The 115343-nt window shown below is 40.3% G+C and carries 99 protein-coding genes and 3 riboswitches (1 of these 102 only partly in view); of the genes, 47 read left to right on the top strand and 52 right to left on the bottom strand.

Annotated features, from left to right (window positions below):
* Window positions 1-55 precede the first annotated feature (55 nt).
* Window positions 56-679: a thiol:disulfide interchange protein DsbA/DsbL gene (locus tag C9J47_RS12400; RefSeq protein WP_107253813.1), complete on the bottom strand. Its 624-nt coding sequence runs from the start codon at window positions 677-679 to the stop codon at window positions 56-58.
* Window positions 680-855: 176 nt separating this feature from the next.
* Between C9J47_RS12400 and yegD the strand changes: the two genes are divergently transcribed.
* Complete coding sequence (gene yegD / locus C9J47_RS12395) at window positions 856-2208, top strand: molecular chaperone (RefSeq protein WP_107253812.1); 1353 nt, start codon at window positions 856-858, stop codon at window positions 2206-2208.
* A gap of 98 nt (window positions 2209-2306) precedes the next feature.
* Here yegD and C9J47_RS12390 read toward each other — a convergent pair whose 3' ends face one another.
* Window positions 2307-2609 carry a high-potential iron-sulfur protein gene (locus C9J47_RS12390; RefSeq protein WP_107253811.1) on the bottom strand — a complete coding sequence of 101 codons (303 nt, stop codon included), beginning with the start codon at window positions 2607-2609 and terminating at the stop codon, window positions 2307-2309.
* Between the two features lie 380 nt (window positions 2610-2989).
* On the opposite strand from C9J47_RS12390, the gene C9J47_RS12385 reads away from it, so the two are divergent.
* Both C9J47_RS12385 and C9J47_RS12380 read left to right on the top strand, forming a co-directional pair.
* Entirely contained in the window at window positions 2990-3643 is a 654-nt protein-coding gene (locus tag C9J47_RS12385; RefSeq protein ID WP_107253810.1) for an HAD family hydrolase, read from the top strand.
* Between the two features lie 312 nt (window positions 3644-3955).
* The gene (locus C9J47_RS12380) at window positions 3956-4366 is read left to right on the top strand and encodes an ester cyclase (RefSeq protein ID WP_107253809.1); all 411 of its coding nucleotides are present in this window, start codon (window positions 3956-3958) and stop codon (window positions 4364-4366) included.
* Window positions 4367-4457: 91 nt separating this feature from the next.
* On the opposite strand, the gene C9J47_RS12375 is transcribed toward C9J47_RS12380, so the two are convergent.
* Complete coding sequence (locus tag C9J47_RS12375) at window positions 4458-5849, bottom strand: alanine/glycine:cation symporter family protein (protein ID WP_107253808.1); 1392 nt, start codon at window positions 5847-5849, stop codon at window positions 4458-4460.
* Window positions 5850-5931: 82 nt separating this feature from the next.
* Window positions 5932-6047, bottom strand: a riboswitch (glycine riboswitch).
* 800 nt (window positions 6048-6847) lie between these two features.
* Between C9J47_RS12375 and C9J47_RS12370 the strand changes: the two genes are divergently transcribed.
* Window positions 6848-7549 carry a helix-turn-helix domain-containing protein gene (locus tag C9J47_RS12370; RefSeq protein WP_107253807.1) on the top strand — a complete coding sequence of 234 codons (702 nt, stop codon included), beginning with the start codon at window positions 6848-6850 and terminating at the stop codon, window positions 7547-7549.
* 413 nt (window positions 7550-7962) lie between these two features.
* Entirely contained in the window at window positions 7963-9105 is a 1143-nt protein-coding gene (locus C9J47_RS12365; RefSeq protein ID WP_107253806.1) for a DnaJ domain-containing protein, read from the top strand.
* 96 nt (window positions 9106-9201) lie between these two features.
* On the opposite strand, the gene C9J47_RS12360 is transcribed toward C9J47_RS12365, so the two are convergent.
* Both C9J47_RS12360 and C9J47_RS12355 read right to left on the bottom strand, forming a co-directional pair.
* Window positions 9202-12288 carry an efflux RND transporter permease subunit gene (locus C9J47_RS12360; RefSeq protein WP_107253805.1) on the bottom strand — a complete coding sequence of 1029 codons (3087 nt, stop codon included), beginning with the start codon at window positions 12286-12288 and terminating at the stop codon, window positions 9202-9204.
* A 2-nt stretch (window positions 12289-12290) separates the two neighbouring features.
* Window positions 12291-13520 carry an efflux RND transporter periplasmic adaptor subunit gene (locus tag C9J47_RS12355; RefSeq protein ID WP_107253804.1) on the bottom strand — a complete coding sequence of 410 codons (1230 nt, stop codon included), beginning with the start codon at window positions 13518-13520 and terminating at the stop codon, window positions 12291-12293.
* A gap of 189 nt (window positions 13521-13709) precedes the next feature.
* Between C9J47_RS12355 and C9J47_RS12350 the strand changes: the two genes are divergently transcribed.
* From C9J47_RS12350 to C9J47_RS12340, 3 genes are all read left to right on the top strand, one after another.
* Window positions 13710-14330 (top strand): TetR/AcrR family transcriptional regulator, encoded by a 621-nt coding sequence (locus C9J47_RS12350; RefSeq protein ID WP_107253803.1) that lies wholly within the window; start codon window positions 13710-13712, stop codon window positions 14328-14330.
* 273 nt (window positions 14331-14603) lie between these two features.
* Complete coding sequence (locus tag C9J47_RS12345; protein ID WP_107253802.1) at window positions 14604-15002, top strand: hypothetical protein; 399 nt, start codon at window positions 14604-14606, stop codon at window positions 15000-15002.
* A 389-nt stretch (window positions 15003-15391) separates the two neighbouring features.
* A complete protein-coding gene (locus tag C9J47_RS12340; RefSeq protein WP_050764912.1) occupies window positions 15392-16138 on the top strand; it encodes a transporter substrate-binding domain-containing protein in 747 nt (248 codons plus the stop codon).
* A 327-nt stretch (window positions 16139-16465) separates the two neighbouring features.
* Here C9J47_RS12340 and C9J47_RS12335 read toward each other — a convergent pair whose 3' ends face one another.
* Window positions 16466-17980 (bottom strand): Na+/H+ antiporter NhaC family protein, encoded by a 1515-nt coding sequence (locus C9J47_RS12335; protein WP_107253801.1) that lies wholly within the window; start codon window positions 17978-17980, stop codon window positions 16466-16468.
* Between the two features lie 309 nt (window positions 17981-18289).
* On the bottom strand, window positions 18290-19498 hold the full coding sequence (gene punC, locus C9J47_RS12330) for a purine nucleoside transporter PunC (RefSeq protein WP_107253800.1): 1209 nt from the start codon (window positions 19496-19498) through the stop codon (window positions 18290-18292).
* Between the two features lie 105 nt (window positions 19499-19603).
* Here punC and punR point away from each other — a divergent pair, with 105 nt between their 5' ends.
* Entirely contained in the window at window positions 19604-20506 is a 903-nt protein-coding gene (gene punR / locus C9J47_RS12325) for a DNA-binding transcriptional activator PunR (protein ID WP_107253799.1), read from the top strand.
* Window positions 20507-20552: 46 nt separating this feature from the next.
* On the opposite strand, the gene C9J47_RS12320 is transcribed toward punR, so the two are convergent.
* Window positions 20553-21494, bottom strand: a complete 942-nt coding sequence (locus C9J47_RS12320; protein ID WP_107253798.1) for a LysR family transcriptional regulator — start codon at window positions 21492-21494, stop codon at window positions 20553-20555.
* Window positions 21495-21621: 127 nt separating this feature from the next.
* On the opposite strand from C9J47_RS12320, the gene C9J47_RS12315 reads away from it, so the two are divergent.
* Entirely contained in the window at window positions 21622-22674 is a 1053-nt protein-coding gene (locus C9J47_RS12315) for a zinc-binding alcohol dehydrogenase family protein (RefSeq protein ID WP_107253797.1), read from the top strand.
* A gap of 123 nt (window positions 22675-22797) precedes the next feature.
* On the opposite strand, the gene C9J47_RS12310 is transcribed toward C9J47_RS12315, so the two are convergent.
* The 15 genes from C9J47_RS12310 to C9J47_RS12240 all read right to left on the bottom strand — a co-directional run bounded on the left by C9J47_RS12310 (window position 22798) and on the right by C9J47_RS12240 (window position 38103).
* The gene (locus C9J47_RS12310) at window positions 22798-23415 is read right to left on the bottom strand and encodes a CDP-alcohol phosphatidyltransferase family protein (protein WP_107253796.1); all 618 of its coding nucleotides are present in this window, start codon (window positions 23413-23415) and stop codon (window positions 22798-22800) included.
* Window positions 23408-24067 carry an ATP-binding cassette domain-containing protein gene (locus tag C9J47_RS12305; protein ID WP_107253795.1) on the bottom strand — a complete coding sequence of 220 codons (660 nt, stop codon included), beginning with the start codon at window positions 24065-24067 and terminating at the stop codon, window positions 23408-23410. The genes C9J47_RS12310 and C9J47_RS12305 overlap by 8 nt, the downstream gene beginning before the upstream one ends.
* Window positions 24033-25790 (bottom strand): ABC transporter permease, encoded by a 1758-nt coding sequence (locus tag C9J47_RS12300; RefSeq protein ID WP_107253794.1) that lies wholly within the window; start codon window positions 25788-25790, stop codon window positions 24033-24035. The genes C9J47_RS12305 and C9J47_RS12300 overlap by 35 nt, the downstream gene beginning before the upstream one ends.
* 162 nt (window positions 25791-25952) lie before the next feature.
* The gene (locus C9J47_RS12295; protein ID WP_107253793.1) at window positions 25953-27161 is read right to left on the bottom strand and encodes an ABC transporter substrate-binding protein; all 1209 of its coding nucleotides are present in this window, start codon (window positions 27159-27161) and stop codon (window positions 25953-25955) included.
* A 22-nt stretch (window positions 27162-27183) separates the two neighbouring features.
* Window positions 27184-29397, bottom strand: a complete 2214-nt coding sequence (locus C9J47_RS12290) for an FAD-dependent oxidoreductase (protein ID WP_107253792.1) — start codon at window positions 29395-29397, stop codon at window positions 27184-27186.
* 8 nt (window positions 29398-29405) lie between these two features.
* Window positions 29406-30005 (bottom strand): carboxymuconolactone decarboxylase family protein, encoded by a 600-nt coding sequence (locus C9J47_RS12285; RefSeq protein ID WP_107253791.1) that lies wholly within the window; start codon window positions 30003-30005, stop codon window positions 29406-29408.
* A 110-nt stretch (window positions 30006-30115) separates the two neighbouring features.
* Window positions 30116-30469, bottom strand: coding sequence for a hypothetical protein (locus tag C9J47_RS12280; RefSeq protein ID WP_107253894.1), 354 nt, complete (start codon window positions 30467-30469; stop codon window positions 30116-30118).
* A 445-nt stretch (window positions 30470-30914) separates the two neighbouring features.
* Window positions 30915-31505 (bottom strand): TfoX/Sxy family DNA transformation protein, encoded by a 591-nt coding sequence (locus tag C9J47_RS12275; protein WP_107253790.1) that lies wholly within the window; start codon window positions 31503-31505, stop codon window positions 30915-30917.
* Window positions 31506-31626: 121 nt separating this feature from the next.
* Window positions 31627-31732, bottom strand: a riboswitch (cyclic di-GMP riboswitch).
* A 218-nt stretch (window positions 31733-31950) separates the two neighbouring features.
* On the bottom strand, window positions 31951-32955 hold the full coding sequence (purR, locus tag C9J47_RS12270) for an HTH-type transcriptional repressor PurR (protein ID WP_107253789.1): 1005 nt from the start codon (window positions 32953-32955) through the stop codon (window positions 31951-31953).
* Between the two features lie 441 nt (window positions 32956-33396).
* On the bottom strand, window positions 33397-34230 hold the full coding sequence (locus tag C9J47_RS12265) for a heme ABC transporter ATP-binding protein (RefSeq protein WP_107253788.1): 834 nt from the start codon (window positions 34228-34230) through the stop codon (window positions 33397-33399).
* Window positions 34227-35264 carry a FecCD family ABC transporter permease gene (locus tag C9J47_RS12260; RefSeq protein WP_211321747.1) on the bottom strand — a complete coding sequence of 346 codons (1038 nt, stop codon included), beginning with the start codon at window positions 35262-35264 and terminating at the stop codon, window positions 34227-34229. Before C9J47_RS12260 ends, C9J47_RS12265 begins: the two co-directional genes overlap by 4 nt.
* A gap of 33 nt (window positions 35265-35297) precedes the next feature.
* A complete protein-coding gene (locus C9J47_RS12255; RefSeq protein ID WP_107253786.1) occupies window positions 35298-36167 on the bottom strand; it encodes a heme/hemin ABC transporter substrate-binding protein in 870 nt (289 codons plus the stop codon).
* Window positions 36167-36586: an ExbD/TolR family protein gene (locus tag C9J47_RS12250; RefSeq protein ID WP_107253785.1), complete on the bottom strand. Its 420-nt coding sequence runs from the start codon at window positions 36584-36586 to the stop codon at window positions 36167-36169. The genes C9J47_RS12255 and C9J47_RS12250 overlap by 1 nt, the downstream gene beginning before the upstream one ends.
* On the bottom strand, window positions 36583-37326 hold the full coding sequence (locus C9J47_RS12245) for a MotA/TolQ/ExbB proton channel family protein (protein ID WP_107253784.1): 744 nt from the start codon (window positions 37324-37326) through the stop codon (window positions 36583-36585). Before C9J47_RS12245 ends, C9J47_RS12250 begins: the two co-directional genes overlap by 4 nt.
* A 3-nt stretch (window positions 37327-37329) precedes the next feature.
* On the bottom strand, window positions 37330-38103 hold the full coding sequence (locus C9J47_RS12240; RefSeq protein WP_107253783.1) for an energy transducer TonB: 774 nt from the start codon (window positions 38101-38103) through the stop codon (window positions 37330-37332).
* A gap of 485 nt (window positions 38104-38588) precedes the next feature.
* Here C9J47_RS12240 and hutW point away from each other — a divergent pair, with 485 nt between their 5' ends.
* The 4 genes from hutW (at window position 38589) to C9J47_RS12220 (ending at window position 41871) form a co-directional block, all read left to right on the top strand.
* Window positions 38589-40016, top strand: coding sequence for a heme anaerobic degradation radical SAM methyltransferase ChuW/HutW (gene hutW, locus C9J47_RS12235; RefSeq protein ID WP_107253782.1), 1428 nt, complete (start codon window positions 38589-38591; stop codon window positions 40014-40016).
* A 67-nt stretch (window positions 40017-40083) separates the two neighbouring features.
* On the top strand, window positions 40084-40602 hold the full coding sequence (gene hutX, locus C9J47_RS12230; RefSeq protein WP_107253781.1) for a heme utilization cystosolic carrier protein HutX: 519 nt from the start codon (window positions 40084-40086) through the stop codon (window positions 40600-40602).
* Window positions 40603-40681: 79 nt separating this feature from the next.
* Window positions 40682-41239: a heme utilization protein HutZ gene (gene hutZ / locus C9J47_RS12225; RefSeq protein ID WP_107253780.1), complete on the top strand. Its 558-nt coding sequence runs from the start codon at window positions 40682-40684 to the stop codon at window positions 41237-41239.
* A gap of 242 nt (window positions 41240-41481) precedes the next feature.
* A complete protein-coding gene (locus C9J47_RS12220; RefSeq protein ID WP_107253779.1) occupies window positions 41482-41871 on the top strand; it encodes a hypothetical protein in 390 nt (129 codons plus the stop codon).
* Window positions 41872-41995: 124 nt separating this feature from the next.
* Here the strand turns inward: C9J47_RS12220 and C9J47_RS12215 are convergent, their stop codons facing one another.
* The 4 genes from C9J47_RS12215 to torC all read right to left on the bottom strand — a co-directional run bounded on the left by C9J47_RS12215 (window position 41996) and on the right by torC (window position 47464).
* Entirely contained in the window at window positions 41996-42553 is a 558-nt protein-coding gene (locus C9J47_RS12215; protein ID WP_107253778.1) for a hypothetical protein, read from the bottom strand.
* A 243-nt stretch (window positions 42554-42796) separates the two neighbouring features.
* Window positions 42797-43447 (bottom strand): molecular chaperone TorD, encoded by a 651-nt coding sequence (gene torD, locus C9J47_RS12210; protein ID WP_107253777.1) that lies wholly within the window; start codon window positions 43445-43447, stop codon window positions 42797-42799.
* Window positions 43448-43696: 249 nt separating this feature from the next.
* The gene (torA, locus tag C9J47_RS12205; RefSeq protein ID WP_107253776.1) at window positions 43697-46228 is read right to left on the bottom strand and encodes a trimethylamine-N-oxide reductase TorA; all 2532 of its coding nucleotides are present in this window, start codon (window positions 46226-46228) and stop codon (window positions 43697-43699) included.
* A 69-nt stretch (window positions 46229-46297) separates the two neighbouring features.
* Window positions 46298-47464 (bottom strand): pentaheme c-type cytochrome TorC, encoded by a 1167-nt coding sequence (gene torC, locus C9J47_RS12200; RefSeq protein WP_107253775.1) that lies wholly within the window; start codon window positions 47462-47464, stop codon window positions 46298-46300.
* Between the two features lie 200 nt (window positions 47465-47664).
* Here torC and torR point away from each other — a divergent pair, with 200 nt between their 5' ends.
* Window positions 47665-48378, top strand: a complete 714-nt coding sequence (torR, locus tag C9J47_RS12195) for a two-component system response regulator TorR (protein ID WP_107242306.1) — start codon at window positions 47665-47667, stop codon at window positions 48376-48378.
* 466 nt (window positions 48379-48844) lie between these two features.
* Here the strand turns inward: torR and panP are convergent, their stop codons facing one another.
* The 3 genes from panP to C9J47_RS12180 all read right to left on the bottom strand — a co-directional run bounded on the left by panP (window position 48845) and on the right by C9J47_RS12180 (window position 52512).
* The gene (gene panP / locus C9J47_RS12190; RefSeq protein WP_107253774.1) at window positions 48845-50494 is read right to left on the bottom strand and encodes a pyridoxal-dependent aspartate 1-decarboxylase PanP; all 1650 of its coding nucleotides are present in this window, start codon (window positions 50492-50494) and stop codon (window positions 48845-48847) included.
* A gap of 155 nt (window positions 50495-50649) precedes the next feature.
* On the bottom strand, window positions 50650-51630 hold the full coding sequence (locus C9J47_RS12185) for a DUF2860 domain-containing protein (RefSeq protein ID WP_107253773.1): 981 nt from the start codon (window positions 51628-51630) through the stop codon (window positions 50650-50652).
* Window positions 51631-51999: 369 nt separating this feature from the next.
* Window positions 52000-52512 (bottom strand): hypothetical protein, encoded by a 513-nt coding sequence (locus C9J47_RS12180; RefSeq protein WP_107253772.1) that lies wholly within the window; start codon window positions 52510-52512, stop codon window positions 52000-52002.
* Between the two features lie 285 nt (window positions 52513-52797).
* Here C9J47_RS12180 and C9J47_RS12175 point away from each other — a divergent pair, with 285 nt between their 5' ends.
* The 3 genes from C9J47_RS12175 (at window position 52798) to C9J47_RS12165 (ending at window position 53625) form a co-directional block, all read left to right on the top strand.
* Window positions 52798-52971: a DUF3653 domain-containing protein gene (locus C9J47_RS12175; RefSeq protein ID WP_342749865.1), complete on the top strand. Its 174-nt coding sequence runs from the start codon at window positions 52798-52800 to the stop codon at window positions 52969-52971.
* Between the two features lie 94 nt (window positions 52972-53065).
* Window positions 53066-53350, top strand: a complete 285-nt coding sequence (locus tag C9J47_RS12170) for a type II toxin-antitoxin system RelB/DinJ family antitoxin (RefSeq protein ID WP_107253771.1) — start codon at window positions 53066-53068, stop codon at window positions 53348-53350.
* Window positions 53347-53625, top strand: a complete 279-nt coding sequence (locus C9J47_RS12165) for a type II toxin-antitoxin system RelE/ParE family toxin (protein ID WP_107253770.1) — start codon at window positions 53347-53349, stop codon at window positions 53623-53625. The genes C9J47_RS12170 and C9J47_RS12165 overlap by 4 nt, the downstream gene beginning before the upstream one ends.
* A 142-nt stretch (window positions 53626-53767) precedes the next feature.
* On the opposite strand, the gene C9J47_RS12160 is transcribed toward C9J47_RS12165, so the two are convergent.
* From C9J47_RS12160 to C9J47_RS12135, 6 genes are all read right to left on the bottom strand, one after another.
* A complete protein-coding gene (locus C9J47_RS12160) occupies window positions 53768-54097 on the bottom strand; it encodes a hypothetical protein (protein WP_107253769.1) in 330 nt (109 codons plus the stop codon).
* A complete protein-coding gene (locus tag C9J47_RS12155; protein ID WP_107253768.1) occupies window positions 54094-54465 on the bottom strand; it encodes a hypothetical protein in 372 nt (123 codons plus the stop codon). Before C9J47_RS12155 ends, C9J47_RS12160 begins: the two co-directional genes overlap by 4 nt.
* Window position 54466: 1 nt before the next feature.
* Window positions 54467-55243 (bottom strand): hypothetical protein, encoded by a 777-nt coding sequence (locus C9J47_RS12150; RefSeq protein WP_170107500.1) that lies wholly within the window; start codon window positions 55241-55243, stop codon window positions 54467-54469.
* Window positions 55244-55600: 357 nt separating this feature from the next.
* Window positions 55601-55702 carry a MetS family NSS transporter small subunit gene (locus C9J47_RS12145; RefSeq protein WP_107253767.1) on the bottom strand — a complete coding sequence of 34 codons (102 nt, stop codon included), beginning with the start codon at window positions 55700-55702 and terminating at the stop codon, window positions 55601-55603.
* 2 nt (window positions 55703-55704) lie between these two features.
* A complete protein-coding gene (locus C9J47_RS12140; protein ID WP_006232189.1) occupies window positions 55705-57186 on the bottom strand; it encodes a sodium-dependent transporter in 1482 nt (493 codons plus the stop codon).
* A 390-nt stretch (window positions 57187-57576) separates the two neighbouring features.
* Window positions 57577-58176, bottom strand: a complete 600-nt coding sequence (locus C9J47_RS12135) for a hypothetical protein (protein ID WP_107253766.1) — start codon at window positions 58174-58176, stop codon at window positions 57577-57579.
* Window positions 58177-58320: 144 nt separating this feature from the next.
* Between C9J47_RS12135 and cydH the strand changes: the two genes are divergently transcribed.
* Both cydH and C9J47_RS12125 read left to right on the top strand, forming a co-directional pair.
* Window positions 58321-58410, top strand: a complete 90-nt coding sequence (cydH, locus tag C9J47_RS12130) for a cytochrome bd-I oxidase subunit CydH (RefSeq protein ID WP_041394124.1) — start codon at window positions 58321-58323, stop codon at window positions 58408-58410.
* A 126-nt stretch (window positions 58411-58536) separates the two neighbouring features.
* Window positions 58537-59844 carry a patatin-like phospholipase family protein gene (locus C9J47_RS12125; protein ID WP_107253765.1) on the top strand — a complete coding sequence of 436 codons (1308 nt, stop codon included), beginning with the start codon at window positions 58537-58539 and terminating at the stop codon, window positions 59842-59844.
* An 87-nt stretch (window positions 59845-59931) separates the two neighbouring features.
* On the opposite strand, the gene C9J47_RS12120 is transcribed toward C9J47_RS12125, so the two are convergent.
* From C9J47_RS12120 to C9J47_RS12100, 4 genes are all read right to left on the bottom strand, one after another.
* Window positions 59932-60837 carry a manganese-dependent inorganic pyrophosphatase gene (locus C9J47_RS12120; protein WP_107253764.1) on the bottom strand — a complete coding sequence of 302 codons (906 nt, stop codon included), beginning with the start codon at window positions 60835-60837 and terminating at the stop codon, window positions 59932-59934.
* 248 nt (window positions 60838-61085) lie between these two features.
* Complete coding sequence (locus tag C9J47_RS12115; RefSeq protein ID WP_107253763.1) at window positions 61086-62081, bottom strand: GGGtGRT protein; 996 nt, start codon at window positions 62079-62081, stop codon at window positions 61086-61088.
* Between the two features lie 60 nt (window positions 62082-62141).
* Window positions 62142-62834 (bottom strand): iron-sulfur cluster assembly scaffold protein, encoded by a 693-nt coding sequence (locus C9J47_RS12110; RefSeq protein WP_107253762.1) that lies wholly within the window; start codon window positions 62832-62834, stop codon window positions 62142-62144.
* Between the two features lie 216 nt (window positions 62835-63050).
* Window positions 63051-63133, bottom strand: a riboswitch (Fluoride riboswitch).
* A gap of 132 nt (window positions 63134-63265) precedes the next feature.
* Window positions 63266-64786 (bottom strand): EAL domain-containing protein, encoded by a 1521-nt coding sequence (locus tag C9J47_RS12100; protein WP_107253761.1) that lies wholly within the window; start codon window positions 64784-64786, stop codon window positions 63266-63268.
* A 363-nt stretch (window positions 64787-65149) separates the two neighbouring features.
* Between C9J47_RS12100 and C9J47_RS12095 the strand changes: the two genes are divergently transcribed.
* The 3 genes from C9J47_RS12095 (at window position 65150) to emrD (ending at window position 69129) form a co-directional block, all read left to right on the top strand.
* The gene (locus C9J47_RS12095; protein WP_107253760.1) at window positions 65150-66442 is read left to right on the top strand and encodes an alpha/beta fold hydrolase; all 1293 of its coding nucleotides are present in this window, start codon (window positions 65150-65152) and stop codon (window positions 66440-66442) included.
* A gap of 509 nt (window positions 66443-66951) precedes the next feature.
* Complete coding sequence (locus C9J47_RS12090) at window positions 66952-67551, top strand: GTP cyclohydrolase II (RefSeq protein WP_107253759.1); 600 nt, start codon at window positions 66952-66954, stop codon at window positions 67549-67551.
* Between the two features lie 369 nt (window positions 67552-67920).
* Window positions 67921-69129, top strand: coding sequence for a multidrug efflux MFS transporter EmrD (gene emrD / locus C9J47_RS12085; RefSeq protein ID WP_006232177.1), 1209 nt, complete (start codon window positions 67921-67923; stop codon window positions 69127-69129).
* Window positions 69130-69252: 123 nt separating this feature from the next.
* Here the strand turns inward: emrD and C9J47_RS12080 are convergent, their stop codons facing one another.
* Both C9J47_RS12080 and C9J47_RS12075 read right to left on the bottom strand, forming a co-directional pair.
* A complete protein-coding gene (locus C9J47_RS12080) occupies window positions 69253-69579 on the bottom strand; it encodes an HI1450 family dsDNA-mimic protein (protein WP_107253758.1) in 327 nt (108 codons plus the stop codon).
* A 142-nt stretch (window positions 69580-69721) separates the two neighbouring features.
* Complete coding sequence (locus C9J47_RS12075) at window positions 69722-71299, bottom strand: EAL domain-containing protein (RefSeq protein WP_107253757.1); 1578 nt, start codon at window positions 71297-71299, stop codon at window positions 69722-69724.
* Window positions 71300-71769: 470 nt separating this feature from the next.
* Here C9J47_RS12075 and C9J47_RS27105 point away from each other — a divergent pair, with 470 nt between their 5' ends.
* Window positions 71770-71916 (top strand): hypothetical protein, encoded by a 147-nt coding sequence (locus C9J47_RS27105; protein ID WP_170107499.1) that lies wholly within the window; start codon window positions 71770-71772, stop codon window positions 71914-71916.
* A gap of 211 nt (window positions 71917-72127) precedes the next feature.
* On the opposite strand, the gene C9J47_RS12070 is transcribed toward C9J47_RS27105, so the two are convergent.
* The 5 genes from C9J47_RS12070 to C9J47_RS12050 form a co-directional block, all read right to left on the bottom strand.
* Window positions 72128-72418, bottom strand: coding sequence for a hypothetical protein (locus C9J47_RS12070; RefSeq protein WP_107253756.1), 291 nt, complete (start codon window positions 72416-72418; stop codon window positions 72128-72130).
* A 505-nt stretch (window positions 72419-72923) separates the two neighbouring features.
* Entirely contained in the window at window positions 72924-74351 is a 1428-nt protein-coding gene (locus tag C9J47_RS12065; RefSeq protein ID WP_107253755.1) for a hypothetical protein, read from the bottom strand.
* Window positions 74352-74503: 152 nt separating this feature from the next.
* The gene (trmY, locus tag C9J47_RS12060; RefSeq protein WP_006232170.1) at window positions 74504-75100 is read right to left on the bottom strand and encodes a tRNA (pseudouridine(54)-N(1))-methyltransferase TrmY; all 597 of its coding nucleotides are present in this window, start codon (window positions 75098-75100) and stop codon (window positions 74504-74506) included.
* A gap of 305 nt (window positions 75101-75405) precedes the next feature.
* Window positions 75406-76878: a peptide MFS transporter gene (locus C9J47_RS12055; protein ID WP_107253754.1), complete on the bottom strand. Its 1473-nt coding sequence runs from the start codon at window positions 76876-76878 to the stop codon at window positions 75406-75408.
* Window positions 76879-77306: 428 nt separating this feature from the next.
* On the bottom strand, window positions 77307-78794 hold the full coding sequence (locus C9J47_RS12050) for an oligopeptide:H+ symporter (RefSeq protein WP_107253753.1): 1488 nt from the start codon (window positions 78792-78794) through the stop codon (window positions 77307-77309).
* A gap of 387 nt (window positions 78795-79181) precedes the next feature.
* Here C9J47_RS12050 and C9J47_RS12045 point away from each other — a divergent pair, with 387 nt between their 5' ends.
* Together C9J47_RS12045 and C9J47_RS12040 are read left to right on the top strand one after the other, a co-directional pair.
* On the top strand, window positions 79182-79955 hold the full coding sequence (locus C9J47_RS12045) for a nucleotidyltransferase family protein (protein WP_107253752.1): 774 nt from the start codon (window positions 79182-79184) through the stop codon (window positions 79953-79955).
* 35 nt (window positions 79956-79990) lie between these two features.
* Complete coding sequence (locus C9J47_RS12040) at window positions 79991-82369, top strand: DNA polymerase II (protein ID WP_107253892.1); 2379 nt, start codon at window positions 79991-79993, stop codon at window positions 82367-82369.
* A gap of 117 nt (window positions 82370-82486) precedes the next feature.
* Here C9J47_RS12040 and C9J47_RS12035 read toward each other — a convergent pair whose 3' ends face one another.
* Window positions 82487-82798 carry a hypothetical protein gene (locus tag C9J47_RS12035; RefSeq protein ID WP_107253751.1) on the bottom strand — a complete coding sequence of 104 codons (312 nt, stop codon included), beginning with the start codon at window positions 82796-82798 and terminating at the stop codon, window positions 82487-82489.
* Window positions 82799-83026: 228 nt separating this feature from the next.
* Between C9J47_RS12035 and C9J47_RS12030 the strand changes: the two genes are divergently transcribed.
* Complete coding sequence (locus tag C9J47_RS12030) at window positions 83027-83278, top strand: DUF1289 domain-containing protein (protein ID WP_107253750.1); 252 nt, start codon at window positions 83027-83029, stop codon at window positions 83276-83278.
* Window positions 83279-83380: 102 nt separating this feature from the next.
* Here C9J47_RS12030 and rplY read toward each other — a convergent pair whose 3' ends face one another.
* On the bottom strand, window positions 83381-83659 hold the full coding sequence (gene rplY, locus C9J47_RS12025) for a 50S ribosomal protein L25 (RefSeq protein ID WP_107242342.1): 279 nt from the start codon (window positions 83657-83659) through the stop codon (window positions 83381-83383).
* 330 nt (window positions 83660-83989) lie between these two features.
* Between rplY and C9J47_RS12020 the strand changes: the two genes are divergently transcribed.
* Complete coding sequence (locus C9J47_RS12020) at window positions 83990-86137, top strand: TonB-dependent hemoglobin/transferrin/lactoferrin family receptor (protein ID WP_107253749.1); 2148 nt, start codon at window positions 83990-83992, stop codon at window positions 86135-86137.
* Between the two features lie 571 nt (window positions 86138-86708).
* Window positions 86709-88184, top strand: coding sequence for a cytochrome-c peroxidase (locus C9J47_RS12015; RefSeq protein ID WP_107253748.1), 1476 nt, complete (start codon window positions 86709-86711; stop codon window positions 88182-88184).
* 88 nt (window positions 88185-88272) lie between these two features.
* On the opposite strand, the gene radD is transcribed toward C9J47_RS12015, so the two are convergent.
* Window positions 88273-90036: a DNA repair helicase RadD gene (radD, locus tag C9J47_RS12010; RefSeq protein ID WP_107253747.1), complete on the bottom strand. Its 1764-nt coding sequence runs from the start codon at window positions 90034-90036 to the stop codon at window positions 88273-88275.
* A 325-nt stretch (window positions 90037-90361) separates the two neighbouring features.
* On the opposite strand from radD, the gene arsB reads away from it, so the two are divergent.
* From arsB to arsA, 3 genes are read left to right on the top strand one after another with little or no spacing between them, the layout of a single operon-like run.
* A complete protein-coding gene (gene arsB / locus C9J47_RS12005; protein ID WP_107253746.1) occupies window positions 90362-91429 on the top strand; it encodes an ACR3 family arsenite efflux transporter in 1068 nt (355 codons plus the stop codon).
* Between the two features lie 10 nt (window positions 91430-91439).
* Window positions 91440-91814: an arsenite efflux transporter metallochaperone ArsD gene (gene arsD / locus C9J47_RS12000; RefSeq protein ID WP_107253745.1), complete on the top strand. Its 375-nt coding sequence runs from the start codon at window positions 91440-91442 to the stop codon at window positions 91812-91814.
* A gap of 16 nt (window positions 91815-91830) precedes the next feature.
* Window positions 91831-93603, top strand: a complete 1773-nt coding sequence (gene arsA, locus C9J47_RS11995; RefSeq protein ID WP_107253744.1) for an arsenical pump-driving ATPase — start codon at window positions 91831-91833, stop codon at window positions 93601-93603.
* A gap of 90 nt (window positions 93604-93693) precedes the next feature.
* On the opposite strand, the gene C9J47_RS11990 is transcribed toward arsA, so the two are convergent.
* Window positions 93694-94188: a GNAT family N-acetyltransferase gene (locus C9J47_RS11990; protein ID WP_107253743.1), complete on the bottom strand. Its 495-nt coding sequence runs from the start codon at window positions 94186-94188 to the stop codon at window positions 93694-93696.
* 309 nt (window positions 94189-94497) lie between these two features.
* On the opposite strand from C9J47_RS11990, the gene rsuA reads away from it, so the two are divergent.
* From rsuA to C9J47_RS11970, 4 genes are all read left to right on the top strand, one after another.
* Entirely contained in the window at window positions 94498-95196 is a 699-nt protein-coding gene (gene rsuA, locus C9J47_RS11985; protein WP_107253742.1) for a 16S rRNA pseudouridine(516) synthase RsuA, read from the top strand.
* Window positions 95197-95507: 311 nt separating this feature from the next.
* A complete protein-coding gene (locus C9J47_RS11980) occupies window positions 95508-96698 on the top strand; it encodes a Bcr/CflA family multidrug efflux MFS transporter (protein WP_107253741.1) in 1191 nt (396 codons plus the stop codon).
* A gap of 93 nt (window positions 96699-96791) precedes the next feature.
* Window positions 96792-97445, top strand: coding sequence for a DUF2913 family protein (locus C9J47_RS11975; protein WP_107253740.1), 654 nt, complete (start codon window positions 96792-96794; stop codon window positions 97443-97445).
* A 336-nt stretch (window positions 97446-97781) separates the two neighbouring features.
* Window positions 97782-99374, top strand: a complete 1593-nt coding sequence (locus tag C9J47_RS11970; RefSeq protein ID WP_107253739.1) for a BCCT family transporter — start codon at window positions 97782-97784, stop codon at window positions 99372-99374.
* A gap of 149 nt (window positions 99375-99523) precedes the next feature.
* Here the strand turns inward: C9J47_RS11970 and C9J47_RS11965 are convergent, their stop codons facing one another.
* On the bottom strand, window positions 99524-100984 hold the full coding sequence (locus C9J47_RS11965; protein ID WP_107253738.1) for a DUF2867 domain-containing protein: 1461 nt from the start codon (window positions 100982-100984) through the stop codon (window positions 99524-99526).
* Window positions 100985-101198: 214 nt separating this feature from the next.
* On the opposite strand from C9J47_RS11965, the gene C9J47_RS11960 reads away from it, so the two are divergent.
* From C9J47_RS11960 to C9J47_RS11910, 11 genes are all read left to right on the top strand, one after another.
* On the top strand, window positions 101199-102566 hold the full coding sequence (locus tag C9J47_RS11960) for an MATE family efflux transporter (protein ID WP_107253737.1): 1368 nt from the start codon (window positions 101199-101201) through the stop codon (window positions 102564-102566).
* A 294-nt stretch (window positions 102567-102860) separates the two neighbouring features.
* Window positions 102861-103532: an ABC transporter ATP-binding protein gene (locus C9J47_RS11955; protein ID WP_107253736.1), complete on the top strand. Its 672-nt coding sequence runs from the start codon at window positions 102861-102863 to the stop codon at window positions 103530-103532.
* Window positions 103513-105972: an ABC transporter permease gene (locus tag C9J47_RS11950; RefSeq protein WP_107253735.1), complete on the top strand. Its 2460-nt coding sequence runs from the start codon at window positions 103513-103515 to the stop codon at window positions 105970-105972. Before C9J47_RS11955 ends, C9J47_RS11950 begins: the two co-directional genes overlap by 20 nt.
* Window positions 105972-107063: a lipocalin-like domain-containing protein gene (locus tag C9J47_RS11945; protein ID WP_107253734.1), complete on the top strand. Its 1092-nt coding sequence runs from the start codon at window positions 105972-105974 to the stop codon at window positions 107061-107063. Before C9J47_RS11950 ends, C9J47_RS11945 begins: the two co-directional genes overlap by 1 nt.
* 34 nt (window positions 107064-107097) lie before the next feature.
* Complete coding sequence (locus C9J47_RS11940; protein ID WP_107253733.1) at window positions 107098-108393, top strand: amidohydrolase; 1296 nt, start codon at window positions 107098-107100, stop codon at window positions 108391-108393.
* Between the two features lie 355 nt (window positions 108394-108748).
* Window positions 108749-111043 (top strand): FUSC family protein, encoded by a 2295-nt coding sequence (locus C9J47_RS11935; RefSeq protein ID WP_107253732.1) that lies wholly within the window; start codon window positions 108749-108751, stop codon window positions 111041-111043.
* Between the two features lie 116 nt (window positions 111044-111159).
* On the top strand, window positions 111160-112713 hold the full coding sequence (locus tag C9J47_RS11930; RefSeq protein WP_107253891.1) for a TolC family protein: 1554 nt from the start codon (window positions 111160-111162) through the stop codon (window positions 112711-112713).
* A gap of 5 nt (window positions 112714-112718) precedes the next feature.
* Window positions 112719-112922: a DUF1656 domain-containing protein gene (locus tag C9J47_RS11925; RefSeq protein WP_086000062.1), complete on the top strand. Its 204-nt coding sequence runs from the start codon at window positions 112719-112721 to the stop codon at window positions 112920-112922.
* A gap of 17 nt (window positions 112923-112939) precedes the next feature.
* Window positions 112940-113821 carry an HlyD family secretion protein gene (locus tag C9J47_RS11920; protein ID WP_107253890.1) on the top strand — a complete coding sequence of 294 codons (882 nt, stop codon included), beginning with the start codon at window positions 112940-112942 and terminating at the stop codon, window positions 113819-113821.
* Window positions 113822-113868: 47 nt separating this feature from the next.
* Window positions 113869-114585: a potassium channel family protein gene (locus C9J47_RS11915; protein ID WP_006232140.1), complete on the top strand. Its 717-nt coding sequence runs from the start codon at window positions 113869-113871 to the stop codon at window positions 114583-114585.
* Window positions 114578-115343 carry the 5' portion of an AI-2E family transporter gene (locus C9J47_RS11910; protein ID WP_107253731.1) on the top strand. It continues 374 nt past the right edge of the window, so only the first 766 of its 1140 coding nucleotides appear in the window; it begins with the start codon at window positions 114578-114580; its stop codon lies off the right edge, out of view. Before C9J47_RS11915 ends, C9J47_RS11910 begins: the two co-directional genes overlap by 8 nt.

The raw sequence follows: 115343 nt of genomic DNA, 5'->3' as shown, positions 1-115343 counted from the left end.
AGGTGCTTTAACACGTACTGTTATCTTGTCACTTTATAAGTAAGGTATAACAGTATTAGTTTAGCGTTGTTAGATACTTGATGGTGTTTGCCATATCGTCCAAACTTTGGTGCGCATCGCTTTGTACGATATATTTACCATTCACAATAAATGCCGGAACGGACGCTAATTGTGAGTTTGCTACGATAGACTCAGCTTCCGTCATTTTTTTATACACTTGTTTGTGTTGTTCTTCACTTAGGCCATAAGGGCTAAGCAGATTATTTGACGTAAAGATTTCTTCTAAGATTACTTTCTTTTCTGCTTCGGTTGCCGTTTCTGGCGTTTCTTGCGTGTAAGCGAATAATTGTTCCATCAGCTTATCACTAGGCTTACCATTTGTCTGAATAGAGGCGGTATAAAAAATATAAGCTGCGACCTGTGCGCTTTCATTAAACGTCACATGTACTTTATCTATATCTACGCCTGCCATTTTCTTTATCTCTGGCAACATGGTTTCCATGCTACGGCAATGCCCGCATGAAAGAGAAAATACTTCGACAACCATCGGCATATCGGAGATCGGCGTTGATATTTGCGTGTACTTATCACCTTCTTTAGGGTTGTTAGTGTCGTTGCAACCCACTAAAGCGACCATGGTAAATAGTAAAGCTAAAGCGGGTTTTAAATACTGTTTCATAGTTAATCTGTCTGTCTGGTTATTTATGAAGGGGTGATTATGCCTGTTCGTGCAAAAAATAACTGATTTTAAATCAAATTTGAGCATTATCTCGTTGAGATATTCAGTCAAAGCCTCTTGGTATTATAGATAAATCAGTATAAAATCGCCGACCTTTTTCTAAGTGGAGACTCGGGATGTACATCGGATTTGATTACGGGACAGCGAATTGCTCAGTTGCAATGATGGAGCAAGGGCAGCCACGTATGTTGCCGTTAGAAAATGGCAATCAGTACATACCATCTACTTTATGCGCACCAACTCGTGAAGCCGTTAGTGAGCATTTATATCGTCACATGGGTATATCTCCGCTTAACACTGTCGGTGAGCAAGTACTTCGTCGCGCCATTGCAATGAACCGCGAAGAAGATATTCGTGTTGAAAAAGGGGATTTACAGTTTGGTCAGGCTGCATTGGATTTGTATCTTGAAGATCCTGAAGAAGTGTATTACGTAAAATCTCCCAAATCTTTTCTTGGTGCTAATGGGCTACGTGATGTACAGATAAGCTTTTTTGAAGATCTTGTTTGCGCCATGATGAGTAACATTAAAACCCAAGCCGAGATGACGACTCAGAAAATAATTACAGATACCGTTATTGGGCGACCTGTGAATTTTCAGGGTACTGGCGGCGAACGAGCTAATGAGCAAGCAGAATCTATTTTAACGCAAGCGGCAAAACGGGCTGGGTTCAACAATATTGAATTTCAATTTGAACCTGTAGCCGCAGGTTTAGAGTTTGAAAGTACGCTAACGGAAAATAAAACTGTGCTGGTGGTTGATATTGGTGGTGGTACAACGGACTGTTCATTGATTGAAATGGGCCCTGATTGGTGTGGTAAAGCTGATCGTACCGATAGTTTGCTTGCACACAGTGGTCAACGTGTTGGTGGTAACGATTTGGATATCCATTTAGCCTTTAACCAATTAATGCCATTGTTTGGATTAGGCAGTAAAACGCTGCGTGGTATCGATATGCCAATTAGCCAATTTTGGAACCCTATTGCTATTAACAACGTTATCGCCCAAACAGATTTTTATAGCTCTGCAAATATTCGTACGTTAGATCAACTTCGACGTGATGCGTCAGAACCTGAAAAGCTCAAACGCCTGATTCATGCTTATCACGATACGCTAGGCTACCATATTGTAAGAAAAGCAGAAGAAAGTAAGATTACCTTATCGGAAGCAAAAAGCAGTCAGGTACAAATGCATATTTTGTCTGAGTTGCTAGAAGTCTCTATTTCTCAAAGTCAGATGGCTGACGCAATTGAAACGCCAAAAGCCAAGATGAGTGAATTGGTGACTGAAGCCGTAAACCAATCGGGTAAAAAGCCAGACTTAATCTATATGACTGGCGGTACAGCGCGCTCACCGATATTACGTGCTTGTATTGAGCAACAATTACCCAATGTACCCGTTGTTAGCGGCAGCTATTTTGGTTCTGTAACGGCAGGTTTAGCACGCTGGGCTGAACATTGTTTTCGCTAGAAGTGATTTATATAGTGTGAATGCTGAATGAAGCGATAGCCTTTTATTAGAAATAGGCTATCGGCCTTCGGCTTTCTTATTTGGGTGATTAACTATTGTTACGCAGGCGCAAACGCAGAACACCAGCCTGTTGCTGAAACAAGCTTGCCAGGGAATACACCACAAGGGCGCCATTCATCGCCGTCATTACCTTGAATCAGTAAGCAGCCAGAACAATGCTTGCTGTCGTCAGGTGATTTATGAACATATTTTAATGCAGCGGCTTGTGGATCATCTTCAGCGAGGTGAGGAATATCTGCTGCATGTACTGGTTTGATTAAATCCGTACCACCAAGAGTGACACCGATTACGCCACCAAGTCCAAGTTTTAGAAAACGTCTACGTGTAGGGTGATTTTTCATGGATTATCCTTTTTAACGACATTACTTATCTAATAATATTTTTTGCGATTTTCTATTTTTTTATGACGTTACTTTAACGCTCTGTGATTTAAACATTAATACGAGTTAGTAGGGATATCAGTTCATAAGTTTGGAATGAATTATGCGATCTAGCAAAGTTATCTTTCTTAATTGTCCACATGATCACGTAGTTTGTGTAATGGATTTCATTTTATTAGACCAGAAGAACGCTATTTGTTAACAGTAAGCATTTGACTAAAAAGGGATTGATCATTTTATGAGAAAACACAGATTGTATCAATTCTTAACTTGCAACATCTTGTTTACAAGCGCATGCTGTGCGCGCGATACCACTAGACAAAACAGTAAAGGTAGAGAAAATGAACTTATTTCTTTTAGATATAGATGGCACTTTGGTTGATTCTGATGAAATTGATCAACATTGTTTAACGCTGGCAATTGAAGATGTTCTGGGTATCTCTACTGATGGTAATTGGAGTCAATATCAGAAAGTCACGGATTCTGGCATTATAGATGAAATATTATTAAAGAATAATATCAGTGAAAGTCGTTCGATTATTCATCGTAAAGTTGAAGCGCGCTATTTAGAATGTATACGTGAATACTTAAATAACAATCCGTCAGAAATGCATGAAATTAAAGGTGCAAAGAAGTTTATTGATCAAATGCAAGATCGTGAAGATACGCATATTGCGATTGCTACGGGGGCGTGGGAATCTGCTGCTAAATTGAAATTACAAGCTGTTGGTATTGATACATCAAATATAACATTTACATCCTCATCTGATGCGATGAGCCGTACTGAAATTATGGCACTTGCAGCATTCAGGGCAAAACAAGATACAGGTGAAATATTTGATCGCCGTGTATTTTTTGGCGATGGTGAATGGAATAAAAATGCCACCCAAGAGCTAGGTTATGATTTTGTAGCGGTGGGTACAGGTGTTAAACACCATACTCAGATACCTAACTTTACGCATTACCAATCCGTTTTTTCACAATTATCGCTGTAAAACGTTACTACCGAACGATATTCGGAACGATGCTTATTATATCTAAGTAAGTGTAATAATTGACCATCATCATTGAATGTATACGTATAAGTGATGATGGTAGCTCGCCTCTAACCCTCCTGCATTTAGTTTTCTATTCCGTATTAACCTTTGATGAAACTTATGAGCAACCTTGCAGCATTTTTGTGATTTTGAGTCTAATCTTGTAGTTGTGTCAGTAAAACAAATTATTAACATATAAAAATGCAATAAACTTCGCTTATTTTTTCGTGAGGGGAGGGCACTTCGAGATTTTTGCATTGGAGGCTGTATATGAATAAAGAAGAATGGATAAATGGCTGGTTTAATGAAGTATGGGGAAAGGGCAATGCTCAGTTGCTGGCTGAGTGTGCGACGAATCCTTTTAATTTTCATACTTCAGGAGGACGAAGCTTTTCACTGACACATGAAGATTATCTTTCCTTTGTCAATATTTGGCAGCAACGTTTCAATAATGTTCGTTTCACTATTTCTCAAGTTATTACGGAAGAACATAAAACGGTGGCACTGTACCAGTGTGAAGCCACATATCATGGTGGTTGGATTAAAATACCGGGAAAGAACCAGAGTGTGAAAATGACAGGAATGGTGCTATTTCAAATGAAAGATGGACTAATGACTGATTGCTGGTTAGAAGACAGTAGCTTTGATTTATACCAACAGCTGACGCGCTATTTGGAATGATTAGTGATTAACATGAAGGTGAAGCACAAGAACTTCAGAACAGGTGAGTACCAGAAAATCTCTCGGCTTACCTTCATGATAATGTGTAATGTTATAAAGCGTGTTGTGTTTTTTTGGCTGTTAGTGTTTTTAGCTGCTCAAAGTAAATATTACTTTCTGAAATAACAACACCACGTAACAAGACTAAACCAATCAAGTTAGGTACAGCCATCAAGCCATTTACAATATCTGCAATTAGCCAAATCATATCCAGCTTTAAGAACGCGCCACTTGCCACTAATACCAGAAAGACAATTTTATAAGGTAGAATTGCTTTAACACCAAAAAGGTAAGTAATGCAGCGTTCACCATAATAGTTCCAACCAATGATGGTGGTAAACGCAAAGAACATCAGCCCTACCGATACCATCAATGGTCCCCAATACGCTGAATCTAAACCAGCAGCAAACGCATAGGTTGTCATTGCTGCACCAGCATACTCACTCTGCCATGCACCCGTAACAATAAGTGTAAGTCCTGTCATGGTACATATGATGATGGTATCAAAAAATGTACCCGTCATTGATGTTAACCCCTGACGAACACATGAATCTGTTTTCGCAGCCGCGGCTGCAATAGGTGCACTTCCAAGCCCCGATTCATTTGAAAACACACCGCGAGCAATACCTGATTGTATCGCAAGCATGATACCTGCACCGGTAAAACCGCCAGCTGCAGCATGACCAGTAAATGCTGAGCTAATCACTAAAGCGACGGCTTCAGGTAGAGCGTGCATTTGAGTCGTTAATACCAGTAGGCAAGCCAAAATATAGAAACCGGCCATTACAGGTACAACCTTACTGGCTACACTCGCAATCGATTTTATTCCACCAAGTGTCACCGTTGCCACAAGTAATGTTAAAATCACAATGGTGTATTCTTTGGGTGCTTCAAAGGAAAGGTAAGCAGCATCAACAATCGCATTAGCTTGTGGGAATGTACCAATACCAAAACATGCAACACCGAGGGCGAAAAAGGCAAAAAGTTTGGCCAGTGTTTTACTGCCGACGCCTTTTTCTAGGTAATACATTGGGCCACCGATCATTTGACCGTTAGCATCTTGCTCGCGATATTTCACCGCCAACAGGCATTCTGCATATTTAGTTGCCATACCAAATAGGGCAGCTAGCCACATCCAGAATAGTGCACCAGGTCCTCCCATTTTGATTGCTGTTGCAACGCCAACAATATTACCAGTACCAATAGTGGCGGAAAGGGCAGTGCAGAGTGCGGCAAAGCTCGATACATCACCATCACCTTTCGTACGATGTTTAGTTGAAAACACATAACTAAGTGCAAGAGGTAAGTAACGAATTTGGATAAAACCAAGACGTATTGTTAGATAAAGACCAGTACCGACTAATAAGATCAGTAGTGGCGGTCCCCAAACAAGGTTATCAATAACTTGAAGTGTATTTTGTAGCGTATCATGTAGCGGATTCATTATTCCTCCTTTTAAACTTCAAAGGAAGAGACATAGAACAACAGAAACAAGTGTGTACAGAAATAGTTTCTGGGCTGTTGATCTTATCTCCTCTGTCCTTTTGCCTGAGAGTTTCACTTTCCATGCATGTTAAAACAGCAAAAAGGAAAGCTTGCTCCTTCGGCGCCCGATTTAACGGGTCTCTCCAGAGGCTCCTCCAATAACAGTCCATACCGGATACCTTGTGAAAGGTATGTAATCCAGTGCCTGAAAGATTAACGTCTTGTGTTTGAACAGTAACAAACGGTTAAGAGCGCTTACTTCTTCGGCGGGCTTATACTCGTATCAGAATGATTCTGCTAGCGAATAATATGCCACTCTCCTGCTATCTTCATCGGAACTCAATTTTTTCAGCCGCAATACTAATTGATAAAAATGTGATTGTCTGCAAAAAAATGGAGTAAATAATCAAAAAAATGCGATGTAAGATTAATATACATATACCCAAGTCACTCTGAATCCTGCATCTTGAAGTGGCTTGGGTATATTTGTCATAAGCATGAAGTTTACTATCTTATGGAGGTAGCCAATATCATTATTTTGTCGTTATAAATTTAATTTCTCTGTATACGCGAAGATAAATAAATAGATGCTTTAGGTATAGTAGTTAGCATTAATATTCTATTTTTGAATATAAACAGCACGTGTTTTAACTAGTTTGATGTTGAAATTAGTTGATGATTTAATCAATAGCAGAGATTTAAATAATTACTTTTTAGAAATGAGACAGGGTTATAAAACTGGATTTATTTGATTATTTAACCGTTAATTATTTATAAATAAGAAAAAATATAGCGATAGTTTTGTATAAATATTTATACATTATTGACAGGAAACGTCGGTACAAAGCGTATTCATAAGCACATGTCATATGAGTCGTTATGTATAATTTGGCATGTTTATGCTCTAAGTTTGAGCTGAAATACATGACGTTATAACCCTAGCAATAAGGTGAAAATGTGATTTGGGTTAGCTGCAATCATCATAATAAACACATTGAAGCGAAAGAAAATCTAAAGCATTTTCATAGCGTTGTTGATGTCTCTCCTTTTGAACTTCTGTCGACAATGACAGGGCATGAGTTGATCTTCCTTGAAGTAAAAAACTCTAGTTCAGAAGGGTTTGAATTACTAAGAGCTGTTAAACAACGCCATGCAACAACGAAAGTCGTTATTGTATATCATGAACTTGATGCAGATTTAGCACTGAATGTGTTACGTGCTGGTGGTGATGATGTCATCAGCGTAAATTCAAATCGGCAACAATTAGATGAGTGTTTTACCCGTCTTCATACCCATACTGTCAATGTTGAAAGTGGTGCATATGAACAGCGTGAATTATCCATTAAGCCTGCCTTGATCATTATCGATCAAAATATAAGTGCGCCTTTGCGTGAAGAAGATCTTGCTAATGCCTGCCAATATTCACCGACCTATTTTTCACGCTTATTTCATAATGTCATGGGTGTAACCCTTAAACAGTACATCATTAAAAAACGATTGGATTTAGCTTGTGGTTTGTTAATCTCTGATCGAGAGAAAATATCATCAGTCGCAACTTCTGCGGGTTTTAAAGATGTTTCCTATTTCTCTCGTGTATTTAAAAAACACATAGGTTGTTCACCAGGCGAATTTAGATTAAAAAAGCATGATGTGAATTAACGGTATTGGAGTGATACCGTTTCATTCATTATCATTATTCAATAGATATTTAATCTTCATATAAAGTAGAATTATCTTTCAATATCATACCTCTTACGTCTTTTTTTTATTAAAATAAGCTCAATATTATAAAGTTTGCTTTTCCTTAGCCGATATATCCCCCAATGTAGGGGGAGACATTTCACTGGTTGTTTTTTAGCCTGTTGAAATTATTTCCAATATTACCGCATATAAAATACAATGCATATTACAACCTCTGCACGTGCGTAAATAATTGCCTTGCCTAGAGAACAACAAATTCTCGCTGAAACGAGCATCTTGAGGTAACTTGGCTATATATGATTGGTTATACAAAATTATAAGATAATAACTGTGATTGGTTTTCTCATTGCATTCAGGAATAGCATCCGTTAATGACTTCATTTCATGACATTTTAGGTACAAATCAAGATAGCCCTCAGAGTGATATAAAACGTCGCTATAAACACCTATCTAATCGCTCTCACCCAGATAAAGGTGGTTCTAAAGCATTGATGCAGCTTATTTCTGAAGCCTATAAATATGTTAGTGAAGGAAAGGGACAACAAGAAGCGTTTAATACAGATTATGTTCAAACAAAATCTGTTGAGAAGTACTTGAGCCAGATCCACCGCCTTCAAAATGATTACCGGCATCTGAAGGAGGAAAGAGATAGGCTCGTTAAGAAATTAGCTAGCGCTCAAAAAGAAGCTCAGCAAGCTTTTGCTGATAGCTCTATGCACATTCATAATATGAAAAATACTGCCAGTAATGATGTAGGTAAACTTCAAGAAGAGAACATTAGGTTAGCCCAATTATTAGCGGAAGCAAGGCGAGAGTTAGCAGTGAATAATCAATCACATGCCGTATCTACCACCGGAAATAACACGGTTGATCCAACGGTACTGACACCAAAAGTTGCCTCTCAAATTAAGTCATTAGGCTACTTCAATGCTAAGCGAGTGGGGTTAGTACTATTGGTACCGGTTATGCTTGCTGTGTTGCTGCTAAGTGCAGGTAAAGCCCCTTGGCAGGCTGTATTCGCATGGTTTAATCATCAAGATATAGAACCTAATGCTATTGCTACCATCGTAGATGTGAATCCGTTAGATGTAGTCAATAACCCTATTGCTAATCAAGTCGATACAACGGTTGTTTTGGCTGTAGAACCAGCGCCTATCGCACGTATTCAAATAGACAAGGTTATTGGTCAGTGGCAGCTGAAGTTTTACGAGAATAGTCAGAAACCTTATATTGCGGTGCGCAGTGATAAAGGGTCTTATATTGTGAAAAGTTGTGACTCAGGCTTTGAATATTATTTAAATGAAACGGTTAGAGCGCGACGTTTGTCTGCAAACATGATCTTTGATCGAAAAGAACGTCACTTTATTGTTTATGACATTCCTTATGGTAAAGGGTCTTCTGCGGCAAATTGGTCTGATAGTAAAAGTGTACTCCTTAATGAAGAATACTTTTCAAATACTGGTTTTTCTGAAGCGTTCGCTAGATTAAATAATGCGTGTGTTTCTTCCATCTGATGATCATTAAAGGAAGAACAAGAGGTAGCTTGGGTGTAAAGCAAAAGCATAACCTCTTATCCTCCTGATTGTGATTGCAGCTAACGTTATTTATGTCTAACTGACTGTGACAGATTGGTTTTTATACAGTGGCTTTTTATATACCGCCAGTCTAAACACTGCGGGTACAAAGTAAAACGAGATCATCGTCGTTAACAGTGTACCGCCAGCAATAGCGACCGCAAACGGCGGCCAGAAGCCACCACCCGCTAAGATTAATGGCATGAACCCACCAATCGTTGTGATCGTAGTAGAGGTTATATGACGCGTACAGCTCATTACTGCTACAAGAATTGCGTCGCTATCACCGTTTATCGCATCTGCATCGGCTTTTAGTTCAGCCAAGATGACGATAGCGGCATTAATGGCAAGGCCGACTAAACCAAGTAAACCAATAATAACGGTAAACCCAAAGGGATAGCTGAATGTCCAGACAGATAACAGGCCTAGCCCAGCGGCAAGTAACCCAACAGTAAAGATAATAAGACTTAAGCGGAATGAGTTAAACGAAATCACAACCACCATAACAAGTAGTGTCACGACCATTGATAAGTTAGCAAGCAAGTTACTAACCGACTCATTTCGCTCGGCTGATTCACCACCAAATTCGATCCGATAACCAGCTGGAATTGTTTTTTGATATTCAGTGATATTGGCTTGAAAATGATCAAGTGCTGTTTGCGGTAGTACCCCTGCACGAATGTAACCTTCAATAACATTCACACGTTGGCCATTACGGCGTGGTATTGCGCCTCTACTTGGTGTTAAAGAAAGCTCTGCAAGGGCGGAAACGGGCAACCCAGTAAACACATCTTCAGAGATAACGGGTAAACGAAGGTTACTGAGGTGAGACATATTCTCACGGTTTTCATCTTTAACACGGACTCTGATTGGAATTGATTCAGAAGATTCAATTATATTTCCACTTACTTTACCTGTTAAAGAGGCTTGCAGTAAATTAGCGAATTTACTCAATGTTAAGCCACTTAATTGGCTCGCTTCTTCATTAACGTTTACCCAAACTTTGGGTGTACCAGGCTGCAGGGTTTCACGGGTGTGAGTGACATAGGGCGTTTCTGTCATAATCAGGCGAATATCTTCACCAATTGATTTTAATGTGTCGAGATTAGCACCATATAAGCGCACCTCGAGTGGCGCATTAAACGGAGGGCCTTGCTCTAGTTTTCTGACTAAGATTTGTGCTTGAGGTAGTTCTATATCTAATTTGGCTTGTAAGTCAGGAATCATTGCATTAGCGGCTGAAAAATCTTTCGCTTTTACCATGGCCTGTGCGAAATAGGCTGCGCCTTTTTCACGTGCAGCCATGTTGTAATAGAACGAAGGGAAGTTGCCACCAACAAGCCAGTTAATATTTTCGATGTCGTCATATTGTGCCAAAATATGATCAACCGATTTTGTTGCTTCTGCTGTGGCAAAAATGCTCGCTTGTGGGGGTAAAAACAACTTAATTTCAAACATATCACGGTCTGACGGTGGAAAGAATTGCTCCGTTAATTGTGAGGCATTCCAAAAGCCAGTAAGCGGTAAAACACATACTAACAATGCAGTGATTAGTGGATGTTTAATCGCAATGCGAACACTTTTTTCAAATCCTTTGCTTAACCTTGGAAGGGTGATACCTGTGTGATACCAGTGGTGGCTATTTTCTCCTGATGGTAACCAACGTGATGCAAACCCTGCCACAATGGTGTGAGAGATAATATAAGAACCCACTAGTGAGAACGAGACGGTAATCGCAATTGCGCCAACAAACTCGCCTGCTGGTCCCGGCATTAGAATAATAGGGGCGAAAGCTAAAACAGTGGTTAAGGTTGAACCTAGCAGGGGGATCCATAAATGGTTCAGTGCCTTCATCGCAGCGTTTAGTTTCTCGATACCTTGTTGACGATAATGCTGAATAGTATCGACCATCACAATTGCATTATCGACCATGATACCAAGGGCAACAATTAAGCCTGTTACCGACATCTGGTTGATGGGTAGCCCTGTAAACTTCATCATTGCTAAGGTGAGTAAGCTCGTTAGTGGTAACGAAAGAGCGACAATAATAGCTGAACGAACACCTAACGTTAGCAGCAAAACAATTAAGATGATCGTGAAGCCGATTAATAGACTTTGAGACAGATCTGATAAGCGGGTTTCTGTATAACTTTGTTGTTCAAACAGGATATTGATTTTAACGTTACTTGGTAGCTCTTGCTGGAAGGTATCTAAGAAGGTGTGTACACGGTTAGACCAGAGGTCAACGCGTAAATGAGGCTGCATACGTGTTGCGATAATAACAGCTGGCTGACCTTGCACGATTGCCATCTCTGCGGGAGGAGTAGCTTGGCGGCGTTCTACATCGGCAATATCTTCTAAGCGAACAACATGGCCATTATCATCAATTGCTACAGGCACACGGCGAATACGATCTAAGGAATCGAGAGAATCAGAAACTTCTAGCGCGAATCTGTTACTGCCATTCACTAATTCTCCTGCTGAGTTTTTCGCGTCAGCCCCGTTGATTGCTTCAGCAATCGATATTGCTGAACGGCCTAGTGCACTCGCGACAATAGGATCCATACTCACAAGAACTTCTTCATCAGGCAAACCGTATTCATCGACAAACTCTGTGCCGCTAAGGGTGCGTAAGCGATTACCTAATTCAATACCATAACGTCGTAAAGTAAGAAGATCGGGTTCAGTATTACCTTGCCAAGTGAGTGCCGTAATAATAGTGAAGGCATAAGCATGATCGGTATCTAAATCAGGGGCTGAAGTACCTTGAGGTAGTACCGGAACAACATCAGAGAGCTGATCTCGCGCTCGCGACCAAACGGGGTCAGAATCCATAATCTCATCTTTCAACTCTATTGTAATCACCGAGATACCAGGGCGAGATACTGATGATAATGTTTTTATTTCATCAAGTTGGCGTAAGCTGGTTTCAATTTTTTCTGTTACCAGTGCTTCCACACGCTCAGCTGTTGCGCCGGGATAATGTGTAACAACACTGCCGATTCTATTTTTGATGATAGGATCTTCAGCGCGGGGTAGTGCACTTAATGCTGAAAGACCACTCACAATCAGTAATGCAACAGCAAGAATAAGCAGCCGAGTATTGCCAAGAATATATTTCATTATTAGGCCTCGCTATCAATCAGTGGGAGTGACAGCTTTTTTGGCAGCCAGCTCCTTTCTGATATAACGACAGTTTGTCCTGGTACTAAACGGTGTAGCCCATCAGACACTAATTTTTCGCCTGTATTCACTGCACCGCTGATATACGCTTGTTTTCCATTTGCATATAAAACTTGTACAGAACGTCGCTCAACGCGAAGCTTTTTTTTCGAACTTTCTAATGTATTGTTTTCATCTGCTGACTCTTCACTGAGAACATACACATTCCATACGCCCCTAAGTCCATCGGTCATCGCTGAAAGTGGCACCCAATATCCATTGTCATCGTGTTTGTCGTCTAATTGTAAATACGCTAATTCACCATCGATAGCAGTAACAGAGTCAGGTAATTCGAAACGCAGGGTAATAGAGCGAGAGTTCAGATTTACACTGGCGCCAGGGTTTAATAGCGTAGTGGTGTATGTTTTATCACCAATACGTAGAACCCATTGTTTCTTACCGTCTGTATTCGCAGCATTCTCAGTGTTTGTAGCAGAAGATTGAGAGAGTTGGTTAACACGAAGAAGTTGCATAGTAGGAATGCCAACATGTGCCTCTTTTCGGTTACTTGCAAGTAATCTAAGGGTAGGAGACCCCGTATTGACTACATCACCTTTTGAAATGTAACGTGCACTGATGGTTCCGCTATAAGGAGCATAAATCGTTGATTTTTCTTGTTGTAATCGATTCGCCGCCAAGGTTGCCCCAACTTGACGATAGTTTGCCCGTAAAGCATTACGTTGGCTGTTCAAGTTATCGATTTCAGATTCAGCACTGAATCCTTTTTTCTTTAGTGTATTTTGACGTTTTAGGTTTGCATTAACCAATTCTAGTTGGGCAGTAATCTGCGCTTGCTGTGCAGTTAACTGGTCTGCAGAGGTTTTTAGCAGCTGAGTATCTAAAACTATAAGCGGATCACCTTCTTGAATTTTGTCGCCAACATCGACAAAAATCTGCGCTATTTTTCCACCGAGTTCAAAACCTAAGTTGGATTGCTGACCCGCCTGAACAATGCCCACGTATTCACGAGTAACCATGTAATGATCAGATGGTGTTAAGGTCATCGCATTAACACTGGCTATATGTAATTGCTCTGTTTGTATTTCTGGCTCAGAGCTCGAACTATTACAGCCGCCAAGTAATGCTGCAAGTATCAGTACGTGTAATGTATATCGCGATGATATCTGTGGCATGGTAATTTTTCCTGATTGGGATTACTCTAAAACTAGACGGTCTAGTCTATATACATATTTAATTCAGGTTTCGATCACAGAGCACTTGAATCAAACTAGACTTCTCAGTCCACATGAGTAAAAAATATACGATCGGAACTAGACTGTCCAGTTTGATTGTGCCAAAAGTGATAATAAATTGTTTTATTAATGGTGACCGAAGTGTTGAGTCCAAGAAGTGAGCAAAAACGAAAGCAAATTTTACAAGCAGCAGGAGAGCTGTTCTGTGAGCAAGGCTATGCGATCAGCATGGATGCGATAGCCGTTAAAGCGCAAGTATCTAAGCAGACAGTGTATTCACACTTTAAAACGAAAGATGAGCTTTTTGAGACGTGCATAAAGGCAAAATGTTCAGAGAATCAGTTAGATGGAAAGTTGGTCGATGATCAAAGACCGATTCGTGACGTTTTGTGTGATTTTGCTTTTTCTTTTCAAAGCATGTTATTAACGAAAGAAGCTCAGCATACGTACAAAACGGCTATTAGCCAACGAGATAGTCACCCACAACTCGCGAAGGTATATCTTAGCGCTGGACCTAAAGCGACAGCCGATATGTTGGCTGATTACATTCAATATTTTATCGATAAAGGTGTACTGAATGTGCCTATACCGGTTCATGAAGCTGCGATGCAGTTATTACTTATGTGGCATGGCAGAATCGTTTATTGGTCTTACTTAGGTGAGGACAATGAAGAAACAGAAGAAGATCGTAGAACCTATTTGAATAGCTGTGTAGATCTTTTCTTAGCTGGCTATGAAGTTAAAGCATAGATTTTTAATTTCGTTACTCGTGTTAGCTGTGTAGTAAATGTTAAGGCTCATCATCTCTTGCTGTTAGTAAAGAGATAATGGGCTTTTTTTATATAAAAATACGGAATCATAAGTAACGCTTATCAATTGGTTAAGAACTAGTGATTAGCTAGAAATGCTGCAGTTGGTTAAATTACCGTCATACCAAAGACGTCAATGTTTGCAATGAATATTGGCAACGAGACATGGAGATTCTCTAATCAACTTATCTGCTCAACATAAGGTTTATACGATATGAAAAAGCTAACGATTGCAGCAACAATAGTTATTTCTCTCGGTTTAATGGGGTGCTCTGGTCATGGCGCTTTATCGTATAACACACAACCCGTAGTGATGGATAAAGATGAGAATTATGATAAGGCATATCAAGAGTGCCTTGGTTTTGCAGATGAAGCGACAGGTAGCAAAGTTGCAGCCCGACGTAATGGTGCTTTGTTAGGGGTTGGCTTAGGTGCGGTAGCAGGAGCAGCGACTGGTGAAGGTGTTGCTAAAGGAGCTGCCCTTGGTGGTGCAACAGGTGCCGTAAGTGGTGGTCTTGCTGGTCGAAGTAAAGATCTGAATGATGCAGATTACGTCGTTCGTAATTGTTTAGAGAAAAAAGGTTATACCGTTTTAGATAAGCGTGAAGATTAATTAGCGAACACGACAGTTCAATTTAATACTGCCCATACTTTCTTATTCCGATAATAAGCAAGTGTGGGATTTTTTGTTTTAATCTTTTGTGATTCCAAATCATAACGGTGGTTACGGTAGTTAATGCAATTAAATGTCAGCTTATCTGATCAGATAGCTCATTTTGATGAATCATTCTTGAGAATAATGCCTAAAAATTCTTACTTTTAAGATAAATGAAAAATAGAGCTGTCTAGCATACTATTGAGCATTTTTTTGCCTTTTAGATCACATTTTACTGCTATGTTTATTTTGTGTATTTCAACATCATCAATATAAATTACGAGGTGATCATGAAGACTTGGTCCATCAGTAAAGTATGTGCATTACTGGTCGCTATTCCAGGATTAATGCTTTCACAACAAGTTGATGCTGCTTCAAGTCGCCTACAACAAATCATCGATCGTGGTGTATTAAAAGTTGGGACAACGGGGGATTGGAACCCGATGACTATCCGAGATCCCGCAACAAATTTCTATAAAGGCTACGATATAGATATTACAACCGAGCTGGCTAAAGATCTTGGAGTTACGGTTGAGTATGTGGCTGCAGAATGGAAAAATCTCGTTAATGGTGTAGTGACAGATAAATATGACATGACGGGCAGTGCCTCGCTGAATATGCACCGTGCCAGAGTTGCAGGGTATAGTCAGCCCTATTTTTACTTGGCATTTGTTCCTGTTATCCAAGAAAAGAACATGACGCGTTTTAAGAAATGGAATGACTTCAATAATGTTTCAGTAACTGTTGCCTCTTCACTAGGCACAGTACAAGAAAGCATGGTTAAAGAATTTTTTCCTAAAGCAAAACATGATGTGATTGATTCAGAGGTTCGAGACTATCAAGAGCTCTTAGCGAATAGAGCAACCGTTATTGTGACGTCTAACGTTGAAGCGGCAACAATAACGCGTAAGTTCTCTCAACTCAAAATTGCAGATGTGAAAGGAATGCGTAGACCAACACCCATTGCGATGTTGTTACCACGTGATGACCAAGTATGGATAAATTATATCAACCATTGGGTTGAGTTAAAAAAGACTCAGGGTTTTTTCGAACGTATTGCCAAAAAGTGGGGACTGGTGCACTTAGAGCGTTAGTGCTAATGCCATGGCGTAACAGCCAGGCAAATAATAAAAAAGAAGTGTAAAATATTAATCGTTTCAGGAAGAAACAACCTATACCAATCTGGATAAGTAAATGGTCATAAATTTGCGCAAGAAAAATCAGTAAGAACAAGGCAGAAATTGAAGTAACTAGTGGTTCTAATTATAAAATTTCTAACGCTGTTATTATCGATTTTAATCAGCAAGAATGAACAGGTACTTATTTAGGTTGGTATTACCTCTAATTTGGGTGAGAAAAAAGCCGCTATTATTTAGCGGCTTTTTTAATATAAGTGTATGTTAGATTGAGGCAACGAATAGTTATAGTGCCGCGATAACGTGTTTATTTTTTAAATGGCGCTGATGAACTTTGGCTAAGGCAAATACCAGACAAGCTTGCACAATCAAAGCGCCGATTAGAATCAGTGGGGTATTCATTACGCCTGCAATAACAAAGCTGACAAGTGCAATAAAGCCGTTTAAAAGTGCATAAGGTAACTGGGTACGGAAGTGTTCAAATTGATCACAACCAGAACCAGTCGAAGACAATATTGTTGTTTCTGAAATAGGAGAACAGTGATCACCAAACAGCCCGCCAGATAAAACTGCTCCTATACAAGCATAAAGTGGTGCGTCAATCGCAATAGCTGTTGGAATCACCAAAGGCATCATAATCGCAAATGTGCCCCAAGAAGAGCCCGTTGCAAAAGAAATTATTGCTGATAACAAGAATGCCACAGCGGGTACTAGCCAATGAGGAAATCCTGTTTGTGCTTGTTCTGCAATATATGCAGCTGTTCCTAAATCTTTACCTACACCGCTTAATGTCCATGCAAGAATAAGAATGATGGCGACCTGCATCATATTCCCCATTCCTTTTAAATAAACCGAAATACCATCAGAGAAATTTCGTACTTTATACAGCGCCATCAAGCCAATTAGCGTAATAGCAGCAAAGAAATAGGCACTAGATAGCGCAGCTCTAAACGAAGATCCAGAAATTTTCTCAAACGGGAAGCCTAATGGTGCAAGCATACTGATAAGCACAACAGCCATAACCAATAATGGGGCCCATACAAATGATGACTTTGCATTTTTATGCGTAAAAGCGGTAAGCGATTCTTTTGTTCCACCTGTAATTATACCTCGTTGTGCTTTTTCTTCTGCTTCAGCCATAGGACCAAAATCAAGCTTCTTAAAGGCAACTAAGGGGACGATAAAAATGGCTAGAAATGCATAGAACTGAAAAGGAATTGCACGAACAAATGCTTCCCAATCGGTTATATCAACATTTAAGGCAGTAAATTCTTTTTGGATAAGCCCCATGATATATACACCCCAACCAATAAAGGGAATGAGAATTGCCACAGGGGATGAGGTTGAATCAATAATGAATGCTAATTTTTGACGGGAAAGTTTTAGCTTATCAAATAGGGGGCGGAAAACTGGACCAACAATCAGCGGTGTACCGAGATCGGAGAAAAAGATAAAAATACCACCAAACCATGAAGATATTTGCGCACGACACTTAGTACTTACCCAGTGCGTGACTTTTTGAGCAAAAGCGTGACCACCGCCAGATTGTTCCATTAATGCCACAAACCCACCAATGAAAACAAGTAAAACTAATACACCAGCATTATAACTGTCAGTTAGTTGAGGTACTAAATGATCTTTTACTAACACCCCAAATGTATCGAGAGGGTTAAAGCCGTTAAGCATAACGACACCACTTAATACGCCACCAAATAAACCTATTACAACGTTTCGTGTACTTAATGAAAGTATCAACGTAATGATGATAGGGATAAGCGAGGTTACATCCGTTTGTTCCATGTTTACTTCCTTCCTAATACAGCTTGGGAATGAGTTAGTCCATTTTGTTATAAATGCATTTTTATTGAATATATATTTAATTTGTCAGCGTGTATATAGGGTGGAGAGATTAAGTGTTGATGTTTTATTCTCAGAACTCAGAAGAACCTAGATGGATCTATTGGAATGCGTAAAAAGAGCATTTGAATCGAGATGGTTTTATCATATTGCAGATACAAAAAAGTCGACCTTGTGGTCGACTTTTCATATTTATTACATTTAGCGTTTACAACATCAACTTAATATCAATGACGATACACGCTATGTAACTTAAGCTGTTTGTGCGTCTTGTGGTATTTCACGACGTGCTTGTACAACAAGAGTAAAACCAATAATAGCTATAAAGCCTGCTACAAACATGGCTGTTGTTACCGTAATCAGACCATATGCAGTAAATGCAGATACTAACGCACTTGCCGCCACACAAACCATTGTTTGCATAAAGTTAAGTAAGCCTGCTGCTGTTGCACTACAGTTTTTAAACTCAGATAGCGCTTGGCTAACTACGATTGGATAAATAGCACCATTTGCAACCGCTAGGAAACAGAATGGAAGCAAGATAGGCCAAATTGAAGTTGGTGATGTGCTAAGTGAAATCAAGAACATCATCGCTACTGTGGTGAAGAACAACGTTAGTAACCATGGTAGAATTTTCTTGCTTTCATATTTAGCCAATAGAGATCGGCAACCGTAACCACCAATAATGAAGCCAACTGTTTGTGGGGCATAGCTCAAGCCGATATCAGCACCTGAATAACCCATTGCTCCCATAATAAACGGTGAGCCTGTTAAGTAAGCAAAGAACGCTGCAGAACATGCTGCAAAAATTAGCATGTTGCCGATGAATTTTTTTGAACTTAAAATTTGCTTGTAATCTTTCTTTAGCTGAACGAATACTTTTTCATGGTTTTTCGCCGTTGGTGCACTTTCAGTCTCTTTCAGAGACATAATCGCTAAAACAGCACCAAAGCCAACAAGAGAGACAAAAATACTACGCCAGCCGAATTGACCTTCAAGCATTGCACCAGCAAGAGGAGCAAGTGCCGGAGATAAGGCTACTAGCGGCATGATTGTCGCAAATACGCGTTCAGATACTTTACCTTCGTAACGGTCAACAACAACTGCTTGCCAAATAACGGTAGCACTACATGCACCTAAAGCCTGTGCAAAACGTGCTACAAGAAACATTTCTACGTTCGGTGCAAAAGCACATAATACCGAAGCGACACTGAATAACGTCATACCGCCAATTAAGACTTTAATACGTCCAATGCGGTCTGAAAGCGGTCCGTAGATTAACTGCCCTAGCGCCATACCAAGAAGGAAGATACTTAAAGAGAGACCAATAAGTGATTGTGTTGTACCAAACTCTTCTTGAATTGTTGCAAATGCTGGTAAATACATGTCTGTTGCGAGAAACCCTAACATACTAAGGCATGCAAACCAGGCTAGGGTGATTTTTGATGGTTGGTTTTTCATTACGCTTTTCTTTTAATCAAATAACATTGCGGCAAGTTTAATGGTGGTTTTACTGGCTGTGAAACGGTAATATTTCAACATTGCCTTCAAAAAATTTGATGTGATATGTTTTCATACAATGATCTGCAAGTTATTGATGTTGTCGCTAGGCGTGGCAGCTTTTCCGCTGCGGCAGAAGAATTACATAAGGTACCAAGTGCAATTAGTTACACCGTTCGATTAATCGAAGAGCGTTTAGCTGTCGATTTATTTGTTCGCTTGCATAGGCAGGTTAAATTAACGCCAGCTGGAGACTATTTTGTTGAAGAAGCACGCAAAATAATAAAGCAAATGGAATTGATGCGTTTGCAAACACAGCGTGTAGCAAATGGTTGGTCGCAAAGTGTCTCTGTTGCTTTAGATACAGTGGTAAGAGAAAGCCGAGTAAATACTTTAGTGCGTGACTTTTACGTTGCCTTTCCAGATGTCGAACTGCATCTGAGCATGGAAGTGTTTAATGGAGTTTGGGATGCCCTCGCAGATGGCAGGGCAGACTTAGCGATTGGGGCTACTGCAGCGGTTCCTGTGGGTGGTGCATTCGATTATCGTGATATGGGCACACTTACGTGGAAATTTGTGGTGAGTAAAGATCACCCACTAGCAAGTGTGGAACATAAACTTACCGCAGAAGAGTTAGTTCAGTATCCGGCAATTTGCCTTGAAGATACGGCGCGTACGTTGCCTAAACGTGTTACCTGGATAATGGATAACCAGCGCCGAATCATGGTACCTAATTGGTACAGTGCGCTACAGTGTTTAAAAGCAGGTTTGGGGATCAGTGTTGTACCTACGCATATGGCAATTCCTCGGATTGAATCGGGTGAATTAGTCGAAAAGCAGTTAGTGAATAAACCCGCGGTTAGCCCATGTTGCCTTGCATGGAATACCGAATGCGTAAACCCTGCACTTGAATGGCTACTCGCTTATCTGGGTGATAGTGAGCAGCTTCACCGCGAATGGATGCGTTAAAAGAGGTATAGGTAAGCTTTATAGATATAGGCTTTATTAAATATGTCTATTTTGTAGTGGCGAGTAGCGCTTGGCATTTTTCTCTTAGCAAATCTCGTAATAGTAAAATGGCAGGAGTTACCTGTTTTCGGTTTGGGCAAATTAGCCATAAGCTTGTTGGTTCAACATAGTAACCGGGCATTAGCTCGATTACTCGACCTGCATTCAGATCATGGCTTAAATCTAAACGTGATTTTAATGCGATCCCTTTACCTGCAACTGCCCAACGCTTAACAATATCGCCATCGTTACACATGCGATTACTGCTTACTTTGATTTTAGATCTGGATTTAATACTGTCATCAGTGTTCGAGATCGTATTGCCACTGTTTTTACTTACCAGCTCCCACTGGTTATATGTTTTGCTGCCTAACTGATACAGCAAACAATTATGTTGCAGTAAATCTTCAGGTTTTTTCGGTGCGCCATATGTCGCAATATAATCAGGTGAAGCGCAAATTACACGGTCTACTGTGGCTAATTTAAATGCGACCATTGTTGAGTCTTCAGGTTGCCCATAACGTAGGGCAACATCGACTTTATCCATGTAGAAGTCAGCCAGCGAATCGCCAATACTGAGTTGAAAACTGAGTTTAGGGTTGTTATCCATGACTTCGTCTAACCATGGTAAAATAAGGTTACGTCCTAAATCTGAAGAAACAGATAAACGCACTTCTCCGGCTATTTCTCCCTTCATTTCCGTAATTGATGCTTTGGCATCATCTAGCGAGCTCAGTGCTTGACGACAATGAAGTAGAAAACGTTCACCTTCAGCGGTAATACGTAACTGACGTGTTGAACGAATAAACAACTCAATACCCAATTGCTTTTCAAGTCGTTTCAGGGCTGCACTTGCGGCTGCAGGGCTCATGTCGAGTTGTACTGCGGCTGCCGTAATATTACCGATATCGGCGGTTCGCACAAAAAGCTCAAGGTCTGCTGTGTTCATGGTTAACACCTATTATCAATATTATTTTGAAAAAGTTTAAATCATTATGCTGTTTTTAATTGGAACATTCTCTTCTATTATTGCTTTAACAACATATACCCCCCTTCAAATATTAAAGAGAATAGCCATGAAAGCCATCGGATACTTAGAAGCGAAAGCCATTGATCAACCAGATGCACTATTAGATATCGAGTTACCGATGCCGACGGCAACAGGACGAGATGTATTGGTTAACGTGAATGCGATTTCGGTTAACCCAGTCGATACTAAAATTCGTCGTAATGCTCAACCGAATGAAGGTGAACATAAAATTTTAGGTTGGGATGCAGTCGGTGAAATCGTCGCGATTGGTGATGATGTAGAGCACTATAAGGTGGGTGATAAAGTATGGTATGCCGGTGATATTACCCGCCAAGGCACCAATGCTGAATACCATCTTGTGGATGAACGCATTGTCGGTAAACAGCCATTAACATTATCGAATACAGAAGCCGCAGCTTTACCGTTAACAACAATTACAGCCTGGGAGCTCTTATTTGATCGACTTGGATTTAACGTGATCAGCCATGTAGCTTCAGACCAAGCTGCCAATGAAGCAAAGAAACCAACAGATACCCGTTTACTGATCGTGGGTGCATCTGGTGGTGTGGGCTCAATTTTAACCCAATTAGCGGTTAAGTTAACGAATGCAACAGTGATTGGTACTGCTTCACGTAAAGAGAGCCAAGCATGGGTAGCAAGCCTAGGCGCTGATTATGTAATCGACCATTCGAAATCACTCACAGAAGAGCTGGCACGCATCGGAATCAGTGATGTTACACATGTAATTAGCCTTACACACACAGATAAACATTTTGATGAGATTGTCGAAGCCTTAGCGCCTCAAGGGCAACTGGCGTTGATTGATGATCCTCAAGAACCAATTGACATTATGAAGTTGAAGCGTAAGTCGTTATCACTTCATTGGGAATTAATGTTTACACGTTCAATGTTCCAAACTGCCGATATGGATAAGCAGCGCCAGTTATTAAACGCAGTATCTTCATTGATTGATGATGGTGAGTTAGTCACAACATTAGGGCAGAATTTTGGCAAGATCAATGCTGAAAACCTTAAAAAAGCACATGCTTATATCGAATCAGGTAAATCGATAGGTAAAGTGGTATTAGAAGGCTTCTAATCTACTCTGTTTCTTATTTGGTCTAAGCATTGAAAGCATACATAATTATAAAACGGCAAGGTGAGGGATTTTTATTTATTCCACCTTGCCGTTTGTGTTTTTGTAAAACTGGCTGAGTTATTCTCAATCAGGTGTATCTTTTAAGGTGTGATAACCCGCCCAGATACGTGTAGCCGTTGTAATCCAGCATAAGGTGCCGTACACCCATGCGATGATTGCAAAGTATTGTGGAAATAAGCAGAACAGTACAAAGCAGGCAATGGTTTCTGTGCCTTCCGTTAATCCTCCGATGTAGTACAAGGATTTTTGCTTATAAACAGGGCTTTCGATGTTTCGTTTTCCTGCCATTATGGCAAAAGATAGAAAACTTGAACCAGTACCAATAAACGAAAAGATCAAGAATGCACCAGCAACGGCATTTGCATTTGGGTCTGCTAATACAAAGCCAAATGGCACCATCGAATAAAAGAGAAAATCCAGTGTAATATCGAGAAAACCACCGCAATCTGTAATGCCTTGTCGACGTGCAATAGCACCGTCTAAACCATCAAATATTCGATTAATAACGATGAATGTAAGTGCCCAATAATACTCTTGCAGCATAAGGGATGGTAAGGCAAGTAAGCCAATTAAAAAGCCAGTTAACGTTACTTGATTGGCAGTAATTCCAAGTTTATCGGGTAGGGCTGCCAGTGTTTTTAGCGGCCAACGAATAACTTTAACTGCATAGCGATCAAGCATTGGTTAACCCTCGATCATTGTTGTTCCATGGCCAGCGTAAAACCAGTCCATTTTCAGGAATATCGTCATCGTCATGTGTCACCATTAATGCGGGAATATCTTGTGTCTTGATTTGCTCAAAAACAAAGTGCCTAAATTCAACCCGTAAGGCTTTATCGAGTTTACTAAAGGGTTCATCTAATAAAACCGCTTTTGGCTTTGCTAGTAATGTTCGCATTAAACTGATTCTAGCGCGTTGTCCTCCCGATATTTCATTAGGCATGTTAAAGGCGATATCATGTAATCCTATTTGTGTCAGTGTTTGAATTGCTTTGTTCTTTCTGTTTGCCCCTGTGATATTTCGGGGTAATCCAAAGGCTAAATTTTCCCACACATTGAGATGAGGAAACAGTAAATCATCTTGAAATAAGATCCCAATTTGGCGCTGGTCGGGCTCAAGATCATTCATGATCGTATTATTAAGCTGTATTTGACCTTCTAAGGTGAATACTGGACTTAAATGACCAGCAATGGCACTTAATAAGCTAGATTTACCGCAGCCGCTTGGTCCCATTAATGTCATCACTTCACCATTATTAACACTGAAGTTGATAGAAGAAATAAGCGGTATATTAGCGTTATTTATAGTGAGGTTTTCCACAGATAAGGTCATCCGTGTTGGTACTCCGTGTTTGTCGTTGAATCGATTTTTTATGACGGGAAAAGTTCCCCGAATAACGACTGGCAATCAGTGCCAAAGTGAAAAAAATCAAAGGTAACAACCCTTGAAGTAAACCGTAAACAGCACTGACGCGACGATCTTGTCCACTGGCTAAAGCGACAGCTTCAGTGGTTAAGGTAGAAATACGTCCAGCACCTAAAATTTGTGTTGGCAGGTATTGTGCAAGACTTACGCTCATGCCGACAGCGATGGCTAACCAAATAGCAGGCATCATGAGAGGGCGTTTTACTTTCCACCACGTTGCCCATGCATTCATGCCTAAACTACGGGCTGATTGATCGAGCCGGATATCATAGCTGCGCCATGGGCCATCTAAAGATAGGTATAAATACGGGAAAGCAAATAGCACGTGACTCCATATTACCCAAAACCAATAGTATTGACCTGAAATAAAATAGGTCGATATTTGCATACCAAATAAAATAGAGAGTTGAGGAATAACCATTGGTAAAGCAATTAACCACGTAGGCAGCCCACGTTGATACTTTTGACGATATTCAAGACAACCAATGGCTAAAATCAAAGCCAGACAAGCACTAATACAAGCTAGCATTGCACTGCTGGTGGCGAGTTCAATCAGTGTATTACTTTCTTGTAGCCAAAAGCGTGCACTGTATCGGCTAGGCAATATATCAGGGAAACGCCAGCGTTGAGCAAAAGACCACAGCAGTAGAACGGGGACAACTACAATCGGTATGATGAAAAATGGCCAATGCAGTCGTCCACTTATGCCTGTGTTTCTCTTTCTTTTATTGCTTTTGGTCGTGAGGGGAGTTGTAGCCTGATAGCGAAAAGCGCCAGAAATTTGCCATTCACGCTTTATATCAAATGCAAGCCACTCAATAGCACGTGCAAGTGCTAAAACACTGAAAGAAACAGTAAGAAGCAGTAACGCACCGACGGCTGCTCGGGTAATTAAAAGTAAATCTGGTTCGTTAAACCATTGCCAAACTAAAACGGCGAGTGTAGGAGGGCGTGTAGGGCCAAGAATTAACGCAATATCGACAACTGATAACCCGTACGCCAATACGGCGTAAATAGGCATACGCATCTTAGGAAGCCATTGCGGTAATACGACTTTTAACCAGCTTTCATTGTGGTTATAACCTAAGCCAGCTGCGACGGCTTGCAATTGATTAACACGTATTTGGTGTAAAACAGATACACTCATTAAGAGTAAAAATGGGGTCTCTTTTATCGCGAGCGCGAATAATAGCCCTATGCCGTAAGGATCTTGAATAAGGGTAAAAGCCGACGATGTATCTATACCGATACTTTCGAGTAATCTGAAAAGCCAGCCTGTAGGCGCAAAGGTAAAAGCAAAGCCAATAGCAAATGCGACATGAGGTAATGCCAGCATAGGGGCAATTAAGTGCTCGATACGTTGCCAGCGAGGGCTATTCCAATTAGCCCTAAGAATAAAAAAGCAAAGCGCTATCGCGAGTACAGTACTACCAATACCTGTAAATAAAGTTAAGAAAATTGACTGAGAAAGCCCCGACCATTGAAAGGCTATATTAAAAGCTGAAAAGCTTGGTGTGTATAAACCAAGGGCAGGTAACCAAGAAAGAGCAGGTAGCACAATACCTAATACACCGGGTATTAAAGGTAAAGCACAAATGAGTATTGTCACTAAGTACAGCAAGCGAATCATGTGTTTTCCGAAGCCTTACCAGCGACAATGTGATACATAGAAAAAGACAGCATAAAGCGATTTATTACCCTTTCATTATAGTGAAATTGAGGTGCCGAACGTTATGTTCTGACACCTCGATAGTATCGTATTTAGCAACTAGCCCACTTATCGCTACTTTTACTAGTGGCCGTAGCGGCGTTGCCATTCTTGCTCTATGGCTGTTAACCAGCTTGGGTGGGGTTCAGCAATGGGTTGAAACAGTGAAAACCCATGGCTTCCATTTTCTAGCCATTCTTCTTTTATTACTGATGGATCGCCCCATATGCTGGTATCAGCTTTACGCGTTTGAGCCTCTGGGCTCAATAAAAAGTTAATGGCAACTTGTGCACCTTCTTTAGCTGATGAATTCCAAGGTATCGCTAAAAAGTGAATATTAGACAATGCTCCTTGCTTGAAAGCATAAGCTTGAGCGGTTTCTGTGAGTGTACCGTGTTCAATGGCTGCATTTGCCGCATTAGGGTTGAATGTGAGTGCGAGCAATAATTGTTTATCATCAAGTAACTGGATCGTTTCAGTCGTGCCTGATGGGAAACGTTTACCTTGCTGCCATGCCACAAGGTGAAGTTGATCAAGATATTGCCATAAAGGGGCCGTAACACTATCAAAGAGAATTTTATCTCTTTGAATATCTAGCGGTTGATAGAGCGCTGGCTTATTGTCAGTTAATTCAATTAAAGCCGCTTTTAAGAAACTACTACCATGAAACTCGGGTGGCTGAGGGTAGCTCACCTTTCCGGGAAATGCTTTAGCAAGGCTTAATAGTTCAGCAAAACTTTGCGGTGGGTTATTTAACGTTTGCTTGTCGTGAATAAAGACAAGCTGCCCCACACCCCAAGGGGCTTCAAGCCCATCAGTAGGTTCGGTAAAGTCTTCAAAAACAGGTAGCCGTTGATCAACCTTTTCCCAGTTAGGCAGTTGGTTGACGAAAGGACCATATAATAGGTTTCCGGATTTCATTGAACGGAAATTTTCACCGTTAATCCATACCATATCGACGCTGCCATCACTATTTTTGCCTGCTGTTTTTTCAGCGACTAAACGTTGTGTTGTTTCAGCAATATCAGCGACTTTGACATGCTTAAGGGTGACGTTGTAACGAGATTTTAGTTGTTTTGCTGCCCAGCGTAGGTATGCATTTATTTCTTGGCTTCCACCCCAAGCATTAAAATATACCGTCTGTCCGTCGGCTTTGCTTTCTATTTGCTGCCACTTCTTCGTCATTTCCGATGAATAAGTACTTGTCTGCTGTTCGGCATGTACAAAACTCGATGTGAGAAAGCCAGAGGCTAACGCGAACGTTAACCCCAAAGCAGTTGTTAGTTTTTTCATTTTCCTAAATATCCTTATTTGCTTAACGCTGTTCTTTTTCGAGCTTAGTCTGTACGTCTGTTTTTGAATGTACAGAGCCAGCTTTATCATTACGCATCCAAGCATGGTATTTCTTTACCCAGGCTAATAACACTTGTGGGGCGTTGGCTTGCTTCCATACACCTGCAGTATATTTATTGGCTTCACTCATCGTAGGGTAGGGGTGAATAGTACCGAGTATCTTGTTTAAACCTAACCCGTGGCGCATAGCTAGGGTAAATTCAGCTAATAGTTCGCCCGCATTATTGCCTACAATCGTGACGCCTAAAATCTTATCTTTACCTTTAGGCGTAATCACTTTTACAAAACCATAATCTTCACCATCAGTAATGGCACGGTCAAGATCATCGATACCATAGCGTGTTACATCAAATTCAATATTGAGGTTTTCAGCTTCTTTTTCATTAATACCCACCCGAGCGACTTCAGGTGCAGTGTAAGTGGCGGCTGGCAGTACAGAGTAATCGGCTTTAAATTTCTTAAACTGTCCAAATAAACCATTAACAGCAGCGTACCATGCTTGGTGGGCTGCGGCATGCGTTAGCTGGAAAGGGCCTGCTACATCGCCTACAGCGTAAATATTTGGGTATTTAGTCTGTAGGTAATCATTAACGTCAACAGTGCCACGCTGTGTGGTTGTAATACCAAGTTCTTCAAGACCAAACCCTTGCACATTGGCTACACGACCTAACGCTAACATAACCGCATCAAACTCAACGATAATTTCTTTGCCGTTGTATTCGAGGTACGCCCGTTGAATACGTGTTCCGTCTTCTGCTGTAATAGATTCAAAGCGTGTGGCCTTGTGGTTGAGTTTAATATCAACCCCATCTTTGTGCATGCTCTCTTTAACAAGCAGAGATGCGTCGGTATCTTCACGAATGAGCAGTTGCTCTGCCATTTCAATCAAGGTAACGTCACTGCCTAAACGGCTAAAGCTTTGGGCGAGTTCACAACCAATAGGGCCACCACCTAATACAAGTAACTTCTTCGGTTGTACTTTTAACGACCAGATAGAATCAGACGTTAGATAATTAACATCTTGTAAGCCAGGGATACCTGGTACAAGTGGACGAGCACCTGTCGCGATCACAATGTTACGCGTTGTAATACGTTGACCGTTAACCTCAACTTCCCAAGGTGACAAAATTTGAGCTTCACCCGAAATACAGTTAACACCCAATGAAGAGTAACGTTCTACAGAGTCGTGTGGCTCAATTTTATCGATCACGTTATGAATACGTGACATCACTTTTTCGAAGTTAACCTGAGGCTTATCGGTAGTAATACCAAACTCATGAGCTCGAGAAATCTCTGCCATGGTATGGGCTGCACGAATAATGGCTTTAGAAGGCACACAGCCTGTATTGAGGCAATCTCCCCCCATTTTATGGCGTTCAATAAGCGTAACTTCTGCTTTTACAGCGGCTGCAATATAAGAGCTCACTAAACCGCCTGCGCCAGCGCCAATCACCACCATATTTTGGTCGAATTTCTCAGGGCGTTTCCAGTTGGCGTATACACGACGTTGAGTAATGATATTCATAATGAATTTCGCTATTAAAGGAAAAAGGCCCAGAAGTGCAAGAGACACTAAAACAGGGGCTGAAATAATGCCGCTTAGTGATTCAATTTCACCAAGTTGTGTACCTGCATTAATGTATACCGCAGTGCCTGCCAGCATTCCAAGCTGGCTGACTAAATAGAACATACGTGTACTAATGGGTGTTAAACCCATTAGTAAGTTCACTAAAAAGAATGGGAACACCGGAATTAAACGCAGTGTGAAAAGATAAAAAGGACCATCTTTCTCTATACCTGCATTGATGGGGGCAATTCTGTTGCCGAATTTAGTTTGTACCCAATCGCGTAATATAAAACGACTGAATAAAAAGGCGAGTGTTGCGCCGATAGTACTCGCGAAAGAGATTAATAATAGGCTCCACCAAAAACCAAATAAAGCGGCACCAAGTAGCGTCATTATTGCAGCGCCTGGTAACGATAGGGCAGTGACAAGAATGTAAACAGCAAAGTAGACGAGGCTCGATAAAAATGGCTTTTCGGCAATTGTATCTTGTAGCGCTAATTGCTGTGCCTTAGCTTGTTCAAGTGTGAAGTATTGGCCTAGATCAAATGCAAACCAAAGCCCAATAAGAGTTATTAATGTGACAAGCAGTACGACTTTTTTTCTATCCATGAAACACCTCAGCTATTTGAGTCACGTTCAGTTTCTTTCGACGTTGACGGTGTGTTGCTATCATCCATTTGTATTGGTAGTGAGCAAAAACCTTGTGCAGGTACATCAAGTGCAGTATTAAATTTTGCGGATAGATTTTGAAAAGCTACCAAGGCCGTTAATTCAACAATAGTATCTTCATCAAATGATTGTTTTAATGTATTCAGCATATCTTCAGTGACGTGCTGACCTGTGATAGTCATCGCTTCAACGTAGGTCAATACGATACGTTCTTGCTCAGTAAATAGATCGCTGTGTTGCCACTGTGCTAACGCTTTGATTTTATCAACCGAATCACAACGTTCCGCAAGCTTCATTCCGTTGGCATCAACACAGAAGGCGCAGTCATTCAATTGTGAAACGCGCACGCAGACTAATGAACGGATAACAGGAGTAATAGGGGATGATTTACGATCTAGAACGCCGAAGAAACCTGCGACGAGCCAAAAGAGTGCAGGCTTACGCCCCCAAAGTAGGGCTGGGTTTAAGACTTCACCATAATGACGCTTTTGAAGCCAAAGTAGTGGCTTGATGAGAAATGAGTAACTTTTCTTGCTTGAAATACGCACTAGTGCCCCTTATCAAAGTTGTAAATATGGTTTTTATACCAAACTAACAACAAAGACCGAGAACCCTACGAAAATATTTCAATAAATGCTAAAAATATCTTAAAAAACGTTTAGTTGATGGATATTTCTACATATTGGCTTTTGACTTGCTGGGCAACACGAGGCGCGTTTTGATCGGTTGCAAGTAGATAACCACACGCTAAAATTGGAATTAACGCTAAAAGCATTGTTTTACCAATATGGTAACTTCGATACCAATATTTCTTCGCTCTAATCTTTAGTAATAAACCCCAAGTAAGCAATATAAGATTAAAGGAACCTACCATCGTAAGTGTTTCATTTAACAGGTAGGCAGGAGCAAGGTTACTGTATACCAGATAGAACATACCTAAAGGCGGTATTAGGCTTATAAAAACAAGAAAGCGTAGCAGCTTTGGCCACTTACAAAACTTATCTTTAAACATGTGATTCTCTTGCCCTGTAAAAGGGTTTGCACAAGACATTGCGTTTCTCAGTGTTGTTGATGAACCATTTTGAGTGTCAGCGTTGGTTGTATGTGTAATGTCATTAACCTAAGCTTCAGATTCATTCTGATAGAATGCGCAGTAACTTTACAAGTATCTGTGCTGAATGAAAACCTGTAGCTGCTTTTATGAGCAGCTTTGTGAGTCGCTTCAATGTTTGTGATTTATTGACTTAATTTTGACTTGGATAGTGTCGTTTCGGTGTGACATTCACTGGTTTTTCCACACATTGAAAAATGGTCAGTATTTGATATAAAACATCATGCTTGTGCGCTTGTGTACTAGGTTGGAGAGGGAATGATTAGATGAGACAAAGACGACGTTATAGCCATAAAAAAGAGGCGTAAACGCCTCTTTTAGTTTCATTCTATAAAGTATATCTAAATTAAGACAATGCAGATAACAATTCAGTACGGCGCTGCTCTGTAATAACAGACCAGTGCTGCCCACTTATTGCCCCTTCTAATGCCCACAATAATTCAATACTTAATGAATTCTGATGATTATCTTGCAAAGCTCGATACGCTCTAAGTGCCCCTGCATCAAAAAGATCGTCAATCGTACATATGCCTGCTTTTTTTAACATACGTTCATTAGCTAAACGTAGGTTTGGAAGGTCTTTAATACGATTCGGACCAGTGTTGCTTTTGGCCTCTTTATCTTTTTCAGCAGCGGTCAAAGACCCTTGAGCTTGCAAAATTATTTTGGTTGTATCATTCCACCACTCATCAGGAATGGCGTAGTGTTTAGTGACAACCGGAAATCCACGTTTTTTATAAACGTATGGTTCTAGCCCCGATTTTTTAAATTCTTCTTCATTATCAGCATTCGCACGAAGGTGAAGTTTATTGTTTACTACAAGAGCAAACATTGTTTCACCCGCAAAAATACCAAAGCCACCAAACATTGAGCGTGATTTAACACTCTCAAAACAATCAAATATTTTTAATGCATCTTTTAGTATTGGTTTATCCATGCTTCTTCTCGGTGATATGCCATGAGTCACCTAACATCAGAGCGAGGAATTCAGGTTATCAAACTGCAGATAATCTGTGTCAAAAGTATGTAAAACTTATGACAAAACTTTTTGTTAATCCATCGGCAACCCCGCTACCATGAGAGTTATTATTTAGGGAACAAATAATACCTTTTAGGCCGGAAGCTTTGCGTCCTAATCTTTCGAATAGTTTGCCTTGTTTCGTGACATAACGATTGTAACGTAGATAGTAAGTATGAACCTGTTTCGAAATTTAGTAAATGTGATGTTGCTTCAGGTATTTGGTTTATTTTTATGACTAAAAAGCCCTTAATTCATATTAAAGCCTTCTTTTTATAGAGATTATTTGGATAAAAAAAACCGACAAGAATTAACTTATCGGTTTCTTATGAATCAAGTGTCATTGTTTTTATTGTGAGTATTTTTAATTTAAGTCTTTGACAGACTTACGAATCACCAACTCTGGGTTCATTTCAAAAATACGACGTTCATGATTTTTATCTTTCACTCGCTCCATCAAAATCTCAACGGCAGTTTTACCTAAACGTCGTTTTGGTTGATGGATCGTCGTTAATGGTGGTGAAAAGTATGGCGCTAAGTCAATATTATCGTAACCAATAATAGAGACATCTTCTGGCACACTTATACCAGCTTGTTCAAATGTACTAATTAACGCCATTGCCATGATGTCGTTGAAACAAAAAATAGCGGTAGGGCGTTCTTTCATTGCAATGAACTTATTGGCGGCAGCAACGGCAGACTCGCACTCAAAATCACCATCAATAATCCAGTTGTTATTAACAGTGATGTTTGCTTCAGTCATTGCTTTATTGAAGCCTTTTAAGCGTTCACGACACGTAGATTTTTCGCTATGACCAGACAGGCAGCCAATCTTCTCGTGACCATTATCAATAAAGTGTTTAGTCGCTACATAGCCACCTTGTTCAGCATTGTCTTGAATCTTATCTGTTAGCGGACTTTCTGGGCCCCAATCCATGATTACCATTGGTAAATCACTTTTCCGAGCAAGTAAATCGAGCAAGTCTTGATCAAGATCTGAACACATTACGAGCAAGCCATCTACACGCTTTTCAGCAAGCATGCGTAGGTAATCTCGTTGCTTAACAAGATTACCTTCAGTATTACAAAGAATCAGCGTGTAACCAGCGCCATAGCAATACTCTTCAACACCATGAATCACTTCTGCGAAAAATGGGTTAGTTGACTTTGTGACCAACATTCCGATGGTTCTTGTTGTGTTACATTTCAAGCTTCGTGCTACAGCGCTTGGTGCGTAGTTAAGGTCATCTACTGCAGCCAATACTTTTTTCTGAGTTGCTTCTGCCACAAAGCGAGTTTTGTTTATCACGTGAGAGACAGTTGTGGTCGACACACCAGCCATACGTGCAACATCTTTAATCGTTGCCATATTTATTCTTCTAATAATTGTTGTAGTCAGAGATCTGAATGCTACTTGAGCAGTACCAAATTGAATAAGTAGAAAGAGATTGTCTGGCTATTTATTCAATTTGGTACTTAAACGTAAAAAAGCCGCATCTTAAAACTCGCGGCTTCTTCGTAATTTCGTATGTTACATTATTTAATCGCTTGCGCTCACATTTTACTGAGTGTAGCGCACAGTGCAACTTTTCTGGCTCTCAAGAATAAATTACTTGATAGGTATCAACAAAATTAATGCAATTTCAACAGGTATGCATGGTAATAACCGTTATTTTATAAATGCCCATTATGAGTTTGTTTGTATATATACCCAAGTTACCTCACTGTCGTTGAAACGAGCACCGTAAGGTAACTTAACTATATGATGTATGATATTTCCGTTTTTATAATTACGGCTTAATGTGACACATTAGTGCGATAAAATGACAGGAAAGTCGCCTGTTGGGTGAGAGGATATATACACTGGCCAGCCGTATACTCGTTCAATAATATCTGGCTGTAATGCTTCCCACGGTGTTCCATCTGCTTGTATTAAACCATGATTAACGATAACTAAGCGATCTGCATATTGCGCTGCAAGGTTTAAGTCGTGTAAGACAATAATAACCGCCGCGCCATTACTGGCTAATTCTTTGGCGACTTGTAAGGTTTTATGCTGATGGGCTAAATCGAGTGCAGAGGTGGGTTCATCAAGCATTAAGACGCACTGATCTCCGGCTTGGCTCAGTTGAGTCAGAATACGGGCAAAATGCACGCGTTGTTTTTCCCCACCAGAGAGGGAAGGGTAAAGACGATGAGCCAAATTGCAGACATCGACAAGGGCCATTTTTTCTTGAGTAACCTGCTGTGTTTGTATATTACTTAACTCTAGTGGCAATCCCCCAAGTTCAACGACTTCATGGGCTAAAAAAGCAAAATTTAGCGTGCTGTGCTGGGGCAATATACCAAGGTGTTTTGCGAGTGTTTTAGCTGGCCATTGCTTTCTGTTTTGTCCAAAAAACTCAATGTTTCCTGTGGCTTCTATTTCACCGCACAACACTTTTAATAAGCTACTTTTCCCTGCGCCATTCGGCCCAAGTAATGCTGTGACTTCACCTGCATGAATATCAATATCAAAGTTATCAAGCAGGGTTTTACCCCCTAAAGTTAGGTTTAAACTTTGGGCGCAAATAGCCACATTGTTCTTATCTACTTGATTGTTTATTAATGGCTTTAGGCTATTAGGTTGCGGGCCAAATGTCATGACATTCTTCCTTTTTGCTTAACAAGTAAGAGGATAAAAAATGGTGCACCTAAAATAGCAGTAACAATACCGACAGGAAGTTCTAAAGGGGCAAGCACGACGCGTGCAATCATATCTGCAATCAATAGAATCAAAGCCCCTAATAATGCAGAAATGGGAAGTAATGTTTTATGATTTGGCCCTGAAAGCATTCGGCCTAAATGGGGAATAACCAGACCAACAAACCCAATGATGCCAGTCAGAGAAACGGTAACGCCAACACCTGCGGCACATAATAAAATAAGGCGACGTTTAAGCATCTGTACATTCACCCCCATATGTTTGGCTTCAGCCTCACCGAGTAGAAAGGCATTCAGTGCATTGGCGTCGCGACAAAATAGCCATAGTAAAATAGCCAAAGTAGTGAACGCTAAGATGATGCCAGGCCATGTTGAACCGGCTAATGATCCCATTGACCATAATGATAAGTCGCGTAGTGCTTGATCATCGGCGATGAAATTCATAAAACCAAGGGCGGCACCAGAAAGTGCCCCAATTGCAACACCCGCCAGAAGCATAATGGTGACTGATGTACCGTTCTTATCTGTTCCAAGGTAATAAACAAAGAATGTGCTTAATGCGCCGCCTATAAAAGCGAAGACAGGCACAGTACCGAGTGTCAAAATCAGTGGGTAATTGACAACAAGAGGTGCAAAAAAAACAACTGCAATTGCAGCGCCTAATGCCGCACCGCCTGAAACACCAATAATGCCAGGGTCAGCCAAAGGGTTTCTAAATAACCCCTGCATAACGGCACCACATAATGCCAAGATAGCGCCGATGGCAATGGCTAATAATGTGCGTGGTAAGCGAATTTGATTAACCACTAATTGTATATGAGCTGGTAAATCCGTTTCCCACGGTATCAATGCTTTAATACTGTCGATGAAGCTGATGTCCATCGGACCGATAACAATTGAAGAAGTGATCGCAAAAAATAATAACCCAATACCTAATGGTAAGAGTGTTTCAATAGGTAAACGTTGAAGTTGCATACGTCTTGATTGCATGTGGTGTGTAACCTTTACTTAATCTTGATAGAAAACTTTATTTAAACGTTCAGCTTCATCAATACTCTTCAGACCTAAGCCTCCAATTAGCGCTGTACCATCGATAGTCGCCAGTGCTTTATTTTTACCCGCTGGTGTCGCTGTAAGTAGAGGCATTTTTTTTAGCAAGTCATCGATTGTGCCAATTGAACTTAATGTTCGGCCACTTAATAAGATAATGTCTGGCTGCATCTGCACCATAGCTTCAGCAGAGATTGGTTTGTATGCTTCAACTGTACTTGCGGCAGGGTTAATTGCACCGGCTAATCTGATCACGGTGTCTGCTGTGGTATTACGCCCAGCAACATTCGCAGGTCGTCCATCATGAATCATCAAGAACAATACTTTTTTTTGTGTGGTTTGTGTGAGTAGGTGTGTTTGTATCGCGTCTACTTTTTTGCTTACTTCTGCTTTTAATGATGTAGCTGCTGGTGTTTTATTGGTTAAAGCTGCGACCTCATCAATGCGTTCTAATAGGTCTTTTACTGTTTCGCCTGAGTTGACGACATCAACATCAATTCCACCTTGCTTAAGCAATTTTAATGTACTGCTTGGTCCCATTTCATTTGAACCAATAATGCGATCTGGTGTTAAAGACATTAAGCTTTCTGCGGACAACTGTCGGTGATAACCCACTAATGGATAAGCGCCTTTAACCAAGGTTTTACTGGTTAGATCTACAGCAACCAGCTGGCTTTCAGCATTCAGTGCATAGATGATTTCAGTAATCGCAGCCCCTGCACTAATAATGCGTTCACTTGCCCATGATGAACTGCTAGAGAAAATCAATGCGCTAGCTAAGACTGCGAGTTTCATCGTATTCATTTTTTTGTTTATGTTCTTTTCCATTACGCGTTATCTTCCATCAATAGTTGTGTGGCTTTAATTTCATGTTGTTGCAAGAAGGCTAATAGCTTTAGCATTTGTTCTACCGATGCATTTTTATCTGCACCAATAACGACAGGCTTTGTAGGTCCATTCTTTACTTGTTTTAATAGCGCAACGGTAAAGCTATCCCAAGTCTTAAAAGATTGGCCTTGTAGCGCCCAGAACGGTTCTTTTGCAATAAGATTGATCGTAATAGGGTCGGCTTCCGTTGTTTGTAAGATCTGTGTTTCTGTTCTCGGTAATTCGACATCGAGTGCTTTCAATTTCACACTGGCAGTGAGCAACAAAAAAACCATAACGATGAAAATGATATCGAGTAAGGGAGTGAGATCAGGCTTAAGCTCGTCATCATTTCTATATGTATGGCTTACGCTGATCATAAGGCTGTCTCTGTACTGGAAAGAGAGGTGTTGATGTTAGCTGTTGCTGTATTTATGTTGACCGCTGATGGCTCTACACTCGTTTTTTTCGAATGCTTATTACAAGCAGGGTCAAGGTCTAGCCCTTCTAACCAAAGGTTACAATGGTTTAAGGTATGTTCTAATTTTGCGGTTACCTGATCTGCCCATAAACCTAGAAGTTGAGCGCCTGTTATTGCAGGTAGAGCAATAATCAAACCTGCAGCTGTTGTTCGCATGGCAAGCCCAAGGCCGTCGGCAAGATCGCTCGGTGTCACTGAACCAGTTGTGGCGGCAATTCCTTTAAACATTTCGATTAAACCCAACACTGTGCCCAATAAACCTAGCAAAGGGGTGATCACGCCAATCAGCGAGAGTAAACGCAAGCCTGAGCGTAATTGTGTACGCTTTTGTTGTAACCAAATCCCAGCGGCATCTTCACGAAGAGGCTTATCAAAATGACGATGTGAAATTAGCATTGCCACTCCCTTGTATAGCAAAGGGCGTTGTTGTTTTAATTCAGAGGCAAGCTCATCTAACCCGCGATCATCATCTCGATATTGCTTGGCAAGTAGAGCATTAATTTTAGTTTTACCCACACCGGTACACAAGAGTACTTGTACGCATCTTTCCAACAAGAGCATGATGGTTAACGCAGAGCAGATAAGAAGAGGCCATGTCATTAGCCCAAATTGGTTTTGTAAATTATTGATGGTGTCCATTATTTAATCCAACTGAAAACGAACAGGAATCTGTACTCGGTGGGCAATTGCTTGTCCATCGACGATATGAGAAGAGAATTGCCATTTTTTGATGGCATCTAATGCGGCTTTATCCAGCATGTTTGTGCCTGAAGAGGCGAGTAATGTTTGTTTGATTTGTCGGCCAGTTTGATCAATCCATACCTCAACCATAACTTCCCCTTGAACACCGCGGCGTTTAGCTAAACGCGGATATTTCACAGGGCTAGGGCGTGTTGCAAATGTTGGTTTTGATACTAACGCTGGTGAATTAGCACCCGCCGACACTTCATTTTTTGTTGCTGGCTTTTCTGTTTTAGCAACGCTTGGCATTGGCTTATCTATGGTTTTAGCTGGTGTTTGTTTAACCTCTGTTTTTTGCTTCTTTGGAGTCGTCTTCTTAACCACTTTCTTTGGTGTGATCTTCTCTATAGGGGGGGGAGTAGGTTTCACTTTTTTAATTACTTTCGGTTTGTTGTCCGATTTTTTTACCAGCTTTTTTGTTTTTGTTTCTACGGGTTCAATTACCTTTTTAGGCGGCGTTTTTTGTACCGCCTGTTTGATTACGTCTTGCTTGACCAGTTCAGCTATTGGTTGTGAAGAAGCTACTTGAGGTGTTGAAACCAAATTGAGAGATACACGCACAGATTCAGCACCAACAGGCATTGCCATCGCATTTTTGTTTGGGATTGCAGAAAGCAAGATGCCATGGAAAAGAATGGATGTAGCACCCGCAATGACGTATCGCTTGGTATTCACAAAGATCACCTGCTCGAAAATTTGATATTTCCATAAACGCACAAGGCATTGGAATTAAGGGTAATAACGATATTGAGATAAACACGTTATCAAGAATTAGCCTTATTATCCACTAAAAGCGAATAATATCAATTATCATTTGCAATCTCATTTGATGGTGAATATGATGCCAATCAAATAAGACTGATTATCTTTTCATTTTTGCCTTTTTTGATATAAATACCTTAATTTCAATGAGTTAGTTGATGGTTTCCGTCTGTGAATACATTAGCTCTAATGCATTCACAATACGATTGGTTGTCTGGGTAAATGACAGAAATGAACATGAATCGTCAGTTAATAAGAAAGTATGCATAAAGAAAGTAAACAGCGTTGAAGTTGACTCATTAGCTAAGTGATAAGTGCTCACCTTATTACTTAACTCTCACTATTTTGGTGAAGAGTACCGATACGAGGAGTGGCTGGTTAAACCAGCACATTAATCTATGAATAAAGAACAATTGCCTAGTATTAATAAAATTCATGTTGAAAGCATGAGTGTTGATATTGTCGGGGAAAACACGCCTGATCCACTGAGGTTTGCATTCCGTCAAAAACGAACAGCGCATGCTGGTGGCATGACATCAATGGTTGCAGAGAGCGAACAGCAGCCTATAGCGCAAGCAATTTTAAGTACGACGCCAAAGCAGTCGGGGAAGCGTTGTTTATACGTACATATTCCTTTTTGTCGTGTGCGTTGTACGTATTGTAATTTTTTCCAATATGCATCGAGCCAAAGTTTAATTGATGATTATTTTGCTGCGTTGATGGTCGAGCTTGAACTGAAAGCACGTCAAGCTTGGACACAAGCAGCACCATTTCATGCGGTATATATAGGTGGTGGCACCCCAACAGATTTAACGGCAGCGCAAATTAAGCGTTTAGGACAAATGATCCGCCAACATTTCCCATTAACAACAGATTGTGAACTAACGTTGGAAGGGCGAATTAATCGGTTTACTGATGAAATGTTTGATTCAGCACTAGAAGGTGGCTTCAATCGTTTTTCATTTGGTGTGCAAAGCTTCGATACGCAAGTACGACGTAAAGCAAAGCGCTTAGATGATAAAGACGTGGTATTAGAGAGAATTCAAGCGCTTAGTTCGAGCGAATCAGCACCTATTGTTATCGATCTATTGTATGGATTGCCATATCAAGACTTAACGGTGTGGCAACAAGATTTGAATGATTTCTTAGACAGTGGCGCGCATGGTGTTGACTTGTATCAGCTCATTGAAATGGGTGGTACACCGATGAAAGGGCTGGTTGAGAATGGTCGATTACCAGAGCCTGCAGATACCCCAACAAAAGCAACGATGTTCGAAAATGGTGTGAACTTTATGGCGAAACACCATATGCGTCGTTTAAGTGTGAACCATTGGGCCAGAGATAACCGCGAACGTAGTGTTTACAACAGTTTAGCTAAAACCTCTGCTGAGGTATTACCTTTAGGTGCAGGAGCTGGTGGTAACGTTGGTGGCTATGGTTTCATGCAGCATCGGAACTTAGATACGTATATGGCGTCTGTAAGTAAAGGTGAGATGCCTTTAATGATGATGACTAAGTCTGCACCTTTAGCGGCACTACACGCAGAAATTAAAGCGAGCTTTGATCGCGGGGTATTGTCTGCATCGTTACTTAGAAAGGCTCTTGCACAGCAAGTGATGGCAAACCAGATTCCAGCAATGTACATGAATATTGATGTTTATGGCTACTGTTTACCGTTATTCAAAAAGTGGGAAAGTCACGGGCTAGTCGATGTCGATAATGAGTATTTGTCGCTAACACTAGCGGGGCAGTTTTGGTCTGTGTCGTTGGCTCAAGCGATGATTGAGGTTTTACAGCAGTTTTTGCCTGCACAAGCGGCGGCATGAAACGTGTCTAACGCATTCAATAGATAAAATTAATTGTTAAAGCATTTATAAACCTGGGAGAAACACCGTGTATTCAACATACTCACTAGAAACAATGAAAGAAAAAGTAGCTGCAGTATTGGCTGACGACCCTAAATTACATGCTGGTGCAATTGCAGAAAAATTAGAGGTTACCGAAGGTGAAGTTGTATTTGCTTTTCCTGATGAGTTAGTAGCGACACTACCTGGTGAGGTCGCGAAAAACATTCTAGAAGATTTACCTTTATGGGGCCCTGTTACAACAATTGTGCATTCTATGGGCTCAATTTTTGAAGTAAAGGCACCGTTTCCTAAAGGTAAGGAAGCGCGTGGTTATTATAACTTGATGGGTAAAGACGGCGAATTGCACGGTCATTTGCGTTTAGATCTTGTCGCTCAGGTTGCGTTAGTCAGTAAAGCGTTTATGGGGCAAGAAAGTTACTTCATTGGCTTCTTTGCTAAAACGGGTGAATGTGTATTTAAAGTGTATTTAGGTCGCGATAAGCAACGTAAGTTATTCCCAGAACAAATTGAAAAATTTCAGCAGTTAAAAACACAGTATGTATAAAAAGTATTTATAAATTGTCATCACATTAAAAAATAACCCCAAAATACCGACTAAACAGGTATAAACGGAGAAAGTATAAATGAGTCAGGTAAAACAAGAGCGCCTTCAAAATCGTTTAGGTCCAGAAATTAAAGAGTTTCGCGAATTGTGCCAAACTATTCAGCTAGCGACAGTTGATGCGAATGGCAACCCGAACGTGAGTTATGCCCCGTTTGCATTGTTAGATGATGGCTATTATGTATTGATTAGCCAAATTGCAAAGCATGCACGTAACCTGCTTGAAAACCCGAAAGTATCTTTAATGATGATTGAAGATGAAGCTACATCGAAAACAATTTATGCACGTAAGCGTTTAACTTTTGAAGCTAATGTTGTGATCGTAGAACGTGAAACAGCACGCTGGCAAGAAGCCGTAGTGGGTCTTAAAGATCGTTTTGGCGAGATTGTAAATGGTTTAAGTGGATTGGAAGATTTTAAAATGTTCCGTCTTGAACCCACTCAAGGCTTATTTGTAAAAGGCTTTGGTAAAGCATTTCAAGTAAGCAGCGATGACCTGGTTGATTTTGTGCATCTAACAGAAGGTCATAAGCGCGTTAAAGATGGTAGTGAAGTAACAGCGCCAACAGAAGAGTTATAATGTATATCCACGCTTGGGCATAAGTGAAGTACGCTTAAAAGCACAGTAAGTTGGTACAGTTAATAAGCAAAAGGCTTGAACCTAGGTTCAGGCCTTTGTTTGTTTAGGGTGTTATTGCGGACAATCACAGACAGGTTTTTTAAACGCTTGATCATGATCATCAGATAACAATGAGAAACTTGATGTCTCTCAAATAAGTGTGATAATTACGACAACCTTTACGTTTATACCGGATCAATATTATGGCTAATAAAAACGGTTTATGGTTTGCCTATATCGCAAGCTTTTTAACACCTTTCACACTACTAATCTCTGGTATTGTTGCCATTATTTATTCTGGCTATCAGTTGAATAAAGGTACTGATGAAGTGGCTTACAGCCATTATTACACCATTATTCGAAGCTTCTTTTTGTTCTTCACATTTTTTGTTGTTTTGGGTGTAACTGCGGCGACTACAACGGGTATGGTAGCGGGTGCTGAGTATTGGGTACATAGTAATGTGCTTCATACTGTACTGAATGTACTGCCGTTTATTGGTGCAGTCATTGCCTTGGCAGCGATTGTGGCTTGGTTTGCGAAGATAGTAAAAGGTATGAAGCAGCTTAGTGTAAACAAAGCTGTAGAAATGTAATTGCGAAACAGTGGTAATACAAAAAAACCTGTGGCAAGTCTGATGAGTTACTCAGACTTGCCACAGGTTTTTTTATTGCTCGCTTTCTCGTTAACTTAGGGGGGAACTAGTCTAGCTTGTCGATTTAGCTTCTAAATTGAGTAAATAAAGTGTCGAGCTCTTTTAAGAGAGTCTCTGTTTTTGGATCCTGTTTTTTCATTGCAGAGATCGTATCTTTCTGTAGTGCGATTTCGAGTTTACTAAGCTCAGGATCTGCCATGATAGATTCACGTTGTTTAGCTAATGCTTGTTTTTCTTTCGCAAACGATTTTATTAGCTCAGCACGTTGTTCGTCTGTCGTATTTTCATCTCGTACTTGTTGCTGGATATCTTGCGCACGTTTCAGGAATTCCTCTGGCTGGTAATTGATTTCTTTTGCTTTCTTTTCAAACGTTGCTTCAAATGTTTTTACCTGATCAACAAGAGCTGGGTTTGATTGCATGGTTTGTGTTCTTATATCAGCTAACTCTTGCTGAATTATGCCAATACGATTAGCCAGTTTTTGCTGTTCAACAGCAGGTGAAGCCATTACTTCACTCGCATTTACTTGCACGCTTGCGATAAAGCCAAGTATTGAAAAAGATAGAAGCAGTTTTGTAAATAAGGATTTAAATAGAGGGGCTTTCACCGTTATTTTAGACATGTTTATATCTCATGTTATTTAGTATGAGATATACGTTAAATGTCGGAAGGGGGAGTTATGTCAGAAGATTGTCATGAAGGCTGTTTAAAAGCTGAACACTCTGCAGGTCGATATCTCAATGAATCTAAGCTTTCTGAATTTAGGTAAAAAAGCCGGTATTAAATACCGGCAAGGAGATAGTGTGTCAGTGGCATTATCATGTAGGTACCAACATGCATGCTCACCGATTATTATTGATTAGTTTTATTCTTCACCTAGAAGGAATGCAGAGTCGAGTTGGCAGAAAGCAACAAGTAAGTTAACAGATGCAGTATAAAACCCGAAGTCATCACGTGCTTTACACGACTGGGCAAATGCTGGAATCCAGTTCAATAGCATGTTATTAACAAAGGCTAATTGCGCTTGCATCAACGCTTCACGTTTTTCTTCATCCAGCTCTTGGTTTGCTTGGATAATAAGATTGCCCATAAAGTCTAATTCGACTGCAATATGATCTGCAGGTTCGTTGAATTCTTTACGTTGTGCAATGCCGTATTCTTCCATTAATGCATTCATATCTTGAGCTGGTTTATCGTTTAATAAACCAGATTCACCAACATATATTGATGCATAAGGTAACGCGCCTGATTTTGGTGTGCTCAGAAATAGGCCACAGAAATCAGCTGCTAATTCAAGCTGTGCATCTTCACGTGTTTTTAGCGTGTTGATCGCATTGCGGAATGTTTCAACGGGTTCTTTAAGCTCTGGTGTCATTCCTAAACCAGACAAGAAAGTGAACATTTCGTCACCGTGGTATTCGGTTAAATCTTCATTCGTCAACTCTCGAGCTAAAAGCGAAGACATCCACCAGTAAATCTCAGCACGTTGTTCGTTGAAAGCAATAAATTCTTGCATGGTCACTCCAGACACTTAAAACATATTCACATAAAACATAGATTTGTAATGATTATATGTGAATAGGCTTTATTTTGTTTAAAGAAAGGTGAGGTTATTGCTTCAGATCGCCTATCTTTTTATTATTTTTGATTAGCCGCCTATATTTAAGGCGGCTATCATTCAGTTCACTAAAACAATGCGCACATCAAGTATTCGCTTGGTTGCTTATTGTTTTGCCTATAGCGTTAATATTCTAACGTACAGGGATTACTCTAAATCCATTGCTGGGAATAGAGGGTTAATGTCAGTGACTTCTACAGGTCCATTAAAGCCTGTTACCGCTGGAAGTTTTCCAGTGTATTTTTCGATATCTACTTGAGCCGATGCCGCTGTTGTTGCCTGCGCAAGCTTTGATGAACCAACATCTTGAGTCAGAACGTTTGGATCGCCATAAGTACAAATCGTGCCTGGTTTACCGCCTTCAAGTGGGCTATACCATGCGCCCTCGTGAATACGACAAACACCCGATTTAAAGTCTTCAGTTACTACTGCGCCTGCTAGTACTTCACCACGGTCGTTGAATACGCGAACAACATCACCAGATTTAATACCGCGTGCTTTTGCGTCGATAGCACTGATGTAAACAGGTTCACGATCAGCAACAGCATAACTTGCGCGAAGCTCTGTCGATGAACATAGCTGTGAGTGTAAACGGTGGTTAGGGTGCGTGCTTTGCATGTTCAGTGGGAACTTGTTTGACTGAGGACCACCGTGGCTACGCTCATTCTTTTCAAACCACATTGGGTGACCCTGACAATCGTCGTAACCCATATCAGCAATTGTCTTACAGTAGATTTCAATCAGACCCGAAGCGGTACCTAGAGGCTCTAGATCTGGTTCTTTACGGAATGATTCGTGGCGTACCCATTCAGCACCTTCAGGGAACTCAATGAAACCTTCTTCATCCCAGAATTTTTTGAAGTTAGGCATACGAACACCAAGACCACGGCCTTGTAAACGTGCACCGTTATAGATTTCTTCAATCCATTCCATTTGTGTCTTACCGCCGGTGAATGCTTCTTCACGATCAAAGCGACGACATAGTTCACGGAAAATATCGAAATCATCTTTTGCTTCGAACATAGGCTCAACGACTTTAGGCAGGGCGATAATACCTGCATTTGAGTGGTTACCGTATTGTTCGATGTCATGACGTTCATGCGTTGTTGTTGCAGGTAAAACGATATCTGCAAAACGACATGTCGCTGTCCATTGGTGCTCTACTGATACAACCGTTTCCAGTTTACGCCATGCTTTGATCATTTTGTTACGATCTTGATGGTGGTGGAAAGGGTTGTTACCACAGAAGATAGCCATCTTCATTTCAGGGAATGTAACGTCGTGACCATTCCACTGGATTGTTTCGCCAGGGTTCTCGATACAGTCTACGAAACGTGCTACTGGGATATAGGTAGAGTAGCCTTTGTATGAACCATTGTGGATAGGGTCAACGCCTGTTACACCACTAAAGCCAGACATTAATGGGCCATTCGATGTGATAGAACCAGCATCATTGTAGTGCCAGCCGAAACCGAAGCCACCACCAGGTAAGCCGATTTGACCTAGCATTGCAGCAACTACAACTAGCATCCACGCGTATTGCTCGCCGTGTTGCATACGCTGTAGACACCAACCGCCAATGATCTGAGTACGACCAGATGCCATTTGACGAGCAAGTGCACGAATTTCATCTGCTTTAATGCCACAGATTTTTTCAGCCCACTCTGGTGTTTTTTCAACGCCATCGCTCTCACCTGTTAGGTAAGGGACAAACTTTTTGAAGCCAGTCGTGTAATCAGCAATGAAATCTTTGTTGTATAGGTTCTCGGTATACAAGGTATGCGCGATAGCTAACATCAACGGTAGATCAGTTTGCGGGTTAACAGCGATTTGCTCGCCACCAACAAACTTCTGAGTTTCAGAACGAACAGGATCAACGTAAATTACTTTGATTTCTTTGTTCTTTACTTTTTCAGCAAGTTCTTGGTAATAAGCATATGGGCTGTGGTCTGGTACCAACCAACCTACTTGAAGGTTCTTTATTGGATCTGAACCCCAGATAACGATTGTGTCTGAGTTTTCAAGAACCAAAGGCCAAGATGTTTGCTGCTCGTATACTTCCATTGCACCAGCAACGTACGGAAGAATAACTTGTGCTGCACCTGTTGAGTAGTCACCCATTTTGCCAAGGTAAGTACCGTGTAGGCCAATAGCACGCATCATCATAGTGCCGGCAGAGTGAAGCTTACCGACTGACTGCCAACCTGTATGACCTGCGTAAAGTGCGCTAGGACCATAGTTATTTTGCACACGTTCTAATTCGTGGTAGAAGAAATCAAGCGCTTGACTCCATGGCACACGTACAAAACGGTTATCGCCACGTTGCGTAGTGTCAGACTTGTAACCATGCTTTAGCCAATCAATACGAACCATTGGGTATTTAACACGAGCAGGGTTGTAAACAACTTCGCGTACACCGTTAATCATTGGGGTAGGGTGTAAATCTTTTTCGAACGGTACAGTATCTACCCAAACACCATCAACAACTTTGGCGCGGAATGCACCCCAGTGAGAGCCAGACAGCACATTGCCTGTGAACGCGGCTTTGCTATCGGTTGCTGCCATAGCTTGACGTGGTGCAAGTAAGCTTGTTCCTACAACGGATGCTGCACTGACTGTAACCAGACCAGATAAAAAGCGGCGGCGTGAAACACCTTTATTTAGAATTTGAGTCGTCATAGACGAGATCCTTAAATTTGAATTCTGTGTAATAACGCGGGCTAAAAGTATTAACCCGCCTCTTAGGAATTAGTGGGCGCCAGCGCCGCCTGTATCTTTACCGTGATTTTGAAGGTACTTCAGTAAAGTACGCTCTTCTGTTTTAGTTAGACGGTAATAAGCACTCATAGCATTAAGGCCTGAGATCCAGCCATTTGCAGTAAAATGGGCAGGGTCCGGAGCAGCATGGCAAGCGTTGCACGTTGAGCCATACATGTCTTCTGCGTAATTCCAGATAGGTTGAATGCTATCGATCATGTCATCAGAGTTGATCCATGCTTCAACAGAAACGTGTTGCCAAACAATATCGGTTGAAACGTCAGTTTGCTCTTCAAGTAACTTTTCACCCGCTTTTACGTCGCCACGAATAGTTGCTTTAAAGACACGTTTACCCATGTATTCAGTTAGTACACGACCTTTGCCTGATTTTTCTAACCAGCCATCAATCTGTACTTTCAGCATGTCGTCTTTACGTTCAAGAACGATGACTTCAGAAGCCGGTAATAACTTACCTTCTGGCTTAGCGTCAGCATTGTTGGTAGCAAAGAGATCTTTTTCACCCAAAGAGTAAAGTTTTTCTGCAGCAGCACCTTGAGATTTAGCTGTTGTTTGCAGTTCTTCGAAATCTTTCTGGAAGCCACCTGCCATGTTAGGTAACTCGTGGGCAATACCTTTGTGACACTCAATACAGTTCATATCTTCAGCGGCTGCTTTGTTCATTTCAAACGCAGCTTTAGCAGATTGTTTTGAGTGATCCATCGACTCGTAAGCGTGACAGCTCTTACATGTTTTTGAGTTTTGACCTTTCATTCGAGCCCAAACAGCTTGTGCCATCTCTAAGCGGTTGTCTTCGAATTTTTCAGGTGTATCCACTTTCTTAGAAATGAAGTGGTGGTAAAGATCTTTTGCACCTTCCATCTTACGGAATAGTTTACCTGGCAAGTCTTTTGGTTGGTGGCAATCAACACATTCAGCACGTACACCTGAAGCATTTTTAAAGTGAACAGTTTGTTTATACTCTTCGTAGTTACCTTGCATGGTATGGCAAGAGGTACAGAATTCTGTGGTTGAAGCAAACTCAAAACCTTTGTGTACAGTGAATGTACCCGCTAGCGTGATACCGATACCGACTAATACCAACGCAAGAATCGAATACTTGCTGCTTGGTTTTATCAACTTTTGCCAAAGTTTTTTCATATGTGGAATATTCCATGAATAAAGAATTGCCTCCGTAGTACGGAGGTAGTTAAATTTTTATGGGGTGATAATAAGTCCACGATGTGAATAAGGTTAACGGCAAGAATTAACAGTAAGCATCGGTTTATGAAAAATTGTGAATGGTAATGGGATGTGCTAACGTTTTATCAGGCGATAAAAACACAATAAAAGAGATAAAAATGAGTCATCACGTACTTGTTGTAGAAGATGAAATTGTTACCCGAACCAAACTTGTTGGGTATTTTGAGAATGAGGGTTACCAAGTAAGCCAAGCAGAGAATGGCGAGCAGATGCGAGAGATTATGATGGTCGAAAATATCGATCTCATTATGCTCGATATTAACTTGCCTGGTGAGAATGGTTTACTGCTTACACGTGAACTAAGAAGCCGCTCAGAGGTGGGTATTATTCTTGTCACTGGTCGTACCGATAGCATCGATCGTATCGTGGGTTTAGAGATGGGTGCCGACGATTATGTGACGAAACCGTTCGAGCTAAGAGAACTGCTTGTAAGAGTGAAAAACTTATTATGGCGCATGGGCTTAGTCGAAAAAGCGCGCAGTGAAACGTTAGTTGAAATACATGAAGATAACATCATTCGTTTCAGTGATTGGCAATTTGATATTAACAGACGAGCATTGACTCATAACGGTCAGCCAGTGAAGTTAACTAAAGCTGAATATGAGCTTTTAGTGGCGTTTTCTTCGCACCAAAATGTTGTATTAAGTCGTGAAAGAATTCTGAATATGTTGAGCCATCGTGTAGAGGCTCCTAATGATAGAACTATCGATGTTCTGATTCGAAGAATGCGTTCGAAAATGGAAGTTGACCCGAAAAACCCACAAATTTTTGTTACCGTTCATGGTGAAGGTTACATGTTTGCTGGCGATTAAATTCACGAAAATGAACGTTAAAATGGCTGGCTAAAAAGTCATTTAAATGAGCCTTTATTTAAGCCGACGCATTCTATGTGTCGGCTTTTTCATGGCGATTTAACTGCACTTTTGTTGATTTTAATCAACTTTTGTTGAATTTGGGAATAAATGCTAACTGTATGTTTTTAGAGCATTAATAACAAGACCAAATAATTGCGCTGTATTTTTGATTTTCATGCGATGAATTTTACGGCCTCGTTACATGAGGCGTCGTTCCATTAACATGCATATCGAAATGATAACAGCTAAATAATTCGAAATGTTACGGTTATGACATTATTGAAATATAGCATTATATATCGATAAATAATGCAGACCGTTGATGGGGGAATTTGATTAGAATCGAGAGTGTAATATCCAAAACAGCCTGAAATTTTCAGACTGTTTGAGGTTTATATTTGAGGCCGCAGAGTATAATTTATAGCTAGTTATTTGCCAAAATACGTTTAGTTAAAGTTAACAAACGCGGCAAACTATGCACACTTTCTTTCGCGAGTTCTTTTTGCTCGATTAGAACATCTTGTAAAATATCATCCGTCGTTAGTGGATTCGCCAGTACAACCCTGAAAACGGTTGTAATTTTGTGGTTCCACTTTTCAGGTGTTAAACGCGTACGTGATACAAAAGATTTACCCGATTCACGCTGACGCTTTTGAATAAATTTCGTAAGGTCATTAAGTGCATCATGTAATAGATGTTTATCTTCGGCATTCGCAATCGTTAGGGCTTGCTGCGTTTCTGCGGGAACATATCGATAGGTGAGCAAGCATAATTCCGGCTCGGTAATTAGCTCGAAATCGGGATCTTGCTTAATCATATTTGCGAAATGTTTTGCTTTATCAATACTGTTGTTGATCAACATTTCATAGCCTTGTCGGCTAATAATATTCAAACTTGCAAACAATAGCATTGCCATACCGCTACGTGAACCTTCTAAAGTATGGCTACCCAAATCTTTAGATCCTTTACGTAGAATATACTCAGCGTGATGTTCAATAGATGTCATCAAAGCTGGGTTTTTGAAGATAACCATCCCAGCTCCCATTGGTACGTACAGCTGTTTGTGCGCATCAATAGTAATCGAATCTGCTCGTTCGATCCCTTTTAATAAAGAACGGTATTTATTCGACATTAAGGTCGCGCCGCCCCAAGCTGCATCGACATGGAAATGACAATCGTGCGCTTGTGCAATATCGGCTAACTCGTCTAGCGGATCAATATTTCCTGTTTCAGTTGTGCCAGCCACACCAATAATGGCGAATGGCTTAATATTCTTTTCTTTTAGAGATTGGAGCGTAGCAGTTAGATCATCAACTCGGATTCGGTTATTGTCATCCGTTTTTATTGGAATAAGACAATCACGGCCAATACCTAAGACATCAGCTGCTTTTTTTAGTGAATAGTGACCACGTTCAGAGACAAGTATTGCAAGGTCATCATATCCGTAATGCTTCATTGCACGGAATAGACCTTCATTTGCCACACCTTTAAACTCACCATCTGGCTTTAACACATTGTTACGTGCTACCCAAAGTGCGGTAATATTGGCAATTGTGCCGCCAGAACAAAAAGCCCCCAATGAATGGTTTGCACTGTGCATCCACTGCTGATAGAAACTTGTCTCTTCATTGAAGATTAAGTTGTGCATCATGCCTAAAACTTGGCGTTCTAGGGGAGTGAATGCTTTTGAGGTTTCAATCTTTACCAAATTCTGGTTTAGACCGATCATAATTTTTGATAACGGCATCAAAAAATACGGTAGGGCAGACGTCATGTGACCAATAAAGCTTGGCGCAGACGTATGAACCGACTGAGCAACAAGCTTAGTCAGCAAAAATTGAGTGTGATCGGATACAAAACTAGGATTTTCTGGAATGTCAGCAGACGAGAAATCCTTTTCAATCTCTATAAGCGGCTTTTCGCGCGCAGCAATATGCGTACCCAAAAATTCATTTAGGTTTTGTGAGATTTTTTGCTCGATCAGCCCTAGGGTTGATTCAGGTGCTTCCGGCACCGTAAAAATGCGATGTAATGACTCTAAAGTCGCATCGGCTTTTCTATTATCCACTGCCATAATGACTTGTTACTTTTGATTAACTTCGGCAAATTGATGCTAATTTAATAGAAATTGGTATCGATGTCTCGAAATATTTCTATGTTTGCTACTAACTGTTCACATAAAAACCTTCAAGATCATCGATATAGTTACACCAATTAACTATTTTGATATTAAAATTTATAGTTGATACCCACAGTGGCCATTAGGGTGTCTTCGTTATAGAAATTGATATTGGAGTCTGTTGTATTATAACCAATCAATGATACTAGTCCCCAATCTGTCCAACCAAAAGGCTCATTGTATTCATACGCTAAAAAGACACTCCACAGATCATCTTTTTGCTTTTCATCAAATACAGGGTTCTCTGCTTCGTATTGTGCATTTTTATAGCCAAACGTTAGCACGAGGCTAGAGCTAGGTAACATCTGTATAATACTAAGTTGTGCACCATAGGTATCATATGACATCGCGTCGCCATCAGCATCAAGTCGGGTATAGTTTAACGCACCACGTAATAAGCGCCCAGATGCAATCGGCTGGCGGTAAGCCCCCTCTAAATAAATGATATTGCCTTCACGATCTAATGAGGCTATTTCTGTTTCTGATAAGTTTTGTTTTTGACCACTTTTTTCAGTATCAATTTCTTGCTGCCCAACAGATGTTTCCATTGAGAAGTTAGAACCCAGTATATTTTTGTATTGAAAACGGAACCCTTTAATTTTTGTATCTGTTTCAGTTCGGTTTTCATTCACTAAAAAGGGGTCTTCCCATGTTTTAGTCCCAATAATGCCAGGTACATAGCTTAAGCTCACCATGCCATTACCTTCAAATCTTTGACGGTAACCTGCCTCAATGTGGAAACGGCCTAACGCCAAATCAGATCGGCTAGTACCGATGAAAATTTGTTTATCTGAAGCGAAAGTATATTGAATAGCACCTAGCGGGGCGATAAGTGCTTTAGTATCAGATTCACCAGAACTTTCTAGAGAGGGTGTTGATTCTATATCGGTATTGAATTGTGATTTAGTGTTGCTAAAACCCGTAAGCAATGAAATATCGCCGCTGAATCCTTGTTCCCACTGAGCTAAAGGATTAGCCCAAACTGATGTCGAGGTCATTGCGAGAAGCAGACCCATAGAAAGAGGCTTCATTACCACTCCTGTGAAAAACAATGCTGTTAAATAAAAAGGTATATAACGTATATTTTTATATGGCATACAGAGTATGCAAGTTGAATTTTACTTTGTGCTGTTCTTATACGCAAAGCAAGAATACGCTATGTCAATATAATGTTAAATGACAAATTTAAATAAATATCAAAAACATAGATGAATAATTACGATGTTAATGATAATTAATGCTTATATACCTTATCTAAAGTTCGTCTTTCGGAAGTGATTCTTGAGGTAGCATAGATATATATGAGTAGATATAAAAAACCCGCAACAACGAAGTCGCGGGTTTTTATATTTCAGCAATTAAATAACGTTGCTACTAATATAACGTAACTATTAATAGTGTTAATTACACTCGATAGCTGCAATTTTCGTCATTTCTTCATTGTAAGCATTCAGAGGCTTATCAATATTGACAGGGTGGGTCAGTAAGTCAGCAAAGGCACTGCGTAGCTCATAGTTTTTCTTATGAGGCGTACTTTGGCGGTCATCAAATGCTTTTTTTGCATAACGACCAAGTTCGTCTTGTTGTGTTGACAGTTTTTTAACGTCTTGCTGAGTTAGCTGTAACCAAGATTCAACCGATTGGGTAAGGTCAAGTTTGGCTTTATCGTTTTCTAAGTACCAATCAACCGCTTCACGATTCAATTCAAAGTGATGTTTTCGACCAGCTAAAAACCAGTCACCCACTTCTCGAAGGCTTTCATCTTGTTTAATACTCAAATCAACCAAACTCTGATACCAGCTTAATGATGCATCGACATACTGGTGGTATTTGTCGCTTTCACAGCTAGTTGTTGATGCCAGTGCCGTTGTTGGAAGAAGTACGAGTGAAAGAATTACAGCAGATAACTTCATTGCCTATCCTTGATTGATCAATGTTTGTTTTTATGTGCCAATTGTAACGAGATGATTGTGATAAAGAAAACGATTCTTTATCAGAATGATTCATTCATCCTGAATCTACTTATTTTTTGTAGCTTTTATAATGGATAAACTTGCAGGGCATCACATTTTATAGACTCTGATGATTCAGCAATGTGACACTTCTAAGTGGGTCTAACACCCTCGGTGCGCATTATGTTTTAAACCATCACGCTATGGGATGGAGGTCAAGAGATACCACCGAAATGTAAACGGTTAATGAGAATGTACACAGGAAGAGAAGTAGGAATAAGCGAAAGTTGGACAGGGTGGAGAATTGCTAAAGAAAATCTAATTTCCCCAAATGGTTTAAGTATCACTTCAAATAAAGTATTAACGGGAACCAGATCAACTACCGGCTCAAATGCCTTTAGGTCATTGCAGGAATTATAATACCAAGCGTTTTGAGTTTTTTCTTAACACCTTATAATTGTCACCTTGTAATGTTAGTGCTGACATTTGTACACACAAAATAAGAGGTTTACTTATGGATACTAGAATCCAGTTTCGTGTTGATGAAGAAACTAAACGTTTGGCTCAATTAATGGCAGAAAGCCAAGGTAGTACACTGAGTGATGCTTGCCGTGAACTGATAGAGCAACTAGCCGAACAGCAGCGTAAAACAATGACTCATAATGCTTGGCTTACAGAGCAAGTAAATGCTGCTTTTGAAAAGTTTGATTCAGGAAAAGCTGTATTTATTGAACAGCAAGACGCAAAAGTACGTATGGATGCACGCAAAGCTAAGATTCGAAATCGAGGTCAAGCATGATACTTTGGGAAGAAGAGTCACTTAACGACCGTGAGAATTTTTTTGAATTTCTCTATGACTTTAATCCCGAAGCCGCTGAACGAACTGACCAGATTATTGAAGATAAAGTCGAAAACTTACTCGTTCCCCCTTTGATGGGTGTACAAAGAGAAGGTATTCGAGGTCGTTTACTCATTATTCCAGAGGTATCAATGATTGTATCTTACTGGGTTGAAGGCTCAATCATTCGTATAATGCGCGTACTGCATCAGAAGCAAAAATTTCCTGCCGAGTAGCTTATTCTTTCTTGTATAGTTAACGTTTAACATAAGTTACGCTACGGCTAACTCACCAAGCACACTGAACACCATACCAAAACCGCCGAGTGTAACGCGCCCCCTTTGATTGCCTTGTAGCAGCTAAAAGTAAGTGATAAATTTAGTGTGGTAATCTAATCAACTTCACAACTAGACAAGATAAAAAGATTGCAATTGACATTAACAAACCAATAAGTGAAAAAGAGTAAGGGCCATAGCCAGAACCGCCAAAACGGTACTGTACACTAACAAGCCCATCATCCAAAAGAACACCAATATTGAAAAGTAATAATGTAACAGTAATAAGAAGTATAAGAAGAAAAATAACCTTAACTTTAAAACCCACAACATTTTCATTTATTATTGGTTCTTTATAAACAGCCATACTGATTTTAAAAACAAACCAACTTAATGCAAGTAAACAAACTGACAATGCAACGTTAATAATCATTGAACTTGATAACATTCAGTTAAAAGTGACCACTGTTCATTTGATAACGAAACACTGACAGAACTATCATGATTAAAAACTTCTTCACCAATAGCTGATGCAGTAAATCCATCATTTGATTCTAGAATAACCTTAAATGAGGATATACTTTCATTACCATCTATATTTATAACGGCATGAGGCTTGATGCCAACCATAACTTTTTCAAACTTATATAATTGGTTCAATGTGTCAGAGGCTTCTAATGATACTTCTTTTTTAATAACTTCTGTTTGACTTGACTCGTGAATCATAATGCAGTTTATATCCACCATTGCATTTAATGATGTGGAAACTAATAATGATGTTAATAAAATTAAAATCCTCATTTTAATAATAGATTCCTTTACCTACAGCTTGGCTATTTGCAATTTGCCACCTCAACTTATCCTCGACCTCCCAAGCAGTTTTCTTTGATTGTTTCATCGCCTTATCCTCAAGTAACTTAGCAAGCTTTTCTGTAATCCTATATTCTTTATCTAATCGATCAAGCGCATAGCTCGCGGCTAAGCCAACAACTATGGCTAATGCCACGGGTGCCGCCGCAATTGTTGTAATTGCACTTACTCCTGTTGCAAAAACTGCCCCAACGATACTTGATATACCGATTTTTATAAGAGAAACCGACAGGTCTGCAACTAAATCATTCAATAAAAATCTATCTTTTAGGACATGCTGAAGCACGATTAAAGGAACAGTAAGAAAAATTGTTAGACGAGCTCCCTGTATTGCTGACGTTTTTATTCCTCTTTGCCCTACGATCATATCGACAACTTTTGCATTAGTGCTTAAATATCTTGTTCCAGTAAATATTTTACGCTGCCCCGGCTTTCCTTTGAAAATGACATACTTCTTGCCATTAACCATTTTTTCATAAGCTCGCCCAGTAAATCCTAAATCTTTAACAAGCTTATGTAGTATATTTGAATCTAATGAAGCTGCCACATAACCACTTGTTGTCCTTAAAACATCAATATAATCAATCTTATTTATTTTAGCCAATTCGACTACGTCACTGTCGCTTACTACATACAAACAATGATTACTCGACATAGTAAATTTCATTTGTGACAACGGCTTTATTCCATTGTAATGGTAAGCACTCATATTAGCCTCCAATATAAAAAGCTCACTTTAATTACTCTTTCACCTTGGAGGTATTTTAATGTTTTGATTTACGACTCATATCAAACTATACAATCGACCTGTTGCAGCTAACGTTGTATTCAATGACCTAAGATCGTATGTCTCATAGTTACATCAAGCATTTAATCGTAACAATAATCACGATAAGTTCGTAAAATAGCCGATTAAGAGCAAAAGCAGCTTGGCTGTGTGAAGGGCAGTTAATGCGGGTTTTTGAGTAAATACCATAACTCGTTTATGTCTAGAACGTAAAATAAAAATGCCAATCAACGAATTGATTAGCATTTATTTATTTTCTAGCTGTTATGTATGTCTGAATTACTTTTGATTCTTTTTCATCGCAATGGAGATGCAGTATGCTGCGCCCCCCCATGTGATACCAAAACCAAACAGCATCATTATAATTGCACCTGTAGTCATAATTAACTCTCCTGTTGGGTTGGTGATTTAGACGTTACGTTGATGATAACCGCGACAACAAACATTGCAGCAACCAAACCCCAACCTAGCATCAGTAGGTCAGACATTTCATAACCACCGTAACCTTCGTTGAATGTTTTCCAAAGATTCGTTGCAAGAATTACCGCAAGCATTATTGGGCTGATGAAGCGAATACAAATTTCGAACCATTTACCGATACTAAAGTCAGAGATATCATTGGCGTAATCGCGAATATCTGAAATCTTAAGTAACCAACCGATAACGATAAGTTCAATTAGACAGCTTGCAAGTAGTGCAACGTTATTAATGAAGTAATCCACAAGGTCAAGTAGAAGCAGACCGCCATTCGTTGCAAATGCCATTGATACCGCAAAGCCTACACCACAAACAACAGAAGCTGCTTTCTTACGTGACCAGTTTAGCTTGTCAATAACAGCTGACGTTACTGCTTCAATGATTGAGATATGTGAACTCAAACCTGCAACAACAAGCGCTAAGAAGAATAGTGGACCAAGTATATACGGTGCTGGTAGTAGATTAATGGCTGCTGGAATAGTAACAAACGCTAGACCTACACCTGCCGTTACAACTTCTGTTAGCGGTTTCGCTTGGTCTTGAGCCATATAACCCAATACTGCGAAAATAAGCACACCAGAAGTAATAGAGAAACCACAGTTAATCAGTACCGTCATGAATGCGTTGTTATTAATATCAGACTTCTCTGGCAAATAACTTGAATAAGCAATCATGATGGCAAAACCGACACTCAATGTGAAGAATATCTGTCCATAAGCTGCTGACCAAACCGTAGGGTCTGTGATCTTGCTAAAGTCTGGTTCGAATAGGTAGTTAATACCGTCTAGTGCACCAGGTAGGAAAACAACACGTGTTATTAAGCCTATAACCATAAGGAATAGAAGAGGCATCATTATTTTACTTGCACGTTCGATACCGCCTTTAATACCGGTAAAGATTGCCGCAAAAGTAATTCCCCAAGCTAATACCATTGGTAAAACAATGTGCATTTGCAAATTGCCTAGCTTACTTGGTGAGTTTTCACCTAGCTGTAGGTATTCACTAAAGAAGAAGGCATTAGTATCGGCCCCCCAACTTTGTGTGAACGAGTACCCTAAATATGAAATTGCCCAACCGATAATTGCGACATAATAAACAGCAATGATTGCAGCAATAAATACTTGGAACCAACCAAGCCACTCAAGTTTTACACCTAGCTTAGAAAAAGCACGAGGTGCAGCACCACGAAGTTTATGACCTAAAGTGAATTCCATGATCATAAATGGAATACCGGCTGAAATCATGGCGAAAAGGTAAGGAATAAAAAATGCGCCGCCGCCATTCTCGTAAGCCATGTATGGGAATCGCCAAATGTTACCTAGGCCAATGGCTGAACCAACCGCTGCCAAGATAAAACCGGGACGAGAGCCCCATTGTTCTCGCTTCATAAACATCTCCTTATGTACTGCTAATCACTATGAAACTAAATATTCTTAGAGATTTATTCTCTAAATCAGAATCCTAAGTCGTGACATCTGGTTTGATAAGCCACGCTGATGAGTTGAGACTAACCAGAGATAATATGTAAATCAATAGAGTACGCCTTTGTTAACAACCTGCTCTGAAGGTGTTAACGTTTGGTTTTTTACTCTAATGATTGTTGAATAGGGTGGTTTGCGGGTTAATAATTGAAGTTAATCACTGGGTATTGCCTGCCTTGCAGTGTTTTATTTTATTTTCTAATAGTTGTAAAAATGACTGCAAAATAAGCGAAAACTAGCAGGTAGGGGCTGATTTGCAAAATATCAGCCATATTACATAACTTTTAACCCTGCCTTTTAGAAGGTAAAGCTAAGCCCTAGATTTGTTTGAAATTGACTCAATATTTTCGAATCTACGTGAATTTTACAGGTTTCATCACCCGTTGGCAGGGTACAAATTGAAGATGTATTGCTATCAACAACGCTTGCTAACCATCGAGTTTCAAAAACAATTTTCGCATTTTTATGCAATTTATATTCAGCGCCACCAAAAAGGCCACCAGAGAATAAAAGACTGTTATCAGACCAGTCGGAATCAACGAAAGTTCCCCCTAAGCTGGCTCCAAAGTAGGTGTCAATTTTAGGGATTAATTCGAAACGCAGAGAGCTTTGAAAATGAAGGTATGTAAAAGAGGTATCATTCTTAAAATCTTGTGTCTCTGTGGGTAAGTAGCTAATAAATAAGCCAACTCTTCCTGGGTCAACATCGGTTTCAACAGATAGTGCAAAATGAAGGTCGTTTTCAGGCTGAATATTTATGCCATTTTCATCCGTAACATCACCAGAGAACGTATAACCAACAAAAGGGGTGATATGTACAGGGTACTCTGCGGCTACTTGGGAAGAAAAAAATGCGATGATACCTAACACTGAAGTACTAATCGTTGATGGCTTCATACATTTTTCCTATATCCTTTAGAATTGTGGGTTTAATTGTGACAGCTATCTTAAAAACGTGCTTACAAATTGATAAGGATCTTGAAGTCACCCTAAACTATAGTTAATAATATGTTAACTGCTTGGTTTGGGAGGATGTAAAATATGGAAGCTGATCTAAAATTTGCACTTATTACAACTGGTGTGGTTTTTGCTATTCTAATTGGGTTTGGGTTAACTGCAATTGGCGCGTAACATTGTGCGATAAATATGTAACTTATTAATAATGGCTAATGTTTTGTGTTTGTCGTTCCGTTTACGTTAAACATGAAATGATATTCTTACTACAATGAGTTCTGATGAGTTTTTTGTAGAGGGATTATGTCGAATCATCTGTCGTTTAGCTTAAGCTCTATTGGTTTACATACTATTAACGAATTTTCGACGCAGATTGCTCAGTCGCGTCGAAAGAAAATTGCTTTAGTTGTTCAAGGTGGAGGTCAAAGAGGAATATTCACTGCGGGCGTGTTTGATGCATTTTTGGAGGCTGGTTTTGATCCTTTTGAACTGTATATTGGCACATCTGCTGGTGCCTTGACGGTATCTTCTTTTCTTAGTCGCCAGCCTAACTATAGTTACAACTTCATTGTTAATTACACGACGAATGATGAATTTTTTAATCTTTATAAATACCTTAGCCAACAAAAGCCATTAAACCTTGATTGGGCGTTACAAGCTATTTCCCCGGGTGGCGATACTCCTCTTGATTTTCAGCAAGCACGTAAAACATTAATTCATCGTAATGCTTATGCATGTGCAACGCGTAAAGATACCCTTCAAGATATTTACCTTCCAATGTATCAAGAAAACTGGCGAGAAGTATTACGTGCTACTTGTGCCATTCCGGTTCTTTATAATCAGCCAGTGAATATCAATGATCTTGAATGGGTTGACGGTGGTGTTGCTGCTGCTGTGCCAGTGAAAGAAGCGTGGAGGCAAGGGGCCGAGTTAGTTGTTGTGATAAGAACAGAGCCGGTTAATGAAGATCTGATACAAACCAGTTCAGACGGTAATGCTGAAAAGTCACCAGGCGTATTTGATGATTGGCGAGAAAGAATAGAAGCAACACTTCCGCAGTATATTGAGAAGCTAAGCCTTAATGAACCAATGGATAAAATTAAAAATATACATAGTGATTTAACCCTGCGATTTGAATCATGGAAAGAAATGCGTGTTAGTAATGAAGACAGCCATTCTCGTAATATGAGCGTATTCGATATGATGAATAAATTTGACCAACTCAATGATAGAGAAAAGATAAATACGACGAGCAGCGATAAAGAAAAGCTTATTCATGAAAGCAAATCACCTTATTGGTCACTGTTTGCTTCAAATAATATTGAACGGTTTTTATCAATGGCAGGAAAAAGTAAAAGTGCGGAAGTGATGGATATGCTAAGGCGTTACTATTATACCTATAATGATTTAAATGCGTTTTTAGTTAATCTTCCAGAAGACTTAAAAGTCATTCAAATTGCACCTGAAAGCAGCTTAAAAAGTCGTGCACTGCTGAGTAGTGAAGATGATCTAGAAATTGATTATCTAGAAGGTAAAGTCATAGGGCGTCAATTTTTAGAGCACTTTGCCGATATTTTAAATGAAAAAACAACGCTGAAAAGAGATAAATAAAAACACAGCGAATGCTGTGTTTTTATTTTAGAGAGGATAAAACAGTAATACTTTACCCTACTCGAATTAATCAATACTTTAGCTAAATTACGAAAGTACTTTTTGTAGCCAAGGCCAGCCTTGTTTCTTACGGCTTAGCGTATTTTCCATTGTAAGTACGCCATTGTCTGCGAATGTTTCTAATGTCGCATTCCAATCACCTTTAAATAGTAAGCGTGTCGTACTTGTTGTGATATCTGTAAGCATTAGCGCTGCCATTGCTAAACCTTCTTCGTCACAACGACGTTGAAGATCTGCGTTTAGCTCATCAATTATGCTATCAACTTGTTCAAGTGTTGCTAGCTCAATTTGACCAACAACAACGTTACGGTTATTGAATGGGTATGCTTTAAGATCTTTTTCAACTAACTCTGAAGCGGTTAGACCTTCAATGTCAGTTTTTGCGATTAGAAGCTCTTTGATGAACAGGTCAAGATCTTCAACACCAGCAAGTGGTGTTAGCTCTGCAATTGCATCACGATCTTTCTGAGTACAAGTTGGAGAAGCGAAACCTACTGTGTCACTTAGAATTGCAGACATCATTAATGTTGCAAGTGGCTTCGTGATTTCAGTACCTTCCATCTTGAATAGGTTGAACATGATTGTACATGTGCAACCAACAGGCCAAATCCATGCTTCTAATGGATTAACTGTCATCACATCACCCAAACGGTGGTGATCAACAATACCTACGATTTCAGCTTCTGCAATATCGTCCGGTGCTTGTGCAAGATCGGTGTAGTCTACTAACCATACTTTTTGACCGGCAACACCAGTACACATTTCTGGCTGATCAACACCAGCAGTTTTTAGGATGTGCTGAGTTTCACGGTTAAGCTCGCCTTGACGAACGGCTTTTGCTTCTAAACCACGAGCTTTAAGAAGTGCTTCACCTACAAGAGCTGAACAGATGCTATCACTATCTGGGTTTTTGTGACCTACAACTTGAATCATCATGTTTCCTTTACTGCGCCGATTACAGCAACAACCTGCTGTAAGACTGAATGGGACTAACCTGATGGCTTAATTTCTTAAATGAAGCCAGAGCAAGTGATCAAACTCGGGCAATTCTAGAGGTTTTTTACAAAATAACCAATTAAGTTGCGCAATTAAAGGTGCGGTTGGTTAAATCCGCACCTAACTCAAGCTATCTAAATATGAATTTACTCTTTGATTTTATAACAATTTAAGCAAATATCTGATCATTTTGCTTGTTCTATCGCAACGGCAACGGCAACAGTTGCGCCGACCATTGGATTATTCCCCATACCAATAAGCCCCATCATTTCTACGTGGGCAGGTACAGATGATGAGCCAGCAAATTGTGCATCGGAGTGCATGCGGCCCATTGTGTCTGTCATGCCGTAAGAAGCTGGACCTGCTGCAACATTATCAGGGTGAAGAGTTCGACCTGTACCGCCGCCTGATGCAACAGAGAAATACGCTTTATTCGCTTCTAGACGTTCTTTTTTATATGTACCGGCAACGGGGTGCTGGAAACGGGTAGGGTTGGTTGAATTACCAGTGATTGAGATATCAACCTCTTCACGGTGCATAATAGCAACACCTTCACGTACATCATCAGCGCCGTAGCAATTAATTTCACCACGTTGACTTGTTGAGAAGCGACGCTCTGATACCACATCCAATTTACCTGTTTCGTAGTTGAACTGGGTTTGTACGTAATTAAAGCCATTAATACGTGCAATCATATAAGCTGCATCTTTGCCTAAACCATTAAGGATTACGCGAAGAGGGTGGTGACGTACTTTGTTAGCGTTCATTGCTATTTTAATCGCGCCTTCAGCAGCAGCGTAAGATTCGTGACCCGCCAGAAAACAAAAGCACTGAGTATCGTTATTCAATAAACGTGCGGCTAAGCGGCCATGACCTAAACCAACTTGACGTTGATCGGCAACAGAGCCTGGAATACAGAAGGCTTGCAAGCCTTGGCCAATATATTCTGCTGCTTCAGCTGCATTTCTTGCTTCTTCTTTTAGTGCGAAAGTTGCACCTAATACGTAAGCCCAAGAAGCATTTTCAAATGCGATAGGTTGTGTTTCTTTTACAATATCGTAAGGGTTAACATTACGCTCTTTACAATATTCCAGTGCTTCTTCAAATGACGCGAAACCGTATTGTTCAAGTACTGGAGTGATTTGGTCGATGCGACGGTCGTAACTTTCAAATAGAGCCATGATGGTATCCTCAAAATTCAGCGTAATAGCATGTGATGCGTAAGTCGTGTATGACTGCGTTTATTGGTGACGAGGGTCGATAGTGCGAACCGCTTCGTCGAAACGGCCATATTGACCGCAGGCTTGTTCCATCGCCTCTTCCGCAGATGTCCCTTTGCCGATAAACTCCATCATTTTTCCAAGGTTAACGAATGAATAACCAATGATCTCATCGTTGTCATCTAGTGCTAACTTAGTGACATAACCTTCTGCCATTTCCATGTAACGAGGGCCTTTTTCACGCGTACCGTAGTGAGTACCAATTTGGCTACGTAGTCCTTTACCTAAGTCTTCAAGACCTGCGCCGATTGGTAAGCCATCAAGTGAGAAAGCCGTTTGTGTGCGACCGTATACGTACTGCAAGAAAATCTCACGCATTGCCACGTTAATCGCATCACAGACAAGGTCTGTATTTAAGGCTTCAAGAATGGTTTTACCGGTGATGATTTCAGATGACATCGCAGCAGAGTGCGTCATACCAGAGCAACCGATAGTTTCAATCAAGGCTTCTTCAATGATGCCATCTTTAACATTAAGAGTAAGTTTTGCTGCGCCTTGTTGTGGTGCACATGTGCCTACACCGTGGCTAACGCCGGAAATAGCAATTACATCTTTCGGGCTAACCCAGCGACCTTCTACAGGAATAGGTGAAGACGCATGTTGTGGTCCGCGCGAGATAGGACACATGTTTTGAACTTCTGCTGAATATTGCATTACTCTGCCTCATTTGCTGTTCTAGCGTTGTACCGTTCAATTCGTTGTTATTGTGAAATCGCGTCTAATAAAGGCGAGCGATTGAACCGTACAAATTGAATGATTGTGCTTTAAATAAAGGGCAGAGAACGGTAGAGGATAATTACGATCTAACAACTGCAGCTTTCTATGGATGTAGGGACCCACGAAAAAGCTTCCTCTGGCCATTCTATGCCAATGTTGTTAGACGTCATCATCCTTATAAGAAGGGTAAACTTCAGTAAGGCAGTTAAAGGAGGATCATCATCTCCCGCCATAATAATAAGTGGATTATTGTGGCTTCAACGCGGTATTCACGTTGTCGATAAAGTTACTATACGCTTTTATTTGATTTTGTGGCGGGATAATTATTCAATCAAATATTTCATTTCTGAGTGTTAAGAGCAAAGAGGCTAATCGTGCGCCTCATATGTTGCGAGGTTTCGTTCATAATAACGGGAAAAGTCTTCGAATGGCATTGGCTTAGCGTAATAATAACCTTGTATTAAAGTGATTCCCTTTCGATTTAAGTATTCGACTTGTTCTTGATTTTCTACGCCTTCCGCGATCATTTTAAGACCAGCATTTTTTCCAAACAAAATGATAGAGCTCAAAATTTTACTTTTTACGTCATTTGTACCAATTGTTTCTACAAACATTTTATCAATTTTAAGCGTGTCAATAGGCAATTCTTGTAAGTAGCTGAAACCACCGTACCCCGTTCCTGCATCATCTAGTTTTATATCGATGTTCTGGCTTTTTAATTGGTTTATTACTTTTTCTGCTTTTTTTAAATTGGTGAAGGGTGTACGTTCTGTTACTTCAAATGCAATATTGTTCGCTTCGATTTGGTGCTTTTTAAGGATTTTAAATACATTTTCAGCAAAATTATCATCTTCTAGCTGTTCAGGTATTACATTAAGACTGACATAAAAATCGGGATGCTTTAATGCTAATTTGCCGATGTCAGCGGAAACTTGGTTTAATAAATCATATGTTAGCTCAAAGATTTGCCCATTATACTCAGCAATAGGAATAAATAGGTTTGGTGAAATGATCTCACCATTCTTTTTTATCCAGCGAACTAAGATCTCGCACCCGATAACCTGCTGACTAGATGAGTCTACTATAGGTTGATAAAACGGAATGAATTCTTTGTTTTTTAATCCTAAATATATAAGTTCTTTTAATGTACCGTTCTGACCCTTTAATAGTCCAAGTAATAAACAAGTCAATAGTAATATTATGCATAAAATGGCCTGTACAAAAATGACGTCGGCTTTTATCAGTGATGTTACTCCTAGCTTACTTGAATACACATTTAGGAATATACGCTTAGTGAATTGTTGAGATGCGATGAAAAAATAGGTTTCATTTTTTTCTTTTTCAAATAATGATAGAAATTGGTCTTCGACATGTAACTCTACGGCATAACAGTCGCTACACAGTTCGCTTCGAAGGAAAACTTGTTCAAATGGTTCGGTTATGACAATAAACATTCCTCGTTCATCACTTATCGTAATTTTTAAGCGATTATGAAGGTAGGACTCAATAGCAAATTTATTATCACTTATTGTTGCTTGATTGGGCATTTTTTTGACAAGTTCACTATCATTGCCATAAATGGAACACATTCCACTTTTGGTGTGTAATTCAAGTAGTTGTATTGCGGGTGATTCTTCAATATGGTTACGCATTAAAGCTATATCGTTATCATTACATGTGAATGATACTGCATCAGCTAATTGTTCAATTTCACCACCGATAGAAAGGTAGCGATCTTGATAAAAGTACTGGAGATTATCTAGTCTACGTTTAACTTCATATTTAAAAAGAAAAAAACTCAATATCTCTGTTGAGGCGATAATCAAAACTATTCCAGCAATGAATATAAATAAGGGCTGTTTCCAGCGAACCCAAGTGATATTGTTCATTGTTAGCGGAACCCTCAATGGTATGTAATTCGAACGTGTGATTGATACGGTGTTGTTGTTATTTATATACGATATTAATCAATCAGTTCATGATAATGCAAAAATTATAACTGAACACACAGTATATAAATACAAGGGTAGTATTTATATATTGAAAGTGAATATTAATATTCTACGAAAGCAATTGCATGAATAACTATATTATTTCTCTCACTATTATTTGAGTGGAATGCTTTTAATCGGTTAAGCGAATGTTGTGTATGTAAAGTATTGTTAAATGTAAATGCATGCTGGTAATGTACAAAGGGAGTTTGTAATATAACTGTTTGTTATTTAAGTTTACTTTCTTCATGGAGGAAGCCGATGCAAGCATGTTTTTATGTTGATGATTTGTTTTATCGCCAGCACCAATTTGAATTACCTCTGGATTACACGGATCAAGATGGTGAAACAATCCGCGTGTTTGCTCGAGAGGTTGTCGCGAAAGATAAGCAAGGTACTGATTTACCGTGGCTTGTTTACTTACAAGGTGGCCCTGGTTTCCCAGCTCCTCGTCCAGATAGCAACAGTGGCTGGTTTAAGCGTGCTTTAAAACAATACCGTATTCTATTGTTGGATCAACGTGGTACGGGGTTAAGTACGGTGATTAGTCATCAAACTTTAGCCAGTAGAACACCAGAACAACAAGTCGCGTACCTAAGCCAATTCCGTGCTGATAATATTGTGCGTGACGCTGAAGCGATTCGCGAGCAGTTGGGTATTCAGCAGTGGGCGTTGTTAGGGCAGAGTTTTGGTGGCTTCTGTGCGTTACATTATTTGTCTTATTATCCGCAAAGTTTGTCTCGTGCTTATATCACGGGGGGGATTCCGTCGATGACACGTCATGCTGATGATGTGTATCAAGCGACATATCAACGTGTATTGGATAAAACCCAACAGTTCTTCCATGCATTTCCTGCAGCACAAGGTATGTGTAATCGTATTGCCGATTACTTGCTGAATAATGAAATTATACTGCCTAATGGTCAGCGCTTTACTGTAGAGCAATTCCAGTTGATTGGTATCAATCTTGGTCGCAGCGGTGGTGCGTTAGCCATGTATTACTTACTGGAAGACGCTTTTGTTGACGTAAATAGTAAACCTGAACTGAGTTACAGTTTCTTAACCGCGATGCTAGCTGAGCAGTCATACCTGACTAACCCGATTTATGCCATTTTGCATGAATCAATTTACTGTCAGCAAGATGCATCACAGTGGTCTGCACACCGTGTTCGTGAACACTATCCGCAATGCAATTATGTTTCTGGTGAAGATTTCTGCTTTACTGGCGAAATGGTATACCCATGGATGTTCGATCAATTAGAAACCCTTAGGCCATTAAAAACAGCTGCGGATTTACTGGCTGAAAAAGCAGATTGGCCGCAGTTGTATGATGTTGATCTATTAGCTAAGAATACCGTACCAGTTACTGCTGCGGTTTACGTTGAAGATATGTATGTAGAGTTTGATTATTCGCGTGAAACATTGGCTTTAATGCCCAATGCAAAAGCATGGATGACGAATGAATATGAACATAATGGTTTACGAGCAGATGGTGAGCGTATTCTCGATAAGCTTATATCTATGGCTGAAGTGATAGAGCAAACACAAAGCTAAAACCTAAATGCTAGCTGCCCTGAGTACATATCCGATGATTGAGTCGATTGAATTAAAACGCTGATGTCAGCCTGAATGCTATACCTTGAGGTCGCTTGGGTATATGTATTACAATTTATAACGTGCTTTACGTGGAGAACATTGTGCGCTCATTAAAAGTTACCTGCTTAGCAATAAGTTGCATAATGTATTTTGCTGGGTTTTGTTATAATATAACAAAACAAGGTGAGGTAAGGCGGCTTAAGGTGGTCAAAAAATAATACCCTTACTCTTACTATACTTTTTAAGTGTGAATATTTTAGATATTATCTAGCAACAAGCAGAGGAATATTCATCTGTCGTACTATCGTTTAGTTATATCTATGCTGAGATGAAGCGCGACACATGAGTATTTTGTAAAGATTATCAGTCTATAGGGTATACGTTCAAACATAACGCTCACACAATGTTCGTTGTAATAGTTTTTGAATTGTAGACCCTAAAGGCATTAAGACGTACTTAGGAACAACATGGTAAATATAAGAGCACGAGTGCCTTTTAAAGTTGGCCAGAAGAGTAACATTCCGGCTGATTTGCTTTCTTTCAATGGTCTTGAATCTGGTAAAGAGCATGTAGCCGTTATTTTCCAAGCTGCAGATACGAAACCGGCAGTACCATTGGTACGTATGCATTCAGAGTGTTTAACCGGTGATGTTTTCCACTCTTCACGTTGTGACTGTGGTGAACAGTTAGATGAAACCATTGAAAAAATGGGTGAAATGGGTGGGGTGATTCTTTACTTACGTCAAGAAGGGCGTGGTATTGGGTTATATAATAAGATTGATGCTTATGAACTGCAAAGTAAGGGTATGAATACTTATGAAGCGAATAACCACCTTGGTTTTGGCGACGATCTTCGTGATTTTACAGAAGCAGCTTTAATGCTTAAAGCGTTAGGTCTTAATGAAATTCGCTTGGTAACAAATAACCCGAAGAAGATTCGAGAGCTCGAAGAAAACGGCATTATCATTACTGAAGTGGTTGGCACTAAAGCCCACGTAAAAGATGGTAATGAAAGTTATCTGAAAACGAAAGCTAGCCACGGCAAGCATCGCTTTCACTTTGATTGATTAACTATTAAGCACTCTGTTTAATTATTATGCATGGCGTTGTGATAAATAGTTCCTTAGCAAAAGCCTCGTTTTTTCGAGGTTTTTTTGTATGCAGAAAATAAATAAAATTGGCACTATTTATTCATTACTATTTCTAATGCAAATCATGATAAAGTTTAGTGCTTAATACAACGCTATTTTCTTGCCTGATTGACTATTCAGCATTACTATCACCGCACTTAAGACAGAGCTAGACGCTATACATTAACCCAGAATTAGTCTTAGTTATTGTTATCCTGTTTGTTCGTGGCTTTTCATACTATTAGTGGATTATTCATTCGAGTATTCACTTGTTTTTCTTATGTTGTTTTTTTGAGGGTACAGGTTGTGACTCAGCAATCTTCTTCTAGCCAAATGGCAAAGTTACTATTTCTAGTTATTATTTTGGCCGCTGCTGGCCAAATGACCCAAACAATGTATGTGCCTGCCATCCCAGCAATGGCACACGATTTTGGTGTTCAGTCTTCTTATCTACAAGCGGTAATGGCGGCTTATTTAATCCCGTACGGATTATCGCAGTTCGTTTATGGTCCGCTATCTGATCGTATAGGTCGCCGACCAGTCATTATCGTTGGCATGGTGATTTTTTTAATCGGTACCATTGGTGCGTTACTAGCACCAAGCTTTGAATTATTCTTATTAGCCAGTTTTATTCAGGGTGCAGGTACAGGCTGTAGCGGTGCGATGTGCCGAACAGTAACGCGTGATTGCTATGACGGTGAAGATTTACATAAAGCCAATAGTCTTGTGAGTATGGGGGTTATATTTTCCCCTCTTATTGCACCGGTATTAGGTGGATATTTGTCATCAATGTTTGATTGGTCGGCAAGTTACATATTCTTATTAGTGTTTGGTGCTATCGTAACATTGGCGATGATGTTTATGTTTACTGAAACACTTCCGGTGGAGAATCGCCGTAATGAACGCGTACTCGTTAGCTATCGTTATGTGTTGAGTAACCGCCGTTTCCAAGGTTATGTACTTTGCTTAATTGCTACTTTTGCAGGCATCGCTGTTTTTGAAGCTGCAGCAGGTGTATTGCTAGGCAGTGTACTTAAGCTAGATTCAAAGACGGTAAGTTGGTTATTTGTATTGCCATTACCGGGATATTTAGCGGGTTCTTGGATGTCTTCGGCATTGGTTAAGCGTATTGGTAATAGCCGCGTAATGTATTTAGGTATGTTAGCCATTATTCTGGGTTCACTTACAGTTCTTATTCCAGGTATGGCAGGGTTAGTAACAGTCAGTTCGTTAATTGGTGGGGCATTTATATACTTCATTGGCGCTGGTATTTTGTTTCCTGCGGCAACAACAGCAGCTATTCAGCCATTTCCGCAACACGCTGGAACGGCTGGGGCAATTCTTGGTGGTTTACAAAACTTGGGTGCAGGAATCGCGACTTTGTCGGCATCTTTCATGCGTGCAGATGATCAGTTTAGTGTTGGCTCTGTCATGACAGTAATGTCAATATTAGTTGTATTGAGCTTGATTTGGGTGAAACGTAGTCACCAACAAGATACACCCGTTTTGGTGTAATGCTTGGAATGTATAATTAATGGCTTAGGTCATTAATTATACCGCACTAAAAAGGCGATGCTTTCTAAGTTAGAGTTTTCTAATTAGAAATGCATCGCCTTTTTTGTATCTAGCAGTGATGTCTTAATCACGCTTCCATAAGATATGGCAGAACTTGTGTTCAGGATCACGACTAATTAGCATACGAGCGAATACGTCATCAAGCTGATCATTTTCTTCGTTAACTAAGCCAATACGTACTTCAGCGTACAATTCTTTATCAACGTCAAAGCCAACGTGGCTGCCCCAATCATCGCGTGTTTCAACGGCTTCGGCTGCTCCACGGTCATCAAATTGTGCGGTGAATAAGATCACGTCTACTGGTTCTAAGCTATCAGATGCCATCTCAAGAAAGATGTCGTAAGCTGCGTCAATAACGTCGTCATATGAAATCAAATTTGATGTTTCCATGTACTTGATATGTCTCTTTTCGTAAATGAGTGGGTATTAGAACATGGTTTTTTGAGGTGAGGTAGGGGAAAACAGGAATTTTATACGTGATAAAGGAAAAGGGCTGCTGAAGCAACCCTTTAACTTATTCGTGAAGTTCGATTTATTTGATGGCTTGCTGGTGCTCGGTTGTTGTATTTGTTTCGACCGCTTCAGAGCGAGATGCAGGCGCTGGTTGACTAAGTGCATTTAAATAATCGTCAAATGGCATTGGTTTAGCGTAAAAATATCCTTGGCTTGCCTCAATCTCTAAATCATCTACATATTCAGCTTGTTCGGCGGTTTCGACACCCTCTGCAACCATGGTACAGTGTAATGTATGTCCCATTTCAGCAATATTATCTAAGATTGAATGAGTGACTGCATCTGTAACGGAAGAAGCTACAAAGGTACGATCAATTTTTAAGATATCAAAACGTAAACTTTGTAATGTTGATAAACCCGCGTAACCTGTCCCAAAGTCATCAAGTGCCCATTTGATTCCCACTTCGCGTAGGCGTTGCATACCAAGTTGAAGCTCGGCTAATTCAGTTGATGAGAATGTTTCTCGTTCTGTGAATTCAAAAACCACATTGTGTTGAAGGCTAGGGTACTTTGAAATAATACTAATTAGTTCAGTTACATACCTAGGGTTAATAATCATCGATGCAGTAACATTGATCGATATATAAGTATTATTATTTTCTGCTTGAATCTGCGTTTTTTCATAAGCAGCACGTTCTAGCAGATGAAGTGTAATCGCATTGATTAGCCCGGTGCTTTCAGCTGTGTGAATAAATTCAGCTGGTGAAATTACACCATGTTTGGGGTGTAGCCAGCGCACAAGTAATTCAGCACCGATCCAATGGCCATTTTTAGAATTTACAATCGGTTGATAATAAGCGTAAAACTCTTTGTTTCTAATCCCACGCTGAATATCTGACTTAATTGAACGTCGGAAATTTACAGATACATTGATCAATAATACGGTGAATATCGAAAGCATAATGATAATGGCAGCAGCATAAGGAAATTGCATGAAAAAGGCATTTTTTAATGATTCCTTAGTATATCCGACAGTTAACAAATAAGAGTATTTTTCTGATCGCATCTGTTTTTTATAAATAAAATCGTTTACTGGAGAGGGAGAATTTAAGCATATTAAGTTGTCTACAGCATTACCCAAACAACCGGCAAGTTGTTTTCTATGAGTATATTGCTTGATCCAATAGTCTATATAGCGACTATCAAGCATGATACGGTACCAACCACTAGGTGTTGGCACCATGAAAAACAATGCATTAATACCTCTTCTTTGGCTTGTCGCTCTATAAATAACGTATCCATTATGCTTTTCAAATCTTTTTAAATGGCTATCTTCTATTTTTATATTTGATTTTCTAACGCGATCGCTACAAAGGAATATATCATTCTCTATGTAGCTGATTTCTTGTATTACTGGAGAGTCGAAATTTAATTTTTCTAGCCCTTTTCTATTGTTTTTATCACAAGGTATTGTATTTGAATCAACTCTTGTTAGATCTGTTTTGATTTTGTTAAGGTGAGAATCAATCGCTATATCGAGGTCTTGAATTGTATCTATTGTTGTTCGGTTTATGTTGTTCTTTACCCATATTACATCCAATATAAGGCCTATCAATAGGCATAGTATCAGTAACATTATATTTTTAGGCTGATTCATATAATACTTTGATTGATCGTATGGGAAAGAAGACACGCAAATTATCATAAAATATTTTATGATAATATGAAAAAATGCGATTTATATCAAAATATTAATGTTTTGTTTTGTATTCTGAGGCTTACAATGATAGGTGTCATATTACTACCGCTTTTATTTTGCAACTCGTCATATTTGTGGCACTTCAGTGTGAGTATTTTATAAATTATTATTCATTATGTCGGAATATTGAGGGCTAATGGATAAGTTAATCTGGAATATATAAACGATTATTTCAGTGAGTGTTGTTAATACCGTACTTTATATTTTATGTTAGTGATAAGAATTTTTTAGCAATTCTTAATGTAACCTGAATGGTACGTTTTTGTGTGATGAAAAATAATGTGAATGTCGTTAATCGCACTTTAACAAATTTTTGATTTTGATAGTTCACCCCTTAAGTATTAGTGCTGATACATAAGGATCGGATTATGGAACGTAAAATGTTGAAACGTAATATCTCTTATATGGAAAAAGAGATATGTGAAATGAAAAGGGAATTAGATTTATTAGATGAAAAATATAAAGAGCATCAAGAGCTCGAATTTGTTCCCAGTAAGATATTAGAACATGATTGATTAAAGCGAAAACGGTGCCTCAGAGCACCGTTTATACCCAAATTACCTCAAGATGCTCTGAATCCTGCATCTTGAGGTGACTTGGGTATACTGCCATTCCTGCCTGTATACAAGGTTTTGGGTATAGGCTAGTACTCCCATGTGATTTCATCGGCATCATCACGTAATGCTGCTCACGTTAAGTGAACAGCATTATGTATAAACGTTTTTTTTAGGAGATATAATGATAAAAATGCCCCATCACAAATCGGGATAATTCGTCTGTTTGCTCTTGATTCATTTCTTTCAGGAGAAGAAACTTCTCTTTGTTATCTAAGATATCAAATGCATCTCTATTGAGCTCTACCACATCATTAACACGTAAATAGGCATGGGTTAATGATATCTTCATTGCGGTTTGCGCAAACTCAGAATCAGAATCAAGAAATTTTACGATTTCATCTGGGCTTTCATACAACTCCCAATAAATACCGTTCTTTTTAAAATTGGCTTTTTTAGTCATTACAGTTCACCGTGCGCTTAATTGCGAAAGTTAACGTGTGTACTAAAATGTAGGCATAAATGAAACTTTGCGCATATAATTATTACGGTTGTATAGGGTAGTTTCATTTATGGCTCCGTTTCCCAGAATGGAGCTTTTTTTTGCCTTCAATCCAAACTTTGCAGTCAGCGATTCCAATGTGATTTATAATTATACTGTTGTTATTTAATGTGTTTTATTTTAGATAAGATTGTTGTTAGTGAGTATATTGAGGAGGGTGTAGAGATAGACCCATTGTTTGAAGTTTTGTTTTGGTATAAAACATTACTATTGTATTTATCAATAAATACAAATGGTTAGATTATTTATTGTATTTTGTATTAAATGGTAATTATTTCTATCAAAAGTGGAATGAAAATAGCAAATAAAATGTAACGAATTCAGTTATGCATTGTTTGCAAGACACTTGGTATGACTATAAATAGAATACCAGTCTATTTAATTGGCATATGAAATACTCAAAATATTACGGCTTCAGGAATAGTGTGTCGAATATATTTGCGTCATCAAAATGCCTTTCACCAATAAAGGTGACAGCATGCTGACCTATTTGGCGGGTTGTTCCTGGCGAGGCTACCCCAAACGGCCATAAGTAAAAACGTTCTAACCGTTCACTGCCAAGCAACATTCCATTCTTATTAAACAGGCTTTTATTTTGCCCTTCTGGTGTTGGTAAGCTAAGCAAGTGTTGATAATTGAATGATGTTAAGTGGCGAGCGAAAACGTTTTTATCCCCCCAGTGAACATCTTTAATCATGTGTTCTCCACTGGATAAACTGATTTTCAATGTATCGGCACTTCGTTGTCGGTATATATGCAGGCTAGTCGGTGATTCTATCTTGGCACTTGTTGGCGCAAACTGTAATTCTTCATTTAATGCAAAAACCATATGGTAACAACCACAATGATGGATGCTATCGAGAATGTAGGGCTTTCCTTGCTCATCCAACGTTAGTCTGAATAATACACCATCAAATTTACCCGCATAGGGATCGAAAGAAGATTTAGCCGTGCGGTTTGCAAACCAGAGGCTGTAATTCAGTTGGAGTAATATTCTGCCATGGAACAGAGTAAAGCTATGGTCGACATAAACAATCGGTTGATTGGTATTAACTGCCGCCTGATCATCTGAAACATAGGTTACTAAGCCGGGCTTATCATCAAGAGAGGCTGATTCGACAATAAATTCAGGGGTATAAAAAGCCAATAATTGAGTGAGTTGATCATCTGTTAGCAAGGGCCAGTGAAGATCAGCACGAGCCGTTGTTTGTGCCAACCAGCTTTGTATTTCTTGCTGCGTTAATCTTGGTTTATCAGGCATAGCATAAGCGATAGTGTCATCGTCTACAGCCTTAATAAACCCACTTAATATACGCTTTTTTTCTGTATGAATAGAAGGGGTCGCGAAAAACTTACTAATAGGGTAAAGACCGATGATACGCTGCCAGTTTTGGTAATTAGACGTGATAATTGGCGGGTGTTGTTGTAGTTGCGACCAGAATTGGTTGTTTTCGGCTAATGATGTTGTTAATTGTTTGGCACAGCTTTCTTGGTTTTCAAAATCAATTGCGTCTTTGTTTAATGCATTTTTGTATTCGATTTTACGTTGGATCTCAGCTTGTCGAGATACATGGTTTAACCATTGTGCTTTACTTTGATCGGATGTTAATTGAGGGATTAATGCTACGCTAAAGCGATCAAAAGCAAGTGAAGGGTAATCGGGCGTCCAGAAGAGTTGTGCGTCTTGAACGCCTTGTGTTTTAACTGTTTGCTTAAATTGGATTAGCTTGTGCACACAGCTTTGTTGGGTTGCTGAATAGTTTATCGCTGGTCTTGGTGTACTAGAACAAGACAAGATAGCAAAGCAGGTGAAGAGCAGAACCAAAATACGCATATTAATGAACCCTGCTTCAAGAGATAACGAAGGTATATTAAGTGTAACTGCGTTTTATATGTGAAAGCAAAATATGAACGACAAGACATGCCGTTCATTAGGGTGTGTTGACGTTTAAAGGCTAGCATTTGAAACGTCAACACGCCCTAGCATTACATATTAATATCTAATTCATTGTGGATCAGCACCACACATTGCGATGCAAACAGCATCTTAGGCCCAAGGCTGATCTTTGTTGCCCCAAGGCGTTTTAAGCTGTTAAAGCTCTTCTTGGGCATAGGAATATGGTCGGTCAACAAGAAACAAGGGTTGCCTTCGAACTCTTGCTCACGAATGTTGGTGCCTTTTTTGTCCATCATGAATAGCTGGTAATCTTCAGCTAATTCTTGAACTAGTCTTTCGAAGCTCATGGTACGAACGGTAATACCAGGTTCAACTTTACGTTCTTGCTCTTTAGACATGCCTTGCGACAAATCTAATGCTCTCGCAATTTTCGTGAGTAAGGCTTGTTCGTGGAAGCCACCAACATTAGTGATTTCACTTGACGTAAAGCTAATTGTGCGAGAGAAATCTTGCGTGCTTTCTAATACTAAATGAACAATAACATCGTCACGATGAGATTGAGCCACAAATATAGCGTTCATTAAGGTATGAGCCAAAATTTCAGTGTGGGCTTCTTGCCCGACTGATTCTAATAAAAGTTGACTATTGGTAGGGGCAGATCTGGCTCGTAATACAAAAGCGCGCATAGCTAAATGTCCATTGTGTTGGAGTGCCGTGATTGCTAAATGCTCACGACTTATAATGCTTTTGATGAATGACATCAGTAGATGTATCGGTATTCAAACTTCAGCAGATAATAAACGTATAAGAACCCGCTTATTTAAGGACGATATACTAGGCGCTACAACGGGGATTAACAAGCAGGTTTTTAGCTGCTGAATGAAAAGGGGATGAATGAACGGCTACAGATAGTTACTCATTTGTTTTCTCCATTAAAAAAGCCTCCAACAAGGAGGCTTTTAGCATAAAACATCATTTAAATGATACTTGCTTATTGAGCTTCAGACAGTACCATTTTCTCTGATTCTGCACTTTTCTCAAGCATCTTACGGATAACGAAAGAGGCAAAAAATGCCACTAATACCATCACGACAGCTAGCATAGTAAGTAGACTGAAGTAGTCACCATACACTGTTTGTACGATTTCTTGTGTAATAGCCTGACCTTTTTCTAGTGCAATTGAAGTCGAGAATACCGCGCCTACGATACCACTTAACGCAATCGCTACTGAGAATAAGCTTACCGAGAAGTTTTCAATATGCTTAGGTGCAACAGACAGAATAAAGGCGACAACCATACTGCCCACAATCACTTCAGCAAATGCTTGGAAGAAGTGAATCGCCAAGAATACTTCAGGACGAATAACAGCTTCAGGACCAACAGACATAACAGCAACGGTAAGAATACCAAATGCAATAGCAGTTAGAATAAACGCGAAGCCGACTTTTGTTGCTGTCGAAAAGTTGATATTACGCTTTTCTAAAGAAGAGAAAGTCATGGCAATAACTGGTCCACCAAGAATACACCATAGTGGGTTCATTGCCATTGACGCTTCTGGTGCAATAGGGATAAATCCAAATAGATCACCACGCATAGTATTGATTGTTACCATGGTCATCGATGTCATCATTTGGCCGTAGTAAACAAAGAATGCTGTTGTTAGTACTGTCATGATCAATATTGTACCCATCTTTAACGCGTCTGCTTTGTTCGACTTAACCATTAAAGAAATGAAGTATAAAATTGCAGCTGCGCCTATAGCGTAAACAATGTTTTGTCCAATATCCATGTTTGAGAACATGAAGAAAACAAGACCAATCATACCAAGAGAAACAAGGCTGAATAACAACCAGTTCTTAGGGCTAACAGGTTGTTGATCTATTTCGGCACCAACCGTTAATAAAGGTTTATGAGAAATAACCAGAATGATGAATGCAACAAATGCCATAGAAGCTGACAACATAAAGCTGCCGTTAAACCCAATAGCGAGAACGAACATTGGGAATAAGTATTGTCCAAAAAGTGCACCGATATTATTCACTGAATAGTTTACTGGGTAACCGTTTTCGAAGTCTTCTTGAGTTTTAAATGTTCGTTTAAATAGGCTTGGGTATGAAGGAGACATAAGACCACGAGCGTAACTCGCGAGTGCAATACCAACAAGGCTCATTGGTACATTACTGGTTGAGGCGCCTAATACTAGCAATGTGTAGCCTAGAGCAAATCCGAAATAACTGATTGTTAAAGAGCGGTAAGAACCTAAAAATTTGTCAGCTATGAATCCACCAGCGATAGCAAAAAGAGGACCAATAGATGAAAACGCACCTACAACCATCATGGTATCGGCTTCACTGTAACCAAGGTCTTCTAAGAAAAAACGGGTTAAAATAACCATTACGCCATAGAAGGAGAGGCCAAACATCATTTGGCACACCATCATTGACTTGTTCAGTCTATTCCACATAACTACACTCCATCCTTGTTAAATAACAAAGTAAATTGAAAATTGTAAGTATTTGTAAGTCGCTGCTGATATTAACATTAATACGACGAGTTAATTTAAGTCTATTGTCTCAAAAAACTCATATTGTTAGTTATATTTTCTAATGGATATGATTAGTTTTTATTGTGGTGTTTATTAAGTAGGCTGTTTTATTCTTTTGTATTTACTGGGAACATAGATTTAATTAAGCTATTTATTTTATAAATGCTCATTTAATTATTGTTGTTATTATGTTCGCTAATTAATTTGTCTAATTAGCGTTAAAGAAATGGATTAGGCTATTGAGTTTAATTTTCAATATTTATTCATCATAATATTGCGATTCTAGAATGAAAAACGAGAGAGAACCAATAAGATTCGCTCCCGTTATAGCTTGAATGAAGGGGGGATTAGTTTGTGGCTAAATTACCGTTTTCTTCTACTTTTTCATCTTGCATCATGCGAGTTAATAATGGGGCAGTAAAGGCCATAACAAATGCTACACCGAGTGTTACGATACCAATGTTTAAGAAGACTTCACTGTATAGCGGTAACGTCTTAAGTGGATCTGTAACATTTTCTGGTGTGGCGCTGAAGGTCGCAACATAACCACCGATAATGAATGAAGCTGCTTGGGTTAGAAACCAAGCTCCCATAGTAAAGCCCATTAAGCGTTGAGGCACGAGGCTAGCAACCATAGCTAAACCCAATCCGCTTATCATCAATTCACCAATACTTTGGAATAAATACACAAGTACCATCCACCACATTGATACCATACCTTGGCTATCGGCAAACCAGTTACCAGCAGCAGCGACGGCTAAAAAGGCAAATGCACACATAAACATGCCTACAGTAAACTTAGCTGGCATTGATAAATCTCGGCCTTTACTGCCATACGACGTATATAGATAAGCCAGTATCGGGCTGCATAATACCACCCAGAAAGGGTTCAAGGCTTGTAGGCTAACAGGGTTGACATTAAACCCCATAACTTCAGTGCGTACGTTATATATTGCAAAGAAATTCAATGATGTAGGCATTTGTGCGTAAAGAACATAAAAAACGATCGCTTGTAGCATCAGTACCAATACAACAATCATTTTCTTACGTGCAGCACCTGTTAAACGTATTGTTTCTTTTAAGAATATGCCGACAACACCAATACCAATAAGAGCAAGTACGATGTTTGCCATCATAATGTTATTCAGTAGCCAAGCACATAAGGCTATAGATGCCATTGTTCCCAGAATAACAATAAGGAAATGTTGATAATTGACTGGTTTATTATCCGGCTCAGAGCCTAAGCCCTCAACAGTATGGCGGAAAGCTACATAACTCATCAAACTGGCAATTAAACCAAATCCACAGATTACAAATGCTGTCGCGTAACCATATTCTGCAGCAATAACAGGGCTAAGTGAAAGTGCGACTAATGATCCCACATTAATAGACATGTAATACAGCGTAAAAGCACCATCAAGACGAGTATCATTTTCGTCATAACATTTCGCTAATAAGCTTGAAGGATTGGCTTTAAATAGACCGTTACCGACTGCAACTGTACCCAACGCATAGAAAATAAAGTTTGGATTTAAAATTGAAAATCCCATCATAAAATAGCCGATAGCTAACACGATGGCGCCAAATATCATCGTACGTTTTGTACCGAGAATATGGTCACCAACGTAACCGCCTATCGCGACCAAACCGTACACTAAAGCGGCAAATGCACCGAAAGTAACAAAGGAATCTTGTTGGCTAAAACCTAGTTGCTCAACAAAATATACAGCTAAAATACCTTGAAGACCGTAGTAACCAAAACGTTCCCAAAGCTCAATGAAAAATATCATCTTAAACGGCTTTGGTTGGTTGAAAATGCTAGTTGTATTGCTCATTACCGTGTTAATCCACTAGTTAACTTGTTAGGTCGCACATTAAACGCTTATTGGCTTCAATTTAATGTGATGCTAGTTATGCAATTGGGAGCATCTGTGTGAGCTGTGTAGCAAAGATATACAATAAAACACATATTGAAATATTTATTTAAGGTGATCGTCTAATAACCAAGATGAATGAGCTGGGTTTTGGATAATTAAGTAGTTTATAATTTTGATATTTCGCCTATTTGTGAAGTATAGGGCTGGTTAATGGTGGCGGAGCCTTGAAGGAAAAAGACACTGATTGTTTTGCAGCTTAGCTTTGGTAGAATTAGTCGGGTGATGTAGGTGTGATCAGCATAAATAACTGCGCGCTTACAAAAGAATAATAGCGAGAGTGATCAAGTGGCAACAGCGTTACCAACTTTAAATAATCAAACACCTTTTCAACCAGAATATATGCCAGTATTGATTGATACCGTTAATCAACTTCGTGCAGCTCTTGGTTCGGCACTTCATAGTGTTTATTTATATGGCAGTGTTGCTCAACGAAAAGCAATATGGGGTCATTCTGATTTAAATATCACGGTTGTGCTTAATCGAAATCTTAACTCATCTGAAGAATCGGCTTTAAATACAGTCAAGTGGCGTATAACCACCTATCAACCGAAAGTGCCTAGTCTTGATTTTCGGATAGGGCATTTTAGCGATGTCGTTTCTATTGGCGGCATATTTGAGTGGGGCTTTTGGCTCAAGCATTGCTGCGTATGCTTATACGGTGACGATCTATCGACGCGGTTTGGTTGTTTTGAACCAAGCTGGGATGTGGCTAAAGCCATGAACGGTGATATTAAGGTAATGTTAGCGGATTACAGGCATAAGATAATGACCACAAAAGTGGTTAAAAACTACCTAGAATATTGCCAGTTTATAAGTAAAAAAATGCTGCGTAGCTGTTTTGCGTTAGTGATGCATCGTGAAAAGTGTTTAGCGCATTCATTGAATGATTGTGCCGATATATTTTTGCGTTATTACCCTGAGAAAAATGTTGAAGTTGAACGCTTATTTACTTTAATAGAAGGCACACAAGTGCCGAAACGTGCGGCATTATTTATGATTGAACAATTTGGCGGCTGGATAGTGGCTGAATTTGATAAAATTGAGCGTAAAATTGGTTAATTTTTTCTTTATTGCTAACAGCTTCTGAGGTTTTCTTGCAAGTTCAATCTACTGGTTTCGTTTTAACACGCCAAAGTCGTGATGCCCAAGGCCAGACTGAAGTCGTGCTATGGGTTAAAACGGCTCAAGGTCCCGCTCGATTATTAGTTCATGGTGATAAACCCGTGTGCTTTGTTCCTTCAGATGTGCAAAGACAAGCCGACAATGCGCTTAGAACCGCTAACCTTCAAGTCGATTGGAAGGTATTACCTCTTAAAACGTTTCAACATCAATCACTTTTTGCCTGCTATACCCAAACTATAAGAGACAGCCTTCAAGTTTCTAAGGTTTTAAATAATGACGGAATAGAAGTATTTGAAGGGGATATTCGCCTTGCTGATCGCTTCTTAATGGAACGATTTATTCGTGGAGGGATTACCTTTACTGGGGTGGCGAAAGACAAGTTGGGGCACACTGAATATTCACAAGTAAAAGCCAAAGCGATTGACTATGTACCTAAATTGTCGATTGTATCGCTTGATATAGAGTGCTCAGAAAAAGGCGTGCTGTATTCGGTGGGGTTACATAGCGATATGGATAGCCGAGTCATCATGATAGGTGAGCCAAAAGAGAGTGAAGATAGTGAGCAATGGATTCAGTGGGTTGAATCAGAAAAAGCCCTATTATTGGCGCTTGAATCATGGTTTATTCAATACGATCCCGACATCATTATTGGTTGGAATGTGATTGATTTTGATTTCCGCTTATTACTAAAACGTGCTGAATGGAATGCAATCAGTTTACGTATTGGTCGTGGTAAACAAACACCGCATTGGCGTCAATCTAGTCAAAACCCTAATCAAGGCTTTATCTCTATTCCTGGTCGTGTGGTGCTAGATGGTATTGATACATTAAAAACGGCAACCTATAGCTTTCGTTCTTGGTCGTTAGATTCTGTGTCGCAAGAGCTGTTAGGCGAAGGTAAGCATATTCATAACGTGCATGATCGTATGGCTGAAATTAACCATATGTTTAAAAACGATAAGCTGTCGTTGGCTAAATATAACTTACAAGATTGTAAGCTGGTTACCCGTATATTTGAATATACTCATTTGCTTGAGTTCGCGATTGAGCGAAGCCGTTTAACAGGTGTAGAGCTTGATAGAGTCGGTGGTTCTGTTGCTGCATTTACTAATTTGTATTTACCGCAATTACACCGTGCTGGGTATGTAGCCCCGAATCTTGCGGGTGAAAACTGGATTGCAAGCCCCGGTGGCTATGTGATGGATTCTAACCCCGGTTTGTATGATTCTGTACTGGTACTTGATTTTAAATCACTGTACCCGTCGATTATTCGCTCATTCCGTATTGATCCTATGGGGTTGGTGGAAGGGCTATTGCAAGATGAAGGTAAAGAACCTAGCCAAGCGATTTCGGGTTTTCGTGGCGGGCAGTTTCATCGAGAAAAACATTTTTTACCCGCGATGATTGAAGAGTTGTGGTCTGCGCGCGATCAAGCAAAACGTAATGGTGAAAAAGCATTCTCTCAAGCGATTAAGATCATCATGAACTCGTTTTATGGCGTACTTGGTTCATCTGGCTGCCGCTTTTTCGATCACCGGTTGGCCTCGTCAATTACGATGCGTGGGCATGAAGTATTATCGGTCACGAAAGATCTGATTGAAGACAACGGTTATAACGTTATTTACGGTGATACGGACTCTGTCTTTGTTTCATTAGGTAAAAGTCATACCCAAGAAGAAGCGGATATCGTTGGTAACCAATTGGTGAAAAGTATTAATGCGGAGTGGATACGGCGTCTAAAAGATGACTTCAATCTTGAATGCTATTTAGAGCTTGAATATGAAACCCATTATCACAAGTTTTTAATGCCGACGATTCGAGGCTCTGAAACAGGCAGTAAAAAGCGCTACGCTGGGTTAATTATTCAAGATGGTAAAGAGAAGCTAATCTTTAAGGGATTAGAAACTGTTCGTACAGATTGGACGCCATTAGCTCAGGAATTCCAGAAAACCTTATATGAGATGGTTTTTCATGATCAAGACCCCGATGAATACATTCGTGACTACACCAATAAAACGTTAGCTGGAGTATTTGATGATCGTTTGGTTTACCGCAAGCGTTTAAGACGAAACCTTGATGAATACCAAAAAAATATTCCACCACAAGTACGTGCAGCCCGAATGGCCGATGAGATGAATGCCAAGCTTGGTCGTCCGCTGCAATACCAAAATAAAGGGGTGATCGAGTATGTATTTACGACCTCTGGCTCAGAGCCGAAAGAGTACCGACAAAGCCCGATTGACTATAATCATTACCTTGAAAAGCAATTAAAGCCTGTCGCTGATGGTATTTTACCGTTTATTGGTAAGCACTTTGATGATATTACCGCACCTCAGATGGGGTTGTTTTAGCCAACTTTAAGTATTCGGTAGAAACAAAAAACGCGCTTTTAGCGCGTTTTTAAGTGTTCACTGTTATTAGCACAATAACGTTTAGTTTCTGCTAATCAGCTTATTCATCGTAATGAATTAATCAAAGTATTCCACGTTTAATAGCGTTGATTTGCTCGCGTGAATAGGGTCAAACTTGATTGCTCCACGGCTTGGTGTACATACTTTGAATACATCACCACAATCAAAAATAGCTAATACTTTCTCATCGGTACGAAATACTTCAGGTAATGATTCACCTACCTCACAAGCACAGATTTCGCCTTCGTGCTTCCATTGAAGCTTATGAATGCGTTTTTCTTGAGATGGTGCAGCAATGTGTTGAGCAATAGAAGAAAAAACTGATTCAGCCTGAGCTGAGTTAGACGAAGATGGTACAAAAAAATCCATGAATCCCTCCTGATATGCATCGATATTGACGTTAAATATAATGATGCGATTAATTACAATCCTGTTATTAATCTTAATAACCGCTTAAACCTTACCAGAATAAAGCATACTTTAGCAAGTTAGTTGCATAAATTGGCATTTTGTAAGGAGAGTTTGAACAAAAAGGTCGATAGCGCTAACGTGGTATAAACTAAGTGTTATAGAGATATATTTCATAGCGAGGGGATAATGGAGCAATTAGATTTCTTCACCGTACCCAGCCCTTGTGTTGGAATATGCCAAGTGAATAACCGTGGATATTGTAAAGGGTGTTATCGCAGTCGAGATGAGCGCTTTAATTGGCAAGTAATGACGTCAGATCAAAAGCGGCAGGTAATTAGGCTGTGTAAGAAACGCTATCTGCGTATTTTACGTCGTGCAAAAGGGAGTTCGATAGAAGTTCAGCAGGTCGATGATAATCCGCAGCAAAGTCTTTTCTAGCTTAAGCACATTTTCTCATAGAGATTATGAGCTTATAAGTATATTTTATAGCCATAAAAAAAGCGCCATAAGGCGCTTTTATATTGAGAATGAACAACGCAATTAAACGCGTTTAAAGTCCATGTGCTCAACTTTTGGCTTGAACGCGTGACGTTGGATGTCTTGTGGCTTAACAGCAACTTCCTGACCGTCGATCACTAGGATGATACCTTCGTAGAACTCAGGCTTATCCATTTGGTTGATCACGTCACTGTGAAGAAGCTCGATAGCAACAGGAGCAGCTTCGCCACCGTAGATGATAGCTGGGAATTTTTCTGTAAGACGTAGACGGCGGCTCGCACCTTTACCTAGGTCAGTACGTACAACTGCATCAAATTTCATATTAAATACTCTTTAATTCATAAGTTCACTGAGTAATGCGACCTTACTCAATGTCGTAAAAACGAGCGCGCATACTAACAGTCAGCCTTATTCTTAGCAAGACTAAATCTCTATATAGACCGTTTTAACGTAATGAAACGAATTCTATAGGTTTGGTTTCATTACTTTGGATGAAAAAAGAACGTGTTCAACAGATTAGTCGATATTTAACCCCACCGTATTTGTCGTCATAAACCATTAAATGGAAATGGTAACGATAGTAATTCTCATTTGCATGTGTATACTATGCAACAACAAAATTACTAACAAATCTATCTATAAGTAGGGGTTATGAATAAAAAACTTACATTCATCGCAAGCTCGGTTTTAATTGCACTTTCTCCAGCACTTCACGCACAAGAAGCTGTTTCAGTGTTCGACGAAATAGTTGTATCAGGTACGCGTTCGGAACAAAGTATTAAGAACATCCCATCTAGCGTAGCTAAAGTAACGTCTGAAGATATGGAAAATAATCTGTCGAATGATGTGAAAGATGCGCTGAAGTATGAGCCAGGCGTTACGGTAAATGGACGTGGTCGCTTTGGTATGGAAGATTTCACTATTCGAGGTATGTCTGGCAGCCGCGTTAAAGTGATGGTTGATGGTGTAGAGCAGCCATCATCTTATAACCCGGGCGCAGATGTTATGCGTAAAAATGCTAATACCTTTGAAATTGATACATTAACTGCAATCGAAGTGAACAAAGGTCCATCATCTAGCTTATACGGCAGTGATGCATTAGGTGGTACTGTACTTTTACGTACAAAGAACCCAGAAGATTTACTTGAAGCTGGCGATGATAGCCACGTAAGTTTAAAAACAGGTTATGCCAGCGTAAGTGATGAATATAAAGCAACGATTGAAGTCGCTAATCGTACTGGCGATTTAGAAACAATGTTGATCTACACCTACCGTGATGGGCATGAAACTGAAACCCATGGTGATGGTGCGAACATTGAGGGGCCTGATCGTGGTGCTGCTGATCCTTTTAACATCACATCGCATAATATTCTAGGTAAAATGTTTTACCAAATAAACGATGCCAACCGCATTGGATTTACAGGCGAGTACTATACACGCAGTGCAGACGGTCAAATCCTTTCTCGTAATGGATATGATGGTGGTGGTGGCTTTATGCCGGGCTTCGTATATACCAATAACAGTGCAGACGACAAAGATGAAAGAGTACGTCTAGGCTTTGAACATGAGTGGCTTGCAGATAATGTGGCTTTTGATTCTTTAGAATGGAAAGTGAACTGGAGCAAGAGCGAGGCAGATCATAAGAGTTATGATCATACAGCTAATTACGGGAATCGTAACCGTGCTCGTTCTGGTACAGATGAAAGCACACAGTTAGATGCTCAATTCCAAAAAGAACTTCAGTTTACGAATAATCGTCATGAGCTTACGTACGGTCTTTCAGCATCAAATGCGAGCTTTGATTTAGATTACACTGATTACTTCTTAGATTCAGGTACATCTAAGCCAGGTAGCACTGAAGTGCCTAAATCAGAGTCTGAGAAGCGTGGCGTCTTTGTACAAGATCAAGTCTATCTATTAGATGAAGCGTTGGTGGTTACGGCAGGGCTTCGTTATGATGATTACAAAGCTTCACCAGAGCAGTCTTCAGGGTTAGAAGACCATAACAGTGATGCATTCACATCGCGCTTAGGTGCGGTATATCATTGGAATCAACACTTCAGTACTTACGCGCAATACAGTGAAGGTTTTCGTGCGCCATCAATTTATGAATTGTATTACGATAAAGATAATGCTGCGCATGGCTATAAAATTGTTTCCAATCCTAATTTGAAGCCGGAAGAAAGCCAGTCTTATGAAATCGGCTTACGTGCAAATAATAATATGGGTGCGTTAGAACTGTCTGCATTCTATAACGATTACACAAACTTCATTAAGAGCTCGACGGTAAATACTGGTGGTCTTGACATTACAACCAATGAAAACGTTGATGAAGCTGAAATATACGGTGCTGAGTTTAAGGGTAGCTTATGGTTAGATGAAGTTGTAGGTGCCCCTATGGGTTCATATGCACGTTTATCTTTAGCGTACCTTGATGGTGAAGATAAAAATACGGGCAAAACGTTAGATACTATTGCGCCATTTACGTCTGTTGTTGGGGTGGGTTACGACGCCCCAAGCGAACAGTGGGGTAGTGCTGTAAGTGTTACTATGGTGGCTAGTAAAACGGATTGGGAACAAGACGACAATCTAGATGCATCTAGCTATACGGTTGTCGATCTAACCGCTTACTATCGCCCAATGAACGATCTAACACTTCGTGCTGGCCTCTTTAACGCCTTTGATGAGAAATATTGGCAGTATCAAGATTTAGAAGGTAAAACAGCATCGACTCAAGGTATTGATCGCCGTACTCAGCCTGGTCGTAATTGGGGTGTTAACCTGAACTACGATTTTTAATCGATAGTTGTGACTAAGACTGATTAGGTCTTGAACCTAAGATACAAATAACCGCATCGTTTGATGCGGTTATTTTGTTTTGACTAGAGAAATAATGACAGAATAAGAAGCTGTACTTTTTATTTGTTAATCAATGAGTGAGTGGTTAATAAATATATTAAAAAGATGGAGTGAGTTTTAGTTGTGTTACAAATAAATCAATTCTAATGCTTTGTATTTATTATTCTGTCGTGAATATGATTGGGGTGTTTGAGTGATAAGAAGTGATATTAATGTTGATACTATAATTAAATTTGATGGGCTCATAGTTATACTGCTCTTATATGGTTGATATTTAGGTGGTTTTATTCATTGCATTTGTTTTTTAATATTAAGCTTTACCAAGAGGTGTTGTTTGGTAATTATTAAACTTTGAATATTGTCTTTTGTGTGAGAATCGCAGCTTTTGACGTCAGATTAAGTGGCTAAATATGCTAATTTCAATCTGTTGGTTTTATTTTGGTGAATGGCTTGGTGCTGTTATTAATTATTATCAATTATTTTGGGTGTTAGTAAATATCTGGTGGGTGTGATGAGTAATATATCAAATAATACAATGCTAAAAAAGAAAAAAAGCATACAGCATTATAGTGCTGTTATAGGTCTAATAGTTGGTGTTGGGTTTTTACCTAGTACAGCAAATGCAGCCGATGAGGATATGACATATCTGGAGGAAATGGGTAAGCGTTTATTTTTTGAAGAAATCTCGTTAAGTAGAAATATGTCGTGCTCTACGTGCCACACTGCTGGTACTGGTGGTACTAACGGTGATTCTGATACAAACCTTGGACAAGTTGCTGTAACAGGGTCTGATGGCGTTCAAGTTGGTAACCTCAAACCACCTACAAATAAATATGCCCAATTTTTAAATGAGGTGGGAGACCCTGAAGGGTTGAAACTTTTTGACGTGGCTTGTCCTGGTTTTGCTCCTGCACCGTGTGGTGGAGCGTTCTGGAATGGTCGTGCTGAAGGTGATTTAATTGAAACTGTACATAATATTGATGTATTTGCGGGTCTAAATAGCAAATACGAAACGATGTATAAAAAATATTTAGGTCCCGTTGCTGATCAAGCCCATGCAAGCCCATTTATTAACCCACTTGAGCAGGCTAAGGAAGATAAGTTTAAGGTATGTACACAGGTTAGAGGTACTACATGGGGTAGGCAGTTATACCAATATGCTTGGGGAGAGCACCTTTACTGTAGTTATAGTCAAGTGGATGAGATCTTTGCGAGATTTTCGGTCGCTTTAGCTGCTTGGCAAATGTCTAGCGATAATAACCGCTTTGACTCTAAAAGAGATTTAGCATTAAAAAATGATTATGATGGATTATTTCCGTTTGATGATTTTACTGATCAGGAAAATGAAGGACATGATCTTTTTTATGGTCAAGCTAGGTGCTTCTTTTGCCACCAGAGCGGGAATAATAATGGTGTTGGCAAGTTTGAACGTTATACCAATGATTTCTACTTCAACATAGGGGTACCAAGAAATCATAAAATACCTAATGACCCAGCACCGGATGTAGGCTTATTTGCCACAACCTCGAATAGTGATCATTTAGGTGAACATAAAGTACCAACATTGCGTAATGTTGATAAACGACCATCCCCATATTTTGTTAAAGCTTATACCCATAATGGTTGGTTTAAATCGTTAGAGCAGCTTGTCCATTTTTATAATACGGCGACTGTGAAAGCAACATGTTCTAACGAGTATATAACGGCTGAACAAGCTATAGCAGAAAACTGTTGGCCAGCTCCTGAGATCAATGAAAACTTCGCGGGGTTTGCTGTTGGTAATCTTCGATTAGATGCTGATCAGGAGGCTGCAATAGTCTCGTATCTGAAAACACTTACCGATACAACAGACGTTGAACCACCAAGTGTATATCTACCATATACCTATGATAAAAGTCGTTTAGATCATAACGATGAGGAAAGTTATGAACCGGAAGCACCTATTTATGATTATAGAGAATCTATCACAAGCCGATATATGAGATAAAAAGAGGGTTAATTCTGCGTTAATTTAGTACTGCGAACATTGGGTACCGACAGTGCCCAATGTTCAGATTTTTACCCTATAAAATAAGCTATGACGTGGCTGGTACTTCGACTTTTTGATATTGGTCTAAATCAAATAATTTGTCTCGAATAGCCCAAAACCGACCACTCTTTCTCGCGATAACAATTTCTGGTGGACGTAAGCGGTGTTCGTTATTTGCCACTTTTGTTGGCGCAGTATCAGTAAACGGGCGATGGCGATCAACAAGGTGAGGGTTAATGAATTTCTTCAAAAAATTCTCTTTTTGCGTTTTGTTCGAAAGTGGCCATACTTCGCTAATTTCAGCCCCTTCATCACTCACATAAATTACTTTAAGCTGGGGTTTATCAAATTTGTTTTTTCCTGGCTCTAAACGAAAATCTGTACACTTCATGATCATGGCATCTTTCAATTTTAATGCATCACGCAGCTTTTTGTCTGGATCAACCATTACCGCATTACATTGATGGCAACGACGAGCAGCTATATCATTATCTGCGCCACATTCTTCACAATACTTAGCCCGAAAACGGTAACCACATTCTTCGCGTTCACCTGTGTCATCGTCTTCAAAATACCCTTGGCAACGACGACCATAATGTTCAACCAAAAATCCAGCGGGATCGAGCTTACCCCAAAAGCTGTTATTGAATCCGCAAGCAGGGCAGGGAACCATAATCACTTCACTGTCGCTGTTGGGCTTAGGATCGCCGACTTCAGGTTGATACAAGTCGTAGCAGTTACCGGCATATTCCAAGATTAAGCAATCTTCTTTACCTTCAGACAAGCGCAAGCCGCGTCCGACTATTTGCTGATACAAGCTGATGGATTCTGTTGGACGTAATATTGCGATTAAATCGACATGTGGAGCATCAAACCCTGTAGTGAGTACTGATACATTCACAAGGTATTTAATTTCTTGGCGTTTGAATGCATTAATAATGCGGTCGCGTTCATCTAACGGTGTATCGCCAACAACCAATGCTGCATTTTCATGCGCAAGATATCCCAGAATTTCTTGAGCATGATTAACGGTAGACGCAAAGATCATCACACCTTTACGATCTTTTGCATAATCAATTACTTGCTCAATAATCATAGGTGTAGCACGGGATGATTTTTCGATAATACTGTCTAAATCTGATTCTCGATAATTACCCGATGCAGATGGCGTTAAGCTAGAAAAGTCGTACCCGATAACCGCCATATCCATCACTTTAGGTTCTGTTAGGAAATTTTCATCCAACAGATAACGAATAGGTAGCTCGAAAATGCAATCACGAAAGAAGCGTTCTTGTTCAGTCTTTACCTGTCCACGGGTATGGTATTTATAAATCCACCCAGTACCCAATCGATAAGGCGTTGCCGTTAACCCTAGAATTTTGATGCCAGGGTTAATAGTTTGAACATGAGTGATTACACGGCGATACGCGCTATTTTCATCATCAGGCACTCGGTGGCATTCATCAATCACTAGTAATGAAAATTCATTAGCAAACAGTTCTAAACTATTGGCCATTGATTGCACCGAGGCAAACACAACTTGTTGATCTGTTTCTTTTCGTCCTAACCCAGCAGAAAATATAGAGGCTTTTAAGCCATAGCTCTCATATTTTGCATGATTTTGTTCAACAAGCTCTTTTACATGCGTTAACACTAATACTCGACCACGAGCGATACGTGCTAGTTCAGCCACGACAAGGCTTTTACCTGCTCCGGTAGGTAATGCTAAAACGGCTGGGCTGGTGTTTTTACGAAAGTAGTGAACAGTGGCTTTCACGCTGTCTTGTTGGTAAGGACGAAGGGTATACATAAACTCGATAATGCACATAAAACAGGTTATCAGTGTAACGATAAATAAGGCGGATGGCGATAAGAAAGCAGTGCTAAGGTTGCGTAAAATATTGAGGAACGATGGAAGTGAATGAAGATGATTCTGATAGTCTTTGAGTCACAATCATCGTTAATCGTTAATCGTTAATCGTCAATCGTCAATCGTCAATTAACGATTGATCAAATATGGGAAAGGCGTATATTAATCGTTAAAAGGCGATGGCTTTGTATTTATGTAACTTGTTAAATCGCATTTCGACGATTAACGATTATTAATTGATGTTCATGTTGTGAGTGAGGCTCATATGCAACCTAAACTAGGTTTTCTCGATAGATTTTTAACATTGTGGATATTCATAGCGATGGCTGTGGGTGTTGTTTTGGGTGTTTCTTTTCCTGATGCTATTGCGAACTTGAATGCATCGCTGTCGGTTGGTACAACAAATGTACCACTAGCGATTGGTCTTATTTTGATGATGTACCCACCATTAGCGAAAGTGAATTACAGCTTAATGGGTAAGGTACTGGAAGATAAGAAAGCCATTACGTTGTCACTTGTGATGAACTGGTTAGTCGGACCAATTTTGATGTTTGTGTTGGCAGTCATCTTTTTAGGTGATCATCCAAGCCTAATGACAGGCGTTATTTTAATCGGTTTAGCACGTTGTATCGCAATGGTGCTGGTATGGAATGACATAGGTGGCGGCAATAAAGAATACGCTGCGGCATTAGTGGCATTGAATAGTGTGTTCCAAATCGTGACATACAGTTTTATGGCATGGTTATTTATTACAGTACTGCCACCCTACTTTGGCGTGAAAGGTCAGTTGGTAGACATATCGATTGGTGAAATTGCAAAAAGTGTCTTTATTTACCTTGGTATTCCGTTCATTGCTGGTTTTCTTAGCCGTAAGGTATTGGTCGCGAAGAAAGGTGAGCAGTGGTATACCGAGAAGTATATTCCTGCTATTTCACCTATTACGTTAATTGCACTATTAGCCACCATCGTTCTGATGTTTAGCTTGAAAGGCGAGATGATTGTTGAATTACCAATGCAAGTTGTGCTGGTGGCTGTTCCATTGGTTATCTACTTTGTATTGATGTTCTTGATCAGCTTTTTTACCGCGAAAAAGATGGGAGTGCCATTTGATAAGAATGCATCCATAGCATATACCGCGACAGGTAATAACTTTGAATTGGCAATTGCTGTTGCGATAGCAGTGTTTGGTTTGAACTCACCGGAAGCATTTGCAGGGGTTATTGGTCCATTGGTGGAAGTACCAGTACTGATTGCCTTGGTGAATTTCACGCTAAAAATGAAAAACAATTACGTGACCAAAGGTCAAGTGCAAACCAATAACGCGAATAGCTAGGAGTAATAAGATGAAAAGTATTCAAGTCTTTGATCCATCGATGTGTTGTTCAAGTGGTGTCTGCGGGACGGATGTTGATGCATTACTGGTGGCTTTTTCTGCCGATGTGGATTGGCTAAAAGCGAAAAATGTGGACATCGAGCGTTTTAATTTGGCGCAACAACCAATGGCATTTGTAGAGCATGCTGCCGTGGCAGGATTTCTAGAAACAGCAGGTGCAGAAGGTTTGCCATTGACATTAGTGAACGACCAAGTTGTATTAACAGGGCGCTATGCCACACGTGAGGAATTAATGTGTTGGGCTGGGCTTAACGTTACTGCTTCTGAAACATCAGTGGATGTATCTACTTCAACATCATGTTGTTCATCTTCATGTAAGTGTTAATCAAAAGGGCTGTGTCATGATTGGATTTTTACATACCCCTCCACCGTTTCTGTTTTTTACGGGTAAAGGCGGTGTCGGCAAAACATCACTGGCGTGTGCTTCGGCATTGGCGTTAGCAGAGCAAGGCAATAAAGTGTTGTTAGTGAGCACCGATCCGGCTTCGAATGTCGGTCAAGTGTTCGATACCCAAATCGGTAATCAGATCACCCCGATTCAACATGTCGAGAATTTGTCTGCTATTGAAATTGATCCACAGGCAGCTGCACAGGCATATCGTGAGAAAATTGTAGGTCCAGTGCGTGGTAAGTTACCAGAAGCGGTCGTCAACAGTATCGAAGAGCAGTTATCTGGGGCATGCACGACTGAGATTGCCGCATTTGATGAATTTACGGCCCTGCTGACTGACAAAACCTTGCAAGCAACGTATCAGTATATTGTGTTTGATACCGCCCCAACGGGCCATACTATTCGCTTACTGCAATTACCGGGTGCTTGGAATGAGTTTTTAGAGCACGGGCAGGGGGATGCATCTTGTTTAGGCCCACTGGCTGGGCTTGATAAACAGCGTGAAAAATATGCGCAAGCAGTGGATGCATTGTCAGATAAGGCGCAAACGCGTTTGATTTTGGTGGCACGTGCACAAGCATCGACGTTACAAGAAGTCGCGCGAACGCATGTTGAGTTGGGGGATATTGGTTTAAAAGAACAGTACCTCGCGATCAATGGCTTATATCCCGAAGCGGCTATCGATAATGATGCGCTGGCGTTGGCGGTGTATCAGCGTGAACAACATGCGCTGGTGGCGATGCCTGAAAGCTTGCAGCGGCTACCACAAGATCGATTACCTTTGTTATCGAGCAATATTGTGGGCTTAGATAGCTTGCGTGCTTTAGTCTCAACCTCGGTGGAGAGTGCTAGTGAGTCGTCAGCGTCTGACGTCACGACGATCCAACAGGATGCCTACCCGCACCTGGATACTTTGGTGGATGAACTAGCTGAAACCGGTCATGGCTTAGTGATGCTGATGGGCAAAGGCGGGGTAGGGAAAACCACCATTGCTGTAGCATTGGCAACAGAACTGGCCTTACGGGGTCACGATGTGCATTTAACCACTTCCGATCCAGCTGCGCATTTGAGTGAAACTTTAAGCGGTTCGTTAGCGAATTTAGAGGTGAGCCGTATTGATCCTGAGGTTGAAACCCAGCGTTACCGTGATCGCGTGATGGCGACTAAAGGTAAAAATCTGGATGAGGCAGGCAAAGCATTACTGGAAGAAGATTTACGTTCACCGTGCACAGAAGAAATTGCCGTGTTCCAAGCATTTTCTCGTGTGATTCGTGATGCGAATAAGCGCTTTGTGGTGATGGATACCGCGCCAACGGGGCATACTTTATTGTTGCTTGATGCGACAGGTGCTTACCATAAAGAAGTGTCACGCCAAATGGGTGACAAAGGCATGCAATTCACGACGCCGATGATGCAACTGCAAGATCCAGCATTAACTAAAGTTGTGATTACCACATTGGCAGAGCCGACGCCGGTACAAGAAGCGGTGAGTTTGCAAGCCGATTTACAACGTGCAGGAATTTCACCGTGGGCGTGGGTTGTGAATCATGCGTTGGTACAGGCGCCACTGACAGCGGCATTGATGCAAGAAAGGGCGGCACAGCAACTACCGTATATTGAAGCAGTACAAGCTCAGCACAGTCAACGATTGGCGGTGGTACCATTACAGAATGTTGAGCCTATTGGCACCAAAGCCTTACACGCACTCTGTTGTGCATCGTAATTAACGGTACACATGCAAAATGAAAAAGGCGCATCCTATGATTCGCCTCTTTCTTTATGTATGGGTAATCAATGCAGTGGTGTCGTGAGGCTATGATGCGATGTTCAACGGCACTTCAGTTGGAGTAATGACTTTTGTCATCATACAAAACTGCCGACGAGGAACAAAATCATGTCTTTCATAGAAGCTACGAGCACCAGCATTACCGATATTTACTTCTAAGGACAGCGCATGGATTCCTGATTGCGCTATTTGATGTTCAATTTGTGGAATTAACTCTGTACCTATACCTTGTTGGCGCCAATCAGGTTTTAGGTAGAATTGGTCGATAAGCCCAACACGTCCACCGTGCTCAAGGCTAAAACTGTAGCTGACGATGATATGACCCGCAATGATTTTCTCACCTTCATGCTCAACTTCAATCAACCATGCTTGTCCAAGTTCCGGGTTGCTAAGCAGTTGGTTAACTGCATGATTAGTCTGCTCTATTTTTTTAGGTAGAGCTTCATATGCAAAAAGTTCTTCAATGAGTTTCATTAGCACGTCTACAGACGACGAGCTCGGCGCAACAAGAGATATATTCATATTAGACCTTTGTTATAAGGCGTATCATTATTTTGATTAGTAACCAGTATTACTCTTTTTTGGTTCTTGAGTAACGTTAGTAGCATACAGGTTATACGTAACAACTGTGTCATGAGTCTATTGTTATAAGACCTATATATAACAAAAATGTTCAGCTTTTTGAGCTTAGTTATAGATCGTAAAAAAAGATGAAAACTTTGTCTCAAAGAATTGAATTTCACTTAGTTTGCTAGAATTCGTAAGTTTTTAATGCAAGTTAGACGCGAGCTTTTTATAATGCCGTCCCTTTTGATACATGCGGAGCCAGTAATGAGGCTTGATAAATTCTTAGCTACCACTTTAGGTATTACTCGTAAAGAAGCCGGTAGACTATTAAATAACAAAATGATTGAAGTGAATGGTGACGTTGTTAAGAGCATTTCACTGAAGATCACCGACGATTGCGATGTTGAATTTAACGGCAAAAAATTAACCTTACAAGGGCCGCAATACTTCATGCTGAACAAGCCAGAAGGTTTTGTGTGTTCGCATGTGGATGACCATAATCCAACAGTGTTCGTTTTGTTCGATGAAATAAGCCCTGAAAAAATGCACGTTGCAGGGCGTTTAGATGGTGATACAACAGGGTTAACATTATTAACCGATGATGGCCAATGGTCACACCGTGTGACTTCGCCTCGTCATGTTTGTGAAAAGGTATACCACGTTGAGTTGGCAGATCCTGTTCCTGAAGAAACGATTCAAACGTTTTTAGAGGGTGTTCAGCTACGCGGTGAGAAAGACATTACTCGTCCAGCTAAATTAGAAATTTTAGGTGAGCGTGAAGCAATACTGACGATCACTGAAGGTAAATATCACCAAGTTAAGCGTATGTTTGCCGCTGTAGGTAACCGAGTTGTTGGTCTTCACCGTGAGCAAGTCGGTGCTGTTGTTCTAGATGAAAACTTAGAACCAGGCGAATACCGTCGTTTAACAGATGAAGAGATTGCTTCTTTTCTGAAAAAGTAATGTATTTAACTAAAATCTAAGGCATAACGTAGGCTTCCTATCTTGTTATGTTTTTTTATAACGTGTACTCAAGTTACCTCAATATTTCTCTGAATCCAGTATCTTGAGCTCGCTTGGGTATAACGTTAATTGAATACCGTAATGTTTAGTGTTTTTCGTTACGAATATTCATTAGTATTGAGTAAAGCTGCATAAAATAGAAACTTATCTGTTCCTAATAGGAAAGAATCAAAAACGTCTATTCATCGTACAATAACTTTCTTTATCTTCCATTCTGCTGTTTTCTCGATGGCACATACAATAGTGAAATTATGACCCAACAAGACAGTCAACGACTGAGCCTGCAACTTATTATTATTTTGGGTGCGATTGCAGCGTTAACCCCGCTTGCTATCGATATGTATTTACCTGCGATGCCTGTGATCGCTAAAGATTTGATGGTGTCTCCAAGCTTAGTTCAAGCTACATTAACCGCTTATACTGCTGGTTTTGCTATCGGACAATTACTACACGGACCATTAGCTGACAGTTACGGTCGTCGTCCTATTCTTATTATTGGTATTGTGTTTTTTACCATTGCAGGGGTGATGAGTGCGTTAAGCACAAATATTCATGAGCTTATGTGGTTCCGTGCAGCACAAGGTTTTGCTGGTGCCTCTGCTGCCGTGATTATTCAGGCCTTAGTGCGAGATATGTTTGAGCGCGATGAGTTTGCTCGTACTATGTCTTTTGTTACCTTGGTAATGACGATAGCGCCACTTGCAGCACCAATGATTGGCGGTTATATGTCAATTTGGTTTGGCTGGCGTTCTATTTTCTGGTTGCTCGCGACATGTGCTGTATTGGTTATTATTGCTGTGGTATGGAAAATTCCAGAAACACTGGCGGTTGAAAAGCGCTTACCTTTTCATATTGGTTCAACGTTCAGAAATTATGCAAGGCTAATGACCACACCAACGGCTGTTGGTTTGGTATTTTGTAGCGGTTTCTCTTTCGCTGGTATGTTTACATTTCTTACCGTTGGTTCGTTTGTTTATATCGATATTTACCATGTTAGTACCCAAAACTTTGGTTACTTATTTGGCCTTAACGTACTTTGCTTAATTTTGATGACAAGTATAAATGGTCGAATGGTGAAAAAGGTAGGATCACATTGGATGCTACGTTTTGGTTTGGTTATTCAGCTTATTGCTGGTATCGGGCTTATCGTTGGGCAAGTGTTTAATCTTGGCTTGTGGGGAGTCGTTGTTCCTGTCATGCTTTTCGTTGGTACTATTTCGATCATTGGTAGTAATACCATGGCATGTTTATTATCTAAATACCCGCATATGGCAGGTACTGCATCTTCATTAGCCGGTACATTACGTTTTGGTACGGGTACCGTGGTAAGTGGTATTGTTGCCTTATTACATAATTCGACTGTATGGCCAATGGCAGCAACAATGGCACTGTGTGCTGTATTATCTGCTGCGTTTTACTGGTTACTTGCAAAAAATGCATAATCTTTAACAATGCAGTTGAATCTTAAGCTTAAGATATAAAAATGATATGTGCTTAATCACAGCCATGATTAAGCACTTGTACAAAGGAATAACATGGCAATTTTTTCTCAAGAAATCTACAAAGTAGTCACTATCGGCTTGAATACGCTGGAATCATCACAAGCATCAGGTAAAACACCGCGAAACCCAGTAAGTGAAGCGCATTACTTGAATGCATGGGTAACAAAATCGATTAAGCAACAAAGCTTTGATCGTAGCGTTGTAAAAACCTTAATGATGTGGCAACAGCAAGGTCGCAGTATGGGAAAAAACGCCCAACTGAAATTGAATTTTGAGTGCTTAGCCGAAACATTTTCAGGTGTGGTAAATGCGGAAGGTAAAGAAAAGCGTGCAACACAAGCAACACTTCAGGCGTTTTATGCTGCGCTAGAGCATGCTGACTGGCTTATCACTACAGAGTTCGAAGTAAACCGTAAGGTGACACACTTTACAGACGGACAGGCATCATTAGTTGTGTGCAGTAAGCAGTATCAAAATGCCTTTGACGAGCAGGGTGAATTGGTAAAGCCATTATCTTTGTATGTGCGAGGAAACATTCAACCGTTTATTGATCTTGCATTTGCATCTGGCTTGTTGCTTTTTAAAGTGACAGATTACAAGTCGAAGGTGAAGTATCACGGAGAATTTGTAATATACCCAGCTAATAATGGTGAGCACCTGCCAGAACTGCCAACACGCAACCTATAAGTGTGAATTCATTAGAGTACAAATCAAAGTGGACCCAATCGGGTCCATTTTTTTGCTTTTCTATTACCAATCCCTGCTTGCATTTTAATCGCTTGGTGGGCGAAAAAGTAGACAGTCTAGGTGTTGGGGCGGTATAAGAAATGTGAAGTGAGTTAATTTATGAAAGTGATGATAATGAGTGTTCTAACTATCTGATATCGAAGATGGTTTAAATAATATTGGAATGCTATCCACAGATATAAATCGCTTAGTGACTAAAAATAAACGTATTTTTCTCTGGAATAATAATGATCATGCTGCTAATGTGACGCCCCTCACACACACCGTGAGTATTTTATGCAAAGCAATGCATGCCAGATTGGCAAAGATATTACAGCAACATCAAGCAACTCAAAGCGTCGTATTGACGGTAAACTCGTTCCAGCACTAACGATTGGCTTTATCAGCCTTTTCTTATTGGCTGCCCTTATTGATCTTCCCCGTTTTACACTCTTGATCCAAGAATTATTCTCAGCAGCAGCCGGACAATTTGGCTTCTGGTGGCAGTGGTTAATGGTTGTTAACTTTGCCATAGCCCTATGTATAGCAGTAAGCCGTTACGGAAAAACCCGTATGGGTGTTGAAACCAAACCTACCATTGGTACATTTCGCTGGTTAGCGATGATCATGTGTACGTTATTAGCTGGTGGTGGCGTTTTCTGGTCTGCGGCCGAACCTATTTATCACTTCATTACACCGTCACCAAGCTACCCTGGTATCGTTGGTTCTACAGCTGAAGCTGTTGTTCCCGCATTAAGCCAAAGCTTTTTACACTGGGGCTTTCTAGCGTGGTCTGTACTGGGTACGTTAGCAACGATTGTATTGATGTATGCACACCATAACCATGGTATTAAACTGCGTCCACGTGCATTGTTGTTCCCGTTAGTGGGTAACCGCCTTGAAAATCATTGGTTTGGCGCTGTTATTGATGCATGTTCTATTATTGCAGTAGCAGCAGGTACGATTGGTCCAATTGGTTTCTTAGCATCACAAATGGGCTATAGCCTAGAAGTGCTTACTGGCATTAAAAATGACAGTAGTACTCAGCTAATGATCTTAGGTGCCGTTGTTTCTGTTTGTGCTATATCTGCAGCATCAGGTATGGATAAAGGTTTACAGTGGCTAAGCCGTTTGAACGTAATCGGCGCATTTGCTTTGTTATTAGCAATCCTTATTTTAGGTCCAACACAGTTTATTTTTGAACAGTTTGGTAACGCGTTTGCTGGTTACTTACAGCACATGCCAACGATGAGTTTGACTAATAGCACACCGGGATGGAACGTGTGGTGGACATGGTTCTTCTGGGGCTGGTTCATTGGTTTCGCACCAATGATGGCAATCTTCATTGCGCGTATTTCAGAAGGTCGTAGTATTCGTGAGTTAGTATTGGCTGTTGCTGTTGGCGCACCGATTGTGACTAACTTTTGGTTCACCGTATTGGGTGGTACAGGTATCTTCCTTGAGTTACAAACTCCCGGAATCATTTCTGGTCCACTAAATGATGCTGGTTTACCTGCTGTACTGTTGGCTTCGCTTCAGCAATTACCATTAAGTGGTATTTTGTTGCCAGCATTCTTGGTATTGACCACAACGTTTGTTGTGACGACAGGCGATTCCATGGCGTATTCTATCGCAATGGTTGTGTCTGGCGATAATGAACCGGACCGTAAGCAGCGTATATTCTGGGCTGTTATTATGGGTGCGGTTGCAGCTGTATTATTACTTGCTGGTGATGGTGGCTTGAATGCACTGCAATCCTTTATTGTGATTACAGCGGTGCCAGTGTCCTTCATCATCGCTGCGACCTTGATAACTGGTCCTATAGCTGCGATTAAAATGACCAAGATGCAGAATGAACGTATTGCTGAGAAAGCATTACAAGCTGCATAATCGGTCACATATCGATTCCTTTTAAGGCGTTGATAAAGCATGAAAAAAGAGGCGATAGATTCGCCTCTTTTTTTATATCTGCTATTTATTGGTGAAATGTACGATAGGTTAAATTCTCAAATTTATTGAGTTGGCTAACGAACAGCAGCTTAAATCGTTTCATGATTACCAGCTTGAGCTTTTGCTTTACAGCGCTTCACAAGGGCATAAGTCATGCCTCTGAAGATAAATAAATGTGCAGGCATCATGGCGAACCAATACAACAAGCCAGAAAACCCTTCAGGATGCCACCAAGCGCGAATATCGATTTCTCGATGATCTCCTTTATCTTCAATGGTAAATTCAAGGCGTCCAAGTCCTGGGGCTTTCATACCAAACAATAACGATAGAAATTTATTAGGTACAAGCTTAATGACTTTCCACGAATCAATCTTATCGCCTTGTTCCAAGGTGTTCGGATCGCGCCGATAACGTTTTAATGCATCACCTCCAATGGCAAAATCCATCCATTCCCTAATTTGCCATAAACTGTTAGCGAAAAAATATCCTTCTTTACCACCCACTAATTGAACTTGACGCCAAAGGTCTTCTGCACTTGCGTCGGTTTTTAATGTATATCCCGCTTGTTTGGGGTAGTAGCCGTAACCTGTTTGCCAGCGGGCAAGGGCGTCGGGGTCAAACCCCCAAATTTCACTGCGAACCACTTCAGTTTCTTGTCGAAGTGCCTCTTTAACCGCTTCATCGTAGGGCAATAGATGCTGGGGGATTAAAGATTGAATCGCAGTGCCATCAGCAGGTAAATCAAAACGTAATCCACCGATTAATGCTTTGGCGATATTGGTGGGCACAGAGGTGATAATTTTTAGCCAATAGGCGGCCATTGTAGGCGTGAGAAAACTGAGTGGAACAACGTGGATATTTTTTCCCATTAATTTGCCCAATGAACGCATTTGAGCTTCATAGGTTAATGGTTCTGGCCCTGCAACATCCATAATTTGATGTCGCGTAGGTTCAAATTTAAGTAGCTCTAATAAGTAGTGGAGTAAATTGTGTAAAGCGATCGGAGAATTCCGCGATTTTACCCATTTAGGTGTTAGCATTATCGGCAAGTGGTAAACGAAATCTCGCATCACTTCAAATGCCGCAGAGCCTGGGCCAATAACGATACCCGCACGTAATTCAGTAACCGGAATCGCGCTTTCACGTAAGATTTCACCCGTCATTTTACGTGCAAGCAAATGTTTAGAATCACTCGAGTCAGATTGAAGCGCACCAAGGTAGATAACACGCTTTACATTACTGAGCTTTAACCCTTGGCTAAAGTGCCGAGCGGCCCCCAATTCAATATCGATAAAATCATGACCATGGTTCATACCATGAACAAGAAAGAATACGGCATCAACACCCTCAAGAAGCGGTTTGAGGTCAGTATCTTTACTTAAATCAAGTTCATGTAGCTCAATATTGGGAATTGCACCCCAGCCTCGCTTCTTAAGTAATTTTAAGCTGCGTCCTGTTGCCTTTACCTTATAACCGCTATTCACGAGTTCTGGTACGAGGTGACTGCCAACATAACCTGATGCCCCGACAACCAGAATTGTTTTAATCATGTAATGCATGCTCCTTGCTTGCAACGGTTGGTGTAAGGAAATGAGATTAAATTATTTTTGTCATAGACAGTAATGTGCATTTAATTGTTAAAAATCATAGCTATTCAAACTGTAGCGGATAATATCTACTCTGTCTTTCATATTTATTTAACTTCGCACTTCTTATTGACCACTGAATCATTAAGACGGTGATTTACTTCTTGCCGAGGCCCGTATGCTTTCACTGGCATTATCGCATTTACGTGGTGACTTTTTACGCCGCTTGTTACTTATCGCATTGCCTATTGCTTTGCAGTCAATGCTATTTTCGAGCAGAAGTCTTGTTGATATTTTGATGCTAGGGCAACTGGGTGAATTAGAAGTCGCAGCAATAGGTATTGCAGGTAAAGCGCTGTTTGTCGCGGTGATTATGTTATTTGGTGTTAGTACTGGTGGTGCCTTACTTACCGCGCAATACTGGGGGGCAGGAAACAGAGAAGGGGTAAAGCAAGGCACAGCGTTAACCTGGGTAATGAGCACAATAACGGCGGTGATTTTAGGCTGTGTATTCTTTTGGATGCCAGAAAAGGTGATCGGGTTAGCCACTCAATCGCCAGACGTTATTACGCTTGGAGCAAAATATCTCGCGATTACGTCGTTTAGTATGTTTGCTATGGCGTGGGTTATCAGTATGGCGGTAGGGTTACGTGCGATGCACCAACCTGGAGTGAGTACCTTCTTTAGCGCTATTGGTATTGGTTTAAATATTTTTCTTAACTGGGTGCTGATCATCGGGAAATTTGGTTTTTCTGAAATGGGGATTGTTGGCGCAGCATGGGCAACATTAATCAGTGGCCTTGTGGAAGTTAGTTTACTTTATGCTTATTTATACTCACGTAAACACCTTCTCGCATTTACGACTAAAACCTTGATTGCAGTCTGTGAGTGGCAGCGGGTTAAACGTTTTTTAAGCTTATCGTTACCCACTACATTTAATCATTTAGCATGGTCTTCAGGTATTTTTGTTTACCACGCTATAATTGGTCAAGCTGGTGTTGAAGGCTTAGCGGCTTTATCGATAATGACACCAATAGAGTCTTTATCACTTGCGATGTTAATTGGTATTTCCAATGCATCAGCCGTTCTGATTGGTAATCAGCTTGGTGCAAACAACATGGAAGAAGCCTATCAACAAGCATGGGCTGTTTCGATATTTAATCTTCTTTGTAGCATTACTCTCGCCATTGGTATGCTATTGCTCCAAGATTCAATTTTGGATCTTTTTTCTGCTATTTCGAGTGATACAAGAGAGCTGGCAGAGCATTTCTTTGTGATTTTAGCTGTTTCTATTGTATTGAAAAGTATACCGATGACAATGGTTGTGGGAGTGCTTCGTGCGGGGGGAGATATTCGTTTTTGTTTGTATCAAGATCTGATCGCACAGTGGGCTATAGGCATTCCTATAACAGCATTTTGCGCACTCGTGTTGAAGTTACCACTTGAATGGATTTACGCATTACTTGCACTTGAAGAAGTTATTAAATGGTTTGGTTCTACAATTAGAGTTAGATCAAAAGCATGGATGAATAATTTGGTGACTTAAAGAAAGTCGTCAGTGAAATGTTGATTCAGAGCAGAACGTTCAGATATTGATGGTTAATGAGGCTGGTTGCATATTCTAGTTGCTATTTATACAAGATAAGAAGAAGTGGAAGATTTAATAAAGAATATGTTGATTCAGTGTAGTTTATTCGTTTTATTTAAAGCGAAAATGTAACGTATTACATTTATTTATGATGATAACACGCAAAAGCCTTTCTCGTTGTCTGGCTTTACTGTAAATTTCATTACCTATACAAAAGATAAATGATGTTGTTATTTTATTTGGTGAGTGTTGATGTTACGACTTGTGAAACTCTGCAAAGGTTATCAAGATGGCGGTGAACACCATTCTGTTTTACAGGGCGCAGAGCTTGATCTTAAACAAGGAGAACAACTTGCGCTAATGGGCGAAAGTGGTTCTGGTAAAAGTACCTTATTAAACCTAATAGCAGGGCTAGACTCTGCTGATTCGGGTGAGATCTGGATGGATAAAGTGCCTATTCATTCTATTTCAGAACGTGATCGTACTGCATTTCGTCGACATAATATCGGGCTCGTTTTCCAGCAATTCAACTTATTACCGACGTTGACTATTGCCGACAATATTCGCTTTTGCCGCCAACTTAAAAATTTACCAGAAAAACCTGAATTGTGGCGACAAATCATTTCAGCATTAGATCTTATGCCTTTGCTTGGTCGCTACCCTGAAGAAATGTCGGGTGGTCAACAACAGCGAGCGGCAATTGCCCGTGCACTGTACATGGAACCGACCATCTTATTAGCTGATGAACCAACAGGTAGCTTAGATGAACGTAATGCCAGTGCGGTTATTCGTTTGCTTATCAATTTAACGAAAAAGCTCGATTGTACCTTGCTGATGGTAACGCACAGTGAGCAGGTTGCTTCTCATATGAATGGTTGTATTCGTCTTCAAGGAGGACGCTTACATGTCAAGCCCCGTAGCTAAAGCTCTGTGGGGGCATTATAAACGTCATCCATTTCAGATATTACTTGTTTGGCTAGGTTTAACGCTGGGTATTGCACTGCTTGTCGGTGTAATGGCCGTGAACCAGCAAGCGAAAGAAAGCTACCAGCAGGGCGAACAGCTCTTTGCAAACCCTTTCCCTTATCGTATTCGAAATAGTCAAACAGGGCTTAAAGTACCTCAAGGCTTTTATATTCAAATGCGACGCGCGGGCTTAAAAACCTGCATGCCCATAGAACAACACCGCATTGTTACAGATCAAGCGCGCGATTTTGAAATTATAGGCATCGATCCAATTGCCATGTTCCCGCTAGTTAAAGGTCACACAACCGTACAAGATCAAAGTCAGTTAATGGATATAATGAAACCGCCTTACCCAATCATGATTGGTACTCAGCTAGCCAATTACATTGGTGTGCAAGAGGGCGATAAACTGACATTAGATTCAGGGCGGAAGATCGGGCCACTACATGTTGTAAGTGATGATCGCGTGGGTGGGCCACGAATGATTGCTGATATGGCATTGATTCGAGAACTACAGCCAAGTGCTGGTTTTTCAATTATAGCCTGTGGTGAAATGTCACCAAAAGCATTAGCGAAGTTAACGCAAATGTTACCGCCTGGTTTAACACTAGAGCGTCACCAAAGCGAGAAATTAGAGCCATTAACCGAAGCATTCCACCTCAACTTATTTGCGATGGGCATGTTATCGTTTGTGATCGGCTTATTTATTTTTTATCAAGCCATGTCATTATCGTTAACACAGCGTCAACCTTTAGTTGGGTTATTACGGCAAGCTGGTGTTTCTGGATTTCAACTGGCCGGTGCATTGATCATTGAGCTTATTGTTTGGATTATTCTAGGGTTAATTGGCGGAAATCTGTTGGGATTATTACTTGCTCAGCAGTTACTTCCTTCGGTTGCTGCAACGTTAAATGATCTTTATAGCGCCAATGTGAATATGTCGATTGATTGGCATTGGACATGGGGCTTAGCGAGTGTTGCCATTGCTGTATTTGGCAGTTTACTAGCATGTGGCTGGCCAATGTTGCGTTTAATCAATACACCGCCGGCACGTTTAGCGACTCATATGGCACTTGTTCGTATAACTGGACGAGAGTTCGCCTTACAAGCTTTATTCTCTTGTGTGTTTATTGGTGCTGCTTTTGCCGTTTATCAGTTACCGCATGGCCAGTTAGCTGGGTTTGTGCTTATTGCTTTCATTTTGATTGCATCAGGATTAATGATGCCATTTCTGTTATGGCAGTTATTTCAAGGGCTAGGGCGAGTTTTCAAAGATGCTCGATTACGTTGGTTTTTTTCTGATGCAGCCGCAAGCCTGAGTTATCGCGGTGTTGCTGCGATGGCATTTATGCTGGCTTTAGCCTCTAATATTGGTATGGAAACCATGGTAGGCAGTTTCCGCACCACAACAGAAACGTGGCTAAATCAGCGATTGGCTGCTGATATTTATGTGCGTCCGCCAACGAATGTTGCACCTCGTATGTCTGAGTGGTTAGCAGAGCAACCTGAAGTTGATCAGGTCTGGTGGCAATGGCGTAAAGAAACGCAGACCGATGCAGGCACTTTACAAGCCATGAGTGTCGGCACAAGTAAAGGTGAAAAGAAAGCCTTATCGATTAAAGTGGTAGAACCCAATTATTGGGAAAAATTACATACTGAGCGTGCTGTAATGGTGAGTGAATCGCTTGCGCTCAAAAATGGTTGGCATCCGGGCGATATCATTGACCTACCAGCACCCATGCTGAAGAAATGGTTAATCACAGGGGTGTATTATGATTATGGTAACCCATACGGTCAGGTCTTAATTTCTCAACCAACATGGCAAGCGTTATGGCCTAAAAATGGTCAAGTTGGGTTAGCCATTCACATGAATGATAATACCGACAGTACAGATTTGATGGCCAGAATGGGAGAGAGATTCCGTCTGCAGCCAGAAAGAATCAGTAACAATGCCAACTTATTGAATCAGGCAATGCGTGTTTTTGACCGTACTTTTATCGTGACTGAAACCTTGGGTAAATTGACGTTATTCATTGCTGTATGTGGGCTATTTGTCGCGACCATCGCGGGTGAAGTGTCACGGCAAAGACAGTTTGCATTATTACGTTGCATGGGTATGACAGGGCGAGAATTGGCAGCTCTTGGCGGCGGTCAGCTTCTGGTTATTGGCTTATTAACTGCGTTAATGGCGTTACCCTTAGGCTTGGTATTAGCTCAGCTATTGATTGATGTTGTATTGAAATATTCATTTGGTTGGACCATGCCAATTAGTTTTTTCCCTAGTCAATATTTAATGTCTTTAGGCACTGCATTATTTGTATTGCTATGTGCTGGAGCATGGCCTGTATGGCGATTGGTTAAACGTTCCGCTATTTTATCATTACGAGAGGCGTTCTAATGTTTACGCAGAATATAAAACATTTTTTCTGGGTAACGTTACTGCTGATCTTACCACTAGTCGGTTGTGATCAAAGTGAGTCTTCTTCAAATACAACAGAGGTATTAAAGCAATCTAATACCAATGAGTATCAACCGGTTGTTAAAGGGTATGAACTTAGCTTTCCTCGAGATCATAATAGCCATCCGGCATTCAAGTCAGAGTGGTGGTATTTTACCGCTAATCTTGAAACCGATGCTGGCAAGCAAATAGCCGTTCAATGGACACTGTTTCGTATTGCAACAGGGTTAGAGCAAAGTAAAGCGATTGGTTGGAAAAAACCTCAAATTTATATGGCACATGCTGTTATAACGACTGATGAAAAAGTGTGGAAAGCTGAGCGATTTTCTCGTGGTGGTATTGGTCAAGCAGGGGTACTGCGAAAGCCATATCGTGCATGGTTGGATAACTGGTCGTGGCGTTCATTAGGGCAAGATCCATTTCCTGGCTTATTAGAATTTGAAGATGACGATATGTCTGCACGGTTGGATATTAACAATGTCGGTTCAATCGTCTTGCAAGGTGAAAACGGTTACAGCAAAAAACATGCGACTAATGATATAGCCTCTTATTATTACAGCGCACCGTTTCTAGATATCAACGGCAGTATTACACTCGATGACATCCAATATAATGTGACCGGTAAAGGCTGGTACGATCGAGAGTGGAGCAGCAGTATGCTGTCAAAGAGCCAACAAGGTTGGGATTGGTTCTCTATACAGCTTGATGATGGCAGTGCTTTAATGATTTCTCAAGTAAGAGAAAAAAACGCCCTGCCGTTTTATTTTGGTTCTCGAAGTTGGCCTGATGGTCGAGTGGTGCAATTGGGCACAAGCGATATTCGATTAACCCCTATTATATATACGTCAGTTGAAGGGAAGAATGTTCCGCTGAATTGGCGTTTAGATGTGAGATCACAAGATTTAAAATTAAAAGTGGAAGCTGTCCGAAAGGAACAGTGGTTACCTTTTGTCTTTCCATACTGGGAAGGGCCAATCAAGGTTGTAGGTAGCCATTCTGGACAAGGATTTATGGAGTTAACGGGGTACTAATCTTGTTTACCATAAGAAGCAATAGGATGATGTCGTGGTACAAAGAATAACGTTTGATGAGCAGGCGCTGTCACAGCGTTTAATGAATTACCGTCGCGAGCTTCATCGCTATCCAGAAGCTGCATGGTGTGAGTTTTTTACAACCAGCCGTATTGCAGGTCATTTAGAAAACTTAGGGTTTGAATTATTTTTTTCTGATCAGATTATTGCGTCCGATACGATCATGGGCCGTGATGAAACTACGATAGCAAAAGAACAACAGCGAGCACTTAATTGGGGCACAGACGAGAATACCATATCTAAAATGCAGGGTATTACCGGTGTTGGTGCGCTGCTTGATACTGGCAGGGAAGGGCCTGTATATGTATTTCGTTTCGATATTGATGCTGTCGAGGTAATGGAAAGCCAGAATGATTCCCACCGACCTTGCTTTCTCGGTTTTTCTTCGCTATCTCCTGGTGTCGCTCATGCTTGTGGTCATGATGCCCATGCGGCTATGGGGTTAGGCTTAGCTGAAGTGCTTGCTGAAAATATAGAATTACTGAATGGTAAAATCAAATTACTTTTTCAACCCGCCGAAGAAGGTTGTCGTGCAGGTAAAGCAATAGCAGAAAGTGGTTGGTTAGACGATGCTGATTACTTTGTAGCTGCGCATATTGGTATGAATGTGCCAAGTGGCACATTAGTCTGCGATCCGCAGCATTTTCTTTGTAGCTCTAAGTTTGATCTTCATTTTAAAGGTAAGCCAGCACACGCAGGTATCGAGCCTAATGTGGGACGTAATGCCCTAGCAGCGGCCTGTACAGCTGTCACTCAAATGCTGGCAATACCTCGTCACCGTGAAGGGATGACCCGTGTAAACATTGGTCAGCTTACTTCAGGTGAAGGGCGTAATGTAATACCAGCACGAGCAGTGCTAAAAGGTGAAACTCGTGGTGAGAATCGTGAACTGAACAGTTTCATGTATCAGCAGGTCGAACAAATCGCTCAAGCATCAGCAATGATGCATGGCGTGCATGTAGAGATACAAGCACAAGGTGAAGCAATCGGTTTGCGTAACGATCCTGAAATGGTCGATATTTTAGAGAGTGTTGGCTACGACAGCGGCTTTACTCATGTAGTACGTCAGAAAGATTTTGGTGCAAGTGAAGACGCTGGTTATCTGGTTGATCGGGTGCAATCTAAAGGTGGAAAGGCCGTGTATTGTTTAGTGGGATCTGATTTAACAGCAGGGCATCACAATGGTGATTTCGACATTGATGAAAGCCGTATGCTATCAGGTGTAAAGCTATTCACCTCTGTAATAGAGAAAATACAAGCACAGCAATAAAGCATTAGTCTTCTTATCTAGATATAGACAAAACATATTTCTCAAATCCTCAATATGAATGTATTGGGGATTTTTTATATCTAAAAAATACTATATTTTATATTCATATACCCAAGTAACCACTTTTAACTGCGTAACCAGTATGCCTCTTTAATATTACTTTATCTTCTTTGAATGTTTCGCCTTTTAACCAATTAGAACTTTTTGGTTTTTGCTATTCTTGGCGAGATTAAAACATCTGAATATTTCCTGATTCCATATTTATCAGTAGATTGAAACATTTAATTACGCTAATTTCCGGTTTTGACCTAACCTTGAGGTGTGCCAAACGTGATTTTTTTGATAAGGAATATGGATGTCGGTTAAAGGCACCAAACAACTGGAACAACCTAATGTTTTGAGGGCAATACTGTCATTTAACAACTGGCTTCTTCCTTTTTGCTTAAGCGAGAAGTTTAAGTTCGCCTCGAAAGTCGCACTGAGCCTGACGTTGGCTTTTTTAATTCCAATGGCAATGGGCTGGTCTCAAGCCTCAACGGCGGCAACAACCGTTATGCTTATTGCATCTACTGGTAGCCGGCGTGAATCACTCGCGAAGGGTACACTGCGTGTGCTTGGTACGATCGTAGGTGCGATCATTGGGTTATTGCTGGTTGGATTGTTCGCGCAAGATCGCTTGCTGTATATGTTAGCGGTATCCATCGTTATTTCCTTTGTGTTTTATATCCGCAATGCTTACAAACAAGACCCGACACTGTTCATGCTGACCGGCGTGATGGTGTTGATGATGTCGAACGGTGGCGATGCAGCAGGTGCATTTACATACGGTGTCGATCGTACTTTCATGACATCGTTTGGCGTCATTGTTTATACCTTAGTGGGGGTGTTTGTTTTCCCTACCAAAACAGAACAAAACTTACATAAGCTAACCGATGATTTAAGCCAGATACAACAAGCACTTTTTAACCGTTTGATTGCAGTGCCATCTGGTGTTCAAGGCATAGATGAACAGCCAGAAGAGAAAAATCCAGACGAAAAAAATGAAGATGAACGAGAAGCAACCGACGAGCAAGAGATTAAAGAAGCCCCCCTGCAAGATGTAATTAAACAGCTTTATGCGGCACAAAATGCATTAGAGCAAAGGTACAGCACAATAAGCACGGAATGCAGTGATCTGTCTGCGTATAAAAAAGAATGGGATTTAGCGCTGTATTACTACAAACAAGTAACCCTTCTACTTATTTTTGTTGCAGAGAGCAAAGATGAGCAATCTATCGATCTCCCTTCCTTGATCAATGATTATCAAGATGCCGTATCACGAATAGATGCCTTATTTGCCGTATCGCAAAACGCGTGGGATGATAAAGATACGGTGCGTGAGGTGGGGGAACCATTACAGGTCGATATTAATACACAAAAACTATCTCAATGTACTCACCTTGAAAAAGGTTCTGTTATTACGTTTGGATATTTGATTAATACCCTGCATGAAAAACTTTCACGCTTAGCCGTAACAGCAAGTTGTATTGATTCACTTACAGGACGAGTCTCTTTTCAAGAAACGTTCCCTAAGACGCCGGGGCGCTTCTTACTGTGGGATGCTGAAAATGCAAAAACTGCCATTAAGGTTTTTGTGACTTACTGGGTAGCCGGTATTTTATGGATATATTTTAATCCTCCCGGTGGGTATAGCTTCGTTATCTTTGCCACAATTTTTGCATCGGTATTATCTTATTTACCGGTTCACCCTGTGTTGTTGTTAGTGTTATTCACTTTTGGTTTCTTGTTTGCCGTACCTGCCTATGTTTTTATCTTGCCTCAACTGTCGTTAGGTATAGAGCTGGGTGCCTTTCTCTTTATCTATACTTTTGTGGCGTTTTATTTGTTCAAAGGCCCTATCACTATTTTCTTTTTATTGGGGCTGTTTATTTTAGGAATAGACAATACGATGACATATCACTTCGGCATCATTCTGACGATTATGTTGTTGTTTTATCTTGTCGTATTCATGATTATTTTTTCTTATTACTTCCCATTTTCATCAAGACCCGAGCATCTGTTTCTTGTTATGAGAGAACGTTTTTTCAGGCATGTGAACGGCGTAATACGCTCGCACCAAATACACAACCCCTCACTATTTAGTCGTTTGCGTTGCCGTTGGCATGTCGTAACGATGAATGTGACGGTAAAAAAGATGAAGGTGTGGAGCAGCAAGATTAACCATAAATATTTTGATCAAACATCGCCACAGGCACTCGCGAAATTTACAGGTGCATGCAATTTATTAAATAACCACCTTAATACATTTGTAATGGCTGACCAAAAATTCCAATCAAACATATTAGTTAACAAAGTAAGAGAAGCCTACGCCGATCAGGTATTGCCACAAATGGCGCAGTCTTTGGCTGGAGGGCGTAGAAAAGAAGCGCTGAATGAAATTTTTCATTCTTATGCGATTAATTATGAGAGTACTGAAGAAAAACTTGAACGCTTTTTCAATGGCTTGGATTTGAGTGACTATTCTCATACAGAGATAGCAGGTTTATATATTTTTCTTAATTTAAAAAAGAATGTTTTTGAAGCAATGAATCAATGCAAAGTAGCGTACGAGGATATCAGTTGGGTGAATTTGCGACAGAAGAGGTTTTAGGGGTATGAGCAATGTTTAAGCAATACTTAAAAACATGTATCACTATACTGCCGTTATGCAGCTTAACAGCTTGTACCGTTGTAGGGCCAGATTATAAGGCTATTGAGCCAGTACAAATGCCAGAGAGTTGGACTCAAAATGATACCGAGCAAGCGGGCAAGAACATTGAACAATGGTGGATGCAATTTAATGATCCCACATTAAACACCTTGGTTGAACGTGCTAGCCAGCAAAACCTTGATCTTGAATCCGCAGGGCTACGTATTCTGCAAGCACGAATGGTATTGGGTATTTCTGACTCGTTCCGTTACCCGCAAGTACAAACGGTATCGGGTAATTTAGCGCGTGCTTACAATAACGAAAATTCGTTCAATAACGCGGCATTGTCTTTTGATGCCGGCTGGGAAATGGATATTTGGGGTAAATATTCACGCGGTACTGAATCTGCTGAAGCTGCTATGTACGCGACAATTGCGTCTTATAATGACATAGCGGTGACTATTTCAGCCGAAGTGGCGCGTAACTACGTTAACTACCGCACATTCCAAGAACGTATTTTATTATCAAAGCGTAATATTGAAGTGCAAGAACGTGTTGTTAATATTACTCAGGTTCAATTTGACTCTGGCAATGTTACCGAACTGGATATTCAGCAGGCAAAAAGTCAGTTATATGCCACGCAAGCGGCGCTGCCATCGTTAGAAATTGGTATGAATCAAGCTCGAAATGCATTGGCGGTATTGTTAGGTGTTATGCCTTTCGAGGTTGAACCTTTACTTCAATCTGATGCTATTGATGCTCGAATTAAGGCGTACAACACGGGGTATTCCCAAGCTAACGCAAAACGCACAGCCGCGAGTTACGATGATTATTCATTAGTACCTCGTGCCCCTGGTATGAGTACAAGTGTTGATGCGTCTTTGGTACTTCGTCGCCCTGATTTACAGGTCGCAGAGTTACAAGCGCATGCGCAAAGTGCTCAAATTGGCGTTGCAGAATCAGCGTTATACCCAAGTTTCTCTTTGTTTGGCTCCATTGGTGTTAATAGTACCGTTCAGTCGGGCAGTAGCTTTAGTTTTAGTGATTCACTCACGCTCGCTGCTGGTCCCAGTTTTTCTTGGAATATCTTCCAGTACGGTAGGGTAAAAAATAATGTGCGCTTGGAAGATGCTCGTTTTCAAGAAAGCCTAACTAACTACAATAAAAAAGTGTTAGTCGCTGTTCAAGAAGTCAGTAATGCATTGGAATCTTACGAATTATACCAACAGCAAAAAGCCCTTCGTTTAAGTTCTGTTAGCTCGGCAGTACGTGCCTACAATATTTCTATGACGCAATACGAAAATGGTCAGATTACATTCGAACGCTTACTGAATTCGGTAGAAACGATGACACGAAGTGAAGATAGCTATGCGCAAATCAAAGGCAATGTTGCCAATCAAGTTGTTGCGTTATACAAAGCATTAGGCGGTGGCTGGGAAGCGAACACAGGTAAAGCGTTTATTAAAGATGCGCAACTTCAGCAAATGAAAGAAAGAACAGACTGGGGTGATAAGCTAGATAATCCTCAAGTGTTGCCACCGTTATTGCCCGATCCAGTTAAGCAACCTAAACCTTTATTTGAAGATGAACTCGGCTTTACTGATTCAACGAGCGATGAGGGGGCGGAATAGTGCAGATCCCTCATGAATTACAACTCGGTGATATTTACTATTCGCCTTTTTTATTAGTGATGATTATTGCCATTATTGCGACATGGATAACCGTCGCTATTTTAAATAAAACACGGCTATCTCGATTAATAGCATTTCCATCAATTACGTTTATTGCGATTTCTGTTTTCTATGTTGTCGCGATTGATAGTTTCTTTTTACGATTTTAGGTGTGATTTTGAACAAGATAAAAAAACTATTTGTTATAGCGCTTAATATCCTAATCATAGGAGGCGCAATCTATCTGGGGTATCAGAAATATGAAGAGTATTTCAACAACCCATGGACGCGCGACGGTCAAGTTCGGGCAAATATAATCAAAGTCGCCCCCCGTGTTTCTGGGCCCATTGTGAATGTGGCGGTAAATGATAACCAATTTGTACGTAAAGGTGATTTACTGTTTCAGGTTGATCCAAGCACTTATGCGATTTCTTTATCACAAGCTGAAGTATCACTAGAGCGTTCAAAAGTAAGCTCGCGCGGTAAAAAGATCGAATACGATCGCTTACTGGATATTCGCGCTAAAGATAAAGGGGCGGTTTCTCATAAAGATCTTGTGCGTCGACAAATTACGTATGAAGAGTCACTGCTGCAAATTAAATCAGCAGAAGAACAATTAAAAGCCGCTAAATTGAACATGGAGTTCACTAATGTGCATGCATCGGTTGATGGCTACGTATCCAATATTGATATTCGCAATGGCACACAAGCAGTTGCCAACCAGCCTTTGATTGCGTTAGTCGATAGTAATAGTTTCTGGGTATTTGGCTATTTTCGTGAAAACCAATTAGAACAAATAGCAATTGGTAGCAAAGCCAAAGTAACGCTAATGGCACATCCCGATAAACCCATTGAGGCGGTTGTTGAATCGTTAGGCTGGGGGATAGCCCCGAAAGACGGCACCGTAGGGTATAACTTACTGCCCAACGTGAACCCTGTTTTTCAGTGGATACGATTAGCACAGCGTATTCCAGTTCGTATTGCCGTTAATGAATTACCTGAAGGTGTCGCATTACGGTTTGGTTTGTCTGCATCCATTATGGTGCTGCAAGACAAACCAGAAGAATAATGTGAAAAATTTATTCCCGATTTCAGATAATAACTGCGAGGCTAATTATGACCGTAGAGACAAATAATAATCAGAACAACAATGTTCCGAAGAAGAAAATAAATGAGGCTAACAACTTTTATTATATGACTGTAGCGCTTGTTATGTTGTTAGTGAGTACGTCACTCGTCGAGGTGTTACCGAATAAATTCGGTCTACTTGAATATATATTGGAAGGCTTTACTGCGCTTACATTTTTGGTCTGTTTAGTGAGTTTGCGGTTTGATAAAAATTGGTACCGATTCATGATGACATTGGCCGGGTGCTGGTTAGTTGCCACAATTATTCGGAACTTGTTAGGTGTACAGCAAATGGATTTAATCATGTTGGGGCTAATGTTTAGTTTCTTCTTTGGAACGTTTAAATCCGTTGCACGACAAATATTGTTCACTGGCAGTGTTGATTCCAACAAAGTTGTTGGCTCTGTCTCGTTATTTCTTCTTTTAGGCCTAATGTGGACCATTATCTATCTGCTAGTAATGGAATTTTCACCTGAAGCATTTACAGGCATGACTGCCGCCCCATGGGTAGAGAACTTCTCTCGCATGGCTTATTTCAGTTTCGTCACCTTAACCACATTAGGTTATGGCGATATCAGCCCTTTATCACCTTTTGCACAAGTTGTTGTATATCTTGAAGCAATTGCTGGCGTGTTTTATATGGCGATTGTCGTAGCCAGTTTAGTGAGTTCGAGTCAAAGTAATCAGGAAAAACAAAATGGATAAACAAGTAGATGCTAAGCAACAAATAGACGCTCAGCAGAGTAAAATATTCGTCAATAATATGGTTGAATCTGCCATTCGAATTGGATTGTTGTTTATCCTAATTGTATGGACGTATGACATTATAAAACCGTTCGTCATCCCAGTACTATGGGGTGCAATTATTGCCGTTGCATTATTACCATTAACTCAACAATTACAAAATATGCTAGGCGGTCGCCGTGGCTTATCGGCAACAATACTGGCATTGCTGGGTATTACGCTGTTAGTTGCTCCTTTTGTTTTGGTGTCAGGCTCTATTTTTGATGCGGTAACACACTTAACTGACGTAGTACAAAGCGGCGAAATTAAAATTCCCGGTCCAACACAGCGCATTGCTGATATTCCCGTTATTGGTGATAAGTTGTTTGAAGTGTGGTCGTTGTTTTCGACGAATTTAGAAAAAGCCGTCACGCACTTTTTGCCTGAAATTAAAACTGCAGTAGGCGCAATGGCATCTTTGGTCGGCAGCAGTTTAGCATCCCTAGTGATGTTTATTATTTCCTTAGCGATTGCGGCAGGTTTCATGACGCACTCTATAGCATGTTCTGAGGCAATTGGAACCGTGGCTGTTCGTGTTGTGGGTAAACACGGTGAAGAATGGACAACACTGACAGCAGCTACAATTCGTAGTGTATTACTCGGTGTTGTTGGCGTTGCCTTTATTCAGTCAATGTTGGTGGGCGCGGGCATGTTCGTTTTCGGTGTGCCTGCTGCGGGTT

The organism is Photobacterium indicum (genome assembly GCF_003026215.1).
GTDB classification, from domain to species: domain Bacteria; phylum Pseudomonadota; class Gammaproteobacteria; order Enterobacterales; family Vibrionaceae; genus Photobacterium; species Photobacterium indicum.
The sequence above is the reverse complement of the archived record's forward strand: the minus strand, read 5'-3'. Positions and strand labels throughout refer to the sequence as shown.

What these genes read in the sequence shown, in the direction of transcription:
- C9J47_RS12400 (WP_107253813.1), bottom strand. Translation starts at nt 679, where the DNA reads ATGAAACAGTATTTAAAACCCGCTTTAGCTTTACTATTTACCATGGTC.
- yegD (WP_107253812.1), top strand. Translation starts at nt 856, where the DNA reads ATGTACATCGGATTTGATTACGGGACAGCGAATTGCTCAGTTGCAATG.
- C9J47_RS12390 (WP_107253811.1), bottom strand. Translation starts at nt 2,609, where the DNA reads ATGAAAAATCACCCTACACGTAGACGTTTTCTAAAACTTGGACTTGGT.
- C9J47_RS12385 (WP_107253810.1), top strand. Translation starts at nt 2,990, where the DNA reads ATGAACTTATTTCTTTTAGATATAGATGGCACTTTGGTTGATTCTGAT.
- C9J47_RS12380 (WP_107253809.1), top strand. Translation starts at nt 3,956, where the DNA reads ATGAATAAAGAAGAATGGATAAATGGCTGGTTTAATGAAGTATGGGGA.
- C9J47_RS12375 (WP_107253808.1), bottom strand. Translation starts at nt 5,849, where the DNA reads ATGAATCCGCTACATGATACGCTACAAAATACACTTCAAGTTATTGAT.
- C9J47_RS12365 (WP_107253806.1), top strand. Translation starts at nt 7,963, where the DNA reads ATGACTTCATTTCATGACATTTTAGGTACAAATCAAGATAGCCCTCAG.
- C9J47_RS12360 (WP_107253805.1), bottom strand. Translation starts at nt 12,288, where the DNA reads ATGAAATATATTCTTGGCAATACTCGGCTGCTTATTCTTGCTGTTGCA.
- C9J47_RS12355 (WP_107253804.1), bottom strand. Translation starts at nt 13,520, where the DNA reads ATGCCACAGATATCATCGCGATATACATTACACGTACTGATACTTGCA.
- C9J47_RS12350 (WP_107253803.1), top strand. Translation starts at nt 13,710, where the DNA reads ATGGTGACCGAAGTGTTGAGTCCAAGAAGTGAGCAAAAACGAAAGCAA.
- C9J47_RS12345 (WP_107253802.1), top strand. Translation starts at nt 14,604, where the DNA reads ATGAAAAAGCTAACGATTGCAGCAACAATAGTTATTTCTCTCGGTTTA.
- C9J47_RS12340 (WP_050764912.1), top strand. Translation starts at nt 15,392, where the DNA reads ATGCTTTCACAACAAGTTGATGCTGCTTCAAGTCGCCTACAACAAATC.
- C9J47_RS12335 (WP_107253801.1), bottom strand. Translation starts at nt 17,980, where the DNA reads ATGGAACAAACGGATGTAACCTCGCTTATCCCTATCATCATTACGTTG.
- punC (WP_107253800.1), bottom strand. Translation starts at nt 19,498, where the DNA reads ATGAAAAACCAACCATCAAAAATCACCCTAGCCTGGTTTGCATGCCTT.
- punR (WP_107253799.1), top strand. Translation starts at nt 19,604, where the DNA reads ATGTTTTCATACAATGATCTGCAAGTTATTGATGTTGTCGCTAGGCGT.
- C9J47_RS12320 (WP_107253798.1), bottom strand. Translation starts at nt 21,494, where the DNA reads ATGAACACAGCAGACCTTGAGCTTTTTGTGCGAACCGCCGATATCGGT.
- C9J47_RS12315 (WP_107253797.1), top strand. Translation starts at nt 21,622, where the DNA reads ATGAAAGCCATCGGATACTTAGAAGCGAAAGCCATTGATCAACCAGAT.
- C9J47_RS12310 (WP_107253796.1), bottom strand. Translation starts at nt 23,415, where the DNA reads ATGCTTGATCGCTATGCAGTTAAAGTTATTCGTTGGCCGCTAAAAACA.
- C9J47_RS12305 (WP_107253795.1), bottom strand. Translation starts at nt 24,067, where the DNA reads ATGACCTTATCTGTGGAAAACCTCACTATAAATAACGCTAATATACCG.
- C9J47_RS12300 (WP_107253794.1), bottom strand. Translation starts at nt 25,790, where the DNA reads ATGATTCGCTTGCTGTACTTAGTGACAATACTCATTTGTGCTTTACCT.
- C9J47_RS12295 (WP_107253793.1), bottom strand. Translation starts at nt 27,161, where the DNA reads ATGAAAAAACTAACAACTGCTTTGGGGTTAACGTTCGCGTTAGCCTCT.
- C9J47_RS12290 (WP_107253792.1), bottom strand. Translation starts at nt 29,397, where the DNA reads ATGGATAGAAAAAAAGTCGTACTGCTTGTCACATTAATAACTCTTATT.
- C9J47_RS12280 (WP_107253894.1), bottom strand. Translation starts at nt 30,469, where the DNA reads ATGTTTAAAGATAAGTTTTGTAAGTGGCCAAAGCTGCTACGCTTTCTT.
- C9J47_RS12275 (WP_107253790.1), bottom strand. Translation starts at nt 31,505, where the DNA reads ATGGATAAACCAATACTAAAAGATGCATTAAAAATATTTGATTGTTTT.
- purR (WP_107253789.1), bottom strand. Translation starts at nt 32,955, where the DNA reads ATGGCAACGATTAAAGATGTTGCACGTATGGCTGGTGTGTCGACCACA.
- C9J47_RS12265 (WP_107253788.1), bottom strand. Translation starts at nt 34,230, where the DNA reads ATGACATTTGGCCCGCAACCTAATAGCCTAAAGCCATTAATAAACAAT.
- C9J47_RS12260 (WP_211321747.1), bottom strand. Translation starts at nt 35,264, where the DNA reads ATGCAACTTCAACGTTTACCTATTGAAACACTCTTACCATTAGGTATT.
- C9J47_RS12255 (WP_107253786.1), bottom strand. Translation starts at nt 36,167, where the DNA reads ATGGAAAAGAACATAAACAAAAAAATGAATACGATGAAACTCGCAGTC.
- C9J47_RS12250 (WP_107253785.1), bottom strand. Translation starts at nt 36,586, where the DNA reads ATGATCAGCGTAAGCCATACATATAGAAATGATGACGAGCTTAAGCCT.
- C9J47_RS12245 (WP_107253784.1), bottom strand. Translation starts at nt 37,326, where the DNA reads ATGGACACCATCAATAATTTACAAAACCAATTTGGGCTAATGACATGG.
- hutW (WP_107253782.1), top strand. Translation starts at nt 38,589, where the DNA reads ATGAATAAAGAACAATTGCCTAGTATTAATAAAATTCATGTTGAAAGC.
- hutZ (WP_107253780.1), top strand. Translation starts at nt 40,682, where the DNA reads ATGAGTCAGGTAAAACAAGAGCGCCTTCAAAATCGTTTAGGTCCAGAA.
- C9J47_RS12220 (WP_107253779.1), top strand. Translation starts at nt 41,482, where the DNA reads ATGGCTAATAAAAACGGTTTATGGTTTGCCTATATCGCAAGCTTTTTA.
- C9J47_RS12215 (WP_107253778.1), bottom strand. Translation starts at nt 42,553, where the DNA reads ATGTCTAAAATAACGGTGAAAGCCCCTCTATTTAAATCCTTATTTACA.
- torD (WP_107253777.1), bottom strand. Translation starts at nt 43,447, where the DNA reads ATGCAAGAATTTATTGCTTTCAACGAACAACGTGCTGAGATTTACTGG.
- torA (WP_107253776.1), bottom strand. Translation starts at nt 46,228, where the DNA reads ATGACGACTCAAATTCTAAATAAAGGTGTTTCACGCCGCCGCTTTTTA.
- torC (WP_107253775.1), bottom strand. Translation starts at nt 47,464, where the DNA reads ATGAAAAAACTTTGGCAAAAGTTGATAAAACCAAGCAGCAAGTATTCG.
- torR (WP_107242306.1), top strand. Translation starts at nt 47,665, where the DNA reads ATGAGTCATCACGTACTTGTTGTAGAAGATGAAATTGTTACCCGAACC.
- panP (WP_107253774.1), bottom strand. Translation starts at nt 50,494, where the DNA reads ATGGCAGTGGATAATAGAAAAGCCGATGCGACTTTAGAGTCATTACAT.
- C9J47_RS12185 (WP_107253773.1), bottom strand. Translation starts at nt 51,630, where the DNA reads ATGAAGCCTCTTTCTATGGGTCTGCTTCTCGCAATGACCTCGACATCA.
- C9J47_RS12180 (WP_107253772.1), bottom strand. Translation starts at nt 52,512, where the DNA reads ATGAAGTTATCTGCTGTAATTCTTTCACTCGTACTTCTTCCAACAACG.
- C9J47_RS12175 (WP_342749865.1), top strand. Translation starts at nt 52,798, where the DNA reads ATGAGAATGTACACAGGAAGAGAAGTAGGAATAAGCGAAAGTTGGACA.
- C9J47_RS12170 (WP_107253771.1), top strand. Translation starts at nt 53,066, where the DNA reads ATGGATACTAGAATCCAGTTTCGTGTTGATGAAGAAACTAAACGTTTG.
- C9J47_RS12165 (WP_107253770.1), top strand. Translation starts at nt 53,347, where the DNA reads ATGATACTTTGGGAAGAAGAGTCACTTAACGACCGTGAGAATTTTTTT.
- C9J47_RS12160 (WP_107253769.1), bottom strand. Translation starts at nt 54,097, where the DNA reads ATGATTATTAACGTTGCATTGTCAGTTTGTTTACTTGCATTAAGTTGG.
- C9J47_RS12155 (WP_107253768.1), bottom strand. Translation starts at nt 54,465, where the DNA reads ATGAGGATTTTAATTTTATTAACATCATTATTAGTTTCCACATCATTA.
- C9J47_RS12150 (WP_170107500.1), bottom strand. Translation starts at nt 55,243, where the DNA reads ATGAGTGCTTACCATTACAATGGAATAAAGCCGTTGTCACAAATGAAA.
- C9J47_RS12145 (WP_107253767.1), bottom strand. Translation starts at nt 55,702, where the DNA reads ATGACTACAGGTGCAATTATAATGATGCTGTTTGGTTTTGGTATCACA.
- C9J47_RS12140 (WP_006232189.1), bottom strand. Translation starts at nt 57,186, where the DNA reads ATGAAGCGAGAACAATGGGGCTCTCGTCCCGGTTTTATCTTGGCAGCG.
- C9J47_RS12135 (WP_107253766.1), bottom strand. Translation starts at nt 58,176, where the DNA reads ATGAAGCCATCAACGATTAGTACTTCAGTGTTAGGTATCATCGCATTT.
- cydH (WP_041394124.1), top strand. Translation starts at nt 58,321, where the DNA reads ATGGAAGCTGATCTAAAATTTGCACTTATTACAACTGGTGTGGTTTTT.
- C9J47_RS12125 (WP_107253765.1), top strand. Translation starts at nt 58,537, where the DNA reads ATGTCGAATCATCTGTCGTTTAGCTTAAGCTCTATTGGTTTACATACT.
- C9J47_RS12120 (WP_107253764.1), bottom strand. Translation starts at nt 60,837, where the DNA reads ATGATTCAAGTTGTAGGTCACAAAAACCCAGATAGTGATAGCATCTGT.
- C9J47_RS12115 (WP_107253763.1), bottom strand. Translation starts at nt 62,081, where the DNA reads ATGGCTCTATTTGAAAGTTACGACCGTCGCATCGACCAAATCACTCCA.
- C9J47_RS12110 (WP_107253762.1), bottom strand. Translation starts at nt 62,834, where the DNA reads ATGCAATATTCAGCAGAAGTTCAAAACATGTGTCCTATCTCGCGCGGA.
- C9J47_RS12100 (WP_107253761.1), bottom strand. Translation starts at nt 64,786, where the DNA reads ATGAACAATATCACTTGGGTTCGCTGGAAACAGCCCTTATTTATATTC.
- C9J47_RS12095 (WP_107253760.1), top strand. Translation starts at nt 65,150, where the DNA reads ATGCAAGCATGTTTTTATGTTGATGATTTGTTTTATCGCCAGCACCAA.
- C9J47_RS12090 (WP_107253759.1), top strand. Translation starts at nt 66,952, where the DNA reads ATGGTAAATATAAGAGCACGAGTGCCTTTTAAAGTTGGCCAGAAGAGT.
- C9J47_RS12080 (WP_107253758.1), bottom strand. Translation starts at nt 69,579, where the DNA reads ATGGAAACATCAAATTTGATTTCATATGACGACGTTATTGACGCAGCT.
- C9J47_RS12075 (WP_107253757.1), bottom strand. Translation starts at nt 71,299, where the DNA reads ATGAATCAGCCTAAAAATATAATGTTACTGATACTATGCCTATTGATA.
- C9J47_RS27105 (WP_170107499.1), top strand. Translation starts at nt 71,770, where the DNA reads ATGGAACGTAAAATGTTGAAACGTAATATCTCTTATATGGAAAAAGAG.
- C9J47_RS12070 (WP_107253756.1), bottom strand. Translation starts at nt 72,418, where the DNA reads ATGACTAAAAAAGCCAATTTTAAAAAGAACGGTATTTATTGGGAGTTG.
- C9J47_RS12065 (WP_107253755.1), bottom strand. Translation starts at nt 74,351, where the DNA reads ATGCGTATTTTGGTTCTGCTCTTCACCTGCTTTGCTATCTTGTCTTGT.
- trmY (WP_006232170.1), bottom strand. Translation starts at nt 75,100, where the DNA reads ATGCGCGCTTTTGTATTACGAGCCAGATCTGCCCCTACCAATAGTCAA.
- C9J47_RS12055 (WP_107253754.1), bottom strand. Translation starts at nt 76,878, where the DNA reads ATGTGGAATAGACTGAACAAGTCAATGATGGTGTGCCAAATGATGTTT.
- C9J47_RS12050 (WP_107253753.1), bottom strand. Translation starts at nt 78,794, where the DNA reads ATGAGCAATACAACTAGCATTTTCAACCAACCAAAGCCGTTTAAGATG.
- C9J47_RS12035 (WP_107253751.1), bottom strand. Translation starts at nt 82,798, where the DNA reads ATGGATTTTTTTGTACCATCTTCGTCTAACTCAGCTCAGGCTGAATCA.
- C9J47_RS12030 (WP_107253750.1), top strand. Translation starts at nt 83,027, where the DNA reads ATGGAGCAATTAGATTTCTTCACCGTACCCAGCCCTTGTGTTGGAATA.
- rplY (WP_107242342.1), bottom strand. Translation starts at nt 83,659, where the DNA reads ATGAAATTTGATGCAGTTGTACGTACTGACCTAGGTAAAGGTGCGAGC.
- C9J47_RS12020 (WP_107253749.1), top strand. Translation starts at nt 83,990, where the DNA reads ATGAATAAAAAACTTACATTCATCGCAAGCTCGGTTTTAATTGCACTT.
- C9J47_RS12015 (WP_107253748.1), top strand. Translation starts at nt 86,709, where the DNA reads ATGAGTAATATATCAAATAATACAATGCTAAAAAAGAAAAAAAGCATA.
- radD (WP_107253747.1), bottom strand. Translation starts at nt 90,036, where the DNA reads ATGTATACCCTTCGTCCTTACCAACAAGACAGCGTGAAAGCCACTGTT.
- arsB (WP_107253746.1), top strand. Translation starts at nt 90,362, where the DNA reads ATGCAACCTAAACTAGGTTTTCTCGATAGATTTTTAACATTGTGGATA.
- arsD (WP_107253745.1), top strand. Translation starts at nt 91,440, where the DNA reads ATGAAAAGTATTCAAGTCTTTGATCCATCGATGTGTTGTTCAAGTGGT.
- arsA (WP_107253744.1), top strand. Translation starts at nt 91,831, where the DNA reads ATGATTGGATTTTTACATACCCCTCCACCGTTTCTGTTTTTTACGGGT.
- C9J47_RS11990 (WP_107253743.1), bottom strand. Translation starts at nt 94,188, where the DNA reads ATGAATATATCTCTTGTTGCGCCGAGCTCGTCGTCTGTAGACGTGCTA.
- rsuA (WP_107253742.1), top strand. Translation starts at nt 94,498, where the DNA reads ATGAGGCTTGATAAATTCTTAGCTACCACTTTAGGTATTACTCGTAAA.
- C9J47_RS11980 (WP_107253741.1), top strand. Translation starts at nt 95,508, where the DNA reads ATGACCCAACAAGACAGTCAACGACTGAGCCTGCAACTTATTATTATT.
- C9J47_RS11975 (WP_107253740.1), top strand. Translation starts at nt 96,792, where the DNA reads ATGGCAATTTTTTCTCAAGAAATCTACAAAGTAGTCACTATCGGCTTG.
- C9J47_RS11970 (WP_107253739.1), top strand. Translation starts at nt 97,782, where the DNA reads ATGCAAAGCAATGCATGCCAGATTGGCAAAGATATTACAGCAACATCA.
- C9J47_RS11965 (WP_107253738.1), bottom strand. Translation starts at nt 100,984, where the DNA reads ATGATTAAAACAATTCTGGTTGTCGGGGCATCAGGTTATGTTGGCAGT.
- C9J47_RS11960 (WP_107253737.1), top strand. Translation starts at nt 101,199, where the DNA reads ATGCTTTCACTGGCATTATCGCATTTACGTGGTGACTTTTTACGCCGC.
- C9J47_RS11955 (WP_107253736.1), top strand. Translation starts at nt 102,861, where the DNA reads ATGTTACGACTTGTGAAACTCTGCAAAGGTTATCAAGATGGCGGTGAA.
- C9J47_RS11950 (WP_107253735.1), top strand. Translation starts at nt 103,513, where the DNA reads ATGTCAAGCCCCGTAGCTAAAGCTCTGTGGGGGCATTATAAACGTCAT.
- C9J47_RS11945 (WP_107253734.1), top strand. Translation starts at nt 105,972, where the DNA reads ATGTTTACGCAGAATATAAAACATTTTTTCTGGGTAACGTTACTGCTG.
- C9J47_RS11935 (WP_107253732.1), top strand. Translation starts at nt 108,749, where the DNA reads ATGTCGGTTAAAGGCACCAAACAACTGGAACAACCTAATGTTTTGAGG.
- C9J47_RS11930 (WP_107253891.1), top strand. Translation starts at nt 111,160, where the DNA reads ATGCCAGAGAGTTGGACTCAAAATGATACCGAGCAAGCGGGCAAGAAC.
- C9J47_RS11915 (WP_006232140.1), top strand. Translation starts at nt 113,869, where the DNA reads ATGACCGTAGAGACAAATAATAATCAGAACAACAATGTTCCGAAGAAG.